The 114,236-nt window shown below is 70.6% G+C and carries 102 protein-coding genes and 3 pseudogenes (2 of these 105 cut by a window edge); 62 read left to right on the top strand and 43 right to left on the bottom strand.

The window, feature by feature from the left end; all coding sequences use genetic code 11:
* The 3 genes in view from AV521_RS12945 to deoC are tightly spaced (at most 5 nt apart) and all read right to left on the bottom strand, a layout consistent with a single transcriptional unit that may run on beyond the window.
* Positions 1-599 carry the 5' portion of an aldehyde dehydrogenase family protein gene (locus AV521_RS12945; protein ID WP_076087740.1) on the bottom strand. Its footprint begins 307 nt before the window's first position, so 599 of the gene's 906 nt are visible here — the first part of the coding sequence; the start codon lies at positions 597-599; its stop codon lies beyond the left edge, outside the window.
* Complete coding sequence (locus AV521_RS12940; RefSeq protein WP_076087738.1) at positions 592-2,028, bottom strand: aldehyde dehydrogenase family protein; 1,437 nt, start codon at positions 2,026-2,028, stop codon at positions 592-594. Before AV521_RS12940 ends, AV521_RS12945 begins: the two co-directional genes overlap by 8 nt.
* A gap of 5 nt (positions 2,029-2,033) precedes the next feature.
* The gene (deoC, locus tag AV521_RS12935; protein WP_076088029.1) at positions 2,034-2,993 is read right to left on the bottom strand and encodes a deoxyribose-phosphate aldolase; all 960 of its coding nucleotides are present in this window, start codon (positions 2,991-2,993) and stop codon (positions 2,034-2,036) included.
* Positions 2,994-3,128: 135 nt separating this feature from the next.
* Here deoC and AV521_RS12930 point away from each other — a divergent pair, with 135 nt between their 5' ends.
* A complete protein-coding gene (locus AV521_RS12930) occupies positions 3,129-3,812 on the top strand; it encodes a PH domain-containing protein (protein ID WP_076087737.1) in 684 nt (227 codons plus the stop codon).
* 80 nt (positions 3,813-3,892) lie between these two features.
* On the opposite strand, the gene AV521_RS12925 is transcribed toward AV521_RS12930, so the two are convergent.
* From AV521_RS12925 to AV521_RS12915, 3 genes are all read right to left on the bottom strand, one after another.
* Positions 3,893-5,524, bottom strand: coding sequence for a phospho-sugar mutase (locus AV521_RS12925; protein ID WP_076087735.1), 1,632 nt, complete (start codon positions 5,522-5,524; stop codon positions 3,893-3,895).
* 693 nt (positions 5,525-6,217) lie between these two features.
* Positions 6,218-7,042: a purine-nucleoside phosphorylase gene (locus AV521_RS12920; RefSeq protein WP_076087733.1), complete on the bottom strand. Its 825-nt coding sequence runs from the start codon at positions 7,040-7,042 to the stop codon at positions 6,218-6,220.
* 112 nt (positions 7,043-7,154) lie between these two features.
* Positions 7,155-7,592 (bottom strand): gamma-glutamylcyclotransferase, encoded by a 438-nt coding sequence (locus AV521_RS12915; RefSeq protein ID WP_076087731.1) that lies wholly within the window; start codon positions 7,590-7,592, stop codon positions 7,155-7,157.
* A 95-nt stretch (positions 7,593-7,687) separates the two neighbouring features.
* On the opposite strand from AV521_RS12915, the gene AV521_RS12910 reads away from it, so the two are divergent.
* On the top strand, positions 7,688-9,136 hold the full coding sequence (locus AV521_RS12910; protein ID WP_076087730.1) for an NAD(P)H-quinone dehydrogenase: 1,449 nt from the start codon (positions 7,688-7,690) through the stop codon (positions 9,134-9,136).
* 166 nt (positions 9,137-9,302) lie between these two features.
* The gene (locus AV521_RS12905; protein ID WP_076087728.1) at positions 9,303-10,232 is read left to right on the top strand and encodes a DeoR/GlpR family DNA-binding transcription regulator; all 930 of its coding nucleotides are present in this window, start codon (positions 9,303-9,305) and stop codon (positions 10,230-10,232) included.
* A 211-nt stretch (positions 10,233-10,443) separates the two neighbouring features.
* On the opposite strand, the gene AV521_RS12900 is transcribed toward AV521_RS12905, so the two are convergent.
* On the bottom strand, positions 10,444-12,216 hold the full coding sequence (locus AV521_RS12900) for a biotin carboxylase N-terminal domain-containing protein (RefSeq protein ID WP_076087726.1): 1,773 nt from the start codon (positions 12,214-12,216) through the stop codon (positions 10,444-10,446).
* Positions 12,217-12,583: 367 nt separating this feature from the next.
* Here AV521_RS12900 and AV521_RS12895 point away from each other — a divergent pair, with 367 nt between their 5' ends.
* Complete coding sequence (locus tag AV521_RS12895) at positions 12,584-13,204, top strand: hypothetical protein (protein WP_371917027.1); 621 nt, start codon at positions 12,584-12,586, stop codon at positions 13,202-13,204.
* On the opposite strand, the gene AV521_RS12890 is transcribed toward AV521_RS12895, so the two are convergent.
* The 4 genes from AV521_RS12890 to AV521_RS12880 form a co-directional block, all read right to left on the bottom strand.
* Entirely contained in the window at positions 13,176-13,793 is a 618-nt protein-coding gene (locus AV521_RS12890) for a nucleoside triphosphate pyrophosphatase (RefSeq protein ID WP_076087724.1), read from the bottom strand. The genes AV521_RS12895 and AV521_RS12890 overlap by 29 nt on opposite strands.
* 13 nt (positions 13,794-13,806) lie before the next feature.
* Positions 13,807-13,935, bottom strand: coding sequence for a morphogenic membrane protein MmpB (gene mmpB, locus AV521_RS50710; protein WP_256725527.1), 129 nt, complete (start codon positions 13,933-13,935; stop codon positions 13,807-13,809).
* A gap of 104 nt (positions 13,936-14,039) precedes the next feature.
* Positions 14,040-14,249: an acyl-CoA carboxylase epsilon subunit gene (locus tag AV521_RS12885; RefSeq protein ID WP_076088027.1), complete on the bottom strand. Its 210-nt coding sequence runs from the start codon at positions 14,247-14,249 to the stop codon at positions 14,040-14,042.
* Positions 14,250-14,283: 34 nt separating this feature from the next.
* Positions 14,284-15,903: an acyl-CoA carboxylase subunit beta gene (locus AV521_RS12880; RefSeq protein WP_076087722.1), complete on the bottom strand. Its 1,620-nt coding sequence runs from the start codon at positions 15,901-15,903 to the stop codon at positions 14,284-14,286.
* 110 nt (positions 15,904-16,013) lie between these two features.
* On the opposite strand from AV521_RS12880, the gene AV521_RS12875 reads away from it, so the two are divergent.
* Both AV521_RS12875 and AV521_RS12870 read left to right on the top strand, forming a co-directional pair.
* A complete protein-coding gene (locus tag AV521_RS12875) occupies positions 16,014-16,886 on the top strand; it encodes a biotin--[acetyl-CoA-carboxylase] ligase (RefSeq protein ID WP_076087721.1) in 873 nt (290 codons plus the stop codon).
* A 351-nt stretch (positions 16,887-17,237) separates the two neighbouring features.
* Complete coding sequence (locus tag AV521_RS12870) at positions 17,238-18,383, top strand: adenylate/guanylate cyclase domain-containing protein (RefSeq protein ID WP_076087719.1); 1,146 nt, start codon at positions 17,238-17,240, stop codon at positions 18,381-18,383.
* Between the two features lie 12 nt (positions 18,384-18,395).
* On the opposite strand, the gene AV521_RS12865 is transcribed toward AV521_RS12870, so the two are convergent.
* Positions 18,396-18,992 (bottom strand): hypothetical protein, encoded by a 597-nt coding sequence (locus tag AV521_RS12865; RefSeq protein ID WP_256725526.1) that lies wholly within the window; start codon positions 18,990-18,992, stop codon positions 18,396-18,398.
* A gap of 199 nt (positions 18,993-19,191) precedes the next feature.
* Here AV521_RS12865 and AV521_RS12860 point away from each other — a divergent pair, with 199 nt between their 5' ends.
* The 3 genes from AV521_RS12860 (at position 19,192) to hutH (ending at position 22,963) form a co-directional block, all read left to right on the top strand.
* Positions 19,192-19,986, top strand: a complete 795-nt coding sequence (locus AV521_RS12860; protein ID WP_076087717.1) for an enoyl-CoA hydratase/isomerase family protein — start codon at positions 19,192-19,194, stop codon at positions 19,984-19,986.
* A gap of 189 nt (positions 19,987-20,175) precedes the next feature.
* A complete protein-coding gene (locus tag AV521_RS12855; protein ID WP_076087715.1) occupies positions 20,176-21,321 on the top strand; it encodes a GGDEF domain-containing protein in 1,146 nt (381 codons plus the stop codon).
* 103 nt (positions 21,322-21,424) lie between these two features.
* Positions 21,425-22,963 carry a histidine ammonia-lyase gene (gene hutH / locus AV521_RS12850; protein WP_076087713.1) on the top strand — a complete coding sequence of 513 codons (1,539 nt, stop codon included), beginning with the start codon at positions 21,425-21,427 and terminating at the stop codon, positions 22,961-22,963.
* A gap of 92 nt (positions 22,964-23,055) precedes the next feature.
* Here hutH and AV521_RS12845 read toward each other — a convergent pair whose 3' ends face one another.
* A complete protein-coding gene (locus tag AV521_RS12845; protein WP_076087711.1) occupies positions 23,056-23,391 on the bottom strand; it encodes an LPXTG cell wall anchor domain-containing protein in 336 nt (111 codons plus the stop codon).
* Between the two features lie 109 nt (positions 23,392-23,500).
* On the opposite strand from AV521_RS12845, the gene AV521_RS12840 reads away from it, so the two are divergent.
* The 5 genes from AV521_RS12840 (at position 23,501) to AV521_RS12815 (ending at position 31,283) form a co-directional block, all read left to right on the top strand.
* The gene (locus tag AV521_RS12840) at positions 23,501-23,845 is read left to right on the top strand and encodes a hypothetical protein (RefSeq protein WP_076087710.1); all 345 of its coding nucleotides are present in this window, start codon (positions 23,501-23,503) and stop codon (positions 23,843-23,845) included.
* 234 nt (positions 23,846-24,079) lie between these two features.
* On the top strand, positions 24,080-25,330 hold the full coding sequence (locus AV521_RS12835; RefSeq protein ID WP_076088025.1) for an Ig-like domain-containing protein: 1,251 nt from the start codon (positions 24,080-24,082) through the stop codon (positions 25,328-25,330).
* Between the two features lie 145 nt (positions 25,331-25,475).
* Positions 25,476-26,921, top strand: coding sequence for an ABC transporter permease (locus AV521_RS12830; RefSeq protein ID WP_076087709.1), 1,446 nt, complete (start codon positions 25,476-25,478; stop codon positions 26,919-26,921).
* Positions 26,922-27,039: 118 nt separating this feature from the next.
* Positions 27,040-27,723, top strand: coding sequence for an ABC transporter ATP-binding protein (locus tag AV521_RS12825; RefSeq protein ID WP_076087707.1), 684 nt, complete (start codon positions 27,040-27,042; stop codon positions 27,721-27,723).
* Positions 27,724-28,031: 308 nt separating this feature from the next.
* Positions 28,032-31,283 (top strand): S8 family serine peptidase, encoded by a 3,252-nt coding sequence (locus AV521_RS12815; protein WP_076087705.1) that lies wholly within the window; start codon positions 28,032-28,034, stop codon positions 31,281-31,283.
* 78 nt (positions 31,284-31,361) lie between these two features.
* On the opposite strand, the gene AV521_RS12810 is transcribed toward AV521_RS12815, so the two are convergent.
* Positions 31,362-32,258 carry a helix-turn-helix domain-containing protein gene (locus AV521_RS12810; protein ID WP_076087703.1) on the bottom strand — a complete coding sequence of 299 codons (897 nt, stop codon included), beginning with the start codon at positions 32,256-32,258 and terminating at the stop codon, positions 31,362-31,364.
* 169 nt (positions 32,259-32,427) lie between these two features.
* Here AV521_RS12810 and AV521_RS12805 point away from each other — a divergent pair, with 169 nt between their 5' ends.
* Positions 32,428-33,474: an NAD(P)-dependent alcohol dehydrogenase gene (locus tag AV521_RS12805; protein ID WP_076087701.1), complete on the top strand. Its 1,047-nt coding sequence runs from the start codon at positions 32,428-32,430 to the stop codon at positions 33,472-33,474.
* A gap of 5 nt (positions 33,475-33,479) precedes the next feature.
* Here the strand turns inward: AV521_RS12805 and AV521_RS12800 are convergent.
* Positions 33,480-33,983: pseudogene (locus AV521_RS12800) on the bottom strand (iron chelate uptake ABC transporter family permease subunit); the annotation flags it as partial.
* Between the two features lie 13 nt (positions 33,984-33,996).
* Positions 33,997-34,809 carry an amidohydrolase family protein gene (locus AV521_RS12795; RefSeq protein ID WP_076087700.1) on the bottom strand — a complete coding sequence of 271 codons (813 nt, stop codon included), beginning with the start codon at positions 34,807-34,809 and terminating at the stop codon, positions 33,997-33,999.
* 140 nt (positions 34,810-34,949) lie between these two features.
* Here AV521_RS12795 and AV521_RS12790 point away from each other — a divergent pair, with 140 nt between their 5' ends.
* From AV521_RS12790 to AV521_RS12775, 4 genes are all read left to right on the top strand, one after another.
* On the top strand, positions 34,950-35,357 hold the full coding sequence (locus AV521_RS12790; protein WP_076087699.1) for a MerR family transcriptional regulator: 408 nt from the start codon (positions 34,950-34,952) through the stop codon (positions 35,355-35,357).
* Positions 35,358-35,501: 144 nt separating this feature from the next.
* The gene (locus AV521_RS12785) at positions 35,502-35,738 is read left to right on the top strand and encodes a hypothetical protein (protein WP_143658602.1); all 237 of its coding nucleotides are present in this window, start codon (positions 35,502-35,504) and stop codon (positions 35,736-35,738) included.
* A complete protein-coding gene (locus AV521_RS12780; RefSeq protein WP_256725525.1) occupies positions 35,735-36,658 on the top strand; it encodes a beta-glucanase in 924 nt (307 codons plus the stop codon). Before AV521_RS12785 ends, AV521_RS12780 begins: the two co-directional genes overlap by 4 nt.
* 37 nt (positions 36,659-36,695) lie before the next feature.
* Entirely contained in the window at positions 36,696-37,175 is a 480-nt protein-coding gene (locus AV521_RS12775; RefSeq protein ID WP_076087695.1) for a hypothetical protein, read from the top strand.
* 96 nt (positions 37,176-37,271) lie between these two features.
* Here AV521_RS12775 and AV521_RS12770 read toward each other — a convergent pair whose 3' ends face one another.
* The 4 genes from AV521_RS12770 to AV521_RS12755 form a co-directional block, all read right to left on the bottom strand.
* Positions 37,272-39,707 carry a SpoIIE family protein phosphatase gene (locus AV521_RS12770; RefSeq protein ID WP_076087693.1) on the bottom strand — a complete coding sequence of 812 codons (2,436 nt, stop codon included), beginning with the start codon at positions 39,705-39,707 and terminating at the stop codon, positions 37,272-37,274.
* 343 nt (positions 39,708-40,050) lie between these two features.
* Positions 40,051-41,163 carry a hypothetical protein gene (locus AV521_RS12765; protein WP_076087691.1) on the bottom strand — a complete coding sequence of 371 codons (1,113 nt, stop codon included), beginning with the start codon at positions 41,161-41,163 and terminating at the stop codon, positions 40,051-40,053.
* Between the two features lie 150 nt (positions 41,164-41,313).
* Positions 41,314-42,948, bottom strand: coding sequence for a M48 family metalloprotease (locus tag AV521_RS12760; protein WP_076087690.1), 1,635 nt, complete (start codon positions 42,946-42,948; stop codon positions 41,314-41,316).
* A 185-nt stretch (positions 42,949-43,133) separates the two neighbouring features.
* Entirely contained in the window at positions 43,134-44,252 is a 1,119-nt protein-coding gene (locus AV521_RS12755) for a hypothetical protein (RefSeq protein WP_076087688.1), read from the bottom strand.
* A 348-nt stretch (positions 44,253-44,600) separates the two neighbouring features.
* Between AV521_RS12755 and AV521_RS12750 the strand changes: the two genes are divergently transcribed.
* Complete coding sequence (locus AV521_RS12750) at positions 44,601-45,755, top strand: cystathionine gamma-synthase (protein ID WP_076087686.1); 1,155 nt, start codon at positions 44,601-44,603, stop codon at positions 45,753-45,755.
* A gap of 49 nt (positions 45,756-45,804) precedes the next feature.
* Here AV521_RS12750 and AV521_RS12745 read toward each other — a convergent pair whose 3' ends face one another.
* The 3 genes from AV521_RS12745 to AV521_RS12735 all read right to left on the bottom strand — a co-directional run bounded on the left by AV521_RS12745 (position 45,805) and on the right by AV521_RS12735 (position 47,316).
* Entirely contained in the window at positions 45,805-46,053 is a 249-nt protein-coding gene (locus tag AV521_RS12745) for a hypothetical protein (protein ID WP_076087684.1), read from the bottom strand.
* A 96-nt stretch (positions 46,054-46,149) separates the two neighbouring features.
* Positions 46,150-46,653 carry a sigma factor-like helix-turn-helix DNA-binding protein gene (locus AV521_RS12740; protein ID WP_076087682.1) on the bottom strand — a complete coding sequence of 168 codons (504 nt, stop codon included), beginning with the start codon at positions 46,651-46,653 and terminating at the stop codon, positions 46,150-46,152.
* A gap of 156 nt (positions 46,654-46,809) precedes the next feature.
* Positions 46,810-47,316 (bottom strand): MarR family winged helix-turn-helix transcriptional regulator, encoded by a 507-nt coding sequence (locus AV521_RS12735; RefSeq protein ID WP_179023069.1) that lies wholly within the window; start codon positions 47,314-47,316, stop codon positions 46,810-46,812.
* Positions 47,317-47,478: 162 nt separating this feature from the next.
* Here AV521_RS12735 and ilvA point away from each other — a divergent pair, with 162 nt between their 5' ends.
* The 7 genes from ilvA (at position 47,479) to AV521_RS12700 (ending at position 55,122) form a co-directional block, all read left to right on the top strand.
* Complete coding sequence (ilvA, locus tag AV521_RS12730) at positions 47,479-48,708, top strand: threonine ammonia-lyase (RefSeq protein ID WP_076087680.1); 1,230 nt, start codon at positions 47,479-47,481, stop codon at positions 48,706-48,708.
* A gap of 197 nt (positions 48,709-48,905) precedes the next feature.
* The gene (locus tag AV521_RS12725) at positions 48,906-49,889 is read left to right on the top strand and encodes an ATP-binding cassette domain-containing protein (protein WP_076087679.1); all 984 of its coding nucleotides are present in this window, start codon (positions 48,906-48,908) and stop codon (positions 49,887-49,889) included.
* On the top strand, positions 49,886-50,089 hold the full coding sequence (locus AV521_RS52640; RefSeq protein WP_076087678.1) for an integral membrane transport protein: 204 nt from the start codon (positions 49,886-49,888) through the stop codon (positions 50,087-50,089). The genes AV521_RS12725 and AV521_RS52640 overlap by 4 nt, the downstream gene beginning before the upstream one ends.
* A complete protein-coding gene (locus tag AV521_RS12715; RefSeq protein WP_079249229.1) occupies positions 50,086-50,886 on the top strand; it encodes an ABC transporter permease in 801 nt (266 codons plus the stop codon). Before AV521_RS52640 ends, AV521_RS12715 begins: the two co-directional genes overlap by 4 nt.
* A 116-nt stretch (positions 50,887-51,002) precedes the next feature.
* Positions 51,003-52,130 (top strand): replication initiator, encoded by a 1,128-nt coding sequence (locus AV521_RS12710; protein ID WP_371917026.1) that lies wholly within the window; start codon positions 51,003-51,005, stop codon positions 52,128-52,130.
* Between the two features lie 269 nt (positions 52,131-52,399).
* Entirely contained in the window at positions 52,400-54,388 is a 1,989-nt protein-coding gene (locus AV521_RS12705; RefSeq protein WP_076087674.1) for a recombinase family protein, read from the top strand.
* Complete coding sequence (locus AV521_RS12700) at positions 54,385-55,122, top strand: ABC transporter permease (protein WP_107480892.1); 738 nt, start codon at positions 54,385-54,387, stop codon at positions 55,120-55,122. The genes AV521_RS12705 and AV521_RS12700 overlap by 4 nt, the downstream gene beginning before the upstream one ends.
* A gap of 80 nt (positions 55,123-55,202) precedes the next feature.
* Here AV521_RS12700 and greA read toward each other — a convergent pair whose 3' ends face one another.
* Together greA and AV521_RS12690 are read right to left on the bottom strand one after the other, a co-directional pair.
* Positions 55,203-55,703 (bottom strand): transcription elongation factor GreA, encoded by a 501-nt coding sequence (gene greA, locus AV521_RS12695; RefSeq protein ID WP_076087670.1) that lies wholly within the window; start codon positions 55,701-55,703, stop codon positions 55,203-55,205.
* 189 nt (positions 55,704-55,892) lie between these two features.
* A complete protein-coding gene (locus tag AV521_RS12690) occupies positions 55,893-56,291 on the bottom strand; it encodes a DUF4307 domain-containing protein (protein ID WP_076087668.1) in 399 nt (132 codons plus the stop codon).
* Between the two features lie 113 nt (positions 56,292-56,404).
* On the opposite strand from AV521_RS12690, the gene mca reads away from it, so the two are divergent.
* On the top strand, positions 56,405-57,286 hold the full coding sequence (gene mca / locus AV521_RS12685; protein WP_076087666.1) for a mycothiol conjugate amidase Mca: 882 nt from the start codon (positions 56,405-56,407) through the stop codon (positions 57,284-57,286).
* Entirely contained in the window at positions 57,279-57,524 is a 246-nt protein-coding gene (locus AV521_RS12680; protein WP_076087664.1) for a hypothetical protein, read from the top strand. Before mca ends, AV521_RS12680 begins: the two co-directional genes overlap by 8 nt.
* Positions 57,525-57,532: 8 nt before the next feature.
* Here AV521_RS12680 and AV521_RS12675 read toward each other — a convergent pair whose 3' ends face one another.
* Positions 57,533-60,736, bottom strand: a complete 3,204-nt coding sequence (locus AV521_RS12675; protein ID WP_076087662.1) for a tetratricopeptide repeat protein — start codon at positions 60,734-60,736, stop codon at positions 57,533-57,535.
* A 77-nt stretch (positions 60,737-60,813) separates the two neighbouring features.
* A complete protein-coding gene (locus AV521_RS49250) occupies positions 60,814-61,473 on the bottom strand; it encodes a hypothetical protein (protein WP_076087660.1) in 660 nt (219 codons plus the stop codon).
* Positions 61,474-61,628: 155 nt separating this feature from the next.
* On the opposite strand from AV521_RS49250, the gene AV521_RS12665 reads away from it, so the two are divergent.
* Positions 61,629-62,219, top strand: coding sequence for a helix-turn-helix transcriptional regulator (locus AV521_RS12665; RefSeq protein WP_076087658.1), 591 nt, complete (start codon positions 61,629-61,631; stop codon positions 62,217-62,219).
* Between the two features lie 113 nt (positions 62,220-62,332).
* Here AV521_RS12665 and AV521_RS12660 read toward each other — a convergent pair.
* From AV521_RS12660 to AV521_RS12650, 3 genes and pseudogenes are all read right to left on the bottom strand, one after another.
* Positions 62,333-63,424 (bottom strand): annotated as a pseudogene (locus AV521_RS12660) (UDP-N-acetylmuramate dehydrogenase); the annotation flags it as partial.
* A 69-nt stretch (positions 63,425-63,493) separates the two neighbouring features.
* Complete coding sequence (locus tag AV521_RS12655; RefSeq protein ID WP_076087654.1) at positions 63,494-64,801, bottom strand: hypothetical protein; 1,308 nt, start codon at positions 64,799-64,801, stop codon at positions 63,494-63,496.
* Between the two features lie 133 nt (positions 64,802-64,934).
* A complete protein-coding gene (locus AV521_RS12650; RefSeq protein ID WP_076087652.1) occupies positions 64,935-66,236 on the bottom strand; it encodes an MFS transporter in 1,302 nt (433 codons plus the stop codon).
* A gap of 688 nt (positions 66,237-66,924) precedes the next feature.
* Here AV521_RS12650 and AV521_RS12645 point away from each other — a divergent pair.
* The 5 genes and pseudogenes from AV521_RS12645 (at position 66,925) to AV521_RS12625 (ending at position 75,675) form a co-directional block, all read left to right on the top strand.
* Positions 66,925-68,978, top strand: a pseudogene (locus AV521_RS12645) (thioredoxin domain-containing protein).
* Positions 68,979-69,195: 217 nt separating this feature from the next.
* Positions 69,196-70,464 carry a glycosyltransferase gene (locus AV521_RS12640; RefSeq protein ID WP_076087650.1) on the top strand — a complete coding sequence of 423 codons (1,269 nt, stop codon included), beginning with the start codon at positions 69,196-69,198 and terminating at the stop codon, positions 70,462-70,464.
* Complete coding sequence (locus AV521_RS12635; RefSeq protein ID WP_076087648.1) at positions 70,461-72,107, top strand: glycosyltransferase family 39 protein; 1,647 nt, start codon at positions 70,461-70,463, stop codon at positions 72,105-72,107. The genes AV521_RS12640 and AV521_RS12635 overlap by 4 nt, the downstream gene beginning before the upstream one ends.
* Positions 72,104-73,273 carry a glycosyltransferase family 2 protein gene (locus AV521_RS12630; protein ID WP_076087646.1) on the top strand — a complete coding sequence of 390 codons (1,170 nt, stop codon included), beginning with the start codon at positions 72,104-72,106 and terminating at the stop codon, positions 73,271-73,273. The genes AV521_RS12635 and AV521_RS12630 overlap by 4 nt, the downstream gene beginning before the upstream one ends.
* The gene (locus tag AV521_RS12625; RefSeq protein WP_076087644.1) at positions 73,270-75,675 is read left to right on the top strand and encodes a galactose oxidase early set domain-containing protein; all 2,406 of its coding nucleotides are present in this window, start codon (positions 73,270-73,272) and stop codon (positions 75,673-75,675) included. Before AV521_RS12630 ends, AV521_RS12625 begins: the two co-directional genes overlap by 4 nt.
* A gap of 104 nt (positions 75,676-75,779) precedes the next feature.
* Here the strand turns inward: AV521_RS12625 and AV521_RS12620 are convergent, their stop codons facing one another.
* The 4 genes from AV521_RS12620 to AV521_RS12605 all read right to left on the bottom strand — a co-directional run bounded on the left by AV521_RS12620 (position 75,780) and on the right by AV521_RS12605 (position 79,615).
* The gene (locus AV521_RS12620; protein WP_076087642.1) at positions 75,780-76,511 is read right to left on the bottom strand and encodes a Mut7-C RNAse domain-containing protein; all 732 of its coding nucleotides are present in this window, start codon (positions 76,509-76,511) and stop codon (positions 75,780-75,782) included.
* A gap of 33 nt (positions 76,512-76,544) precedes the next feature.
* Entirely contained in the window at positions 76,545-77,189 is a 645-nt protein-coding gene (locus tag AV521_RS12615) for a TetR/AcrR family transcriptional regulator (protein ID WP_076087640.1), read from the bottom strand.
* Positions 77,186-78,763, bottom strand: coding sequence for an MFS transporter (locus tag AV521_RS12610; protein ID WP_076087638.1), 1,578 nt, complete (start codon positions 78,761-78,763; stop codon positions 77,186-77,188). Before AV521_RS12610 ends, AV521_RS12615 begins: the two co-directional genes overlap by 4 nt.
* Positions 78,764-78,901: 138 nt before the next feature.
* A complete protein-coding gene (locus tag AV521_RS12605; protein ID WP_076087636.1) occupies positions 78,902-79,615 on the bottom strand; it encodes a hemolysin III family protein in 714 nt (237 codons plus the stop codon).
* Between the two features lie 369 nt (positions 79,616-79,984).
* Between AV521_RS12605 and AV521_RS12600 the strand changes: the two genes are divergently transcribed.
* Positions 79,985-81,802, top strand: coding sequence for a phosphoenolpyruvate carboxykinase (GTP) (locus AV521_RS12600; RefSeq protein WP_076087634.1), 1,818 nt, complete (start codon positions 79,985-79,987; stop codon positions 81,800-81,802).
* Between the two features lie 362 nt (positions 81,803-82,164).
* On the opposite strand, the gene AV521_RS12595 is transcribed toward AV521_RS12600, so the two are convergent.
* Positions 82,165-82,584, bottom strand: coding sequence for a hypothetical protein (locus tag AV521_RS12595; protein WP_076087632.1), 420 nt, complete (start codon positions 82,582-82,584; stop codon positions 82,165-82,167).
* Positions 82,585-82,672: 88 nt separating this feature from the next.
* The gene (locus AV521_RS12590) at positions 82,673-83,884 is read right to left on the bottom strand and encodes a pyridoxal phosphate-dependent aminotransferase (RefSeq protein ID WP_076087630.1); all 1,212 of its coding nucleotides are present in this window, start codon (positions 83,882-83,884) and stop codon (positions 82,673-82,675) included.
* A gap of 217 nt (positions 83,885-84,101) precedes the next feature.
* Between AV521_RS12590 and AV521_RS48635 the strand changes: the two genes are divergently transcribed.
* Positions 84,102-84,836, top strand: coding sequence for a hypothetical protein (locus AV521_RS48635; protein ID WP_256725523.1), 735 nt, complete (start codon positions 84,102-84,104; stop codon positions 84,834-84,836).
* A 205-nt stretch (positions 84,837-85,041) separates the two neighbouring features.
* A complete protein-coding gene (locus tag AV521_RS12580; RefSeq protein ID WP_076087628.1) occupies positions 85,042-85,875 on the top strand; it encodes a serine protease in 834 nt (277 codons plus the stop codon).
* Between the two features lie 16 nt (positions 85,876-85,891).
* Here AV521_RS12580 and AV521_RS12575 read toward each other — a convergent pair whose 3' ends face one another.
* Complete coding sequence (locus AV521_RS12575) at positions 85,892-87,502, bottom strand: amidohydrolase family protein (RefSeq protein ID WP_076087626.1); 1,611 nt, start codon at positions 87,500-87,502, stop codon at positions 85,892-85,894.
* A gap of 46 nt (positions 87,503-87,548) precedes the next feature.
* On the bottom strand, positions 87,549-88,823 hold the full coding sequence (locus tag AV521_RS12570; RefSeq protein ID WP_076087624.1) for an alanine racemase: 1,275 nt from the start codon (positions 88,821-88,823) through the stop codon (positions 87,549-87,551).
* Positions 88,824-89,037: 214 nt separating this feature from the next.
* Here AV521_RS12570 and AV521_RS12565 point away from each other — a divergent pair, with 214 nt between their 5' ends.
* From AV521_RS12565 to AV521_RS12545, 5 genes are all read left to right on the top strand, one after another.
* Positions 89,038-90,087 (top strand): sugar kinase, encoded by a 1,050-nt coding sequence (locus AV521_RS12565; RefSeq protein WP_371917031.1) that lies wholly within the window; start codon positions 89,038-89,040, stop codon positions 90,085-90,087.
* On the top strand, positions 90,084-90,857 hold the full coding sequence (locus AV521_RS12560; RefSeq protein WP_076087620.1) for an IclR family transcriptional regulator: 774 nt from the start codon (positions 90,084-90,086) through the stop codon (positions 90,855-90,857). Before AV521_RS12565 ends, AV521_RS12560 begins: the two co-directional genes overlap by 4 nt.
* 16 nt (positions 90,858-90,873) lie before the next feature.
* Entirely contained in the window at positions 90,874-91,284 is a 411-nt protein-coding gene (locus AV521_RS12555; RefSeq protein WP_076087618.1) for a RidA family protein, read from the top strand.
* A 115-nt stretch (positions 91,285-91,399) separates the two neighbouring features.
* Positions 91,400-92,884 carry a GntP family permease gene (locus AV521_RS12550; RefSeq protein WP_076087616.1) on the top strand — a complete coding sequence of 495 codons (1,485 nt, stop codon included), beginning with the start codon at positions 91,400-91,402 and terminating at the stop codon, positions 92,882-92,884.
* A 73-nt stretch (positions 92,885-92,957) separates the two neighbouring features.
* A complete protein-coding gene (locus AV521_RS12545) occupies positions 92,958-93,506 on the top strand; it encodes a hypothetical protein (protein WP_076087614.1) in 549 nt (182 codons plus the stop codon).
* A gap of 61 nt (positions 93,507-93,567) precedes the next feature.
* Here AV521_RS12545 and AV521_RS12540 read toward each other — a convergent pair whose 3' ends face one another.
* Complete coding sequence (locus AV521_RS12540) at positions 93,568-94,143, bottom strand: ABATE domain-containing protein (protein ID WP_076087612.1); 576 nt, start codon at positions 94,141-94,143, stop codon at positions 93,568-93,570.
* 103 nt (positions 94,144-94,246) lie between these two features.
* Between AV521_RS12540 and AV521_RS12535 the strand changes: the two genes are divergently transcribed.
* Positions 94,247-95,419, top strand: coding sequence for an epoxide hydrolase family protein (locus AV521_RS12535; protein ID WP_076087610.1), 1,173 nt, complete (start codon positions 94,247-94,249; stop codon positions 95,417-95,419).
* A gap of 230 nt (positions 95,420-95,649) precedes the next feature.
* Here the strand turns inward: AV521_RS12535 and AV521_RS12530 are convergent, their stop codons facing one another.
* Positions 95,650-97,377, bottom strand: a complete 1,728-nt coding sequence (locus AV521_RS12530; RefSeq protein ID WP_076087608.1) for a chitinase — start codon at positions 97,375-97,377, stop codon at positions 95,650-95,652.
* 342 nt (positions 97,378-97,719) lie between these two features.
* On the opposite strand from AV521_RS12530, the gene AV521_RS12520 reads away from it, so the two are divergent.
* From AV521_RS12520 to AV521_RS12455, 14 genes are all read left to right on the top strand, one after another.
* The gene (locus AV521_RS12520; RefSeq protein WP_107480890.1) at positions 97,720-98,604 is read left to right on the top strand and encodes a hypothetical protein; all 885 of its coding nucleotides are present in this window, start codon (positions 97,720-97,722) and stop codon (positions 98,602-98,604) included.
* 60 nt (positions 98,605-98,664) lie between these two features.
* A complete protein-coding gene (gene cpaB, locus AV521_RS12515) occupies positions 98,665-99,372 on the top strand; it encodes a Flp pilus assembly protein CpaB (RefSeq protein ID WP_076087604.1) in 708 nt (235 codons plus the stop codon).
* 12 nt (positions 99,373-99,384) lie between these two features.
* A complete protein-coding gene (locus tag AV521_RS12510) occupies positions 99,385-100,620 on the top strand; it encodes a P-loop NTPase (protein WP_076087602.1) in 1,236 nt (411 codons plus the stop codon).
* A gap of 58 nt (positions 100,621-100,678) precedes the next feature.
* Entirely contained in the window at positions 100,679-101,008 is a 330-nt protein-coding gene (locus AV521_RS12505) for a pilus assembly protein (RefSeq protein WP_256725522.1), read from the top strand.
* A 1-nt stretch (position 101,009) separates the two neighbouring features.
* Positions 101,010-101,357 carry a TadE/TadG family type IV pilus assembly protein gene (locus AV521_RS12500; protein ID WP_076087598.1) on the top strand — a complete coding sequence of 116 codons (348 nt, stop codon included), beginning with the start codon at positions 101,010-101,012 and terminating at the stop codon, positions 101,355-101,357.
* A 10-nt stretch (positions 101,358-101,367) separates the two neighbouring features.
* Entirely contained in the window at positions 101,368-102,705 is a 1,338-nt protein-coding gene (locus AV521_RS12495; protein WP_076087596.1) for a CpaF family protein, read from the top strand.
* A gap of 10 nt (positions 102,706-102,715) precedes the next feature.
* The gene (locus tag AV521_RS12490; protein WP_076087594.1) at positions 102,716-103,660 is read left to right on the top strand and encodes a type II secretion system F family protein; all 945 of its coding nucleotides are present in this window, start codon (positions 102,716-102,718) and stop codon (positions 103,658-103,660) included.
* A gap of 15 nt (positions 103,661-103,675) precedes the next feature.
* Positions 103,676-104,563, top strand: a complete 888-nt coding sequence (locus AV521_RS12485) for a DUF5936 domain-containing protein (RefSeq protein ID WP_076087592.1) — start codon at positions 103,676-103,678, stop codon at positions 104,561-104,563.
* Between the two features lie 196 nt (positions 104,564-104,759).
* Positions 104,760-106,040, top strand: coding sequence for a sensor histidine kinase (locus tag AV521_RS12480; protein ID WP_256725521.1), 1,281 nt, complete (start codon positions 104,760-104,762; stop codon positions 106,038-106,040).
* Positions 106,037-106,792: a response regulator transcription factor gene (locus AV521_RS12475; RefSeq protein WP_076087588.1), complete on the top strand. Its 756-nt coding sequence runs from the start codon at positions 106,037-106,039 to the stop codon at positions 106,790-106,792. The genes AV521_RS12480 and AV521_RS12475 overlap by 4 nt, the downstream gene beginning before the upstream one ends.
* Before the next feature lie 125 nt (positions 106,793-106,917).
* Complete coding sequence (locus AV521_RS12470) at positions 106,918-107,115, top strand: Flp family type IVb pilin (RefSeq protein WP_023547078.1); 198 nt, start codon at positions 106,918-106,920, stop codon at positions 107,113-107,115.
* Positions 107,112-107,705 carry a pilus assembly protein TadG-related protein gene (locus AV521_RS12465; protein ID WP_076088018.1) on the top strand — a complete coding sequence of 198 codons (594 nt, stop codon included), beginning with the start codon at positions 107,112-107,114 and terminating at the stop codon, positions 107,703-107,705. The genes AV521_RS12470 and AV521_RS12465 overlap by 4 nt, the downstream gene beginning before the upstream one ends.
* A gap of 16 nt (positions 107,706-107,721) precedes the next feature.
* On the top strand, positions 107,722-108,306 hold the full coding sequence (locus AV521_RS12460) for a hypothetical protein (protein ID WP_076087586.1): 585 nt from the start codon (positions 107,722-107,724) through the stop codon (positions 108,304-108,306).
* 7 nt (positions 108,307-108,313) lie between these two features.
* A complete protein-coding gene (locus AV521_RS12455; RefSeq protein ID WP_076087584.1) occupies positions 108,314-108,928 on the top strand; it encodes an OmpA family protein in 615 nt (204 codons plus the stop codon).
* Positions 108,929-108,946: 18 nt separating this feature from the next.
* Here AV521_RS12455 and AV521_RS12450 read toward each other — a convergent pair whose 3' ends face one another.
* Together AV521_RS12450 and AV521_RS12445 are read right to left on the bottom strand one after the other, a co-directional pair.
* Positions 108,947-109,360 (bottom strand): DUF3224 domain-containing protein, encoded by a 414-nt coding sequence (locus AV521_RS12450; protein WP_076087582.1) that lies wholly within the window; start codon positions 109,358-109,360, stop codon positions 108,947-108,949.
* 9 nt (positions 109,361-109,369) lie between these two features.
* Entirely contained in the window at positions 109,370-109,765 is a 396-nt protein-coding gene (locus AV521_RS12445; RefSeq protein WP_076087580.1) for a DUF192 domain-containing protein, read from the bottom strand.
* Between the two features lie 60 nt (positions 109,766-109,825).
* On the opposite strand from AV521_RS12445, the gene AV521_RS12440 reads away from it, so the two are divergent.
* Together AV521_RS12440 and AV521_RS12435 are read left to right on the top strand one after the other, a co-directional pair.
* Positions 109,826-110,734, top strand: coding sequence for an LLM class flavin-dependent oxidoreductase (locus AV521_RS12440; protein WP_256725520.1), 909 nt, complete (start codon positions 109,826-109,828; stop codon positions 110,732-110,734).
* A 45-nt stretch (positions 110,735-110,779) separates the two neighbouring features.
* Positions 110,780-111,289 (top strand): GNAT family N-acetyltransferase, encoded by a 510-nt coding sequence (locus AV521_RS12435; RefSeq protein WP_076087577.1) that lies wholly within the window; start codon positions 110,780-110,782, stop codon positions 111,287-111,289.
* A gap of 203 nt (positions 111,290-111,492) precedes the next feature.
* Here the strand turns inward: AV521_RS12435 and AV521_RS12430 are convergent, their stop codons facing one another.
* The gene (locus AV521_RS12430) at positions 111,493-111,996 is read right to left on the bottom strand and encodes a DinB family protein (protein ID WP_076087575.1); all 504 of its coding nucleotides are present in this window, start codon (positions 111,994-111,996) and stop codon (positions 111,493-111,495) included.
* Positions 111,997-112,048: 52 nt separating this feature from the next.
* On the opposite strand from AV521_RS12430, the gene AV521_RS12425 reads away from it, so the two are divergent.
* Both AV521_RS12425 and AV521_RS12420 read left to right on the top strand, forming a co-directional pair.
* Positions 112,049-112,834: a class I SAM-dependent methyltransferase gene (locus AV521_RS12425; RefSeq protein ID WP_076088016.1), complete on the top strand. Its 786-nt coding sequence runs from the start codon at positions 112,049-112,051 to the stop codon at positions 112,832-112,834.
* An 811-nt stretch (positions 112,835-113,645) separates the two neighbouring features.
* Positions 113,646-114,236: the 5' portion of an isoprenyl transferase gene (locus AV521_RS12420; protein WP_076087573.1), read on the top strand. It continues 183 nt past the right edge of the window; only the first 591 of its 774 coding nucleotides appear in the window; it begins with the start codon at positions 113,646-113,648; its stop codon lies beyond the right edge, outside the window.

The raw sequence follows: 114,236 nt of genomic DNA, 5'->3' as shown, positions 1-114,236 counted from the left end.
AGGGAGAGCGCCGGGAGCGGGGACCGCTCGCTCGCGATCACGACCGCGGTGTTGCCGGTGGCGATCACCGGGGCCAGCACCGACACCAGGCCCAGGAAGGACGACTCCTGCGGGGCCAGAACGGCGACCACGCCGGTCGGCTCGGGCGAGGAGAGGTTGAAGAACGGGCCCGCGACCGGGTTGGCGCCGCCGATCACCTGGGCGATCTTGTCGGTCCAGCCCGCGTACCAGACCCAGCGGTCGACGGTCGCGTCCACGACCGCGGCCGCCTTCGACCTGGACAGACCCTCCGCGTCGGCCACTTCGCGCACGAACTGCTCGCGCCGGCCCTCCAGCATCTCCGCGACGCGGTAGAGGACCTGGCCGCGGTTGTACGCCGTCGCCCCGGACCAGCCGCCGGACGCCTTGCGCGCGGCCACGACCGCGTCACGGGCGTCCTTACGGCTGGACTGCGGTGCGTTGGCCAGCCACTTGCCCTTCGAGTCGGTCACCTCGTACACCCGGCCGCTCTCGGAACGCGGGAACTTCCCGCCGACGTACAGCTTGTAGGTCTTGAAGACCGACAGTCGCGGTTCGGTCTTTTCGGTCTTCTCAGACATCGAGGTACGCCTCCAGGCCGTGGCGGCCGCCCTCGCGGCCGAAGCCCGACTCCTTGTAGCCGCCGAACGGCGAGGTCGGGTCGAACTTGTTGAACGTGTTGGACCAGACGACACCGGCGCGCAGCTTGTTCGCGACGGCCAGGATCCGCGAGCCCTTCTCGGTCCAGATGCCCGCCGACAGGCCGTACTGCGTGTTGTTCGCCTTGGCGACCGCCTCGTCCGGCGTGCGGAAGGTGAGGACCGACAGCACCGGGCCGAAGATCTCGTCGCGGGCGATGGTGTGCGCCTGGGTGACGTTCGTGAACAGCGTCGGGGCGAACCAGTAGCCGGAGGTGGGCAGTTCGCAGGACGGGGACCAGCGCTCGGCGCCCTCCGCCTCGCCCTGCTCGGCCAGCGTGGTGATCCGGGCCAGCTGCTCGGCCGAGTTGATCGCGCCGATGTCGGTGTTCTTGTCCAGCGGGTCGCCGAGGCGGAGCGTGGACAGACGGCGCTTGAGCGAGTCCAGCAGCTCGTCCTGGATCGACTCCTGCACCAGCAGACGGCTGCCCGCGCAGCAGACCTGGCCCTGGTTGAAGAAGATGCCGGTCACGATGCCCTCGACGGCCTGGTCGATCGGGGCGTCGTCGAAGACGATGTTGGCGCCCTTGCCGCCCAGTTCGAGGGTGAGCTTCTTGCGGGTGCCCGCGACGGTCCGCGCGATCTCCTTGCCCACGGCCGTGGAGCCGGTGAAGGCGACCTTGTTGACGTCGGGGTGCGCGACGAGCGCCGCGCCCGCGTCGCCGTAGCCCGGGAGGATGTTGACGACTCCCTTGGGCAGGCCCGCCTGGCGGCAGATGTCCGCGAAGAACAGGGCGGACAGGGGGGTCGTCTCGGCGGGCTTCAGGACGACCGTGTTGCCGGTCGCGAGGGCCGGGGCGATCTTCCAGGCCAGCATGAGGAGCGGGAAGTTCCAGGGGATGACCTGGCCGGCCACGCCCAGCGGCTGCGGCGCGGGGCCGAACCCGGCGTGGCCGAGCTTGTCGGCCCAGCCCGCGTAGTAGAAGAAGTGCGCGGCGACCAGCGGGAGGTCCGCGTCGCGGGTCTCCCTGATCGGCTTGCCGTTGTCCAGCGTCTCCAGGACGGCCAGCTCACGGCTGCGCTCCTGGATGACCCGGGCAATGCGGAACAGGTACTTGGCGCGCTCGGAGCCGGGCAGCGCGGACCACTTCTCGAAGGCCTTGCGGGCGGCCCTGACCGCGCGGTCGACGTCCGCCTCGCCGGCCTGGGCGATCTCGGACAGCACCTCTTCCGTGCTGGGGCTGACGGTCTTGAAGACCTTGCCGTCGGCCGCCTCGGCGAACTCGCCGTCGATGAAGAGGCCGTAGGAGGGGGCGATGTCGACGACGGAGCGGGACTCGGGCGCCGGTGCGTACTCGAATACGGAAGCCATGTTGATCAGTCCACCGTCACGTAGTCGGGGCCGGAGTAGCGGCCGGTGGCCAGCTTCTGACGCTGCATCAGCAGGTCGTTCAGCAGCGAGGAGGCGCCGAAGCGGAACCAGTGGTTGTCCAGCCAGTCCGCGCCCGCGGTCTCGTTGACCAGGACCAGGAACTTGATGGCGTCCTTGGAGGTGCGGATACCACCGGCCGGCTTCACGCCGACCTGGATGCCGGTCTGGGCACGGAAGTCCCGTACGGCCTCCAGCATCAGCAGGGTGTTCGCGGGCGTGGCGTTGACCGCCACCTTGCCCGTGGAGGTCTTGATGAAGTCGGCGCCGGCCAGCATGCCGAGCCAGGAGGCGCGGCGGATGTTGTCGTACGTCGACAGCTCGCCGGTCTCGAAGATGACCTTCAGCCGGGCGCGGTCGCCGCAGGCCTGCTTCACGGCGACGATCTCGTCGTACACCTTCAGGTACTTGCCGGCGAGGAATGCGCCCCGGTCGATGACCATGTCGATCTCGTCGGCGCCCGCGGCGACGGCATCGCGCACGTCTGCCAGCTTCACGTCGAGGGCGGCGCGGCCGGCCGGGAAGGCGGTGGCGACGGAGGCGACCTTGACGTCGGAACCGGCGACGGCCTCCTTGGCGACGGCCACCATGTCGGGGTAGACGCAGACGGCGGCCGTGGTCGGGGCCGTCCGGTCCGTCGGGTCCGGGTGGACCGCCTTGGCGCCGAGCGCCCGGACCTTGCCCGGGGTGTCCGCGCCTTCCAGCGTCGTCAGGTCGACCATCGAGATGGCGAGGTCGATGGCGTACGCCTTCGCGGTGGTCTTGATGGAACGGGTGCCGAGAGACGCGGCGCGCGCCTCCAGGCCGACCGCGTCGACGCCGGGCAGCCCGTGCAGGAAGCGACGCAGCGTGCTGTCGGACGCGGTGACGTCCGAGAGAGCGTGAGCTGTGGGTGCGGTAGTGGGCATGGTCACCAGACGAGCATATCTACGCGCGTAGCGGCTGTACACCCCCGGCGCTCATATCCCCTCGGAAGATCACAGCTGAGCGCCGGTTCCGGGGCGCGTGGCGGCGCCGCCGCCACGGTCGTGCAGACTTGGGCCATGACCACCCCGGACCACCCGTCACCCGCGTCACAGCCGCCGGCTCCCGCCGCCCAGGACCGGATCTACCGCTCGCCCATGGGGCTCGTGGGCGGTGTGCTGCTGTTGCTCGTCGTCGGCTGGCTCGGCTTCGACGCGCTGTTCCAGGGCCACGGCCGCGCGCCGTGGCTGGCGCTCGCCGGGATGATCCTCATCGTGCCGCTGGTGATCGCCTTCACGCTCCGCCCCGCGGTCTTCGCCGGCGAGGACCGGCTGCGGATCCGCAACCCGTTCCGCGCCGTCGCCCTGCCCTGGGGCGAGGTCGCCTCGCTGCGCTCCGGTTACTCCAACGAGGTCGTCGCCAAGTCCGGCCGCAAGTACCAGCTGTGGTCCGTCCCCGTCTCGCTGCGGGCCCGCAAGAAGGCGGAGCTGCGCAAGTCGCGGGCGGCGGCGGAGGCGGCGGGCGGCGGGTCCACGCCGAGCCGGGGGCTCGGCGGCCTGGGTGCCCTCGGCGGCTCCGGCGCGCCGGGCGGACCGACCCGCGCGGACACCGACCAGGTCATGGACGAACTGCGGGACATGCTGGAACGGCGCGGTACGGAGGAGTCGGCGCAGGGCGAGGTCACCGTGCGGTGGGCGTACGAGGTGATCGCACCGGCGGCGGCGGGCGCGGTGCTTCTCGCGATTCTGCTGGCGACGGGCTGAGCGGGCCGACGGTCGCGTCGCGGCGTACCCGGCGAGAGAAGGGGTGCCCCCAAGGGGCACCCCTTTGACGTGCGTGCGGGTCAGAGGCCCGCGGCCGTCGACAGGTCCCGCTTCAGGGCGGTCAGCAGCTGGGCCGCGTTCGCGTGGGCGGCCGGCAGGTCGGCATGCGCGGCGACCGGTACGACGACCTCCAGGTAGCACTTCAGCTTCGGCTCGGTGCCGCTCGGGCGGACGATCACCCGGGCGCCGTCGAGCGTGTAGCGCAGGCCGTCCGTGGGCGGCAGACTGTCCGTGCCCCGGGTGAGGTCCTCGGCCCGGGTGATGGCCAGGCCTGCCAGCTCGGCCGGCGGCTGTTCGCGCAGGCGGCGCATCGCGTCCGCGATGACGGACAGGTCCTCGACGCGGACCGAGAGCTGGTCGGTGGCGTGCAGGCCGTGCTCCACGGCGAGGTCGTCGAGGAGGTCCAGGAGGGTACGGCCCTCCTCCTTGAGCACGGAGGCCAGCTCGGTGATGAGCAGCGCGGCCGTGATGCCGTCCTTGTCGCGTACGCCCTCCGGGTCCACGCAGTAGCCGAGGGCCTCCTCGTAGCCGTAGCGCAGGCCCTCCACGCGGGCGATCCACTTGAAACCGGTCAGCGTCTCCTCATATGGCAGACCCGCCTTCTCGGCGATCCGGCCGAGCAGGGAGGAGGAGACGATCGACTCCGCGAACACACCGGTCGCGCCGCGGCGGACCAGGTGGGCGGCGAGCAGCGCGCCGACCTCGTCGCCGCGCAGCATCCGCCAGTCGGCCCCGTCCTTGACGGCCACCGCACAGCGGTCGGCGTCGGGGTCGTTGGCGATGATCAGGTCCGGGTCGGTGGCGCGGGCCTGCGCGAAGGAGAGGTCCATCGCGCCCGGCTCCTCCGGGTTGGGGAAGGCGACGGTCGGGAAGTCCGGGTCCGGGTCGGCCTGTTCCGCGACCAGCACCGGCTCGGGGAAGCCGGCGCGGGCGAACGCGGCGAGGAGGACGTCCTTGCCGACGCCGTGCATCGCCGTGTAGACGGTGCGGGCGGTGCGGGGGGAGCCGGGGGCCAGTACGGCGTCCGTACGGGCCAGGTACGCCTCCAGGACGGACTCGTCCAGGATCTCCCAGCCGGCGTCCGGGCGGGGTACGTCGTGCAGGGAGGCGATCGCGTCGATCTCGGCGGCGATCTCCGCGTCGGCGGGCGGCACGATCTGGGAGCCGTCACCGAGGTACACCTTGTAGCCGTTGTCCCGGGGCGGGTTGTGGCTGGCGGTGACCTCGACGCCCGCGACCGCGCCGAGGTGCCGTATGGCGAAGGCGAGCACGGGGGTGGGCAGGGGGCGGGGGAGTACGGCGGCGCGCAGGCCGGCGCCGGTCATCACGGCGGCGGTGTCGCGGGCGAAGTCGGCGGACTTGTGGCGGGCGTCGTAGCCGATGACCACGAGTCCGCCGGTCCGACCCTGCTTCTTCAGGTACGCGGCGAGACCGGCGGCGGCGCGGATGACGACGCTGCGGTTCATGCGCATCGGGCCTGCGCCCAGCTCGCCTCGCAGGCCGGCGGTGCCGAACTGCAGCGTGCCGCTGAAACGGGCCGACAGTTCCGTGATGTCACCGGTGTCGATCAGCTCGGCGAGTTCGTCACGGGTCTCCGTGTCGGGGTCCTCGGCGAGCCAGGCCTTGGCCCGGGCGATGAGATCGTCGTGCACCTTGGGATCAACCTCTCCTAGTCTTCGCTGGGGGCTCCGCCCCCAGACCCCCGTTTACCCACCCACCCGACTCGGTCGGCCGGAAAGCGGCCGGGCAGGATCGCACTACCGCCACCGCGGCACCGGCGGTCGCCGTGGGCCACCGCAGCGTCCACGGTCGGCTTGCGCCACGCAGTCTCCGCGGTCGGCTTGTCCACCGCAGCGCCGACGGTAGCCGTGGGCCACCGAGGCCTCCGCGGTCGGCTCGCGCCACAGCGGCGTCCGCGGTCGCCATAGGCCACTGCAGCGCCGACGGTCGACATGCGCCACGCAGTTTCCACGGTCGGCTCGCGCCACCGCGGCCTCCTCGGTCTCCATGAACCACCGCGGCGTTCGCGGTCGCCGTGGGCCTCCGCAGTGCTCGCGGTCGGCTCGCGCCTACCGCAGTCTCCACGGTCGGCTTGCCCACCGCAGCTTCCGCGGTCGCCATGAGCCACCGCGGCGTTCGCGGTCGCCGTGGGCCTCCGCAGTGCTCGCGGTCGGCTCGCGCCTACCGCAGTCTCCGCGGTCGGCTCGCGCCACCGCGGCACCGGCGGTCGCCGTGGGCCTCCGCAGCGTCGGCAGTCCGCTTGCGGCGCCGCGGCGTTCCGCGGTCGCCATGGCGTCACCGACGTGCTCGCGGTCGCCCTGCGTCACCGCCGTACAGCGGCCTGCTTACAGCTTGCCCAAGACCTGGGTCAGCAGCTGGCCCATCCGGGCGGCGGAGTCGCGGCCCGCCTGGAGGACCTCCTCGTGGTTGAGGGGCTCGCCGGTCATGCCGGCCGCCAGGTTGGTGACCAGGGAGATGCCCAGCACCTCGGCGCCCGCCTCGCGCGCGGCGATGGCCTCCAGGACCGTGGACATGCCGACCAGGTCCGCGCCGATGACACGGGCCATGCGGATCTCGGCCGGGGTCTCGTAGTGCGGGCCGGGGAACTGCGCGTAGACGCCCTCCTCCAGGGTGGGGTCGACCTCCTTGCACAGGGCGCGCAGACGGGGGGAGTAGAGGTCCGTCAGGTCGACGAAGTTCGCGCCGACGATCGGGGACGTGGCCGTGAGGTTGATGTGGTCGCTGATCAGGACCGGCTGGCCGGGGCGCATGCCCTCGCGCAGGCCGCCGCAGCCGTTGGTGAGGACCACCGTCTTGCAGCCGGCGGCCACCGCGGTGCGCACGCCGTGGGCGACCGCGGCGACGCCACGGCCCTCGTAGTAGTGGGTGCGGCCCAGGAAGACCAGGGCGCGCTTGTCACCGAAGGAGTACGAGCGGATCTTGCCGCCGTGCCCCGCGACGGCCGGCGGCGGGAAGCCGGGCAGCTCGGTGACCTGGAACTCGGCGTCGGGTGCGCCCAGGGCGTCGACGGCCGGAGCCCAGCCGGAGCCCATCACGAGGGCGACGTCGTGGGTCTCGGCGCCGGTGAGTTCGCGCAGGCGCGCGGCGGCGGCGTCAGCGGCGGCGTAGGGGTCGCCCTGGATGTCGTCCGGAAGAAGAGATGCGTTCACGTCGACGAGGGTAGCCGGTGTTCGCCTACGCGCGTAGATGACAGAGCCCACGGGATGGCGATCGTTGCCTTGTCGTTTCCAACGAAAGAGCCTGCTTGATCGGCGCGGCGCGTCAGCAGGGGCGCTTGCGGAGTTCCATCACATAGTCGTGGGGTGCCCCGGCGGACTCCGCCGCGTCGGCGATCTCGCCCAGGTAGCGGGCCGAGGGCAGGCCGCCCTCGTAGCCGTTGAGGACGTACGTCCACGCCGCCTCCTCGCCGTCCAGGGTGTGCACACGCACCCGGACCCGGCGGTAGAGATCCACGCCCACGTCCTCCCACCGGTCGAGGGACTCCTCGTCCATGGGTGCGATGTCGTACAGCCCGACGAAGACCTGGGCGAGCGGATCCTCGACGATCGTCGCCAGCGCGCCCTCCCCGTCCGGCTGCTCGCCGCCGAACGTCAGCCGCCAGCCGTTCAGCCAGCCCGTGGCGCGCAGCGGGGAGTGCGGCGCGCGGAAGGCCATCAGACGCGCGTCGAGATTGCCGGCGTACGCGGCATAGAGCGACATGGAGAGAGGGTACGGCAGGGAAAGTCCCGTCACTCGCGCCCCCGGAGACACTCGTGTGCGCCCCCGGGCAGTAGCACCTTGAAGCGTGCGGGACAATGGAGTACGTGACTCGGATCGTGATCATCGGTGGCGGACCCGGCGGATATGAAGCGGCCCTGGTAGCCGCGCAGCTCGGTGCGGAGGTGACCGTCGTCGACTGCGACGGTCTGGGCGGAGCGTCGGTGCTGACCGACTGCGTGCCGTCGAAGACCCTGATCGCCACGGCCGAGGTGATGACCACCTTCGACTCCTCCTACGAGGAGCTGGGCATCATCGTCGCCGACGACACCCCGCCGCTGGAGCAGGCCGCCCGGGTGGTCGGTGTGGATCTGGGGAAGGTCAATCGCCGTGTGAAGCGGCTGGCCCTCGCCCAGTCGCACGACATCACCGCCTCCGTCACGCGCGCCGGCGCCCGGGTCATGCGCGGGCGCGGACGTCTGGAGGGCATGCAGGCCCTCGACGGGTCCCGCAAGGTCGTCGTCACCGCCGCCGACGGCACCGAGGAGACCCTGACCGCCGACGCCGTCCTCATCGCCACCGGTGGTCACCCGCGTGAGCTGCCCGATGCCCAGCCCGACGGCGAGCGCATCCTCAACTGGACCCAGGTCTACGACCTCAACGAGCTGCCGGAAGAGCTGATCGTGGTCGGCTCCGGTGTGACCGGTGCCGAGTTCGCCGGCGCGTACCAGGCGCTGGGGTCGAAGGTCACCCTGGTGTCCTCGCGCGACCGCGTGCTGCCGGGCGAGGACCCGGACGCCGCCGCCGTCCTGGAGGACGTCTTCCGGCGCCGTGGCATGAACGTCATGGCCCGCTCCCGCGCGCAGTCCGCCAAGCGCGTCGGCGACCGGGTCGAGGTGACGCTGGCGGACGGCCGGGTCATCACCGGCTCGCACTGCCTGATGGCCGTCGGCGCCATTCCGAACAGCGCGGGGCTCGGCCTGGAGGAGGCCGGCGTCAAGCTGCGCGACTCAGGTCACATCTGGACCGACAAGGTCTCGCGTACGACCGCCCCGGGCGTGTACGCGGCCGGTGACGTCACGGGCGTCTTCGCGCTCGCCTCCGTCGCCGCCATGCAGGGACGTATCGCCATCTACCACTTCCTCGGCGACGCGGTGACCCCGCTGAACCTGAAGACCGTCTCCTCGAACGTCTTCACCGACCCCGAGATCGCGACCGTCGGCTACTCGCAAGCCGATGTCGACGCGGGCAAGATCGACGCCAGGGTCGTCAAGCTGCCCCTCCTCCGGAACCCGCGCGCCAAGATGCAGGGCATCCGGGACGGCTTCGTCAAGATCTTCTGCCGGCCGGGTACGGGCATCGTCGTCGGCGGTGTGGTCGTCTCGCCCCGCGCCTCGGAACTGATCCACCCCATCTCGATCGCCGTCGACAACAATCTGACGGTCGAACAGATCGCGAACGCGTTCACCGTGTACCCCTCCCTTTCGGGGTCGATCGCCGAGGTGGCCCGGCAGCTGCACACCCGTAAGGCGAGCGCGGAGGCCTGACGGCCGGATCCGACTTCCCGCTGGTCACCGGGAGTTGCCGCGAGTGCGTACGGCATAGTCGGGGCGGGTAGGTCCTATACCACTTCCCGCCCTGCCATGCGAACAACTTCTGTTATTCGGCGCAAACTGCTGAAAGCAGACGGTCGCTGGGGTTACTGTCAGTTTCGTGTTCGCTGCTGAACGTCGCCAATTGATCCTCGAAATGGTGCGTGCGAACGGTGCCGTGTCGCTCCGTGAGCTCGCCCGCGTCGTCCAGACCTCCGAAGTGACCGTACGGCGGGACGTGCGGGCACTGGAGGCAGAAGGACTCCTCGACCGTCGGCACGGCGGTGCCGTACTGCCGGGCGGATTCACACGTGAGTCGGGCTTTCCGCAGAAGTCCCATCTCGCGACCGCCGAGAAGACGGCCATCGCCGACCTCGCCGCGGGTCTCGTCGAAGAAGGCGAGGCCATCGTGGTCGGCGCGGGTACCACCACACAGGAGCTGGCCCGCCGGCTCGCGCGGGTGCCCGGTCTGACCGTCGTCACCAACTCCCTCCTGGTCGCCCAGGCGTTGGCCCATGCCAATCGGGTGGAGGTCGTGATGACCGGAGGCACCCTGCGCGGCTCCAACTACGCCCTCGTCGGCTCCGGCGCGGAGCAGTCCCTGCAGGGGCTGAGAGTGTCGAAGGCGTTCCTGTCGGGGAGCGGCCTGACCGCGGAGCGGGGTCTGTCCACGTCCAACATGCTCTCGGCGTCCGTCGACCGGGCCCTCGTCCAGGCCGCCGCCGAGGTCGTCGTCCTCGCCGACCACACCAAGCTCGGCACGGACACGATGTTCCAGACCGTGCCGACGGACGTCATCACCCGCCTGGTCACCGACGAGCCCCCGCCGCACGACGACCGCGCCGCCACCGAGTTGCAGGCCCTTGCCGACCAAGGGGTGCAGATCGCCGTGGCCGGGGCGAGCGGGGCCCCTCCGGGGGGTGAGCAGGCCCCGGCGCGGCGTGCCCCACTGCCGGGGCCGCGCAGGGGCCATGTGGCGCTTCGGTCGGGGGCCGGCCTGGAGCCTACGGGGGCCGAGCGGGGGCGCGTCGCGGATCTGCGGCGCCGGTAGCTGTCAGGCCCGGTCCGTCGTCAGCGCCCAATCGCCGTAGAGCTTCGGGCTGTTGGGTGGGTGCGGGTTCGTCGTGGCCTGCCGCGCGGTTCCCCGCGCCCCTTGGGCCGGCAGGCTTTCAGGGACTCAAGACGTTCCCACTGCCTTGGAACGGGAAAAGGTGACGCCCGGCAGATCATCCGTCTGCCGGGCGTCGCTCAGGCTGTTGCCGTCAGTCCTTGATCTCGCAGATCGGGGCGCCGGAGGTGATGGAGGCGCCGACTTCGGCGGCGAGGCCCTTGATGGTGCCCGCCTTGTGGGCGTTGAGGGGCTGTTCCATCTTCATGGCCTCCAGGACGACGACCAGGTCGCCTTCCTTGACCTCCTGGCCCTCCTCGACGGCGACCTTGACGATCGTGCCCTGCATCGGGGAGGCGAGGGTGTCGCCGGAGGCCACCGGCCCGGACTTCTTGGCCGCCCGGCGCTTCGGCTTGGCACCCGCCGCGAGGCCGGTGCGGGCCAGGGACATGCCCAGGGAGGAGGGCAGGGAGACCTCCAGGCGCTTGCCGCCGACCTCGACGACGACCGTCTCCCGGCCGCTCTCCTCCTCCGCCTCGGTGTCGGCCGGAGCGGCGAAGGGCTTGATCTCGTTGACGAACTCGGTCTCGATCCAGCGGGTGTGGACCGTGAACGGGGCCTGGCTGCCGGTGGTTTCGGGAGCGAACGCCGGGTCCCTGACCACCGCGCGGTGGAAGGGGATCGCGGTGGCCATGCCCTCGACCTGGAACTCGTCCAGGGCACGCGCGGCCCGCTGAAGGGCCTCCTCGCGGGTACGGCCCGTCACGATCAGCTTGGCCAGCAGGGAGTCCCACGCCGGGCCGATGACCGAGCCGGACTCCACCCCCGCGTCCAGGCGGACACCGGGACCGGACGGCGCGTCGAACGTGGTGACCGTGCCGGGGGCGGGCAGGAAGTTACGGCCCGGGTCCTCGCCGTTGATACGGAACTCGAAGGAATGACCCCGCAACCGCGGGTCGTCGTAGCCCAGTTCCTCGCCGTCGGCGATACGGAACATCTCCCGTACGAGGTCGATGCCGGCGACCTCCTCGGTCACCGGGTGCTCCACCTGCAGGCGGGTGTTGACCTCCAGGAAGGAGATCGTGCCGTCCTGGCCGACCAGGAACTCACAGGTGCCCGCGCCCTCGTAGCGGGCCTCCTTGAGGATGTCCTTGGAGGCCCGGTACAGCTCGGCGACCTGCTCCTCGGACAGGAACGGCGCGGGAGCCTCCTCGACCAGCTTCTGGTGCCGGCGCTGCAGCGAGCAGTCACGCGTCGAGACGACGACCACGTTGCCGTGCTTGTCCGCCAGGCACTGGGTCTCCACGTGCCGCGGGCGGTCGAGGTATCGCTCCACGAAGCACTCACCGCGGCCGAAGGCGGCGACCGCCTCACGCACCGCCGACTCGTACAGCTCCGGGACCTCCTCCAGGGTGCGGGCGACCTTCAGGCCGCGGCCGCCGCCACCGAAGGCCGCCTTGATCGCGATCGGCAGGCCGTGCTCCTCGGCGAACGCCACGACCTCCTCGGCACCGCTCACCGGGTCCGGCGTACCGGCCACCAGCGGAGCGCCGGCGCGCTGGGCGATATGACGGGCGGCGACCTTGTCCCCCAGGTCACGGATCGCCTGCGGCGGCGGGCCGATCCAGACCAGACCCGCGTCCAGCACCGCCTGCGCGAAGTCGGCGTTCTCCGACAGGAAGCCATAACCCGGATGGACGGCGTCCGCGCCGGACTCGCGCGCCGCGTTCAGGACCTTCTCGATGTCCAGGTAGCTGGTGGCCGGGGTGTCACCGCCCAGGGCGAACGCCTCATCCGCGGCGCGGACATGCAGAGCGTCCCGGTCCGGGTCCGCGTAGACGGCCACGCTCGCGATCCCGGCGTCCCGGCAGGCCCGGGCCACGCGGACAGCGATTTCGCCACGGTTGGCGATGAGCACCTTGCGCACGATTGAGGCTCCCTCCTTGAAACAAGCCGAGTTTAGGGACTGCCGACACGGCACTTCGACCCGTCCCCAATGGTGAGCTTGCCCACACGGAGCGTGATTCGAGGCTCGCTCGACCCGCGAAAAGCCTTGTCGCACCTCGGTACGCAGCTCCCCTCCGGGAAACCCTAGCCCCGTCATGTGGTCAAGGTCTCTGTGAGAGCGTGCTGCGGCCCACTCTGTTTCTTTGTCGAGTCCCTACGAATGGCCCAATGATTCTTTGCTGGCGCGCAAACCCTTGTCCCTGGGTTTACCCGTTAGTAGCGTTCATGACGGCTCGAACGTACCTGTGGTAACAGTCGCGTGGCTTGAGAGTGGGTGGAGACCGGTGGTGCGCAGACCGGTGGCGTGGGTCCTGGCGGTCGTCCTCCTGGTGGAGGCCTTCTTCATCGCGGCGCTGAACTGGTTCCTCGGCGTCGTCGTCGACCGTCAGGACATGTCCCTGGCGGGGCTCGACCCGTCCACGATGGCGACGTCCTCGAAGATCGGCGGCGTGGTCTTCGGCCTCTACTTCGCGCTGTGCGCGCTGGTGGCCGTCCTGGTCGCGATACGGAACCGCGCGCCCGCGGGCTTCGGCCGGGTCCTGCTGATCAGCGTGGCCGTCGTGCACGGCCTGCTCGGCGCGTTCGCCTGGAGCATGGTCGGCTGGACGGCGTTCCTGTTCCTGATGGTGGTGCTCGGCCTCGTCGTCCTGCTCCTGATGACGTACGACCGCGAGGCCGGCCCGCAGCCGGGCGCCTCCGGCGGCGGGGCGGGGGAGGGCGGGCACCCGGACGCTCTGACCGAGCCCGGGTCGGCTGCGGCGCCGGGAGCGGCCCCGGGTGCGGGTTCGGGTGGGGCGGCTGTGCCGGCGCCTCGTACGGAGCGTACGGGTGAGGCGCCGGGTGGGGGTGAGGGGACGCGGGACTCCCTGTCCGCTCCGGTCACTCGGCCGGCGACCACAACTCCGTGATGCCGACGCCCAGTTCGGCCAGCAGCTTGCGCACCAGGGGCAGGCTGATGCCGATCACATTGCCGTGGTCGCCGTTGATGCCCTTGATGAACGGCGCCGAACGGCCGTCCAGGGTGAAGGCCCCCGCGACGTAGAGGGGTTCGCCGGAGGCGACATACGCGGCGATCTCCTCGTCCGTCGGTTCGCCGAAGTGGACGACGGTCGAGGCGGTCCCGGAGACGTAGCGCTTGGCCGCCGTGTCCCAGATGCAGTGGCCCGTCTGGAGGGTCCCGGTCCGCCCGCGCATCGCCTTCCAGCGGGCGGTCGCCTCCTCGGCGTCGGCGGGCTTGCCGAGGGCCTGCCCGTCCAGCTCCAGCACCGAGTCACAGGCGATCACCAGGGCGCCCTGCACCTCCGGCTTCGCCGCCACGACCGAGGCCTTCGCCTCGGCCAGCGCGAGCGCCAGCTCCGCGGGGGTGGGGGCGGTGATGGCGTCCTCGTCGACTCCGCTGACGATCACCTCGGGGGAGAGACCGGCCTGCCTCAGGAGGCCCAGCCGGGCGGGGGACTTCGAGGCGAGGATCAGTCGCCTGCGGCGCGTTGCGGTCATGGGGTCAGGTTACTCACCTCAGGCCGATGACCAGCATCACAAGCATGGTGGCCAGGGCCATGAGGAAGCCGAGCCGCCGAAGCATGTCCTGCGCTTCGCGCAGGTCCTTCGGCGGCTCGTCTTCCGGGTCTGACCACAGCATTCCTTCAGCGTGCGGCCCGGTGGGGGGTGGGCGCCTGAGTACTGCTACTCAAGTCGGCACCCGGCGCGTTGGCTCTGTGCGCGGTTCCCCGCCCCTGAAGCCGCTCAGCTCGGCCAGTAGGTGCGGGTCCAGGACGCCGGGCCCGGCTTGGGGACGTGGGCGGCGGCGATCCGCGACGGGTCGGACCACGCATCGCGCGGGCCCTGCGCGCCGGGCGGCAGGGCTGCCGCCGCCGCGGCGCGGACGCGGACCACCGCCAGTGCGGCGGCCAGCTCCTCGGGGGTCGGGTTGCCTCGTACGACCTTGATGTTCATGACCGCTCCCAGGGGCAGCATGGCTTGGAGGGGGCTAGAGGGGGATGTTGCCGTGCTTCTTCGGAGGCAGGGATTCCCGCTTCGTGCGCAGCTGACGCAGGCCGCGCACGATGTGGGCGCGGGTGTCGGACGGCATGATCACCGCGTCGATGTAGCCGCGCTCGGCCGCGACGTAGGGATTGAGGAGGGCGTCCTCGTACTCCTGGATCAGCCGGGCCCGGGTGCCCTCGCCGTTTCCGGTGGACTCCGCCTCGGCGATGGTGCGGCGGTGCAGGATGTTGACCGCGCCCTGGGCGCCCATGACGGCGATCTGGGCGGTCGGCCAGGCCAGGTTGAGGTCGGCGCCCAGGTGCTTGGAGCCCATGACGTCGTAGGCGCCGCCGAAGGCCTTGCGGGTGATCACCGTGATGAGGGGGACGGTCGCCTCGGCGTAGGCGTAGATCAGCTTGGCGCCGCGCCGGATGATGCCGGTGTGTTCCTGGTCGACGCCCGGCAGGAAGCCCGGCACGTCCACGAAGGTCAGCACCGGGATGTTGAAGGCGTCGCAGGTGCGCACGAACCGGGCGCCCTTCTCGGACGCGTCGATGTCCAGGCAGCCGGCGAACTGCATCGGCTGGTTGGCGACGATGCCGACCGGGTGGCCCTCGACCCGGCCGAAGCCGGTGAGGATGTTCGGCGCGAAGAGCGACTGGGTCTCGAAGAACTCGCCGTCGTCCAGGATGTGTTCGATCACCGTGTGCATGTCGTACGGCTGGTTCGCGCTGTCCGGGACCAGCGTGTCCAGCTCACGGTCCTCGTCGCTCAGGGCGAGGTCCGCCTCCTCCGCGAAGACCGGGGGCTCGGAGAGGTTGTTGGACGGCAGGTAGGAGAGGAGCTGCTTGACGTACTCGATGGCGTCCTTCTCGTCGCCCGCCATGTGGTGGGCCACGCCGGAGGCGGTGTTGTGGGTGCGGGCGCCGCCCAGCTCCTCGAAGCCGACGTCCTCGCCGGTGACCGTCTTGATGACGTCCGGGCCGGTGATGAACATGTGCGAGGTCTGGTCGACCATGACCGTGAAGTCGGTGATCGCGGGGGAGTACACCGCGCCGCCCGCGCACGGGCCGACGACCAGGCTGATCTGCGGGATCACACCGGAGGCGTGGGTGTTGCGGCGGAAGATCTCGCCGTAGGCGCCGAGGGAGGCGACACCCTCCTGGATGCGGGCGCCGCCGGAGTCGTTGATGCCGATGACCGGGCAGCCGGTCTTCAGCGCGAAGTCCATGACCTTGACGATCTTCTGGCCGTAGACCTCGCCGAGGGCGCCGCCGAAGACGGTGAAGTCCTGCGAGAAGACGGCGACGGGGCGGCCGTCGACGGTGCCGTAGCCGGTGACGACGCCGTCGCCGTAGGGGCGGTTGGCGTCGAGGCCGAAGTTGGTGGACCGGTGCCGGGCGAACTCGTCCAGCTCGACGAAGGAGCCCTCGTCGAGGAGGAGTTCGATGCGCTCACGGGCCGTCAGCTTGCCCTTGGCGTGCTGCTTCTCGACGGCGCGTTCCGAGCCGGCGTGCGTCGCCTCGTGGATGCGGCGCTGGAGATCCGCGAGCTTGCCCGCGGTCGTGTGGATATCGATCCCTTGAGTCTCGTGGATCTCTTGACGCTCTTCCGGCTCGGACATCGGAATGCGGCTCCCTGCCTGCTCAAAAGGGGGGACGGTTACTCATCCGTAGAGTAGTGCTGGGCCTGTGGGTCGGCAGTGCGGCGTTTCCCACACCTAGGGTGACTTGCATGACGCCGCACAATGCATCAGATGACAGCCGGGACGACAGCCGCTGGTCCGACCTGGACCGCCCGCCCCTGAACGCCGCGGCACTGCGGCGCGCGCTGGTCCGGGAGGGAAGCCTGTACCGCGAGGTGGAGGTGGTGCAGCGCACCGGCTCCACCAACTCCGACCTGGTCGCGCGGGCCGTCGCCGGGCAGGCCGACGAGGGGGCCGTGCTGGTGGCGGAGGAGCAGACCGCGGGCAAGGGGCGGCTGGACCGGCAGTGGACGGCGCCGCCGCGCTCGGGTCTCTTCTTCTCCGTGCTGCTGCGGCCCGCCGAGGTTCCGGTGGCCCGGTGGGGCTGGCTGCCGCTGCTGACGGGGGTCGCCGTGGCGAGCGGGGTGGCCCGGGCGGCGGGTGTGGACACGGCTCTGAAATGGCCGAACGACCTGCTGGTGACGGTCGGGGGCGAGGAGCGCAAGGCCGCCGGCATCCTCGCGGAACGGGCCGGGGAGGACGGTGTGGTCATCGGCGTCGGCATCAACGTGACGCTGCGGGCGGACGAGCTGCCGGTGCCCCGGGCCGGCTCGCTGGCGCTGGCCGGGGCGGTCGGCACGGACCGGGATCCGTTGCTGCGGGCCGTGCTGCGGGCGCTGGAGGACTGGTACGGACGGTGGCGGGCGGCGGGGGGCGACCCGGCGGCCTGCGGTCTGCAGGAGACGTACGCGGCGGGCTGCGCGACGCTGGGGCGCGTGGTGCGGGCCGAGCTGCCCGGTGAACGGGCGCTTGTGGGCGAGGCCGTGGCCGTCGACGGCGACGGCCGCCTGGTCATCGCGACGGGGGAGGGCGTCCAGGAGCCCGTGGGGGCGGGCGACATCGTCCATCTGCGGCCTGCGTGAGGCGGGGGTGCCGTGCCTCCGCGGCCTGGGTGGATGCCTGCGGCGCCATCACTGATTCTCGCCTGGTCGGCTGCGGCACCGTTCGGCCTACGGCAGGGCAGCTCCCCAAGGGGCGCGGGGAACTGCGCGACCGGCCACGACGGATTCGCACTCGGCGATGGCGGTGACACTTCCGGACATGGCCCGATGCGGGGTCTGGGGGCGTGGCGCCCGGGGTTGGCCGGCAGCACCCACGTACCCGGTACCGAGCACGTACCCCCGGCCGAACCCAACGGAGTGAGCTGGCGCACACCTGCCGTAGAGTTGAGGCCGGTCGATACCTGACCGCGGCAGATCGGAAGGGCAGCAGGCGTGACCGTCGACGACACGGGCTCCGGCGCGGACGCGGACGGCCGGGTGGACCCTCCCCAGGAGCGGGGGGACGACCATGCCGCCGATCCCGGCGAGGACCCGCTGGCCCTGCGCCTCGAACAGCTCATCCTGGGCGCCGAGCGCCGCTACACCCCGTTCCAGGCGGCCCGCAGCGCCGGTGTCTCCATGGAGCTGGCGTCACGGTTCTGGCGGGCCATGGGTTTCGCCGACATCGGCCAGGCCAAGGCGTTGACGGAGGCCGATGTGCTGGCTCTGCGCCGGCTCGCCGGTCTGGTCGAGGCAGGGCTGCTCAGTGAGGCCATGGCGGTGCAGGTGGCCCGGTCCACCGGGCAGACCACCGCCCGGTTGGCCGAGTGGCAGATGGATTCCTTCCTGGAGGGCCTGACCGAACCGCCCGAGCCCGGTATGACCCGCACCGAGGTGACGTACCCGATCGTCGAACTGCTCCTGCCCGAGCTGGAGGAGTTCCTGGTGTACGTGTGGCGGCGACAGCTCGCCGCCTCGGCCGGGCGTGTTGTGCAGTCGGCCGATGACGAGGAGATGGTCGACCGTCGGCTCGCCGTCGGCTTCGCCGATCTGGTGGGGTTCACGCGGTTGACCCGCCGGATGGAGGAAGAGGAGCTCGGAGAGCTGGTCGAGGCCTTCGAGACCACCGCCGCCGACCTGGTGGCCGCGCGTGGCGGGCGGCTCATCAAGACCCTCGGTGACGAGGTGCTGTACGCGGCGGACGACGCCGGTACGGCCGCGGACATCGCGCTGCGGCTCGTCGAGACGCTGTCGAACGACGAGACCATGCCCGAGCTGCGCGTCGGCATGGCGTTCGGCACGGTCACCACTCGTATGGGTGATGTGTTCGGTACGACCGTGAACCTGGCCTCCCGGCTCACCTCGATAGCCCCCCGGGACGCCGTGCTGGTGGACAGCGCCTTCGCCGAGGAGCTGATCCGCTCCGGCGAGGCGCCCGCCTCCGAGGCGGAGGCGGCCGAGGCCGCGGCCGCCGCCGAGAAGGAGGGCGAGGAGCCGCCGGTGTACCGCTTCGCGCTCCAGCCGATGTGGCAGCGCCCGGTGCGCGGGCTCGGCGTGGTCGAGCCCTGGCTGCTGAACCGCCGCGACGGCCAGTCGTAGTCCCGCGGGGCGTCATCGCTGGTGGCTGGTGCCGCCGGGCAGGCCCACGCAGATGCCGAGCACCGGTACGCACAACCCGCCCGGATCGGGGGGCGTCGTGCTGTGGCTGGGGGCCGGGGGCGCAGGCGTGGGCCGGGCGGTCGTCGGGGCGGCGGATGTCGGCTCCGGGGGATGCGGGTTCGTGCCGGGTGCCGAGGCCGGCCCGGACGGGAGCGCGGTCGGCGTGGCGGTACGGCTGGACGGTGTCCCTGGTGCCGTACCGGTCCCGGCCCGGCCGGTGGTCGTGGGCGCGAGGCTTCTGCCGCCCATGGCCGAGGTCGCCGAGGGCAGTGCGGTGGGCACGGCGGGGGCTGTGGCGGCGGGGTTCGTCGCGTGGTCCGTGGTGCTGTCGCCCGCACCCAGGCGGGGCTCGGCCTCCGCCGTGCCCGGCGAACCGGCCCCCGGATCCGGTGTGACCCGGACCAGGCTGAGCACCCCCGCGGCCAGGGCCAGACCGCCGGCGGCGAGCAGCACCTTGCGGGGGCGTGGCTTGCGGTGGCGACCGCGCCGTACGACGGACGCGCCGGCTTCCGTGTCGTCCGTACGGGACTGTGCAGAAATCGCTGGCATCGTTCCCCTCCCCGCCGCGCGCCACGGGGCGCGCCGTGGCGGACGCACGCTATGCGGTCCTGTGGGCGATGTGGGGGGAGACGGGTGGGATGTCACTCGAACGGGCGTAGCCCCCTGGGGTTTCCCGACGTCGGGTACGGCTGCGATGATCGGGCCCACAGGGCGTTAACCCGCGTTAACACGTGAGCCGGAGGGTGTCATGAGCGAGGAGCGGTTCGGGGAGTTCGTGCTGGTGCGGCGGCACGGGCCGGTCGCGGAGCTGGTGCTGGACCGGCCCAAGGCCATGAACGCCGTCTCCACGGAGATGGCCCGGTCGCTCGTGGGCGCGTGCACGGCGCTGGCCGCCGACCGGGACGCGCGCGTGGTGGTCCTGACCTCGTCCCACGAGCGGGCGTTCTGCGTCGGGGCGGACCTGAAGGAGCGGAACTCCTTCAGCGACGCGGATCTTCTGCGGCAGCGGCCGGTGACGCGCGGGGCCTACACCGGGGTGCTGGAGCTGCCGATGCCGACGATCGCGGCGGTGCACGGGTTCGCGTTGGGCGGCGGTTTCGAACTGGCCCTGTCCTGCGACCTGATCGTGGCCGACCGTACGGCGGTGGTGGGGTTGCCGGAGGTGTCCGTGGGCGTGATCCCGGGCGGTGGCGGTACGCAGTTGCTGCCACGGCGTGTGGGTGCCGCCCGGGCGGCCGAACTGATCTTCTCCGCAAGGCGGGTGGAGGCGGCGGAGGCGGCCGAACTGGGGCTGGTCGACCAGCTGGTGGACGAGGGGCGCGATGGGGAGGAGTCCCTGGCGCTGGCCGCGAGGATCGCCGGGAACTCGCCTGTCGGGCTCCGGGCCGCCAAGCGGGCGCTGCGGCTGGGGCACGGCCTGGATCTGCGGGCCGGTCTGGAGGTCGAGGACGCGGCCTGGCGCACGGTGGCCTTCTCGGCGGACCGGGCGGAGGGCGTGGCGGCCTTCAACGAGAAGCGCAAGCCGCAGTGGCCGGGGGAGTAGCGACACCGCGGTTCCTCCAGGGGCGCGAGGCTGTGTCCGATATGCGGCTGTCGCCGCGTGGGCGTGACAAGCCACGACGTACCCGCACTCGGCAACGGTCCGTAGTCCCGGGCTGGTAGCCGCACAGTTCATCCACCTGTTCGCCCGACCAGTGTCCCCATCGCCGCAAATCCTCCCTAACCTGGAGTAATGGGAGAGGACAAGCGGCTCGCCGCCGTGGTCGCGCTGGCGCAGGGCATGGCGGCGGCGCACACCCCGGCAGGGGCTTGGCATGCCGCCGCACTCGGCGCCTGCCGGGCGCTGGACGGCAGCTTCGCCGCGCTGTCGGTGTGGGAGCGGGAGCTGGGCCGGCTGCGCGTCCTCGTCAACGTGGGGGACCGGCGCCCGGACGAGGAGGTGTTCCCCGAGGCCGAGGCCTACCCGGTGCACCAGTTCCCGGAGATCACCGAGTTCCTGCACGAGCGGTGGGCCGGCGGGGGTGGGGCCAACGCCTGGGTGGAGACCGCCGAGGGGACCGCCGCCGGCACTCCCGGCTACTTCCACCGGCGGGTCGCCGCCCTGCGTCGCCGGGGCCGCGGCTGCTGTGTCGTCGCTCCGGTCGTGCTGCACGGCAGGGCCTGGGGCGAGTTGTACGTCGCGCGCGCCATCAAGGCCCCGGTGTTCGACCGGTCCGACGCCGACTTCGCCACCGTGCTGGCCGCCGTCGTCGCCGCCGGGCTAGCGCAGAGCGAGCGGCTGGAGGAGGCCCGCCGGCTCGCGTACACCGACGCCCTCACCGGACTCGCCAACCGCCGCGCCGTGGACGTACGCCTGGAGGAGGCCGTCGAACGGCACCGTGCGGACGGTGCGGTCGTCAGTCTTGTCGTATGTGATCTCAACGGGTTGAAGCGGGTCAACGACACCCTCGGGCATGCCGTCGGCGACCGGCTGCTGGAGCGCTTCGGCTCCGTGCTGTCGCTGTGCGGGGCGATGGTGCCGGGCGCGCTGGCCGCGCGGCTCGGCGGGGACGAGTTCTGTCTGCTGGCCGTCGGGCCGGCCGCCGATGACGTGGTCAAGGCCGCCGATGAACTGTGCCGGAGAGCCGGGGAGTTGGAGTTGGGGGAGGGGGTGGCGTGCGGGATCGCCTCGACCGAGGATGCGATCGGGGAGGTGCGCGACGCGCGGCGGCTGTTCCGGCTCGCCGACGCCGCCCAGTACCGGGCCAAGGCCCTGCGCGCCGACCGGCCGGTGGTCGCGGGCCGGGAGGGGCCGGAGGATCCGGTCGTACGGCTGGCGGACGAGCCGCCGCACCTGGCGCCCGCCGAGCGGCGCCGGTTCCGCGGGCGCCGGCCGTAAGGCCCCCGCGGATGAGGCGAAGCCCACACGGATCGGTAAGGGTCGCCCCCGTTCCCCACTAGTGACATCCCCGCATTCAATGCGTACGCTCCTGAATATGGATATGCACACTGTGGTGGTGGGGACGTCCGGTGTCACGGCGTCCGACGTTCTCGCCGTGGCGCGCGGCGGTGCCCGCATCGAGCTGTCGGCGGAGGCGGTGGCGGCTCTCGCGGCGGCCCGGGAGATCGTGGACGCCCTGGCGGCCAAGCCGGATCCGGTCTACGGCGTCTCCACCGGCTTCGGAGCCCTGGCGACCCGGCACATCAGCCAGGAACTGCGCGCCCAGCTGCAGCGCAACATCGTCCGCTCGCACGCCGCCGGGATGGGGCCGCGGGTGGAGCGGGAAGTCGTACGGGCGCTGATGTTCCTGCGGCTGAAGACCGTCTGCTCGGGGCACACCGGCGTGCGGCCCGAGGTCGCGCAGACCATGGCGGACGTGCTGAACGCCGGCATCACCCCGGTCGTGCACGAGTACGGCTCCCTCGGCTGCTCCGGCGACCTGGCCCCGCTCTCCCACTGCGCCCTCACGCTCATGGGCGAGGGCGACGCGGAAGGTCCCGACGGGGTCGTACGGCCCGCCGGGGAACTGCTCGCGGCGCACGGGATCAAGCCGGTCGAGCTGCGCGAGAAGGAGGGCCTCGCCCTGCTCAACGGCACCGACGGCATGCTCGGCATGCTGATCATGGCCCTCGCCGACCTCGACGCCCTCTACAAGTCCGCCGACGTCACCGCGGCCCTCAGCCTGGAGGCGCTGCTCGGCACCGCCAAGGTGCTCGCGCCCGAGCTGCACGCCATCCGGCCGCATCCGGGCCAGGGCGCCTCCGCCGCCAACATGCTGGCCGTGCTGAAAGGTTCCGGCCTGACCGGGCACCACCAGGACGACGCCCCGCGCGTCCAGGACGCCTACTCGGTGCGCTGTGCCCCGCAGGTCGCCGGCGCCGGACGCGACACCGTCGCGCACGCCCGGCTCGTCGCCGAGCGGGAGCTCGCCTCGGCCGTCGACAACCCCGTCGTGCTGCCCGACGGCCGCGTGGAGTCCAACGGCAACTTCCATGGCGCGCCCGTCGCCTACGTCCTGGACTTCCTCGCCATCGCCGCCGCCGACCTCGGCTCCATCGCCGAGCGCCGCACCGACCGGCTGCTGGACAAGAACCGCAGCCACGGCCTTCCGCCGTTCCTCGCCGATGACGCGGGTGTCGACTCCGGCCTGATGATCGCCCAGTACACGCAGGCCGCGCTGGTGAGTGAGATGAAGCGGCTGGCCGTACCGGCTTCCGCGGACTCCATTCCGTCCTCCGCCATGCAGGAGGACCACGTGTCCATGGGCTGGTCGGCCGCGCGCAAGCTGCGCACCGCGGTCGGCAACCTCACCCGGATCATCGCCATCGAGCTGTACGCCGCCACCCGCGCCATAGAACTGCGCGAGGGTCTCACCCCGGCGCCCGCCTCCCAGGCCGTCATCGAGGCCGCGCGCGCCGCCGGTGTGCAGGGCCCGGGCCCGGACCGGTTCCTGGCGCCCGATCTGGCCGCCGCCGACGCCTTCGTGCGCGGCGGTCACCTCGTCGCCGCGGCGGAGACGGTCACCGGCCCGCTGCAGTAACGCCCGTACGGGAACAGGGGCCCCGCCATGTGCGGGGCCCCTGTTCCCGTTTCAGCCGTCACCTCGGCCCGGCCCGCTGGGCCTGAGGGAGGTCAGAAGCCCATGCGTTCGCGGCGCACGGAGTAGACCACGAAGCCGGCGCCCAGGCCGAGGAAGAGGGTGCCGCCGACGACGTACGGCGTGGTGTCGATGCCTCCGGTGTCGGCGAGTTGGGTCTCGTCCGCGGCCTCCCGCGCGGTCTCCGCGGTCGCCTGCGACACCGCCCTGGCCTGCTGTGTGACCTGCGTGATCTGTGTCGTCGAGGAATCGGACGCGTCCGCTCTCGCCGTGGAGTCCTGCGAGGCGTTCGCGGACGGGACGAACCACAGTGCGCAGAGCAGGGTGCCCGCGGCGGTGGCGGTCAGCAGCGGACGGCGAGCGGATGACACGGAATATCGATCCCCTTGTGACGCTGGCGAATTGGCCGTGTGGAGCGATGTTAGTGAAAGTCGCGGGTCACAGGAAAGTCACGGGAGGTTTCGGTCGTACGCTCGCGCCATGAACGCTGAAGAAACATCACGTTTTGTACGGCTTCGTGTGGAGCTGGTCCTTGAGGTGCAGGACGAGGACGAGGTGACCAAGGCCGCGCTGCGCCGGCTCGCCGCGGATCAGGAGCTGCCGCAGGCCGAACGGAGCCAGGCCGAGGGGGCTGTGACGGAAGACACCGCGGAGGCCCTCGCCTATCTCGTGGACCCGTTCGACCTGGTCGGTGAGGTGCCCGGAGTGGAGCTGCAGCAGGCGTCCTGGTCGAGCGAGCGGATCGACTACGACCCGGATTCGCCGGACTGGGAGCGGGACGAGGATGATGAGGAGGAGGACGAAGACGAGGACGGCGTCGGCTGAGCGTGACGGGGGGGACTCTTCCTGACCCCGGACGGCAACCGCCGTCCGGGGTTTCGTCGTCTCAGGGGACGCACGGACCGATTCCCGTACCAACGCGCACCACCCGCGCCCGGCGGACGTGGTGTGCCCCACAGATCCAGCGGATAGGGAACGGCGCGGCACGGCCGTAGCGTTGAAGGTTCTTGACGGGGACCCTCGGGGTTTTGGCGATCGGCGATGATGGAGAAGCGTGTGATGACGGACGGTAAGCGGCGCAAGGGCCTGGTGGCCGCGTCCGCTCTGCTCGGCGGTGTGCTGGTGCTCACGGCCTGTTCCGGAGGCGACAACAAGTCCTCCGGCAAGGGCGGTGGCGACTCCTCGCAGGCCCAGGCCGACGCGGCGGCGGCCAAGAAGTCCTCCGATGCGCAGATCACCGTCACGCCGAAGGACGGCTCCAACAACGCGTCGATCAACAACTCCGGCACCGTCACCGTCAGCAAGGGCACGCTCACCGGCGTCACCATGACCACCGAGAGCGGCACGGCCGTCGCCGGCCAGCTCTCCGCCGACAAGACGAGCTGGAAGCCCAGCGCCCAGCTGGACCGCTCCACCACCTACAAGGTCGCCGCGGAGGCCAAGGACTCCCAGGGCCGCATAGCCCACGAGAACGCCTCCTTCACCACGGTCTCCCCGGCCAACAGCTTCATCGGCAGCTTCACCCCGGACAACGGCTCCACGGTCGGTGTCGGCATGCCGGTCTCGATCAACTTCGACAAGGCGATCACCAACAAGGCGGCCGTGCAGAAGGGCATCACGGTCAGCACCACCAGCGGCCAGGAGGTCGCCTGCCACTGGTTCGACGCCAACCGCATGGACTGCCGCCCGGAGCAGTACTGGAAGGCGGGCTCCACCGTCACGCTGAAGCTGGCGCTCGACGGCATCGAGGGTGCGCCCGGTGTCCACGGCGTCCAGCAGAAGACGGTCACCTTCCACATCGGCCGCAACCAGGTCTCGTACGTCGACGCGAAGACCAAGCAGATGAAGGTCACGCAGGACGGCAAGGTCGTCAAGACCATTCCGATCTCCGCGGGCTCCCCCGAGCACACCACGTACGAGGGGCAGATGGTGATCTCCGAGAAGTTCACCCAGACCCGGATGAACGGCGCGACGGTCGGCTTCAAGGACTCCGACGGCAAGGGCGAGTACGACATCAAGGACGTGCCGCACGCGATGCGCCTGACCAGCTCCGGCACCTTCATCCACGGCAACTACTGGGGCGCGCCGTCCGTGTTCGGCAACGTCAACACCAGCCACGGCTGTGTCGGCCTGCAGGACACCAAGGGCGCGGGCGACCCGAACACCCCGGCTGCCTGGTTCTACGGCAACTCCCTGATCGGTGACGTGGTGGTCGTCCAGAACACCGGCGACAAGACGGTCGCGCCGGACAACGGCCTCAACGGCTGGAACATGGACTGGGCCCAGTGGAAGGCCGGTTCGGCCGTCTGACGGTCCGTCCGACAGCCGGTCCACAGCTCATCCGGTGCCGCCCTTCGGGGCGGCACCGGTGTTTCCGGGCCCGGCCACAGCCTTCTCATCCATCTCTTATGCCGGCCTTAGGGTGCCGTCACGGTCCGTCCCTAGCTTGCGGGCCATGTTCTTCACCTACCTGGGGTGCGAGCTGCGCCGCCGCAGAAAGGCGGCCCTCGTCGTCGCCTCCGGCCTCGCGCTGGGCATCGCGCTGGTCATCGTGGTCAACTCCGTGTCCAACGGCATGGGGAAGGCCCAGGACAAGGTCCTGCAGTCGCTGTACGGCCTGGGGACGGACATGACCGTCACCAAGGCGCAGACGCCGAGCGGAAGCAGTTCGCAGCGGCCCCGCTTCCAGTTCGGCGCGCGGGGCAACGACGACACTTCGACCCAGAGCAGTGACCGGGTCATGGTGCAGGGCTTCACCACCCTGGCCTCCTCGACGGTCGACAAGGTCGCGGGTCAGACGGGCGTGTCGCAGGCCGTCGGCGGGCTCAGCCTCAATGTCTTCCGGGTCAACGGCCAGTTCACCCGCGGGCAGTTCCAGCAGAGCGGGAGCGGCGGCGGATTCCAGCGCGGCGGTGGCCGGCCGCAGGGTGAGGTCAAGGGCGGCGGCGCCGACTTCGACATCAACAACTACACGGTCTACGGCACCGACGTCGCCCACATCGCGCTCGGCCCGCTGACCTCCTCGAAGATCACCAGTGGTCGTACCTTCAAGGCCGGCGAGACGAACGCCGAGGTGGCCGTGGCGGACTCGGCGTACGCCAAGGAGAAGAAGTACAAGGTCGGTTCGACCGTCACCGTCAAGGGCACCAAGTTCACGGTGATCGGCATCGCCACCGCCGACAGCGGTGACCCGGCGGCCAACCTGTACATCCCGTTGCGGCAGGCGCAGACCCTCGCGGACGAGAAGGACAAGGTCACCACGATCTACGTCAAGGCGACCGACTCCCAGGAGATCGACTCCGTCAGGAACGCCATCCAGAAGAACGTCTCCGGTACGACGGTCACCACCTCCTCCGACCTCGCCAAGACGGTCTCGGGCTCCCTGTCCACCGCGTCCTCCCTCGCCACCAAGGTCGGCACGTGGCTGTCGATCGCCGTGCTGGTGGCCGCGTTCCTGGTCGCCGGCCTGCTGACCTCCTCCGCGGTCTCCCGCCGCGTCCGCGAGTTCGGCACGCTGAAGGCGCTGGGCTGGAAGTCGGGCCGGGTGACCCGGCAGGTGGTCGGCGAGGCCGTCGTCAACGGTCTGGTCGGCGGCGCCCTCGGCATCGCCCTGGGCCTGGCGGGCGCCTACGCCGTCACGGCGATCAGCCCGACCCTGCAGGCCCAGCTGGGCGGGGGAGGCGGCGGTGGCTTCGGCGGAGGGCCTGGCGGTGGCGGATTCGGCGGGCCGGGGCGACAGGCGGCCAAAACCCTTGAGGTGGCCCTCACGGCACCGGTGAGCGTCACCACGATCGCCCTCGCGGTGGCCCTGGCGGTGGCGGGCGGTCTCATCGCGGGTGCCTTCGGCGGCTGGCGGGCATCGCGCCTGCGCCCGGCGGACGCGCTGCGCCGAGTCGAGTAGCCGAAGTCGGCTGTGGCGGGGCGGCACCACGAAGTCGCCGGCACCGCGACTCCCCGGGGGCGCGGAGCTGTACCGACATCCGGCCCTCTCGGGCCGCTTAACAACTTACGGAGCCACCATGTACGAACTCAGAAACGTGACCAAGCGCTACACCCGAGGCAAAGACACCGTCCACGCCCTCGACGGCGTGGACCTGACCATCGGTGACGGAGACAGACTCGTCATCCAGGGCCCCACCGGCGGCGGAAAGTCCACGCTCCTCCAGATGCTCGGCGGCCTGGACCGCCCCACCTCGGGCGAGGTCCTCCTGGACGGCATCGACCTGGCCAAGCTCGGTGAAGCCCGGTTGACGAACGTCCGCAGCGAGAACATCGGCTTCGTCTTCCAGTCCTTCAACCTCATCCCCACCCTCACCGCCCAGGAGAACGTCGAGACGGCCCTCGTACCGCTCGGCATCAAGGCCAAGGAGCGCCGCGAACTCGCGGCCGACGCGCTGAACTCCGTCGGCCTCGAAGAACGCCTGGCCCATCTCCCGGGTGAGATGTCCGGAGGCCAGCAGCAGCGCGTCGCGATCGCCCGGGCCGTCGTCAAGAAGCCCAAGGTGCTGCTCGCCGACGAGCCGACCGGCAACCTCGACGAGGGCATGCGCGACGAGATCATGGAGGTACTCGAACGGCTCTGGAAGGAGCACGGGCTGACCTTCATCATGGTCACCCACGACTCCGCGATCGCGAAGAAGGCTCCGCGGCTGGTCACCATCCGCAAAGGCAAGATCTCGGTGAAGGAGAACGCCGGCGCCTGAGCGCGGTCAACACCGCTCGTTCACCGTGCGTTTCGCGGTTCTGTAACGGTGTCCCGGCCGCGGTGTTACAGTTTTCCTTCGCTCTTTCTTACCCTCCTTTTGTCTATTGAGCCGTCCGACGGCCCCCGGCATACTGCGTGATCCCGGGGGGCGAGGTGCCGGACGGACGCACGAGAACGCCCCCGACCGGGTCGAACGGGGGAATTCGCCCGGTACTCCATCTCCAGGGGGAGAACTTGCGCAGACAAGTGAAAAGAGCTGCTGTGGTCGGCGTGGCCACGGCCGCAGCCGTCGCCCTCGCAGCGGGTATGACCAGCCCGGCGTCGGCGAAGCCCGCGGAGGGCGCCCCGACCACCGCCTCCGCGCTCGCCGCGAAGACCCATGTCACCCTGATCACCGGTGACCGGGTCGCCCTCGACGCCAGGGGCCGGATCGTCGGCCTGGAGCGGGCCAGGGGTCGTGAGCACATACCCTTCCAGGTCCGCAGGACGACCGGCCACACGCTCGTCATCCCGGTCGACGCGGCCCACCTGGTGGCCTCCGGCACGCTGGACCAGCGCCTGTTCGACGTCACCGAGCTGAACAAGTCCGCCACCCGCAGGGCCCAGAAGAACGGTCTGAAGGTCATCGTCGGCTACACCGGCTCCGCCGCGGGCGCCAAGGCGGACGTCCGGGGCGCGGGCAAGCTGCGCCGCAGCCTGACCGCGCTCAACGCCGACGCCGTGCAGACGCCGGTCCAGGACACAGCCCGGCTGTGGCACGCCGTCACCCACGGCGACCGGGCCGCCTCCGGCATCGCGCACGTCTGGCTCGACGGCGTCCGCAAGGCCTCCCTGGACAAGTCCGTGCCCCAGATCGGCGCCCCCACCGCGTGGAAGTCCGGCTACACCGGCAAGGGCGTGAAGGTCGCCGTCCTGGACACCGGTGTGGACACCCGCCACCCGGACCTCAAGGACCAGGTGATCGCGTCCAGGAACTTCACCTCCGCCGCCGACGCCACCGACCACTACGGGCACGGCACCCATGTCGCCTCGATCGTGGCGGGCACCGGAGCTGCGTATCCCGCAGGGTCCGGCGGCAAGTACAAAGGGGTCGCCCCGGACGCCAGGATCCTCAACGGCAAGGTGCTGGACGACACCGGATCCGGTGACGACTCCGGCATCCTCGCGGGCATGGAGTGGGCCGCCGCGCAGGGCGCGAGCGTCGTCAACCTGAGTCTCGGCGGCACCGACACCCCCGGCACCGACCCCCTGGAGGCCGAGGTCGACAAGCTCTCCGCGACCAAGGGCATCCTGTTCACGATCGCCGCGGGCAACGACGGCCCCCACTCGATCGGTTCGCCGGGCAGCGCGGACGCCGCGCTCACCGTCGGCGCCGTCGACAAGCAGGACAGGCTCGCCGACTTCTCCTCCACCGGCCCGCGCCTCGGCGACGGCGCCGTCAAACCGGACGTCACCGCGCCCGGCGTGGACATCACCGCCGCCGCGGCCAAGGGCAGCGTCCTCGACCAGGAGGTCGGCGAGAAGCCCGGGGGCTATCTGACCCTCTCCGGCACCTCGATGGCCACCCCGCATGTCGCGGGCGCCGCCGCGATCCTGAAGCAGGAGCACCCCGACTGGGGCTACGCCGAGCTGAAGGGCGCGCTGACCGCCTCCGCCAGGGGCGGCGACTACACGCCGTACCAGCAGGGTTCGGGCCGCATCGCGGTGGACAGGGCGATCAAGCAGTCCGTGATCGCCGACCCCGTGTCGGTGAACTTCGGGACGCAGGCGTGGCCGCACACCGACGACAAGCCGGTCACCAAGAAGGTCACGTACCGCAACCTCGGCGACAGGGACGCCACGCTCACCCTGAGCAGCAGCGCCCTCGACCCCAAGGGCCACGCGGCCCCGGCGGGCCTCTTCACGCTCGGCGCGAGCAAGCTGACGGTCCCGGCGCACGGCAAGGCCTCCGCCGCGCTCACCGTCAACACCAGGCTGGGCGGCACCCTCGACGGCGCCTACTCCGCGTACGTCACCGCGACCGGCGCCGGCCAGAGTGTCCGCACGGCCGCCGCGGTGCAGCGTGAGGTGGAGTCGTACGACGTCACGCTGAAGTTCATCGGCCGTGACGGCAAGCCGGCCACGTTCTACAACGCCGACCTCACCGGAGTGTCCGGGCTGGCGAACGGCACGGAGCTGGGCCCGTACGACCCGTCCGGCTCGGTGAAGGTGCGCGTGCCCAGGGGCACGTACATCCTCAACTCCTCGGTCTTCGTGGACAAGAACGGCACCAAGGGCGCCGACTGGATCGCCCAGCCGAAGCTGACCGTCGCCAAGAAACAGACGGTCACCATCGACGCGCGCAAGGCCAAGCCGGTGGACGTCACCGTCCCGGCCTCGGGTGTGACGTCGCGGTTCGCCGCGCCGGGGTACGCCGTCACGGTCGGCGGCAACCAGTACGGCTACAACTGGATCCTGGACTCGTACCAGGGCTTCCGCAGCGCCCACCTGGGTCCGCGGCTGCCCGTCGGCCAGCTGTTCCAGCAGTGGGACGGCCACTGGGTCAAGGGCACGAGCGAGCAGTACGACGTCACCTCCGGCGGCCCGGTCGGAAAGCTCGCCACCGGCTACACCAAGCACTACAAGGCGAGCGAGCTGGCCACCGTCAAGGCCCGGCTCGGGGCCTCCGCGAGCGGCAAGACCGGCTCGATCAGCGCCGCGGGCTGGCTCCCCGGCAGCATGGGCGCCTCCTCCATCGATGTGGCGCAGAAGCTGCCCGGCATCCGCACCCTGCACCTGTCCGCCGGCGGCGGGGTCCTGTGGGACCTGGACTTCACCCAGTACGGCGGCACCGACCAGGACGGATTCCCGGTTCCCGACGCGGGCTACTCGCTCGGCGAGTCCTCCTTCAGGGCCGGCCACACCTACCCGAAGACGGTCGGCACCGCGGTCTTCGGCCCGCACGTCGGCAAGGACCTCGGTCTCTTCCGCACCGGCAACGAGATCTACGGCTCACTGCCGCTGGTCGCCGACTCCGCGCAGCACACCGGGTACTCGGACTTCAGCTCGGTGAACACGGCCCTGTACCGCGACGGTGCCAAGGTCGGAGCCAACGACGACCCGCTGTTCGGCGAGGCGACGTTCAAGGTCCCGGCCGGTGCCGCCGCGTACAAGCTGACCACCTCGGTCCAGCGCGCGGCGAAGGTCGCCGAGGCCTCCTCCCGGATCGACGGGACCTGGACCTTCCGCTCCCAGCAGGTGTCCGGCACCCCCGTCCAGCTCCCGGCCTCCGTGCTGCGCTACGGCATCACGACCGGCCTGGACAGCCGGGTCCCGGCCGGCCGGACGGTCACCTTCCCGGTCACCGTCGAGGGCGCGGCGGCGGGCGGCAACCTCAAGTCGCTTGCCGTGTACGTCTCCTACGACGGCAGGACCTTCCAGAAGGCGGACGTCCGCGGCGGCAGGATCACGGTGAAGAACCCGGCGAAGGGCAAGTCCCTCACTCTCCGCTCCCGGATCACCGACAAGCAGGGCAACACGTCGGAGATCACGATCTACGACGCGTACTTCGGCAAGTGAGCGCGCAGCACCCTCTGACGAGGCGAGGGGCACCCGGAGACGATCTCCGGGTGCCCCTCCGGCTGTCGGGGACCGGCCCTAGGCCGAGGGCACGGTGGTGTGGGCCGCGTCCGTGCCCCAGCTGGCCAGGAGACGGAGGGAGTCGGCGGACCGGGAGCCCGGTTCGGCGTGGTACGTGAGCAGCGACTGGTCCGTGCCGTCCGTCAGGCGGAAGGACTCGAAGTTCAGGGAGAGGTCGCCCACCAGGGGGTGGTGCAGCCGCTTGACGCCGTGGTTCTTCTCCTTGACGTCGTGCGTCGCCCACAGCCTGCGGAACTCCTCGCTCTTCACGGAGAGTTCGCCCACCAGCGCCGACAGCCGCTGGTCGTCCGGATAGCAGCCGGCGTCCATACGCAGGGCGCAGACGATGTCGATCGCCTTCTGCTCCCAGTCGACGAACAGATTCCGGTAGTCGGGGTGCAGGAACACCAGCCGCGCCCAGTTGCGCTCGCCCGGCGGCAGCTCCGCCCAGTCGCCGAAGAGCGCCGCCGCCATCCGGTTCCAGGCGAGGATCTCCGAGCGGCGCCCGACGACGTACGCCGGTATGCCGTCCATCGTGTCCAGCAGCTGTCGCAGGGCGACGCGGACCTGCTGCTGCCGTGCCGCCGGCTTCTTCTTGTGCGACTTCGGCTTGGCCAGATGCGTCAGATGCGCGTGCTCGGCGTCCGACAGCCTGAGCGCCCGGGCGATCGAGTCCAGGACCTCCGCCGAGACATTCCGCCCGTTGCCCTGTTCGAGCCGGGTGTAGTACGCCACCGACACCCCGGCCAGCTGCGCCAGCTCCTCGCGGCGCAGCCCCGGCACCCGCCGGTGCCGGCCGAAGTCGGGCAGGCCCACGTCCTCCGGCTTCAGCCGGGCCCGCCGGCTGCGCAGGAACTCGCTCAGTTCGGCCCGCCGGTCCAGGGGCGGGGACGAGGGCACGGGCTGGTTTTCCATACATCCAGTATTCACGGTCGTACGCACAGGAACCTGACCCCGCCAGTGGTAGGCACGGCGGACGTACGTACAAGCGTGGTCTGGGTGGTCGTCGTAGCGTGGGAGAGGCTGGTCGCGTACCCGGTGGGAAGGCAGCCGGGCACGCTGAACATCGCTAGGAGAACCCGGCATGACCACCACTGTTGCTGCTTACGCCGCGCCTGCCGCGAAGGCTCCGCTGGAGCGGACCACCATCGAGCGGCGCGCGGTCGGCGAGTTCGACGTCCTCATCGACATCGAGTTCGCCGGTATCTGCCACTCCGACATCCACCAGGCCCGGGAGGGCTGGGGCACCGCGATCTTCCCGATGGTGCCCGGCCACGAGATCGCGGGCGTCGTCGCCGAGGTCGGCGCGGGTGTCACGAAGTACGCCGTCGGCGACCGGGTGGGCGTCGGCTGCATGGTCGACTCCTGCCGTGAGTGCGACAACTGCCAGGCCGGTCTGCAGCAGTACTGCACCGGTGGCGGCCCGATCTGGACGTACAACGCCGTCGGCAAGGACGGGCAGCCCACCTACGGCGGCTACTCGCAGAAGATCGTCGTGGACGAGAACTACGTCGTCCGCATCCCCGACGGCCTGCCCCTGGACGTGGCCGCGCCGCTGCTCTGCGCCGGCATCACCACGTACTCGCCGCTGAAGCACTGGAACGCCGGCCCTGGCAAGAAGGTCGCGGTCGTAGGCCTCGGCGGCCTCGGCCACATGGGCGTGAAGATCGCGGCGGCGCTGGGCGCCGAGGTCACCGTCCTGTCCCAGTCCCTCCGCAAGAAGGACGACGGCCTGAAGCTGGGCGCCACGCACTACTACGCGACCAGCGACCCGAAGACCTTCGAGGACCTCAAGGGCACCTTCGACATCATCCTCAACACGGTGTCGGCGCCGCTCGACTTCGACGCGTATCTCTCCCTGCTGCGCACGGACGGTGCGATGGTCAACGTCGGCATCCCGGAGGAGCCGGTCCGCATCCTGCTCTCCTCGGTCTTCGGCCACCGCCGCAGCCTGAGCAGCTCCGGCATCGGCGGCATCCCGGAGACCCAGGAGATGCTCGACTTCTGCGCCGAGCGCAACCTGGGCGCCGAGATCGAACTGATCCGCGCCGACCAGATCAACGAGGCGTACGAGCGGGTTGTGCACAGCGATGTCCGCTACCGGTTCGTGATCGACACGGCGACGATCTGACGCCGTCAGGCCTGCTTGAGCCCGCGGCCCAGCAGCCACAGCGGGTAGGGTCCGCCGACCAGGGCCGTGAGGGCGCCGACCGGTATCTCCAGCGGCGGCAGCAGTGTGCGCGCCGCGAGGTCGGCGGCCACCAGCACCACCGCACCCGTCAGCGCCGAGCACAGCAGTGGCAGGTGCGGGGTGCGGGTGAGGCGGCGGGCCGGCTGGGGTGCGGTCAGCGCGACGAACCCGATCGGACCGGCCGCGCCGGTCGCGGTGGCGGCGAGTACGACACCGAGCACGGTCAGTGCGAGCCGGGTCCGGTCGACCCGTACCCCGAGCCCCGCCGCGGTCTCGTCCCCGAGCCCCAGCGGCCGGGCGGCCCAGCCCGCCCAGATCAGCCCGGACAGACACAGCGCGAGGACCACGGCCAGCGGCACGGCCTGCTCCCACCCCCGCCCGTTGAGGGAGCCGGTCAGCCACAGCTTCACCTGCTCGGCCGCGTCCAGCTCGCTGTCCGCGGTAAGTAAGGTGAGCCTCACCTTATCTGTTCTGGCCGCCCGTTCCGGCCGCCGCCCCCAGCAGCCCGGCCGCGTTGCCGCCGAGGACCCGCTCGCGGACCTCCGCGGACTCCGTCGCCCGTTCCACCATCACGCGGGCCGCGACCGGGTCGCCGTAGGGGGCGTCGGAGCCGAAGAGGGTCCGCTCGGGGAGTTCGCGGACGGCGAGCCGTACGGCGATGACCAGGAAGGCGGTGGACAGCTCCAGGTACATGCCGGGGGTGTCCCGCACCAGTTCCACGGCCTCCATCCAGTGCAGGCCGCCCAGCTGGCTGACGACGAGCGGGACGCGCGGGTGGCGGCGGGAGAGCGTGGCGAGCGTGCGCAGGTCCGCGGCGGTGGTGGGCGCGAACCCGTGCACGACGACCGGCAGCCCGCCGTGGTCGGCGGCGGCCCGCAGCACCGGTTCCAGCCGGTCCGCCTGCCCCGGCGTGGGCGTCAACTCCCCGATCCCGCACAGCCCGCGCCCCACCACGTCCTCGGCGACGGCCTGCGCCACCTCCCTGTCCGGCAGGTCCAGCGGCACGGACCCGAACCCGACGAACCGCCCCGGATGAGCGGCGACGGCCGCGCTCACCTCGTCCAGGGCGGCGGCGAACACCTCCCGCGACCCGCCCGTCCCGCCCAGTGCGGTGTCCAGCACGGCGAACTCCCGGCGCAGCGCGGCGAGATCGGCGGCGCGCTCGGGATGGGGCCGGGTGGGGAACGGGACGGCCTTGTCGACGCCGGCGGCGTCCAGGGCGGCGAGATGGGGGCCGACGGGGTCATGTACATGCCCGTGCGCATCGGTGATCATTGCTCTCCTCGGAGACGCGGAATAGCGATCTCCGGGCGAGAGTTGCAGCCTGGCGCGGTGGCAGGGTCAAGCGGTGGGCGCCGCTTCGAGGGGTGCTTCAAGGTTCGAGGGGTGCTTCAAGGGATGAAGGAGGCGGCGGCGTGCTGATCGGCGAACTGTCCGCCCGCAGCGGCACCAGCCCCCGCCTCCTGCGCCACTACGAGCGCACCGGCCTCCTCGCACCGCACCGCCGCTCCAACGGATACCGCGCCTACACGGAGGAGGACATCACCCGCGTCCGGCGCATCCGCACCCTCCTCGCGGCGGGCCTGCCGACCCGGACGGTCGCCGCGCTGCTCCCCTGCACGGCCGACAGCGGCACGGGCCCGGCCCTCGCCCCCTGCCCCGGCGTACCTGAGGCACTGCGCGACCGGCTGGCCGAACTGGACGACAGGGCTGCCCGATTGGAGGGCGAACGGGCGGAACTGCGCCGGCTGCTCGCGGACCTCGAAGGGGCGATCCCTCCCGGTGGGGGCGGTCGGCCGCATGGGCTGTTGGAGTGGTCCTGAGTCCGACGGCACGTGCCGTGTGACGGGCCCGGGGAATGTCGATATGCAAGGTCACTGTCCGTAACGTTCAGCCCCGTACAACCCGGTCAAGCCCCGCTCAGCGCGGTTCAGCCCCGTTCAGCCCCGTTCGAAGAGGGAGTACAGGTGCATCGGATCCGAGCCTCGTTGGCGTACCGCGACCGTGCGGCCGGGGCTCAGTGTGCCCGCATCGCCCCGTACGGCCCGGACGAGACGGCTGCCACCGCCACCGTGCCCACGGCGCTTCGGTGGGCCGGCGCCGCGCACGGGCTTGTCCCCTCGGCCGGCACGGTGACCGCGACCAGCCCGGACGGTACGAACTCCGGAAACAACACCGCGCCCTACGCCCCGCAGGCGGGATGACGGTGATTCGCCCGGGAACCCCGCCCGCCACCCTGCCGATCCGCCGTCGCGCGGGCCTCGTCGCGGGAGCGACGGTGCTGGCCCTGACCTCCACCACCCCTGCCTGGGCCGCGCCCACCACCGGAGGATGCCTGACGGGCCACTACCTGACGTCCACCGACTGCCACAGCCTGCCCAGCCGCACCCGCACCCGCACGCTCGCCGTCACCGGCCCCGAGCCGTCCTCACCCACGAAGGGCAGGTCTCTGGCCTTCGACGAGGAATTCAACGCCCCCATCGCCTTCGGCACCCGCTGGAACGGCTCCTCCACCAGCGCCTACAGGTACGGCGACCACGACCCCGACGACGCGAAACTCGACTGGCTGACCCCCTCCGCGATCACCGTGTCCGGCGGTACGGCCACCTTCACAGCCACACCGAGCAGCCACACCCTGGAGAACGGCCGACAGGCGTGGAACACCGGGTTGCTGACCACCGAAGGCACCACCAAGAACTTCCGCACACGTACCGGCGACTACGCCGAGGCACGCGTCCAACTGCCCAGCGTCGGCGGAGCCTGGCCCGCCGTATGGACCTGGTTCGACGGGGGCAACGAGGTGGACGGCTTCGAGTACCACCCCGACACCCCGCACATCCTGGAGTTCGTCAACCACGTCAACCTGGCGTCCATCCTCTACACCGACCCCGGCATCGTCCATCCGGGCGCGTGGATCACCGTGGGCGTCAACTACGGCGCCACCGACGACGACTGGTATCTCAACGGCAAGCTGATCTACTCCGACCACACAGGCGTCGGCACCACCTGGTCCCCAAACATCACCCTCAACCTCTCCGTCACCGACGGCACCTACCACCCCACCCCCAGCACCACAACCACCCGGATCACCTTCAAGGCCGACTACGTACGCGTCTGGCGCTGACTGGTGCCGGACTTCGCGGATTTGCTATGCACCCATCATGCAGTCACAGGTGTGGGGATCGTTGCTCGGTGTCGTGCTGGGCGGGGGCTTGTCGTACCTGGCTCAGCTCACTACGGCGCGGCAGGTGAGCCGGGCGGAGGACGCCCGGCACGCGGCTCAGCTGGCCGAGGCCCGGCGGGCCGAACAGCTGGCGCTGGTACGCGAGTTCATCGGCCTGGCTCAGGAGGGGATATTCCTCGCCTCGGCACGGGACTCCGCACCCGACTGGGAAGCCGCGGGGACGCCCGAGTGGGGCGCCGCTGCCAGAAGTGTCAACGAGCGCATCTGGGCGTGCGAGCGCATGATCAAGGTGCTGTTCACTCAGGAGCTCTTCGAGTGCGCCTGGGCCTATGCCTCGGCGGTGGACCACGTCCTGTGGCGCCAGCCGGAGGAAGCGGCCGCCGAGGGGCCGCTGTGGGACCGGCTGACCGGCCCCGAGAGCGAATTCCTGGAGGCGGTACGCACGGAATTCGGTTAGGCCGTCGCAGCCCCGGGACCGAGCAGAGGCAAGGGACTGCCGTGGCGGCGAGCCTGCGCTGCCATGTGCTTCATCGCGCTCGCAGTTGGTCTCGGTTCAGGCGGGCGGCAGAGGCTGTTCCGTCCACACGGTCTTGCCGTCGTGGGTGTAACGGGTGCCCCATCGCTCGGTGAGCTGCGCGACCAGGAAGAGCCCGCGTCCGCCCTCGTCCGTGCTGAGGGCCCGCCTGAGGTGGGGGGAAGTGTGGCTGGTGTCGGACACCTCGCAGATCAGGCAGTGCGTACGGATGAGGCGGAGGGTGACAGGGCCGGCTGCGTACCGGTAGGTGTTGGTGACCAGTTCGCTGGCGACCAGTTCGGTGGTGAAGGCCAGTTCGGTCAGCCCCCACTCGGTCAGCTTCCCCGTGGTCAGCTCCCTGGCACGGGCGGCGGCGGTCGCTTCCAGGGGAAGCTGCCATGAGGCGACATCCTGCGGCCGTAGCACCCGGGTACGGGCAATGAGCAGCGCGATGTCGTCGGTGGGGAGGTGTTCCTTGGGCAGCAGTGCCTCGACCACGGTGTGGCAGATGTGGTCCAGAGGTTCTGTGGTGTGGGTGAGGCATGCGCGCAGGTTCTCCAGCGCGGCGTCGATGTCGCCGTCTCGTGCTTCCAGGAGACCGTCGGTGTAGAGCGTGAGCAGGCTGCCCTCGGGGAGGTCCAGATCGTACGTCTCGAACGGCAGTCCGCCCAGGCCCAGCGGTGGACCCGCGGGCAGATCGAGCACGGTCACCTCGCCGTCCGGGGTGGACACCACGGGTGCCGGGTGACCGGCGCGTGCCAGGGAGCAGTGCTGTGACACCGGATCGTAGGTGGCGTAGAGGCAGGTGGCCCCGAGCACCTGCTCGATCGCCGACAGGTTGTCGCCGGCGTTCGCCTCCAGCTCGGTGGCCAGCAGACTGACCAGATCGTCCAGCCGTGCCACCACCTCGTCCGGTTCCAGGTCGAGGCTGGCCAGGGTGCGCGCGGCGGCGCGCAGACGGCCCATCGAGGCGGCGGCGTGGATCCCGTGCCCGACCACGTCGCCCACAACGAGGGCGACCCGGGCTCCTGACAACGGGATCACGTCGAACCAGTCACCGCCGATGCCCGGTTCACCGCTGGCTGGCAGGTATCGGCAGGCCACCTCCACGGCCGGCAGGTCGGACGCCGCGCTCGGCAGCAGACTGCGCTGGAGCGTCAGAGCGGCGCTCTGCTGCTGGGTGAAGCGGCGGGCGTTGTCGATGCAGACGGCCGCACGCGAGGAGAGCTCCTGGGCCACCGCGGCATCGTCGTCCTCAAAGGGCTCCGAATTGTGCGACCGCCACAGGCTCACCACGCCCAGTACCAGACCGCGCGCGAGCAGGGGCACCACGATCAGCGAATGAACGCCGAGCCCCAAGGCGATCTCGATCCGCCGCCGGTCCATGGCATACCACTCGGGGCGCAGGGACAGCAGCCCTTCGAGGATCGGGCGACGCTCGGCCAGGCACCGCGCCTGCGGAGATTCCGGAAACAGCGGGACCACGTCGCCCTCCCGGTACGGGACGCGGTGTTCCGTTGGTGAAAGGGCGGTCCGGAGCAGCGGACCTGCCGTACCGGCAACCGGTTCGTCACCCAGTGTCACGGGCTTGAGGAGGTCCACCGAGCAGTAGTCGGCCAGGCCGTGAACGGCCACCTCGGCCAGCTCCCGAGCGGTTTGTCTCACGTCCAGTGAGGTTCCGATCCGGGCGCTCGCCTCGTTCAGCAGGGCGAGCCTTCGTTGCGCCCGGTGGCGGTCGGTCACGTCCTCGATCGTCTCGGCCACGCCGAGAACCCGGCCCGAGGGATCCTCCATCCGGAACGCCGAGACGGACACGATCCGTTCCCGCCCCGGGTCGTGGCGTGCCCGGGCGGACTGCTCCGTGAAGATCAACGGCTCGCCGGTCTCCAGGACGTGCCGTACCCGTTCCTCCGTCGGACCTGCGTCCTCGTCGACCATGAATTCGCGGGGGCGACGGCCCACCGGAGCCTCGGCCGGGACGCCGCTCGCCTTCTCGACCGCACGGTTGACCCGGATCACTCTCCGGTCCGGGCCGTAGGTGACCAGACCGATCGGGGACCGGCGGTACAGGCCGTCCAGCAGTGCACGGTCCCGCTGCCAGGCAATGACCTCCGAGGCAGGAGCACCGACCAGGAGCCACTCCTGACCGCCCTCCTCCCGGATCACCGCACGGGCCCGGAAACCCATCTCCACACGGCGCCCGTCGCGGCATCGCACGGGCAGGACACCGAACCATCCCCCCGCCTTCATGGCCTCCACGACGACGGACCGCACGACAGGCAGGTCACGCGAGTCGACCAGGAGGTCCTGCCAGGCCCGTCCGATCACTTCCTCTGCCGGGTATCCGAGCAACGCCCGTGCACGTGCGCTCCAGCCGACCACGATGCCTTGATCGTCGAGCACGGCCGAGGCGCCATGACCGAGGGCGAAGGGATCTTCAGGACTCTCGCTGAAATGCATCGACGGTGTCCCCATAGCCACCACCTTGCCTCCATGACTCCGATGTTCCTCCCGGTGGTCTCCCTCCGCGACTCTCGTGTCCCTCGTGTCCCTCGCGCCCTTCGCGGCCCGGAGCCTCGGCGGGAGCGCCATGGCGACGTTCAGCGTGTGCGATGCACGGGGTGGCCCTGTTCGTTCTCAGCGGGACGACTCGGCCGCGCACCGTGCCGAGTGCGTGGATCTCGTGGCCGCAGGCGCAGACCGCACTCGGGGCCCACTTGGCGCGGGCTGGTGCCCACTTCAACCGGCGTTGCCACGTGCCTCGGTCGGGATGCGGCCCACGCCCGCATCTCGGCAGGCACCCGCCGGGCAGTGCCGCTCAATGACCACGCGGGACCGCCGCGGCGTAGGCGTGCGCCGTCTCGTTGCGGACCCGGCAGTAGTACGCCGCCGCCTCGTCGCCCCGATAGCGCCACGGCAGTGCGTCCACATACCCGTCGACCAGCCTGAACTGCTCCAACGCAGCCTCGTGCCGGTCCTGCAGATGCAGATAGAACGCCAGCAGGTGGCGCAGCTGGGCGAGGCCCGGCCGGCCCGGATCGGTGGCTGCCGCCGCTGCCGCGTCGGCCAGGCCCGCGTCGACCCGGGCCACCATCTCGGGCGTGCCGTCGGCCGCTACATCGGTCGATCTGTCGTGCTCGAAGTGTGCGATCAACGGCAGCGACGTCAGCAGACTGCCCACCGGCGCCTCGGCCGCCGCCCGCTCGGCGAAGCCGAACGCCAGCTCCTTCGACCCCCGCCACTTCGCGCACCAGTACTGCAGGGCCGCGTGGTGGGCGCCGTAGTGGTACGGGGCACGGGCGGTGATCTCCGCCCACAGCTTGTCCATCTCCGCGTGCGGGTAGCCCAGTCCGAGCGCCACCCAGATCTCCGTGATGTACGGCGTCGGGTCGTCGGGGTTCAGGGCCGCCGCCCGCGCGATCTCCTCCCTGGCGGTGGCCAGCGTGCGGTGGAAGCCGTCGAACTGCTCACGCGTCGTGTTCTCGGCCCGCAGTGAACCCCGCAGATCCCAGGCCAGGTACACCGTGCTCTGCGCCCTGACCACCGCCGCGTCCGGGTCCTCGGGGCGTGCCGCCTCCCACTTCAGCAGCCAGGTGTCCTCCTCGGCCGCGGCCGTGCCCAGCAGACCGGTGAGTGTCGAACGGCGTTCCCAGTCCCGGCCGATGCCCCGCAGCGACTCGGCCGCGGGCTGCCAGTCGCCGCCGCGCACCGCGGCGAGCGCGGCCGACCACTCGTCCGGCAGCGGGGCGGGGTGCTCGGTGTCCTGCCGCTCGGCGGGCAGTAGGCCGAGCCGTTCCGCCGTCTGCGCCGCCTCGTCGGGGCCGGGAGGGCTCGGCGAGAAGAGTTCCTTCACGAACGCGCCGGTGAACCGCACGGCTGCGATCACGACGGGGAGGGCCAGGATCCCCAGGATCCAGAGGAGGGTGGTCATCGGCGGTTCGGTCCGTTCGTCGAGAGTCGGGAGTCGGGAGTCGGGAGCGAGGGTCTGGAGTCGTGCGTCAGTCGTGTGCCGTGTGCCGTGTGCCGTGTGCCTGTGTCGTTCGCTGTGCTCGGGCGTAGTTCGGTTGCGGGAATCCGCTGGTCAGGCGTTCTGCGTCGCCGGTGGCAGCAGGGCCCGCAGAGGCGCGGTGTCGGGGTGGTCGGCGAGGGCCGCGTCCACCGCCGCGTCCAGTGCCGCCTCGGGACCGTCGCCCTGAGCGGCCCGTGAACCCCAGCCCGGCAGGCGTACGGCGGCCGGGCTGGACCAGGAGAACTCCCAGTGCAGCAGCGCATACGCGCTGAACTCGGCCAGCACCATCGTCCGCACCGAACGGCGCATCACGGGCCGTACGAACTCGCGGAACGCCCGCCCCTTCGCGGCGGCCGCCTCCCGCGACAGCGGCAGTTGCTCGGCCAGCTGCCACAACCGGCCCTGGTCGATCACCTCCAGCAGCGCGGTCAGTGTCGGCGGCTGCCCGGTGTGGGCGGCCAGCGCCCGGTGCAGCGGGGTCTGCGCCGAGGACAGGCCCGCCGCCATCGAGGCATCCAGCAGTTCCGCCCAGCCCGCGGTGCGCCGGAAGGCGAGCACCTCGTCGACCAGGACGGCGTCCTCCAGCGCGGCCAGGGTCCGCCCCGGATCGGTGAGCAGGGCGAGCGCCGCGCCCTTGGCCTCCGCGGTGCGTCCGTCGGCGGGCAGCGCCTCGATCCGGCGCACGCGCTCGGCGATCGGCGGGTGGGAGTCGTACGGCGACGTCGGTTCCTCCGGCAGCTCCGAGCGGAGCCGCACCAGTTCCGGCTCACGGGCCGTCAGCAGCTTCCCGAAGCCGCCGAAGAACTCGCCGCGCGGCGGCAGCAGTCCGGCCTGCAGACCGAGGGTGGCGTACGAGTCGAGGTAGAAGCGGTGGGAGGCGGACAGCACCGGGATCTCGCGCAGCGCCGACGCCGTCGCGTCGCGTCCGGCGAGCCGCGCGGCCGACAGGTCGGCGGCGAACTCCTGATCGCGGGCCGTGGACAGCGAGGCGCGCATGTAGAGCCTGGCGTACGCGGTGTAGATCCCCGCCATCATCCGGTACGTCACCCCCGAGCCGGAGGTGTCGACCTTCTTGGCCTTCTTGCCCTGGGCGACCCGTTTGGCCGCGGCCTGCTCCTGCCGGGCCCGTTCGGCGGCCACCTTGCCGTCCGCCTTGGCGTGGAACTGCCCGATGACCCGGGCGAGTTGCACCCGGCCGCGCACCACCAGCGCGGACAGCCGGGTGTCACCGCCCGTGAAGTGGCCGTATTCATGGGCGAGTACGGCCCGCAGCTGTGCCTCGGTCAGGCCGGTCAGCAGCGGAACGCCGAGGTGCAGGCGGCGCGGTCCGGGGAACAGGCCGAGCAGCCGCGGCTCCTCGCTGACCGACGCGTTGACGTCGCCGGTGAGCAGGATCCGGTCGGGGACGCGGGTGCCGGCCGCGGCCGCGACGTCCCGGACCAGGGCCCACAGCCGGGGCTCGGCGGCCTCGGGGACCGGGATGCCGGGCTCGCCCTCGCCCCTGGGCGTGCGCAGCATGAACATGCCCCGCACGACGGGGACGGCGAGCAGCACCGACACGATGACGATCTTCGCGGCGACCGGGCCGTGTCCCCAGGTGAACGCGACGACGTCGAGGCCGAGAAGCGCCGCGAGCAGTACGAGGCTCAGCAGATGGAAACCGAGCAGCAGAACGAGCGCGCGCAGCGCACGCAGAGTTGCGCCCATCGGACAGATCCCCCCACAGGACCTCAGAAACAGCAGGACTTGGTGCAGCGGGCACACTCGGCACGGTGTCGAGGCGACGGCAGCCGGTGTGTGCGGTGCGGTGTGGGGGGATGCCGGAGTATGCCGTACCGCAGGTCAGAAGGGCAATGCGGATTCGGCGCCGGGCAGCTGGGGGCGCCGTCGGCTCAGCCGGGCAGCGTGGCCGGGCTGCCTCCGTTGGCCTCGTAACCCGCCACCGCCAGGGCGCGGTAGACGGCGAACTCGGCGGCCGGGTCGGCGGACAGGGTCCAGGGCAGTGCGCCGACATGTCCGTCGACGTGTATCAGCTGGTGCATGGCCTCCTGCCAGCGCTCGGCGCGGACCAGGAAGAAGACCAGCAGATGGCGGACGTGCGCGAGCATCGGGTCGTCGGGGCGGGCCGAGTGCACCGCGTGCAGGGCGCCGTGCATCGCCCTGGTGACGACCTCGCTCTGGTAGAAGCTCGCCACCAGGTTCACCTCGGGGAGGTGCTCGAAGACCGCGAACAGCGGGAGCGCGGCGAGCAGCGAGCCCTGCGGGGCGCGGGCCGCGGCGGCCTCGGCGAAGGCGTACGCCTGCTCGCGCGAGCCGTGCCACTTCTCGCACCAGTAGTGCAGCGCGGCCAGATGTGCGCCCATGTGATGCGGGGCGCGGTCGAGGATCTTCAGCCACAACTGGTCGAACTCGGCCTGCGGATAGGCGAGTCCGCGGGCGATGGACAGCTCGATGACGTACGGCACCGGGTCGCCGGGGGCCAGCAGGGCCGCCTGCCCGCACGCGTCCCGGGCCTCCTCCATGATGATCCGGAAGTCGTCCGTGCCCGGCGTCGATGTCCGCCAGGCCTGCTGCACCAGGAACTCCGCGTAGACGGCGGCGGCGCCCGCGTCCTTGGGCTGCTCGGCCCGCCACACCCGCAGCCACTGGGCGCCCGGCGTCTCATGCACTCCGCCGGGCCGCTGCTGCAGCTCCAGCGCGGCGGCGCCCGCGAAGGCCTGCACCCGCTGCCAGCGCGGTTCTCCCTCGATCGCGGTGCCGGCCAGCAGCTGGGAGGCCGCACGATAGTCCCGCGTGCGCTGCACCAACTCCAGGACGTCCAGCAGGTCCTGGTCCGGGCCGGGCATGCGTACGTCCAGCTCTTCCTGGCGCACGAAGCCGTAGGCCGCCGGGTCGGCGGCGTCCGGGTGTCCCGGGGGAACCTGCTCGATCACCCCGCGCCTGCGCCGCAAGAACGGGAGCAGCACGAAGCTCAGCATGAGCAGCGCCATCAGCAGCCAGAGAATCGCCATGCCTCAAGCGAACCAGACGCCGCCGAGAAATGGCCAACCCCACCGCCGGGCTATGGAAAACTCCCATCCGGGCCATGACAAGAAGATCGATGCCGGACAGCCCATGGCCGACGTCCGACAGACCAGGGCTGACGCCGGACAGCCCATGGCCGACGTCCGACAGCCCATGGCCGACGCCGGACAGCCCATGGCCGACGCCCGACAGACCAGGGCTGACGCCGGACAGCCCATGGCCGACGCCCGACAGACCAGGACAAAGCCCGGCCCGCACAGGGAAATCCCTCCGTCTGGCGCTCCCCTCGCCTTGCGGGCGTCACCAACCGGCCGGGCGCACTACGCTCGGTGCACATGAGCGACAGGCACATCAGTCAGCACTTCGAGACCCTCGCGATCCACGCGGGCAACACCGCGGATCCCCTCACCGGCGCGGTCGTCCCGCCGATCTACCAGGTCTCGACCTACAAGCAGGACGGCGTGGGCGGGCTCCGCGGCGGCTACGAGTACAGCCGCAGCGCCAACCCCACCCGCACCGCCCTTGAGGAGAACCTCGCCGCGCTGGAGGGCGGACGCCGCGGCCTCGCCTTCGCGTCCGGCCTGGCGGCCGAGGACACCCTGCTGCGCACGCTGCTCAGCCCCGGTGACCACGTGGTGATCCCGAACGACGCCTATGGCGGAACCTTCCGCCTCTTCGCCAAGGTCGTCACCCGCTGGGGCGTGGAGTGGTCCGTCGCCGACACCAGCGACCCGGCCGCCGTACGTGCCGCGATCACCCCGAAGACCAAGGTCGTCTGGGTCGAGACCCCCTCCAACCCGCTGCTCGGCATCACCGACATCGCCGCCGTCGCTCAGGTCGCGCACGACGGGGGCGCGAAGCTCGTCGTCGACAACACCTTCGCCACGCCGTACCTGCAGCAGCCGCTGGCGCTCGGCGCGGACGCCGTCGTCCACTCCCTGACCAAGTACATGGGCGGGCACTCGGACGTGGTCGGCGGTGCGCTGATCGTCGCCGACCAAGGCCTCGGTGAGGAGCTGGCCTACCACCAGAACGCGATGGGCGCCGTCGCCGGTCCCTTCGACTCCTGGCTGGTGCTGCGCGGAACCAAGACCCTCGCCGTACGCATGGACCGGCACAGCGAGAACGCCACGAAGATCGCCGACATGCTGACCCGGCACGCGCGCGTGACGCAGGTGCTGTACCCGGGCCTGCCCGAGCACCCCGGCCACGAGGTCGCCGCCAAGCAGATGAAGGCGTTCGGCGGCATGGTGTCCTTCCGCGTCGAGGGCGGCGAGGAGGCGGCGGTCGAGGTGTGCAACCGCGCCAAGGTGTTCACCCTCGGCGAGTCGCTCGGCGGCGTCGAGTCCCTGATCGAGCACCCCGGCCGTATGACGCACGCCTCCGTGGTGGGCTCCGCCCTGGAGGTCCCGGGCGACCTGGTCCGGCTGTCCGTGGGCATCGAGAATGTCGACGACCTGCTGGCGGACCTGCAGCAGGCCTTGGGCTAGCCGGAGAGGCACGTGTCGGCCGGCGGCGCCGTCGGCCGACCGGCTCGGCTCACCATCCGGTGATCGGCGGTGTCGTCTGGGAGGGCGGCTCCGTCCACGGGTGCACCCGGGCCGCCCACACACCGAACGCGACGACCGCGGCACAGGCCAGCAGCCACAGCACCCGGCGGACGAGCAGCCTGCGCCGCAGCAGGCGCTCGCCTCGGCGCACCGCCTCGGCGCACAGGTCCGGCGGTACCGCCGCCGGGGTCTGCTCCATGATCCGCCGCGCGGCAGCTTCCCGCTCGGTCCGGTTCACCGCGACCTCCTCAAGCGCCGAGGACCTGCCATTGCCGTGCCCCGAGGGCCGTACACGCTCTGAGCCGCACCTGACCCCCTCACGGCCCCGGCTCGCTCACGACGGCGCCACCTTCGGCCCCGCCGCTCGCGGGGCGGCCGGGCGGGCCGGATGGAGCAGGTTGGCTGTCGCGCGGTCGCACACGGTGTGAACGCGTTCCGCCGGCAGGCCCAGCAGAGCCGCTGCCTGCTCTTCGGCGACGCCTTCGTAGAGGCGCAGTACGAGGATCAGCCGTTCCTGCGGGGTGAGCGCGGCGAGCGGGCTGCGTGGATCCGGGCGGGCGCGGCCGAAGGCGACGTACTGGTGCCAGACCGCGCGTGCGAAGCGTGTGGCGAGGTGCTGGCGGGCGCAGTCGTACGGGTCCTCGCCGTGCAGCCGGTCCCAGCGCGCATAGGTGTGGGCGAGCGCGAGTGTCAGCAGGCGCCGCGCGCGCGGGTTGGCGTTCGGCGCCTCCGCCGTGAGCAGAGTGGCGGCGTGCAGCAGTCGCCCGGCCGCGCCCGCGACGAACGCCTCGAACTCCCGGGCCCGGCGGGTACCTCGGGCCACCTGCCGATCACGCACCGCGCCTCCCCCTGGAGGAGCCCTGCCCGGTACGGGACAGGTGAACCCCGTACGACACAGGACCCGGTCTCATATGAGGCCAGGGCGGCGCCGGGGTCAAGACTCCGGGACCGACCGGTGCGCGCGAGGGCTACGCCTGTGGTGGGCGCTCGCGGCTCAGGACGCCGGCGGCTGGTCCGCCGGCGTGGGCCCCTGCACCGTCATCCGGGCGGACAGCGCGCGGTTGAAGCGGGTCAGGAGCGTGCAGAACTGCTCGCGCTCCTCCGGCGCCCAGTCCTGCGTCAGCTCGGCCATCAGCTGACGCCGGGAGGAGCGCACCTCCTCCAGCCGGGCCACCCCGCGCGGGGACAGCTGAAGGACCACCGCACGCCCGTCCTCGGGGTGCGAGGTGCGCTTGACGAGCCCGGTGTCGACCAGCGGAGCCACCTGACGGGTGACCGTGGAGGAGTCGATGCCCATGCTCGCGGCGAGCGCCTTGACGCCCATCGGGCCTTCCTTGTCGAGGCGGTTGAGCAGCAGATAGGCCGCCCGGTCCATGGAGTTGCGCACGTGCCCGACACCCCCGAGCCGGGTCTGTTCGGCACGGCGGGCGAACACCGCCACCTCGTGCTGGAGGGTGTCGAGAAGACCGGTGTCACCGACGGTCGTCATGTCCATCGACATTTCAGGTGTTGTGGGCATGGCCGGAGGCTCGCTTCATGAAGGGCTGCTGGGTTGGGGGACAGGGTACGCGGCCCGGCGGCGGGCCGTACCGGCGCTGCGCAAACCGGTCTCGGAGCTTGGTCACACAAGTCATGCACGACCGTGAACTGCGATGCTGGAGTCATGAGCTACGGCACGACTGACTCCTTGCGTTCCGTCACTCTCGACGATGTGCGCGGAGCCCAGAAGATGCTCTTGGGCGTGGCGCGGGTGACCGCGATGGAGGGCAGTCGGCACCTGTCCCAGCTGATCGGCGCACCGGTGCAGCTGAAGTGCGAGAACCTCCAGCGGACCGGCTCGTTCAAGCTGCGCGGCGCCTATGTGCGGATCGCCGGACTGCTGCCGGAGGAGCGGGCGGCCGGCGTGGTGGCCGCGAGCGCCGGGAACCACGCGCAGGGCGTGGCACTGGCCTCCTCGCTGCTCGGCGTGCACTCCACCGTGTTCATGCCGAAGGGTGCCCCGCTGCCAAAGATTAGCGCGACCCGGGACTACGGCGCCGAGGTGCGCCTGCACGGCCAGGTGGTCGACGAGACGCTGGCCGCCGCCGAGGAGTACGCGGCCGAGACCGGCGCGGTGTTCATCCACCCCTTCGACCATCCCGACATCATCGCCGGTCAGGGCACGGTCGGCCTGGAGATCCTGGAGCAGTGCCCGCAGGTGCGCACGATCGTCGTCGGTATCGGCGGCGGCGGGCTCGCGGCCGGGATCGCGGTGGCGGTCAAGGCGATCCGGCCGGACGTCAGGATCGTCGGCGTGCAGGCGGAGGGCGCGGCGGCCTACCCGCCCTCGCTGGCCGCCGGGCACCCGGTGTCGGTGGAGAACCCGGCGACGATGGCCGACGGCATCAAGGTGGGGCGGCCGGGGCTGGTGCCGTTCGGGATCATCAGCGAGCTGGTCGACGAGGTGCGCACCGTCAGCGAGGACCAGCTGTCGGCTGCGCTGCTGCTGTGCCTGGAGCGGGCCAAGCTGGTCGTGGAGCCGGCCGGGGCGAGCCCGGTCGCGGCGCTGATGGCCGCGCCGGACGCCTTCGAGGGCCCGGTCGTCGCGGTGCTCTCCGGTGGGAACGTGGACCCGGTGCTGATGGAGCGTGTGCTGCGGCACGGCATGGCCGCGCAGGGCCGCTACCTGGCCGTTCGGCTCCGGCTGACGGACCGCCCGGGCGCCCTCGCCACACTGCTCGGGGTGTTGTCAGTGGTCGACGCTAATGTCCTCGACGTGAGCCACGTACGAACCGACCCCCGGCTCGGGCTCACGGAGGCGGAGGTGGAGCTGCACCTGGAGACGAAGGGTCCGGCGCACTGCGTCGAGGTCGGCCAGGCCCTGCGGGACGCGGGTTACACGGTCATCGACTGAGGCCGGAAGCCCCTTCGCCACCAGTACGGGTGAAGCCCATTGAGAAACGCGATACATCGCGTTATGGTGTGTTGTGATGGGTCGCGGACTCGCCGCCCGCAGGTCCGTACGCCCGTACGTCCGCGAAAAATCGCAGGCGTATCCGAACGCGCAAACCTAGCCTTTCCGAATGCATCCCCGATGACGTGGAGACAGACATGCCAGGCGCCATCCATGCCGAAGGCCTGGTGAAGACCTTCGGCGACGTAAGGGCTCTCGACGGCGTAGACCTGGACGTGCCCGAGGGCACAGTCCTCGGCCTGCTGGGGCCGAACGGCGCCGGCAAGACGACGGCCGTCCGCTGCCTGACGACCCTGCTGCGCCCCGACAGCGGCAAGGCGGTCGTGGCGGGCGTGGACGTGCTGAAGCACCCCGACGCCGTACGCCGCTCCATCGGCCTGTCCGGCCAGTTCGCGGCGGTCGACGAGTATCTGACCGGCCGGGAGAACCTGCAGATGGTCGGGCAGCTGTACCAGATGAGGGGCAAGGCGGCCAAGGCGCGCGCGGCGGAACTGCTGGAGCAGTTCAACCTCGCGGACGCCGCCGACCGCCCCGCCAAGACCTACTCCGGAGGAATGCGCCGCCGGCTCGACCTCGCCGCGGCCCTCGTGGTCTCGCCGCCGGTGATGTTCATGGACGAGCCGACGACCGGCCTCGACCCGCGCAACCGCCAGCAGCTCTGGGAGGTCATCAAACAGCTCGTCTCCGGCGGTACGACCCTGCTGCTCACCACCCAGTACCTGGAGGAGGCCGACCACCTCGCCCACGACATCGCGGTGGTCGACCACGGCCGGGTCATCGCCAAGGGCACCTCCGACCAGCTCAAGGCCCGCACCGGCGGCGAGCGCGTCGAGGTCGTGGTGCACGAGCGCGACCACATCGCGAGCGCCGCCGAGGTGCTGCGCGGCTTCGGCAAGGGCGAGGTCACGGTCGAGGAGCACACCCGCAAGCTCACGGTCCCCGTCACCGGCGGCGCCAAGCTGCTCGCCGAGATCATCCGCGAGCTGGACACCCGAGGGATCGAGATAGACGACATCGGGCTGCGCCGCCCGACCCTCGACGACGTCTTCCTGTCACTGACGGGACACATGGCCGAGACCGCCGACCAGGACGAGGCGAACGGCAAGGAGGCCGTGAAATGACCACCGTCACCGAAGCCGTGCGGGTGGCACCGCCGGGCAACCCCCTCAGCCGCTCCTTCCACGACTCGATGGTCGTGGCGAAACGCAACCTGATCCGGATGTCCAGGATCCCGGATCCTGTTCGCTCGGGTCGGTCAGGATTCATCTCGTCGCGGACCCGAGAACTGCACGTGAGCGCCGGGAAGGGGCAGGCGAAGTGAGCGCTGTGAGCGATTCCCTGGTCATCACCCGCCGGAACCTAATTCGGATGAGCCGGATTCCCGAGATGATCATCTTTGGGCTTGTCCAGCCAATCATGTTCGTCGTGCTGTTCACCTACGTGTTCGGCGGCTCGATCCAGGTCGGCTCGTCCACCTCCACCCAGGCCTACCGCGAGTTCCTGATGGCGGGCATCTTCGCCCAGACCGTCACCTTCGCTACGGCGGGCGCTGGCGCGGGCATCGCCGACGACATGCACAAGGGCCTCATCGACCGCTTCCGCTCCCTACCTATGACGCGTGGTGCGGTGCTGACCGGCCGCACAATCGCCGACCTGGCACAGACGGCGCTCACCCTCGTCGTCCTGGCGGTCGTCGCCCTGATCGTCGGCTGGCGCACGCACGAGAACCTCGGCAAGGTGCTCGCCGGATTCGGCCTGCTCCTGCTCCTCGGGTACGCGTTCTCGTGGATCGGCGCACTCATCGGCCTGTCCGTGCGCACGCCTGAAGCAGCGACCTCGGGCGGCCTGATCTGGCTGTTCCCGCTGACGTTCATCTCGAATGCGTTCGTCGACGCGAACATGATGCCGTCGTTCCTGCGGCACATCGCGGAGTGGAACCCGTTCAGCGCCACCGTGCAGGCGTGCCGCGAGTTGTTCGGAAACCTTCCCCCGGGCTTCAAGGCGCCTGACGCCTGGCCTATGCAGCATCCCGTGTGGGCGTCGCTGATCTGGTCGGTCGTGATCATCCTGTTCTTCCGCACGCTGGCGGTCCGCAAGTACCGCCGGGCGTCTGGTTGATGGTTTCCTCTAATGGCCCCCGTCTCACGGATGGGGGCCTTCTTCACGTTTGGGTACCTCACATCGCCCTGACCTGAGCCCTCATCGGTCGTGTGAGAACAGCCCTCGGGGGAGTGATGGGCGCAGAAGGTCGCACGGAGGTGCAGCGCGCGCCGTACGCTCGAATGCATGAGTGCCGACATTGGCAAGCGGCTCCAGGAAGTACGCAAGCGGCGCGGCCTGACGTAGCGTCAGCTAGCGAGCGAGTCCGGCGTATCCCTGTCCTTCCACGCCGGGATGATCCGCACTGTAAGCACGGACGGCGGCTCGGCTGCGCCTTGGTGCACACCGAGGATGACCCGCTGGTGGGTCTGCCGTTGTGCCCGGAGTGCTACGACTGCGTGGGGCACGTGCTGTGGCACGCGCACGCCGGGAAGCTGTGGAACCGGTTCACCACCGCCGTGCGCCGCTACCTGGCCACGGCCGGTGGGATACCGCGCTCCAAGCTCGGTGAGCACCTGGTCGTGTCCTTCGCCAAAGTCGCCGAGTTCCAGCAGCGTGCGGCCATCCACTTCCATGCCGTGGTGCGCCTCGACGGCCCGGACGGTGCCGCCTCGTCGGCTCCGGCCTGGGCGACAGAGGATGTGCTGTTGGACGCGGTCGAGCATGCCGCCGCATCCAGCTTCGTCACGGTGGCCGACTCCGACGCGTATGGAACGGAACGGGTGGGCTGGGGTGAGCAGTTCGACGCCCACCCGATCCGCCCGCTCCCTGATAGTGACGTACCGTCAGATTCGGCGGTTGCCGGGTACATGGCGAAGTACGTGACCAAGGGTGCGGGCGAGACGGGCGCCGGGGTGGACTACCGGGTCACCAGCCTGGAGGACATTCGCGCGGCTGTCGTCAACCGCGACGTACGCGCCCTGATGGGTACCTGCTGGCGCCTGGGCGGACTGCCGGAACTGGAGCACCTTCGGCTGCGCCCGTGGGCTCACAGCCTCGGCTACCGGGGCCACATCCTCACCAACTCCCGCCGCTACTCCACCACGTACGGCGCGCTGCGCGAGGAACGGGCCGACCACCGCCGGGGGGACACGAAACCCGAGGACGACCCGGACACGATCACGGAAGCGGCCTGGCGCTACGTCGGCTCCGGCTACACCCCCGGAGCGGCTGACTTCGCTCTCGGCATTGCTGAAGACCTGGCAAACCTGCGCGAGATCAAGCAGCACATGATCGCTGAGGGGTGGAAATATTCCGAGTGAGGAGCGCCCCGAGAAGGAAAGAAGGGAACCACGCCCCGGCGAGGTGACCTCCCGTTGGCGGGCTGTTGAGTGGACCGAGGCGCAAAGGATTCGCCTAGCAACGCTCTTGATCGGGTCGATGCCCAACGATCCGATAATTCAAGGGAGTTGATCGAGTAAAGCTAGATCGTGAGGCCACCTCACGAGTTACCATGTGCAAAAATAACGCGACCCCGGCGGGAGATTAGGGCCTGCCGCCGGGGTCGCTGGCCAGTCGTGGAGGACTGACTATGGCGAAGCGTACCCTTGCGCGTTCCCTTCAGCAGAAGGCCCTTCGGGTTGCCATCTACCTGCGGGTGTCGACGGCGCAGCAGCTCGAAGGCTACGGGCTGAAGGTCCAAGAGGAGCAGTGCCGTGCGTGGCTGGCCTGCGCCCTGCGCAACGTGCCCCACACCATCGTTGACGTCTACGTGGATGGGGGTGTGTCGGGCAAGCTCGCCAACCGCGAAGACCTCGACCGCCTCACCGCTGACGCTCTCGGCGGCCGTCTGGACTTGATCGTCTTCGGCAAGCTGGACCGCATCGGACGCACCATGAAGAACATCCACCGTTGGGTCTACGACGTGACGGACAAGGGTGTGCGTGTGGCCACCGCTGACGGCCGGATCGACTCCGACGATGACATGTTCGGCATCCAGCTCTCTTTGCTCGCATACCTTGCCGAGGTAGAGCACGCCCTGATCTTGGAGCGTACGTCGGGCGGTCGGATGCAGAAGGCTGCGGTCGGGGGGTGGCCCCTGGGTGAGCCGCCCTTCGGCTACATGCTCGACTCCGACGGGAACCCTGTGCTCAACCCCACAGAGATCGAGCAGATCGAGAAGTTCGCAGACTTCATGATCGATTCGCCTGAGCCGGTGACTCGGGAGGACGGCGCTCGCCACCTCAGTGCCCTTGGCTACCGAACGCGCCGGGGCAGGGAGTGGGAGGGCGGAAACCTCGTCGGCCGTGTCATGGCTGCTCTCAAGGGCTGCGTTGAGTTCGTTTTCGCCGGAGAGAACGAGGACGGTGAGGAGATCACCACCACCTTCCGCATTGACCTCCCCAAGGCACTGCCGGACAACCGAGCGGAGGAGCTGAGGGCCGCCCTCGCGCGCGGTGCCCGCGTCAAGGGCAAGCACGGCAAGTACCTGCTCTCAAACCGTCTCTTCAGCGTCTGTGGTGCGCACCGTACGGGTGCGATGGTCATGGAGGGCCGCTCGACCAACACGGCTGGCCGCTACTACCGATGCATGGCCAACCGCGCGGACGGAGAGGTGCCCGAGTCCCACGCGGACTGCTGGGAGATCCCCTGTGACGAGGTGGACGAGGCAGTCTGGGCTGAGGTCAAGAAGCTGATGTCCGACAAGGACAAGCTCCGCAGGCTGGTGGAGGAGTCCTTGGGGACTGTGCCCCAGCGTGCCGAGTCCTATCGTCGACGGCTGGCGGAGCTGGACGAGCAGATCGAGAAGAAGCGTGCCAGTCGCAAGCGCAAGATTGCCCTCCTCCTCGCCTCCATCGATGACCAGGACGACGATGACGACGCGCCCCTTGTTGAAGAGATGAAGGCGGAGCTGAGGCAACAGGAAGCCGACCTTGTTGCCGAGCGTGAGCGCGTCGCCGAGTGGCTGTGCGAGGTTGAGGGACAGGAAGGCCGCGCTCAGAACATGCTCGCCAAGATCGAGAAGGTTGACGGCCGCTTGGACGACTTCACGTTCGAGCAGAAGCAGGACCTGTTGGACCTGCTGGATGTGCGTGTGCAGATCACCGGCAAGGGCGAGCCTCGCCACAAAGGCGTGACGGACCCGATCGCTGCGTGGCACCGAGAGACCGGCGTGACCATCCCTGTCGAGATCACAGACGAGCAGTGGCAGGAGATCGAGAGCATCGTCTCACCCAGCCGTCAGTGGAAGGACGTCCGGGACGGCTTTGAGGCGATGCTGGACAAGGTTCGTTCCGGGAAGAACTGGAAGGACTACGACGGCTCGGAGCAGATCGGGGGACGGGGCTGGGCGGCCCTGTATCGGCGTGCACAGCACTGGTGGGGCAGTGGCGAGTACGAGGCTGCGCTAGAGGCTCTGGCGCCCTACGAAGGCGTTGCACCGCTGCCCCTGTACGTGCTGCCTCCCATGGAGGTGACGGGCACGACCGATCCGGAGTACACCGCCGAACACGCTGGTCGGGGCGGTAGTGGCGCCGAGTGCAACCACGCGAAGATCGGGGCAGACGTTTCCCCGAGATGATTATCTACGGACTGATCCAGCCAATCATGTTCGTGGTGCTGTTCACCTACGTCTTCGGCGGTTCCATGCGGATCGGTGGCAGCAGCAGTGCCATCGACTACAAGAACTTCCTGATGGCGGGGATCTTCGCGCAGACCGTCACGTTCGCCACCGCGAGCTCCGGGGCCGGCATCGCGGACGACATGCACAAGGGGCTCATCGACCGCTTCCGGTCGCTGCCGATGGCGCGGGGGGCGGTCCTGACCGGGCGTACGCTCGCTGATCTGGTGCAGACGGCCGTGACGCTGGTGGTGCTGGCCGTGGTCGCCCTGCTGGTCGGCTGGCGCGTCGGGTCCGACGGGTCGACGAACGTGGGGAAGGTGCTCGCCGCCTTCGGGCTGCTGCTTCTGCTCGGCTATGCGTTCACCTGGATCGGCGCCCTGATCGGCATGTCCGTGCGCACCCCCGAGGCGGCCACGTCGAGCGGGCTGATCTGGCTGTTCCCGGTGACGTTCATCTCGAACGCGTTCGTGGATCCCACGCACATGACCCCGTGGCTGCGGCACATCGCCGAGTGGAATCCCTTCAGTGCCACCGCGCAGGCCTGCCGAGTGCTCTTCGGCAACCCCGGCCGGTCCACCTCGCACGCGTGGCCCATGGAGCACCCGGGCTGGGCATCGCTGATCTACTCGATACTGATCATCGCCGTCTTCCGTACCCTCGCGGTCCGCAAGTACCGTTCGGCCACCGCCTGACGGCTTCGGGCACGACGAAGCCCCCGGTGTCCGACGGGATCGCCGGACGCCGGGGGCTCGGGGTCACAGGGGGGTGGTGGTCAGCCCGAGTACGGCTCGGCCTTCAGGATCGTCACCGAGGCCTTCTTGCCGTTCGGCAGTTCGTACTCCGCGTCCTCGCCCACCTTGTGGCCGATGACGCCGGCGCCGAGCGGGGACTGCGGCGAGTACGTCTCGATGTCGGCGCTCGCGTACTCGCGGGAGGCGAGCAGGAACGTCAGCGTGTCGTCCTCGTCCCCGTCGAAGGCGATCGTGACGACCATGCCGGGCGCGACGGTACCGTCGGCGGAGGCCGGGGCCTCGCCCACCTGGGCCTTCTCGAGAAGCTGGGTCAGCTGCCGCACACGCAGCTCCTGCTTGCCCTGCTCCTCCTTCGCCGCGTGGTACCCGCCGTTCTCGCGCAGGTCGCCCTCCTCGCGCGCGGCCGCGATCTTGGCGGCGATCTCCGTGCGCGCAGGACCAGTAAGGTACTCAAGCTCGACCTTGAGCTTGTTGTACGCCTCCTGGGTCAGCCAGGTGACGTTCTCGCTGGTCTGGGTCACAGGGTGCTCCTCGTCGGTACTGGGAATACAAAGCATCGCCCTACCCAGAAGAATGTTCCCTCATGGATGGGCGAAACCACGAGCCTAACAATTCAAGGCCGGAAGGGGGAGGACATAAGCCATCAGAATCACATCAACGCAGGTCAGTGCGTACGTATTCCGGGTGACGGCCGGGGAGTCCGGCTGCCGTCAGCCAGTGTGGCAGCCCAGCAGCTCGGCTGTCGTGCCCTTCGCCGTCGTACGGAGCGTGACGACCTTGTCGATGCGGGTGGCCGACCCGGTGAAGCGGAAGTCGGCCCGGCCCACCTCGGAGCCGTCCGCCGCCTGGGAGCGCAGGGTGCAGTAGCCGGCGGTTGCGGAGTCCTTGTGGACCTCCAGATGAGCCTTGACCGCGTTGTCCGTGGCCTCGAAGGTGATCACCTGGGCGCTGATCTTGCTCTCGACGACATAGTGGTAGGCGAAGTAGCCGACGAGTGCGAGCAGGACGGCGCCGAGTACCACACCGGCGATCTTGAGCTTGCGGTCGGCACGCTCGTCCGAGGAGCGGCCGTAGCGGCCCTCGGGCAGCCGCGCGCTCGCCGTAGTCATGATCGTCCTCTCGGCAGGAACCGGTCCCGGAATTATTCGCCCCCCGATTCCGTCACTATAGAAGCCGCCGATCGCACCGGAGACACGGGGCGCCGACTTACGAGGATTGAGTCTTGACTGACCAGCTGCGACTGATGGCCGTACACGCGCACCCCGACGACGAGTCGAGCAAGGGCGCGGCCACCATGGCGAAGTACGTGTCCGAGGGGGTGGACGTGCTGGTGGTGACCTGCACCGGCGGAGAGCGCGGGTCCATCCTCAATCCCAAGCTGCAGGGTGACGCGTACATCGAGGAGCACATCCACGAGGTGCGCAAGAAGGAGATGGACGAGGCCCGCGAGATCCTCGGGGTCAGGCAGGAGTGGCTCGGCTTCATCGACTCAGGCCTGCCCGAGGGCGACCCGCTGCCGCCGCTGCCCGAGGGCTGTTTCGCCCTGGAGGACGTCGACAAGGCGGCGGGTGAGCTGGTGCGCAAGATCCGCGCCTTCCGCCCGCAGGTGATCACCACCTACGACGAGAACGGTGGTTACCCGCACCCGGACCACATCATGACCCACAAGATCTCCATGGTGGCGTTCGAGGGCGCGGCGGACACCGAGAAGTACCCCGAGACGGAGTACGGCCCCGCCTACCAGCCGCAGAAGCTCTACTACAACCAGGGCTTCAACCGCCCCCGCACCGAGGCGCTGCATCAGGCGATGCTCGACCGGGGCCTGGAGTCGCCGTACGGGGAGTGGCTCAAGCGCTGGAACGAGTTCGAGCGCACCGAGCGCACGCTGACCACGCACATTCCGTGCGCGGACTTCTTCGAGATCCGAGACAAGGCACTGATCGCGCACGCCACGCAGATCGACCCGGACGGCGGCTGGTTCAAGGTGCCGATGGAGCTGCAGAGGGAGGTCTGGCCGACGGAGGAGTACGAACTGGCGAAGTCTCTCGTCGACACCTCCCTCCCCGAGGCCGACCTCTTCGCGGGCATCCGCGACAATGCCTGACATGAGTGCAAGCGTGAGCCTGGCAGTGACGCACCTCGTCCCTCTCGCCAAGGAGGTCGACCAGAACAAGGTCACCCCCGGTGTCCTCGGCTTCATCGTCTTCGCGGTGATGGCCCTGGCGGTGTGGGGCCTGATGAAGTCGATGAGCAAGCACATGAACAAGGTCGACTTCAAGGAGCCCCGGGACGCCGAGGCGGACCAGGCCGAGAAGGCCGACTCCGCGGCTGAGCGGCACTGACCCCGGCGTCAGCGCCCGGCTGGTACCGCCACCCCCATCACATCCCGGGCGTGGCGGTCCGGCGTCATGTGCAGGCGCCAGGCCTGCCAGCCGTCCTCCAGGCTGATGCCGCGCTCCAGGAGCAGGGTGTACGCGGAGACGTAGTCGGTCAGCTTCTCGTCGCGCAGGGGATGGGCGGCGCGGGACAGCTGGGAGAGCTCCTCCTGGGCGACCGCCGTGCCCACCTCCACCCCGCCCGGCGCCGCGTACGGCAGCAGGGTGCAGCGCAGGAAACGGGCCCAGTCCTCGCCGCGCCGGTCGCCGTAGGAGGCGAACAGGTCCAGCGCTTCGTCGGACAGGGCCAGCGCCTGCTGGGTGCGGGCGTTGCCCGCGTCGACCACCGCCAGCTCCAGGCAGGTCCATGCCTCGCCGTGGGCGACGCCGATGCGCTGGAAGTCGGCGCGGGCGTCCACGAGGAGCTGCCGGGCGAAGCCGGAGTTGCGCAGGGAGCCGGTCTGCGCGGCCCGCTGGTCGCGGGTGACCCGGGCCGAGTGGTGCCGGGCGCAAGCCAGGCCGTAGACGTCCCGCATCCGGGAGAACATCGTCCGGGAGCGCTCCAGGTCGCGCACCGCCTGGTCCAGATCGCCGGTCTCCTCCAGCGCCTGGCCCAGGTAGTACAGGCTCCAGGCCTCGCCGCGCGCGTCCTCGTTCTCCCGGTGCCGGGCGGCGGCCTGCCGCAGGTCCTCGACGGCCGGTGAGGCGTCGCCGGCCACCAGACGGGCCCGGGCCAGCTGGGTCAGCGCCCATGCCTCGCCGCGCGCGTCGTGCGTCTGGCCGTACCGCTCCAGGGCCGCCCGCAGCTCCGTCTCCGCGCGCGGTACGTCCCCCATCCGCAGCGCCAGCTGACCGAGCTGGAAGTGCGCCCATGCCTCGCCGTGCACCGAGCCGCCCTCGCGATGCAGGACCAGGGAGCGGGTGAGCAGCTCCAGAGCCTCCGCGAGGCGGCCGCGGTCGCGCTGTACGGCGGCCAGCGCGTGCATCGTCCAGGCCCGGTCCGTCGCCAGTTCCGGCGCCTCCTGCAGATCCAGCGCCTCCTGCAGTTTGGCCGCGGCCTCGGTGAGGTTGCCCTGGTGGTGCAGGGTGATTCCGAGCGAGCACAGGGCGCGGGCCGCACCCGCGTCGTGGTGCGCCTCCCGGTACAGGTCCACCACCGAGGCCAGCGTGGTGCGCGCCTTGTCCAGCTCGCCCAGCTGCCGGGCCGCGATACCCGTACGCCACTGCACCGAGCGCACCAGCAGCCCCTGGTCCACGGCCTGCGCCAGCTCGCTGATCTCGCCGAGCCGGTAGAGGTCGCCGCGCAGCAGGCAGTAGTCGCACAGCGCGCCCAGCAGGTTCTGCACCGCCGACTGGTCCACGCCCTCGGCGTGCCGCAGGGCCGCGGTGATGAAGCTGGACTCGTCGTCCAGCCAGCGCAGCGCCTCGTCCAGCGAGGTGAAGCCGTGCGGGCCGAACTGGTGCGAGCGCGTCGACATGTTCCCGTCGACCAGGCGCAGCACCGAGTCGGCCAGCTCGGCGTAGTTCACGATCAGCCGTTCCTGTGCCGCCGTGCGCTCGGCCGGGTCCTCCTCGTCCAGCAGCCGGGCCTGGGCGAAGGCGCGCACCAGGTCGTGCAGCCGGTAGCGGCTGCCGCGCACATGGTCGATGAGGCCGCCGCGGGCGAGGTCGGCGAGATGGCGCGTGGCCTCGGCCTCGTCCGTCGCGAGCAGGGCGGCGGCCGCCGCGGCGCCCAGCGAGGTGCTGCCCGCGAGCGCGAGCCTGCGCAGCAGCCGGCGTGCGGGCTCCGGCTGATCGGTGTAGCGCAGCCACAGGGCCCGCTCCACCGGTTCCACCGGGCCGTACGCCGCCAGGTCCGAGGCCAGCTGCCGGGGCGAGCGCGGGCCGAGCGCGGAGCCCGCGACCCTGAGGGCCAGCGGCAGCCCCGCGCACAACGCGCGGATCCGCTCGGCGGACTCGGCGTCGTACGGGCCCGAGGCGTCCTCGGCGGCCGCGCCGAGCAGTTCCTCGGCACCGGCCGCGTCCAGGGCCTCGACCGGCAGGTGGTGCACCCAGGCCGGCAGGTCCGCGGGCAGGTCGAGGGCGGTGCGGGCGGTGACCAGGATCAGGCTGTCGGAGCGTTCGGGCACCAGCGCCCGCACCTGCTCCGGGTCGGAGGCGTCGTCCAGCACGATCGTCACCGGCAGTCCGGTCAGATGCCGGTGGTACAGCTCGCCGAGCCGCTTCACCTGCTGGTCGGGGGAGGAGCGCTCCCGGAACAGCAGCTGCTCGCGGGGCGCGCCGAGCCGGTTGAGCAGATGCAGCAGCGCGTCCCGTGTCGGCAGCGGCGTCTCCTCGCTCCTGCCGCCGCGCAGATCCACGACCACCGCGCCGCGGAAGTGGTCGCGCAGCTCGTGGGCCGCGTGCACCGCGAGTGTGGTCCGGCCGGAGCCGGGCTCGCCGTGCAGCACGACCACCGTCGGCCGGGTCTCCGTGGCCGCCCGGGCCGCCTGCGCCCACTGCCGGATCCGCCCGAGCTCCGCCCGGCGCCCCGCGAACAGCCCGTCCGCCTCCGGGAGTTGGCCGAACGACTGCTCCAGCACCGTGCGCCGGCGGGCCGCCGCGCTCTTGTCCGCGCCGCGCAGCGCCGGGCCGCCCTTCTTCTTCGGACCCGTGGAGGCGCTGAGCACCCGCTGCTGGTCGAGGAAGGGGCGGATGCCGCGCACCTCCAGCGCGGTCAGCCACTGCAGCCGCAGTTGCTCGGGCCCGCCGGGCTGGCCGGCCGCGCCCGCGTGGTGGTGGGCGGCGGGCAGATGGGAGCCGGCCACCTTCACCACGGAGGCGGCGGCACCCACCACGCCCGCGGTGACGCCCGCGCCGACGGCCGTACCCGTACCGGTGCCGAGGGACAGGTCGGCCACGGCGGCGGCCACCGCGGCGACGACCGCCACCAGCAGGGAGGTTCCGGCGCCCGCGCGGGCGTACCGCTGCCCGAAGGTCAGTCGGCCCGCCTCGGCCTCGTCCAGCGCCCGGGTGTACGCCTCGTACTCCTCGCCGGCCGCCCCTGCCATCGTGTCCAGCGCACCGCGCGCCCGCGACAGCAGCACCTGCCCGTCGATCCGCCCGCCCGAGCGCCGTACCTCCTCCTCGACGGCGCGCGCCAGCAGCCGCTCGGCCTCCGCCCGATGGCCGTCCCGCATGTCCCGTCCCCCTCCGGCGTCAACTTCCTTGCCTACGAGTGTCCTTCGGGGAAGACGGGATGGCGAGGGGCTGGCGATCAGCGGGTGCGGTGAGGGTTTCGTGTCGGCTTCTTGACGAGCGCCCGGGTACGCGGCGCCGAGGGCCGGGGCCGGTGGCGGGGAGGTGCCGGTGTCGGAGTCCGGCCGTCCAGTCGGCTCAGGGACAGTTCGGGGGGCGCTGTGCGGGTGCGATCGCGCGTCGTGCGCCGAGGCTGCGGCGCCTGTCGCCGGCCGCGCGCCTTGCCCAGCGCGAGGTGGACGCACGCCCCCGCCAGTGCCGCCTCCGCCACCGCGCACAGCAGCGCTTCGGCCAGCGGGGCGCCGGTGCCTGCCGTCGTTATGTCGAACCAGGCGTCCAGTATCGCCATCGACGCGGTCGCCGAGGCCGTCAGGCGGGCTCTGGCGTCGCCGCGCAGGCCGAGCAAGGCCGTTGCGGCACAGCCCGCTGCCATGAGGACGTCGAGGCCGATCCAGGCCAGTGGCCAGTTGTCCACCTTGGTGCTGCCCGGGAGCGTCACCGCCAGCACCGCCATCCACGGCACCAGCAGCACCGCCGCCGCTGCCAGGGCGATCAGCGCCCACCCCTTGTGCGCCGCCGGCTTCCCCGTCCCGGGCTTCCCCGTCTCCGGCTTCCCCGTCCCGGGCTTCTTCGTCCCCGGCTTGCCGGTCTCCGGCTTCTTCGTCGCCGTCATCCCCATCGCCGCCCCCCTGCCCGCAGCCCTTCACACCAGCCTCCACCAGCTGCCTCGGACTGCTCTCGACCGCCTCCACCGTAGAACGCAGAGAAATCTCTGCAAAGAAAGTTCGGCAATCATCGGGGACTTCTCAGGGTTCTCAGGGTTACGGTGGCCGCATGAGCGACGGCATGCCCGAGATGACCAGCCTGGAGCGCACCGCTCTCTACAAGTCCCTCGGCAACCCCCTGCGCCGCCGGATCCTCGACTACCTCGGCCGGCACGGCGAGGCGAACTCCACCGTCCTCGCCCGCGAACTCGGCGAGAGCTCCGGCACCACCAGCTACCACCTGCGCAAACTCGCCGAGCAGCGGCTCATCGAGGAGATCCCGGAGAAGTCCGGCGGGCGGGAGCGGTGGTGGCGCTCGCTGCCGTTCAGCCACACCACGCCCGACCCGGCCGCGATGGGCCCCGAGGAGTACGCGGCCGCCGAACAGCTCGCCCTGCTGAAGATCGAGGTCGACACCCGGCTCTTCCGCCGTGCCCACGAGGAGTACCGCGGACCCCGGGGCTGGGCCCAGGTGCAGCGCACCGGCGCCTGGATGACCAAGGAGGACCTGCACGCGTTCGTCCGCGCTTACGGGGAACTGCTCGACCGCTACGGCCACACCCGCGAGGACGCCCCCGAAGGGGCGCGCCACGTGAACCTGCGCTTCTACGCCGCGCCCGAGCCCGTGGGGGAGCGGAACGGCGAACCGACCGGCCCATGAGACGCGCCGAGCCATGTGCTCGGGCCAGGTGCCGCGGGCAGGAGGCGGTCACGGCACCGGCAACAGCACGAGCATGAGCCGGTGGAAGACGGTGGCGAACGGAGGCCCAGGACCTACGGCTTCGCGAGCCGGCGTCCCGGACACCGGCTGTGGGAATCCGGCTCCCATTCCCCGACGAAGTCGACTTCCGGAGTGAGCCGCACCCCCGTTCGGAGCAGGGCCTGTTCCTGGACGATGTCGATGGCTCGGGTGAACGCGGCTGCGCTCGCCCCCTCGTCGGCGACCAGGGTGTAGTGCAGCGACGAGATGCGTACGCCCTCGACGATCGGGGAGCCGAGTTCGAAGCCGGCCTGGCGGATGAGCCAGCTCGCGCTGACCCGGGTCGAGCCGTCGGGGAACTCGTTGACCGGCGCGTTGCGGGCACGCAGTCGTTCCGCCTGGGCGGGGGTGATCTCGGGACTGAGGAACACACTGCCGGCCGAGCGCCGGTCGGTGTCACAGCAGCCCAGCACCATGCCCTTGCCCTTGCGGACGACGAGCACCGCCCCGGCGGCCTCGGACAAGGGGACCCGGCTGCCCACCGGGACACCGAGTTCCGCGGCGACCATCCGATAGGTGACCGGGGCGCTCAACTCGGAACGGCGCAGGGCGAAGACCAGTTTCAGCAGGGTCCAGCGACGGGAGCCCTTGAAGACGCTGGTGCGGTGACCCAGCCCGCAGGCCGCCGCCGCCATGGTGACACTGCGTCCCAATGCCCAGTCCCAGGCGGTCACTTCGACCAGGGTGTCGGAGATCTCCTGCCCGTAGGCGCCGACGTTCTGGATCGGCGTGGCGCCCGTCGTCCCGGGGATGCCCACGAGCATCTCCATACCGCTCAGGCCCTCGTCGATGGTGGTGGCGACGAGGTCGACGAGCGGGTGGCCGGCCTGGACCTCGATCAGCGTACGGCCGTCGGCGGTCTCCCCCGCCCACCGCACGCCCCTGGTGTTCATCCGCAGCACGGCGGACGAGCAGCCCAGGTCGCTGACCAGGACGTTGCTTCCGGACCCCAGGCACACCGGTTCGTCGGCGTAGGTGCCGGCCAGTTCGACGAAGGAGGGGAAGTCCGCCGGATCGTGCAGGTCGACGAAGGCCGCTGCCGGGCCTCCGATGCCCAGTGTCGTCATCGGGGCGAGCGGTGCGCCGTGGGTGACTCGCATATCCGTGGTGTTCTCCTTGGTGCCTGGGTACGACGGGCAACTCGTGGCCGGGGCCCCGGCCGCCGGCCGGCTCTGTCAGCTCGCCGCTTCCTGGGGATCGGCGCTCAGGAGATCGTCTGCCCGCTGTACGACGTCGCGTGCCGCCCCGCTGTCGTAGCGCTGGAACCTGTGGCGGAGGGTCGTCAGGCGGCTCCGGGCGCGCCGGGAGGTGGCCCGCTCGGCCAGGGACAGGGCGTCGTGGGCGGCTTCCGCCGCGCCGTCCACGACGTGCCGGGACAGCCGGGCCTCGGCCAGCGAGGTGTGGTGCAGCAGCCGGTTCAGCTGCTGGCTCTCCCCGAGCAGCTCGATGCCGTGTGCGAGATGCTGCTCCGCCTGGTGCGGGCGGCCCAGTTCCAGCCAGGCCCGACCGGCGTCGGCCACCATGACGGCCGGTGTCAGCCAGTAGGCCCACGGGGCGTCGGCCGGCGGCTCACCGTGCCGGCTGAGGTCGGCCGCCGCGTCCATGGCGAGCCGGCAGCCGGTCTCGTCACCGAGGCTCGCACGGGCCCGTGCCTCACGGGTGGCCAGCAACGCCGCGCCGAGGCCCATGTCCTCCCCGGCCGAACCCTTGCGTGCGATGCGGATCAGACGCAGCGCCTCCTCACCCCGGCCCTCCCACGTGGCGTGGTAGCTCATACACGAAATGATGTACGCGGCCAGGGCACGGTCGCCCGCGGTGTGTGCGGCGTTCAACGCGGTCACGAAACAGCTCTGGCTGCGCCTGGTCATCCCCAGGTCCGCGGCCAGCCATCCGGCGAGCTGGCCCAGCTCGGCGATGCCGCGGTGCAGCCGTACGCCGGTCTGCGCGTCGTAACAGCACTCGGCTGCCAGTCTTCTGGCCCACTGGAGGTCCTGGAGCGCCCAGTCCATCACCAGCCGGGTGCCGCGGAAGGCGTCGTCCAGCTCGCGCAGCTGACGGATCCGGGTGGTCAGCAGGTCGACGGCGACGGCGGGGAGTTCCTCGCCGCGGAGCTGTGAGGGCGCGTCCGCCGCGTCGGCCACCAGCCAGTCCACCGCGGCGGCGATCAGGTCGGGACCGGGCTCCGCGGCGCCGTTCGTGCCCGGGGCCCGGAGGCGGCCGGCCCGCGCCTCCGGGCCCTCGGCGGTCGTGAAGTGCTGGGGCCACAGTGCTTCGACGGAGACGGGCTCACCGAGCCGGTCGGACAGGATCCGCGCGACCACGTGGGGGAGCCGGCGCCGGGGGCGTGCGCCCTTGAGCCAGTTGTAGGGGGCCTTGCTGCTGATGGTTCCGGTGCCGCACTTCTTGTTGATCTCGCTGGCCAGTCGCTCCGGCGACCACGCTAATCGCATCAGGCAAGTGGCCAGCAGTGACGTCTCGTTCATCGGGGAAACTCGACCTCCCTCGCTAGCACTTCCCCGGCGGAATGGTACGAAATCCGTGACGGCGCACACAGCTGATGCGGGTGGGGTGCGAGTGCTCACGGCGTGTGCGGTGGAGCGGCCCGGCGTGGAGGTCTCAGACCTTGATCCCGGACGTCGCCGAGGGCCGGAGCGGGGGCGGTGGGCTGTCCGATGCCGTCGTACGCAGCACGTACCGGTAGAGGAGTACGCCCACGGCCAGTACCGCGACCGCGAACAGGAAGGGCGCCTGGAACGATCCGGTCGCCTGAGCCAGCCACCCGGTGAACATCACACCGAAGCCGGTGGCCGCCGTGTTGGCGAAGTTCATCAGGCCGCTGACCGCCCCCACGGTGCCGGGTGCCGCCAGCAGGCCCGGCAGACTCCACGCCACAGGTGCCGCGATGGCCAGCCCGGAGAGTGAGACCGACATCCAGCACACGGCCTCGGCCGCCGAACCGGCGGTCCCTGCCGCCCCGATCGTGGCGCCGAGCGCCAGTCCCGCGGTCAGTACGTTCCTGCGGATCCGCATCGGGTCGTGGCCCCGGCGCACCAGTCGGTCCACCAGCCAGCCGCCGACCACGAGTTCGGCCACGGTCGCCACCGCCCAGGGGATCATCGAGTGGATGCCGGAGTTGAGCAGCCGGAGGCCGAACTCCCGCTGGAAGAACTCGGGCATCCAGGTGACCACGACGTTGATGGTGTAGCCGTAGCAGGCGAAGGCGAGGGCCACGACCCAGTTCCTTCCGGTGCACAGCACGGAGCGGAGCTGCCCGGCACGCCCCCGGTCGGTGTCCCGCGCCCCGCCGTCGAGGATGAACTCCCGCTCGCTGTCGCGCAGCAGGGGATGCTCGGACGGGTCCCGGTAGCCCCACCACCACAGCGCTGAGAACACCAGGCTGAGTGCCGCGCTGAACACGAACCCGGCCCGCCAGCCCCATTCGCTCATCACGAACGCCAGCACCGGGAACGCCACCATGTTGGCGAACTTGGTGGCGCCGTCGAACACCGCCGTCGCCGTGCCGCGTTCGCCGAGCGGAAACCACGCGGCGGTCGCCTTGGAAGCGGAGACCATGGACGGCCCCTCGGCCACGCCCAGCAGCAGACGTGCCGCGATGAGGGGACCTAGTCCGCCGGCCACCGCGGTCAGCAGGCTGGCGACCGCCCACAGGGCGGACCCGATCCGGGTGAGCCAGGAGACGCCGAAGATGTCCACCAGGGCGCCGGCCGGCAGCTGAACTAGACAGTACGACCACGTAAACGCGGCGAGCACGACGCCGAGTCGACTCAGATCGAGGCCGAATTCATGGGCCAGGGGTGAGCTCGCCACCGATAAGGCCGTGCGGTCGAGGAAGTTGACGACTATTCCTCCGGCGAGCAGCCCGCCGATTGCCCAGCGGGTGCGTCCATGGTGCTTCACAGGAGTGGGTCACCTTTCACGAAATGGCAGGCTGCACGCGTGCGGTGCCGAACGGTCCGGTGCCGAACTGACCAGACTGACCAAGCTGACCCCCTTGATCACTTCATGCGGCGTCACCGGTGTGGTGCAGTGAGATCCACCGTATGCCGACCGCAGGGAGGAACCGCCCGTGCCCGACGTGTCAACCGGTGGTGCAGCGCGTCCTGACGGGAGGATGCGTTCGTCCTGTCCGTCCGGCTGAGCTCCCAGCACGGACCGCCGTTGTCGCAGGCCGACCGGACCGCGGCGGCCGAGCGCATCATCGTCACCCGTCGCAGTGGCCGGACCGGCGGATCGCGGGGAGTACGGGGGTCTCGCCCGCGACCGTCGCCGGCCTGCGCAGACGTTCAAGCGCAAGCGAGGCGCAGTCGACCGCCAGGGCAGGACGCGACGGGCGCGTCCGTCCGCTCAACGCGGCCGAGGGGCGCAGACGCGCCCTGCGGTTCCTCGCCGTCCGCCTGAGAACGCCGATCACCGAGTACTTCGCGCGCCTTCCGCGAGGCTTCCGGGCGGCCCGCGAACAGGGGTACGCCGTCGTCGGACCGCCCCCGGCGTCACACCGGCTGCCTGAGGCCGGACACGCAGCCGATGCCCGACCGACGGCCTCGCATGGTGGGCCGGACGGTACCGGTCGTGCGACGATGCCGGTATGAATCGATTGGCTGACTCCCAATCGCCCTATCTGCTCCAGCACGCCTCCAATCCGGTGGATTGGTGGCCATGGGGAGAGGAGGCGATGACGGAAGCTAAGCGGCGGGACGTGCCCATTCTCTTGAGCGTGGGCTATGCGTCCTGCCACTTATGCTTCCGGTGATCCACTGGTGTCATGTCATGGCGCACGAGTCCTTCGAGGACCGGGCCACCGCCGACTATCTGAACGAACACTTCGTCAGCGTCAAGGTCGACCGGGAGGAGCGGCCGGACGTCGACGCCGTGTACATGGAGGCCGTACAGGCCGCCACAGGTCAGGGCGGCTGGCCGATGACCGTCTTCCTCACCCCGGACGCCGAGCCCTTCTACTTCGGGACCTATTTCCCGCCCGCGCCCCGGCACGGCATGCCCTCCTTCCGGCAGGTCCTGGAGGGCGTGCGGCAGGCCTGGGACACCCGGCGTGACGAGGTCTCCGAGGTCGCCGGGAAGATCGTCCGCGACCTCGCCCAGCGGGAGATCAGCCACCAGGCCGCGCAGCCGCCCGGCGAGCAGGAACTCGCGCAGGCCCTGCTCGGACTGACCCGCGAGTACGACCCGCAGCGCGGCGGATTCGGCGGGGCGCCGAAGTTCCCGCCGTCCATGGTGCTGGAGTTCCTGCTGCGGCACCACGCGCGGACCGGCGCCGAGGGTGCGCTGCAGATGGCCCAGGACACCTGCGAGCGCATGGCCCGGGGCGGGATCTACGACCAGCTGGGTGGCGGCTTCGCCCGGTACTCCGTCGACCGTGACTGGATCGTGCCGCACTTCGAGAAGATGCTGTACGACAACGCGCTGCTGTGCCGGGTCTACGCTCACCTCTGGCGGGCCACCGGATCGGATCTCGCCCGGCGCGTGGCCCTGGAGACCGCCGACTTCCTCGTCGGCGAACTCCGCACGGACGAAGGCGGGTTCGCCTCGGCCCTCGATGCCGACAGCGACGACGGGAGCGGGCGGCATGTCGAGGGCGCGTACTACGTGTGGACGCCCGAGCGGCTGCGCGCCGTCCTCGGCGACGCGGACGGTGACCTCGCCGCCCAGTACTACGGCGTGACCGACGAGGGCACCTTCGAGCACGGCCAGTCCGTCCTCCAACTGCCCCAGCAGGAAACACTTTTCGACGCCGAGAAGATCGCCTCCGTCCAGCAGCGGCTGCTGCGCGAACGGCGCCAGCGCCCCGCACCCGGCCGGGACGACAAGGTCGTCGCCGCCTGGAACGGCCTCGCCGTCGCCGCGCTCGCCGAGACCGGCGCCTACTTCGACCGGCCCGATCTGATCGAGGCCGCACTCGGCGCCGCCGACCTCCTCGTCCGTGTGCACCTCGACGAACACGCCCGGCTCGCCCGCACCAGCAAGGACGGCCGGGTCGGCCCCAACGCCGGTGTCCTGGAGGACTACGCCGACGTCGCCGAGGGCTTCCTGGCGCTCGCCTCGGTGACGGGGGAGGGCGTCTGGCTGGACTTCGCGGGGCTGCTCCTCGACCATGTGCTCGCCCGCTTCACGGACCCCGGGACCGGCGCCCTCTACGACACCGCCGCCGACGCCGAACAGCTCATCCGCCGGCCGCAGGACCCCACCGACAACGCCACCCCCTCCGGCTGGACCGCCGCGGCCGGCGCCCTGCTGAGCTATGCCGCGCACACCGGTTCCGAGCCTCATCGGACAGCCGCCGAGCGGGCGTTGGGCGTGGTGAAGGCCCTCGGGCCGCGCGTGCCCCGGTTCATCGGCTGGGGGCTGGCCGTCGCCGAGGCCCTTCTCGACGGGCCGAAGGAGATCGCCGTCGTCGGACCCGACCTCGCGGACGAGAAGACAACGGCCCTGCACCGTACGGCACTTCTGGGCACCGCCCCGGGCGCAGTCGTGGCCATGGGTGCTGCGGAGAGTGATGAATTCCCGCTCGTCGCCGGCCGCCCGCTCGTGGGCGGTCAACCTGCGGTTTACGTCTGCCGCAATTTCACCTGTGACGCGCCGACGACCGACCCGGAACGGCTGCGGGCGCTGCTCAACGACCGCTGAGCTGCGTAGACGCAGGGAGCGGGGTAGGGGCGAACTGTCCGAAAGTGAGCGGGTGTTCGGATAGATACCGCTTCCCGTACCACCGTTCCGAAACAAGCTATTTATCGGAAGAGCTCCCACGCTTCACAAAACCCCCCTACGCTCTCCACAGCGATGCGGCGAATGTGACCCACCGTCGCGTGCGCTGGGGGATATCAGGGGATCTGGGGGGATCTTTTTGCTGACGTCTGTCTTCATCGCTGCCGTCTCACTGGCCTTGTTCTGGATGGCGGCCTTCACCCTGTGGTGGCAGATGCACGCGTGGCGCACGCCCGAGGTGCTGGCCTCCACCCGGTTCGGCAGGCCGGACGGGGCCGAGCAGCTGTCCTTCTCGCTGCTCCTGCCGGCCCGGCACGAGCAAGCCGTGCTCGACCACACCATCCAGCGGCTGCTGGAGTCCACACACACCGACTTCGAGATCATCGTGATCGTCGGGCACGACGACCCCGAGACCACGGAGGTGGCCGAGAGGGCCGCCGCCCGTGACCCGCGCGTCCGGGTCGTCGTCGACACCCACGAGAAGAAGAACAAGCCCAAGGCCATGAACACGGCGCTGCCGCACTGCCGCGGCGACGTCGTCGGGGTCTTCGACGCCGAGGACCAGGTCCATCCGGAGCTGCTCGCCCACGTCGACCACGCCTTCCGGACGACCCGGGCGGATGTCGTCCAGGGCGGCGTCCAGCTCATCAACTTCCACTCCAGCTGGTACAGCCTGCGCAACTGCCTGGAGTACTTCTTCTGGTTCCGCTCCCGGCTGCACCTGCACGCACAGAAGGGGTTCATCCCGCTCGGCGGCAACACCGTCTTCGTACGGACCGACGTCCTCAGGCAGGCGGACGGCTGGGACCCCAACTGCCTCGCGGAGGACTGCGACCTGGGTGTCCGGCTCTCGTCCGTCGGCAAGAAGGTCGTCGTCGCCTACGACTCCGACATGGTCACCCGCGAGGAGACCCCGGGCTCGCTGATGTCGCTGCTCAAGCAGCGCACCCGCTGGAACCAGGGCTTCCTGCAGGTGTACCGGAAGAAGGACTGGAAGCAACTCCCGGGATTCGGACAGCGGTTGCTCGCCCGGTACACCCTGATGACCCCGTTCATGCAGGCCTTCTCCGGCGTCATCATCCCGCTCAACGCGGCCGTCGCGCTCTTCCTCGACGTCCCCGTCGGCATCGCCTTCCTCACCTTCCTGCCCCTGGTCACCGCCGTCGTCACCTTCGTCTTCGAGGTGGTCGGACTGCACGACTTCGGCGTTCAGTACGGCCTCAGGGTCCGCTTCGTCCACTACGTGAAGCTCATCGTGGGCGGGCCCTTCTACCAGGTCCTCCTCGCCGGTGCCGCGATCCGCGCCGTGTGGCGCGAGCAACGCGGCCGGAACGACTGGGAGTTGACCTCGCACGTCGGCGCGCACCTCACCGCGGCCGAGTCCCTCCGAGAGGACCTTCCTGCGTGACCTCCACTCTTCCCGCGGTGACCGCAGCCTCGGTCCCCGCGCAGCGCCAGGCTGCGCCCACGACCCGTTCGACCGGTCGAACGCGGCCTCCGGTACGACTCCGCGCCTCCCGCCCCGACCTGCTGCTCTGCGGCGCTCTGCTCACCGCGATCCTCGTCGTCCAGGGCTGGAACATCGCCGACTACCCGACCCTCAGCGACGACGAGGGCACCTACCTCGCCCAGGCCTGGGCCGTCCAGCAGGGCCGGGGCCTCGCCCACTACACCTACTGGTACGACCACCCGCCGCTCGGCTGGATCCAGATAGCCCTGGCCGGCTGGATCCCCTCGGCGATCAGCCCCGGCTCGATGACCGTCGGCACCATGCGGATCGTGATGCTGCTGGTCAGCGGGGTCAGCGCGGTCCTCGTCTATGTCCTCGGGCGCCGGCTCTCGCTGCCCCGCTGGGCCGCCGGACTCGGCATGGCCCTGTTCGGGCTCTCCCCGCTCGCGGTCGTGCTCAGCCGGGAGATCTTCCTCGACAACATCGCCGTGATGTGGCTGCTGCTGGCGTTCTGCCTCGCGGCCTCGCCCAGCCGCCACCTCTGGCACCACTTCGGCGCGGGCCTCGCCGCCGCCGCGGGCGTACTCACCAAGGAGACGATGCTCGTCGTCCTGCCCGCCCTGTTCGTCACCATGTGGCGGCACAGCCACCGCGACACCCGCAAGTTCGCCCTCACCGGAGCCGTCACCGCCTGCGCCCTGATCGGCTTCTCCTACCCGCTGTTCGCCCTGCTGAAGGGCGAGCTGTTCCCGGGCGCCGGGCATGTCTCGCTGTGGGACGGCATCAAGTACCAGATGTCCAGGCCGGGTTCGGGATTCATCCTCGACCAGGGCTCCGGCTCGTACGGCGTCCTGCACTCCTGGCTGTACTACGACCGCGTCCTGCCCCTCGGCGGCCTCGCCGGAGCCCTGCTCCTGCTGCTCACCTGGCGCTGGTCGGTCACCGCCCGCGCCCTCGCCGGTCCGGCGCTGACGGTCGCCGTCCTGGCCGCCGTCGCCCTGCGTCCGGGCGGCTATCTGCCCGCCATGTACGTCATCGGCGCGCTGCCCTTCCTCGGCCTGGTCCTGGCGGGCGGCGCCGCGTCCGTCGCACACGCGGTCATCCGCAGATGGCGCGCCGAGAGCGAGAACCGGTACGTCACCGGGGGCCGGTACGCGCTCGCCGCCGTGCTCGCGCTCGCCGCCGGCGGCTATGTCGTACCGCACTGGTACGACGGCGACCGCACCGCCGTCACCGCCGACGCCAACAAGCCCTACCGACAGGCCTCCCACTGGCTCAGCACCCGGGTGGCGGACCCGAAGGAAACCCGCGTCCTCGTCGACGACGCCCTCTGGCTGGACCTCGTGCACGCCGGATACCGGCCCGGGCTCGGCGCCATCTGGTTCTACAAGGCCGACCTCGACCCGGCGGTCACCAAGACCCTGCCGCACGGCTACCGGGACCTCGACTACGTCGTCGCCTCGCCGACCGTCCGCCGTGACGCCAAGGACCTGCCGGGCGTCAGGGCCGCCATCCAGCACTCCACGCCGGTCGCCACCTTCGGCAGCGGCCCCGACCGCATCGAGATCCGCCGCATCCAGGCAGCGGGTGGCGCCCGATGAGCGAGCACACCGCCCCGATACCCGGCCTGGACGCCGTCGAGGTCGCTGAACCCGGCGCCGTCACCGTCGTCGTCCCGACCTTCAACGAGTCCGCGAACATCCGGCGGCTGCTGCGACTGATCACCGAGTCCGTGCCCGCGCGGCTGCCCTGTGAGGTCGTCTTCGTGGACGACTCCACCGACGACACCCCCGAGGTGATCCGCGCGGCCGCCCAGGACTGCCCGTTCCCGGTGGCCGTACTGCACCGCGCGGAACCCGCCGGCGGGCTCGGCGGGGCGGTCGTCGAGGGGCTGAAGGCGGCGACCTCGGACTGGATCGTCGTCATGGACGGCGACTGCCAGCATCCGCCCTCCCTGATACCGGAGTTGGTGGCCGCCGGCGAGCGGGCGAACGCCGGCCTCGTCGTCGCCTCCCGGTACATCGAGGGCGGCAGCCGGGCCGGGCTCGCCGGCGGCTACCGGGTGGCCGTCTCGCGCGGCGCGACCTGGCTCACCAAGGCCCTCTTCCCGCGCCGGCTGCACGGCATCAGTGACCCGATGAGCGGCTTCTTCGCCATCCGGCGCGGCGGCTTCAGCACCGAGGCGCTGAAGCCTCTCGGCTACAAGATCCTCCTGGAGCTGGCCGTCAGAAGGCGTCCGGGCCGGGTCGCCGAGGTGCCGTTCGTCTTCCAGGACCGGTTCGCGGGGGAGTCCAAGTCGACCGCGCAGGAGGGCTTCCGCTTCCTGCGCCATCTGGCCGGGCTGCGCACCGCCTCGCCCGTCGCCCGCATGGTCGGCTTCGGGCTGATCGGCGCCAGCGGCTTCGTGCCGAACCTCGTCGGACTCTGGGCGCTGACCGTGCTCGGCATCCACTACGTGCCCGCCGAGATCCTCGCCAACCAGTTCGGCGTCGCCTGGAACTTCCTGCTCATCGAGCAGTTGCTGTTCCGCGACCGGCGCGCACACCGCCGCTGGTGGGACCGGCTCGGCCGGTTCGCGCTGCTGGCCAACGCCGACCTGGTGCTGCGCATCCCGCTGATCGCGCTGCTCGTCGGCCGGTTCGGCATGGGCGCCCTGCCCGCCACCGCGCTCGCGCTGGTCATGACGTTCGTCCTGCGCTTCGTCGGGACCGAAGCGCTGGTCTACCTCCCCCGCCGCCGGGGGAGCCGAGCAAGGAGAGCCGCTTGAGCAAGTACCGCAGACGAACCGCGCTGGCCGGGGTGGGCGCCCTGACCGCCGGGCTGCTCCTGGCCGCGCCGCAGAGCGCCGAGGCCGCCAACCTGATCAAGAACCCGGGCTTCGAGACCGCCGGTACGGACGGCATGCCGTACTGCTGGGAGAAGTCGGGCTGGGGCGACAACGACTTCAGCTTCGAGACGACCTCGGACGCGCACTCCGGATCGAAGGCCATGAAGGTCACGCTGACCCGCCGGGTCGACGGCGACCGCAAGGCGATGCTCACCGAGTCCACCGACTGCGCACCGGCGGTGACCGTCGGCAAGCAGTACGACCTCGGGGTCTGGTACAAGACCACCACCCCGGACGCCAACGTCACACTGTTCCGGCACGACACCACCGCCGGCTGGCAGTACTGGACCGACGTCAAGACCCTCGACATGGCCTCGGCCTGGACGCAGGCCACCGTCCGCACCCCCGAGATCCCGCCCGGCACCGACCGCATCACCTGGGGTGTCTCCGTCTACGGCACCGGCTCGGCGACCACCGACGACTACACCATGGACCAGGTCCCGGACGTGACGCCGCCGGCCCAGTGCACCGGCACCAACGACCAGTGCGCCAACGGCAGCTGGTCCGTCCTGCCGACACAGAACCCGGTCCGCTCCATGCACTCCGTCGTGCTCAGCAACGGCAAGGTGCTGCTGATCGCCGGCTCCGGCAACAGCCAGGACGCCTTCAACGCGGGCACGTTCACGAGCGCGGTGTACGACCCCGCCGCCGGCACCTACAAGGTCATCCCCACGCCGAAGGACATGTTCTGCGCGGGACACGTCCAGCTCCAGGACGGCCGGGTGCTCGTACTGAGCGGCAACAAGTCCTATCCGGACCCGAACGGCACACACGGCTACGAGGGGTTCAAGGACTCGTACATCTTCGACCCGAAGACCGAGACGTACACCAGGACCAACGACCTCAACGACGGCCACTGGTACCCGTCGGCGACCGAGCTGGGCAACGGTGACGTCATCACCTTCGGCGGGCTGCGCGAGGACTCCACCGGGTCCGTGACCGCCGAGCGCTGGTCCGACAAGGACCAGCAGTGGCTGCCGACGTGGAAGGTCAACCAGACCTGGTCGTTCTGGGGTCTGTACCCGGCGATGGTCCTCATGCAGGACGGCCGCCTCTTCTACACGGGCAGCCATGTCTTCGGCAACAACATCCCCGGCACCGGCTCGGCGATCTACGACTACGGCGCCAACACGGTCACCCAGATCCCGGGCCTGCAGAACAAGGACCAGCGGGACCAGTCGTCGTCCGTGCTGCTTCCTCCGGCGCAGGACCAGCGGGTGCTGACGGTCGGCGGCGGCAACATCGACTCCAACCCCGACGCCAATCGCCTCACCGACGTGATCGACCTCAAGCAGGCGAACCCGTCGTACGTCGCCGGGCCGCCGATCCCGCAGGGCACGGTCGACCTGGGCAACGGCAAGGTCCCGGAGACCGGCAGCCAGGGCAAGATGTACGTCTCCACCGTGCTGCTGCCCGACGGCAAGGTGCTGGAGACCGGCGGCGCCCTGCACAACCGCGCCAACCCCGTGTACGAGTCCTCGCTCTACGACCCCGCCACCAACGCCTTCCAGCAGGTGGCAGCCGACCCCGAGTCCCGCGGCTACCACTCCTCGGCGTTCCTGCTGCCCGACGGCCGGGTGATGGCCACCGGCGACAACCCGGGCAACGGCAGCTGGAACCACAACGTGTCGATCTACACCCCGCCGTACCTCTACAAGGGCACCCGCCCGACGATCACCTCCGTGATCAACCAGGAGTGGAAGTACGGCGACACCCAGCGGATCACCGTCGACCGGCCGATCGCCAAGGCGGAGCTGATCCGCCCGGCCGCGGTGACTCATTCGTCCGATCCGAATCAGCGGTTCGTGGATCTGCCGCTCTCGGTGGACGGCAACAACGTCGACCTGAACGTGACGAACAACCCCAACCTGGCGCCGCCCGGCTGGTACATGCTGTTCGCGGTCGACGCCAACGGGGTGCCCTCGGTGGCCCAGTGGGTGCATCTGACGGGCCCGGCGGCCCTGACCGCCGCCACCGCCTCCCCGCACATCCACGCCTTCGCCGACGGCCTCACCGGCCAGGTTTCGGGGCCCGCCAAGAAGCGCACGTCCCAGCAGGTCAGCCCGACCCTGTCCGGCTGCGACCGGCACTACGGCTCGATCAACGTGTGCGTGCCGACGGCCTTCCCGGCGCAGGTGAAGAAGACGACCGCCGCGCGCTGCGCCTGGCTGCGGCGGAACGACTACGGTCCCCTGAGGGTCAACGGCGGGGACGACCCGCTGGGCCTCGACCCGGACCGGGACGGAGTGGCCTGCGGCAAGGGAGACGTCAGGCGCCGCTGAGAATCATCGCCCCCAGGGTGAGCTGAGCGCCCCACTGCACGAACACGGCCCAGAGCCTGGCGTACGTCCACCGGGCTCTGGGCCACACCAGTGGGCGCGCGTACTCAGCCCCTCTGGGTGCGCATGCTCAACGCCCGCTCCACGACCGCCTCCAGCTGGTCGTGGTGCGCGCCCTTCCAGTACGCGCGGCCGCAGTCCGCGCACTGGGCGAAGACGTCGTACGAGCGCTGGGTGCCGTGCTTGAGCTGGGCGGCGACCTCGTCCTTGGTGGCCTGTCTGAGCAGGCCGTTGCAGGCGGTGCAGCGGGTCCAGGGACGAAGGGCGGGGGCGAAGCGGTCGAGGACGTCGTGCAGCTGGTCGTCGGGACGGGTGCTGTAGACGAACGCACCGGCCCACAGTTCGCGGCGGCGCAGCAGGCCCCGGTCGCGGCTGAGCATCACCCGCTTCTCGGCCGCCGAGCGGGTGGCGAGTGCCGGGTCGCCGATGTCGGTCGACTCGTACGCCGCGTCGATGCCGAGCAGCCGCAGCCGGCGGGCCAGGGTGCCGAGGTGGACGTCGAGGAGGAAGCGGAGCGGGGCGCCGGGGACCTGCTGGGGGCGCTCGACGGGGCGTACCCGCACCGTCTCGCCCGCCTTCGGGATGTGGGAGACCGGTACCGCGCGGCCGTCCACGACCAGCGCGCCGACCTCGGTCAGCGGGACGCCGAGGGACTCGATGACATGGCCGAGCGTGGCGACGCCGTCCGTGCCGAGCGGTGTCGAGCCGGCCCGCCGGGCGGCCGGCACGAACAGGTGGAGCGCGGGGGCGACTTCGACGTGGATCTCGGGTCCGTTCACTCCGTCAGCATCGCACGGGAGGCGGCGCGGACCTCAGGGGTTTTCGCCGGGCAGGCCGTGCTCCATGACGTCCAGGGCGCGGTCGATCAGGGTCGTGAAGTCGTCCCGGTGGCCGTTCTCGGCCCAGTACATCGAGGTCTCCATCAGGCCACCGATCAGGGACATGGCGTAGACCCGGACCTCCAGGCTGTCCGGGTCGCGGCCGGTGCGCTCGCCGATGGCCTCGCAGAGCATGCGGCCGGTGGCCGACATGCTCTCCATCATCCGCGAGCGCACTGCCGGGACCTGGACCATGAGGTGGGTGCGCAGCCGGGACACCTCCTCGTCCTCGGACGTGCCGAGTTCGACGGCCCGGTGCATGACATACCGGACGGTGTCCGGCCAGGGCTCCTCGACGGGCCGCTGCCTGATCTCCGCCAGGATGACCGGGTCGTACTCGTCGGTGAGGACGATGTCCTCCTTGGTCGGGAAGTACCGGAAGACGGTCGACGGCGACACCTCGGCGCGCTCGGCGATCTGGTCGATCGTCGTGGCGTCGTAGCCCTGCTCCTTGATCAGCGCGTAGGTCGCCGCGCGGATCGCCTCCCGGGTCTTGATCTTCTTGCGTTCCCGCAGACCGAGGCGGGGCCGGTCGGCGGGGGCGGTGCTGGGGGTGCGTGCGGCCGTCATGCCGGTCATTGTCCGGCATCCGCGACGGGGGCGGCCACGGCCGGAGTCTCCTCGTCCTCCTCTCGCGGCATGTGGCGCACCACCGGCGTACTGGGCAGCAGCAGGGCCGCGAGCAGGGCGGCCAGGAGGGCGGCGGCACCGCAGACGAGCAGCACCAGGGTCATGCCGTGGACGTACGACATATTTGCGGACGCCGCCAGACGGGCCGAGTCGGTGTGTGCGGCCACCACATGGGCGGCGACCACGGACTCCCGGGCGGTGTGGGCCGCCGGCCCGGGCAGACCGGCCACGTCGAGCCGGTCCCGGAAGGCGCTCGCGAGGAGGCTGCCGAGCAGCGCGATACCGATGGCGCCGCCGACCTGACGGAAGGTGCTGAGCAGCCCGGAGCCGCTGCCGGCCCGAGCGGCGGGCAGGGCACCGAGCGCGCCGTCCATGGCCGGGACCACCGAGAAGCCGAAGCCCAGCCCCGTGATCGACAGCCACAGCGCGGTGAATCCATAGCCGTCGTGCACGGTCGTACGGCTGCCCAGCAGGGCGGCGAAGGCGAGCACGACCAGACCCGCGCTGACCGCCGCGCGCGCCCCGAACCGGGCGACGAACGGCTGGGCGCCCTTCGCGGCGACCAGCAGCCCGGCCATCATGGGCAGCAGCCGCAGACCGGTGGCGAAGGCGTCGTGGCCGAGGACCGCCTGCAGATACGTCGGCACGGCGAACATCAGGCCCGACAGCACGAACATCACCAGGGTCGCGGCGACGGTGTTGAGCAGGAAGCCGCGGTGCGTGAGCAGGCCCATGTCCAGCATGGGGCGGGACACCCGCCGTTCGCGCAGCACCAGGGAGCCGAGCAGGACGGCGGCCGCCGCGAACATCGCCAGTTCCAGGCCGTCGCCCCAGCCGCGGTCCGGGGCCTCGATGATCGCGTAGATGAGGGCGCCCAGGCCGGCCACGGAAAGTGCGGTGGAGACGGGGTCGACCTTCGGGGTGGCCGGGTCCCGGGTCTCCGGCAGCAGGAAGACACAGGCGGCGATGCCGATGGCGGCCATCGGGATGTTGATCAGGAAGACCGAGCCCCACCAGAAGTGGTTCAGCAGAAAGCCGCCGACCAGGGGGCCGAGGGGCATGCCGAGGGCGGAGGCGGCGGTGATCAGGCCGACGGCCTTGCCGCGCTCCTCCGGGCCGAACAGCGCGGGCAGCACAGCCAGGGCCAGCGGCATGATCAGCGCGCCGCCGATGCCCATGACCGCGCGGGCGGCGATCACGGCGTTCACATCGCCGGCCAGGGCGCCCAGCACCGAGCCGCCCAGGAAGACGGCGAGTCCGGCGATCAGCATCAGCCGGCGGCCGAACCGGTCACCGAGCAGGCCCGCCGGGAGCATCAGCGCGGCGAAGACGACGACATACGCGTCGGCCATCCACTGCTGCTGCCCGGTCGTGGCGCCGAGCTGCCCGGCCATGGTCGGCAGGGCCACGTTGAGGATCGTCGAGTCGAAGGCGAGCACCAGCATGCTCGCTACCAGGGCCCCGAGGGCCCACCAGCGGCGGGGGTCGTGCCGTGTTCCGACGACGTGAGTGACAGTAACCATGAAATGAGAGTAACTCTCAAAATCTGGTTACTGTCAATAGAGAGCTTGTGCCAGGCAGGCGAAAGATGGTTTCCGGCATACGAAAACGGCCACGGCTGGGGAGCCGTGGCCGGGAGAGGGAGAGAGGGGGCCGGAGCGCTATGCGTGCTGGTAGGCCACCAGCGAGATGCCGACGTAGTGGACGATGAACGCGGCGAGCGTGAAGGAGTGGAAGACCTCGTGGAAGCCGAACCAGCGCGGTGACGGGTTCGGGCGCTTGATGCCGTAGATCACGCCGCCGGCGCTGTAGAGCAGGCCGCCGACGATCACCAGGATGAGGACCGCGATACCGCCGGTGCGCAGGAAGTCGGGCAGGAAGAAGACGGCCGCCCAGCCCATCGCTATGTAGCAAGGGGTGTAGAGCCAGCGTGGTGCGCCGACCCAGAAGACGCGGAAGACGATGCCGGCCGCGGCGGCGGCCCAGATGCCCCACAGTAGCCACTGTCCCTTCGCGCCGGGCAGGAGCAGCAGGGTCAGCGGGGTGTAGGTGCCCGCGATGATCAGGAAGATGTTGGCGTGGTCGAGGCGGCGCAGGACGCCGTCCATCCGGGGGCTCCAGTTGCCCCGGTGGTACAGCGCGCTGACGCCGAAGAGCAGGCAGGCCGTCAGGACGTAGATCCCGCAGGCGACACGGCCTCTGGTGGAGTCGGCGAGGGCGGTGAGCACGAGGCCCGCGATGAGTACGGCCGGGAACATGCCGAGGTGCAGCCAGCCACGGAGCCTGGGCTTGACCGGATGCGGCAGGGAGAGCGCGACGGGACCGCGGCCGGCGGCCGGCGAGTCCATGGGCGCGTCGGAGGCGGACGCAGTCATGGGCCGCATCGTACCTACGGAACCGTAAGTTACGGATCAGTCTCGCACCCCGGAGTGGTCCGGAGTGGCCATCGTCTCATGGGCGACCCGGCCGAGACGTTCAAAAAGTCTTTCAGGCGAACTCAACGTGCACGTAAAGGAACACGGAGATATGCAGGAAAGACGCGAAAACCGTGGCCTTCCTCACGCCGCTCACCTGTGACACCCCCTGGACATATGCGCACCCGGGACGGATGATCAAATGAGTGCGGTCGGCACCGGATGAGCGCCCACAGTCAAAGCGACTGCGAAGCATCCGGGTCGCAGCCCCCACGGGGCCCCAAGGAAAAATCCCTCACCAGGGCAAATATCCCTCACTTAGGAGCAATCGTGGCGCGCGACATCGCGGCTCCCGCCCCCACCAACCACCAGGAACTGATCTCGTGGGTCAACGAGATCGCCGAACTGACCCAGCCGGACAGCGTGGTCTGGTGTGACGGCTCCGAGGCCGAGTACGAGCGGCTGGCCGAAGAACTGGTAGCCAAGGGCACCTTCAAGAAGCTCGACCCGATCAAGCGCCCCAACTCCTACTACGCCGCCTCCGACCCGACCGATGTCGCGCGTGTCGAGGACCGGACCTTCATCTGCTCCGAGAAGGAGGAGGACGCCGGCCCGACCAACCACTGGATGGCTCCCGCCGAGATGCGCGAGGTCTTCTCCGGTGAGCAGGGCATTTTCCGCGGCTCGATGCGCGGCCGCACCATGTACGTCGTCCCCTTCTGCATGGGCCCGCTCGGCTCCAGGCTGTCCGCGATCGGCGTGGAGATCACCGACTCCGGGTACGTCGCCGCGTCCATGCGCACCATGACCCGCATGGGACAGGCGGTCCTCGACGAGCTGGGCGACGACGGCTTCTTCGTGAAGGCCGTCCACTCGGTCGGCGCCCCGCTGGCGGAGGGCCAGGACGACGTTCCGTGGCCGTGCAACTCCACCAAGTACATCTCGCACTTCCCCGAGTCGCGCGAGATCTGGTCCTACGGCTCCGGCTACGGCGGCAACGCCCTGCTCGGCAAGAAGTGCTACGCGCTGCGTATCGCCTCCGTCATGGCGCGTGACGAGGGCTGGCTGGCCGAGCACATGCTGATCCTCAAACTCACCCCGCCGCAGGGCGAGTCCAAGTACGTCGCCGCCGCCTTCCCGAGCGCCTGCGGCAAGACCAACCTCGCCATGCTGGAGCCCACGATCTCCGGCTGGACCGTCGAGACCATCGGCGACGACATCGCCTGGATGCGGTTCGGCGAGGACGGCCGCCTCTACGCGATCAACCCCGAGGCCGGTTTCTTCGGCGTCGCGCCCGGCACCGGTGAGCACACCAACGCCAACGCGATGAAGACCCTGTGGGGCAACGCGGTCTTCACCAACGTCGCGCTCACCGACGACGGCGACGTGTGGTGGGAGGGCATGACCGAGGAGACTCCGGCCCACCTGACGGACTGGAAGGGCCGGGACTGGACGCCGGAGTCCGCGGAGCCCGCCGCGCACCCCAACTCCCGCTTCACGGTCTCCGCCGCCCAGTGCCCGATCATCGCGCCGGAGTGGGAGGACCCCAAGGGCGTGCCGATCTCGGCGATCCTCTTCGGCGGCCGCCGCGCCACCGCCGTACCGCTGGTGACGGAGTCCTTCGACTGGAACCACGGCGTCTTCCTCGGCGCCAACGTGGCCTCCGAGAAGACCGCCGCCGCCGAGGGCAAGGTCGGCGAGCTGCGCCGCGACCCGTTCGCGATGCTGCCCTTCTGCGGCTACAACATGGGCGACTACATGGGCCACTGGGTCGATGTCGCCAAGGGCAGGGACCAGGCGAAGCTCCCGAAGATCTACTACGTCAACTGGTTCCGCAAGAACGACGAGGGCAAGTTCGTCTGGCCGGGCTTCGGTGAGAACTCCCGCGTCCTGAAGTGGATCGTGGAGCGCCTGGACGGCAAGGCCGAGGGCGTCGAGACGCCGATCGGCGTGCTGCCGACGCGCGCGGCACTCGACACCAACGGGCTCGAACTGGCCGACTCCGACCTGGACTTCCTGCTCTCGGTCGACAAGGAGGTCTGGCGCGAGGAGGCGGCGCTCGTCCCCGAGCACCTCAACACCTTCGGCGATCACACCCCGAAGGAGCTGTGGGACCAGTACCACGCGCTTGTGGAGCGCCTGGGCTAGCCCCACCCGAGACTCCACGGCCGGCCGCCGTGCCCTGACCAGCGATCGTCACGGCCGGCCGTGGTGACATGCCGGCGAGGCCCGCACAACGGCGTGGGGGCCCAGGGCCTGTCGTCACGTTCCCGCTCGCCCCGCGGGAGCACGACGGCAGGCCTTCGCCTTTTCCACCGGCCACCTGGGTCTCGGAGGTGAACGGGGCGACGGACCGGCCCCGGCACGGCAACGCACCAAGGAGCGCGGGGCCGTATCGATATGCGGCTCCGCCGCGTGCGGTCAAAGCCAACGCAGTTCCCATGGCTCCCGGTCCGCGCGTCGCTGCGGGTGCACGCGGACCGGGGCCGATCGGGGTGACCCCGGTGGGGTCAGTGGGCGGCGCTGAGTTCCTTGGGGTCGGCCAGCGCAGCGGTGTGGGCGTCCATCCGCTCGGCCGCGAGGATCGCCACGGCCGTGTCCGCACGCGAGGCGGCGACCACGAGCGCCCGGCCGGCGAGCGCGTGGGCGCGCTGGTGCAGGGAGGCGGGGTCACCTTCCGCGGCCGGTGTCGCGCGCATCGGGGTACGCCCGCCTCGGAGTCGGCTCACCTCGCCGGCCAGGCGTTCCGCGGCGGTGTCCAGGTCGGCCGACGGGCTCAGCCCCCGCAGGTCGTCCGTCACGGCCAGCAGCGCGGCGAGATGGCCGGCGAGCTGGATGTCCAGCTCCTCCTCGCGCGACCGGTGGGGGAAGTCGGAGGTGGTGCCGGCCATCGTGCTGTGGACCGACTTGGTGCGGATCGGTTCGTACATGGGGATGGCCTCCTGTGCTCTGACAGGAAGCCATCCTAGCTTGGATTTCGTCTAAAGTTGAGACCGATCACGGAATGGAGCGCGTCGGCTACGGCTGGCTGTATCCGTCCAGGAAGGTGCCGATCCGGGTGATCGCGTCCCGGAGATCGCCGACCGTCGGCAGGGTCACGACCCGGAAGTGATCCGGCTCGGGCCAGTTGAAGCCCGTGCCCTGGACGACCATGATCTTCTCCTGGCGCAGCAGATCCAGGACCATTTGCCGGTCGTCCTTGATCTTGAAGACCTGGGGGTCGAGGCGCGGGAAGAGATACAGCGCGCCCTTGGGCCGTACGCAGCTCACGCCCGGGATCTGCGTCAGCAGCTCGTGCGCGGTGTCCATCTGCTCCTTCAGCCGGCCACCCGGCAGCACCAGGTCGTCGATCGACTGGCGTCCGCTGAGCGCGGCGACCACGCCGTGCTGCCCCGGCATGTTGGCGCACAGGCGCATGTTCGCCAGGATCGTCAGGCCCTCGATGTAGGAATCGGCGTGGGCGCGCGGCCCGGAGATCGACATCCAGCCCACCCGGTAGCCCGCCACCCGGTACGCCTTCGACATGCCGTTGAAGGTGAGGGTGAGCAGATCCGGGGCGATCCTGGCGGTCGGGGTGTGTGTGGCACCGTCGTAGAGGATCTTGTCGTAGATCTCGTCGGAGCAGATCAGCAGGTTGTGCCGGCGGGCGATGTCGGTCAGGCCCGTCAGCATCGCCTCGTCGTACACCGCGCCCGTGGGGTTGTTCGGGTTGATGATGACGAGAGCCTTGGTGCGGTCGGTGACCTTGCGCTCGATGTCGGCGAGATCGGGCATCCAGTCGGACTGCTCGTCACAGCGGTAGTGCACGGCCGTACCGCCGGCGAGGGAGACGGCGGCGGTCCACAGCGGGTAGTCCGGGGCCGGTACGAGGACCTCGTCACCGTCGTCGAGCAGGCCCTGCATCGCCATCACGATCAGCTCGGAGACGCCGTTGCCGATGAAGACGTGCTCGACGTCCGTCTCGATGCCGAGGGTCTGGTTGTGCATGACGACCGCGCGGCGGGCGGCCAGCAGGCCCTTGGCGTCGCCGTAGCCGTGTGCCGTCGACACGTTCCGGAGGATGTCCTCAAGGATCTCCGGGGGGCAGTCGAAGCCGAACGCGGCCGGGTTGCCGGTGTTGAGCTTGAGGATGCGGTGACCGGCCGCCTCCAGCCGCATCGCCTCCTCGAGCACCGGGCCCCGGATCTCGTAACAGACGTTGGCGAGCTTGGTCGACTGGATCACCTGCATGCTCGTGAGCTTACGACTCGCTGTCGATTCGTGGGCCGTGTTTTCCACCACGCGAGACGCGGAGGTTTGCCCTTGTATCGCCCATCGCTGTGTCAGGAGCCACTTGCGTCCCTAAAATGCGGTGCCGTTCCGCCGGGTATGGCCGGCAGGGCGGGGTGGTCCGGGGGCGGGCCCGTGCGGGCGGCTTGTGTGCACAGCGAGGCGGAGTGGGGCGGGGATGCGCGGAGAGACGGGTGCGGATGGCAGGCGTGGGCCGGGCGAGGTGCCGGCGCCCCAGGGCCCGTCGGACGGGTGCGAGGCCGAGCCGCCCAAGTCCCTGCCGCACGCCGGTCACGCGCTGCCGGTCTCGTCGAACGTGTACCTGCCCCAGGCGGCCTCCGCTCCGGCGTACGACGGGTACACCGACCCCGCCGCCGCGCACGGCTGGACGAGCGCCTATGACGAGACCCGCGAGCTGCCTTCGCTGATCGAGCCGAGCGAGCCGCACAGGGCGGCCGAGCCGAACGGGGTGAACGAGCCGCCCGGCCGTTCCCTGCCGGGCGAGGGACGGGCCGCGCGGCGGCGCGCCGGGCGGCGCACGGGCGGCCGCCGCCGGTTGGCGGCCGTCGCCGGGGCGCTGGGGCTGGCCGGCGCGGTCGCGGTGATCGCCGCTGTGGCGGGCGGCTCCCCCACCTCGAAGGGGTCTGGTCCGGCCGTCGCCGACTCCGCCACCCCGAGCCCTCGCGCGACCGCCGGCTCCCCCGCGGCCGTCACCGATGCCCCCTCGGCCGTGCCGTCCCGCTCGTCCGCTTCCCCGGCCGTCCGCATGGCGCGGGCGCGGGAGACCGGCGGCCCGACCGCCACGGCCTCGGCTCCGCCCCCGGCGACGTCCAGCGCCCCCGCGCCCACCTTCTCGCCCGGCTTCCCCGGCGTCCGGGGCCGCGGCCACGGCGCCGCGAAGCACCACCACTGACCGGTGGGCGCGGGTCACCGGGCAGCCTCGACGGCGGCCGGCGCCCTCGTCGCGAAGCCGAAGGCACGTGCTCCGTACAGGGAAACCCCTATGGCCTGAGCCGGCTTCTTGTTCCCGCCCCCCTCCTGCATCGACAATGCGCATGACAAACGACCGGGCGGCCGGAAGATCTCCGGTCGCCCAAGTCGTAAGAGGGGACCCCCACATGAACAAGCCTCTCCTTGCCGCGCTCTCCTCCCTGGCCCTGGCCGGGCTGGGTGCCGCCCCCGCGGTCGCCGCACCGCACACCGCCGTCAAGCCCAAGGCGACCGTCGACTTCGCCGGCACCGTCGCGCTCAGCGACTGCTCCGGCTCCGTCATCCGCTTCCCCAACTCGGCCGACAGCGACCCCGCGCTCGTGCTGACCAACGGCCACTGCCTGGAGACCGGCTTCCCGGACCCCGGCCAGGTCATCACCGGCCAGTCCTCCAGCCGTACCTTCGGCCTGCTGAACTCCGCCGGCAGCAAGGTCGCCACGCTCCGCGCCAACCAGGTCGTGTACTCGACCATGACGGACACGGACGTCACGATCTACCGGCTGACCAGCACATACGCGCAGATCAAGAGCTCCTACGGCATCAGCCCGCTCACCGTGAACGACAGCCACCCCACCGCCGGCACCGCCATCAAGGTCGTCTCCGGCTACTGGAAGCGCACCTACAGCTGCAGCATCGACGGCTTCGTGTACCGGCTGAAGGAGGGCGACTGGACCTGGAAGGACTCGGTTCGCTACACCTCCTCCTGCAACACCATCGGCGGTACGTCCGGCTCCCCGGTCATCGACACCAGCACCGGCAAGGTCGTCGCCGTCAACAACACCGGCAACGAGGACGGCGAGACCTGCACGGTGAACAACCCGTGCGAGGTGGACGAGAGCGGCAACGTCACCATCCACAAGGGCACCAACTACGCCGAGGAGACCTACCAGATCCCGGCCTGCTTCACCACGGGCAACAAGCTGGACCTCAGCGCGTCCGGCTGCACCCTGCCCAAGCCGTAACAAGCCGTAAGAACGGTCACCGTGGTGTACGGCGGACGGACCGGCCCGCGAGCGCGTCCGTCCGCTTCCCGTCCTCGATGACGAACCGGCCGTCGACCAGGACGTACGGGATACCCGTGGGAAGCGTGCGGGGCGCGGCGAAGGTCGCGCCGGGCGCCACCGTCTCCGGGTCGAACAGCACCAGATCGGCCCGGTACCCCTCGCGCACCAGACCGCGGTCCGGCAGGCGCAGCCGGGCCGCGGGCCGTGCGGTGAGGTGGGCGACGCACTCCTCCAGGGAGAGGATCCCCAACTCCCTCACGTAGTGGCCGAGATAGCGCGGGAAGGTGCCGTAGGCGCGCGGATGCGGCTTGTCGCCCTGGAGGATGCCGTCCGAGCCGCCGGTGTGGCCGCGGTGCCGCATGATCGTGCGGACGTTGTCCTCGTGCCCGACGTGCTGGAGGATCGTCGTACCGAGCCGGTCCGTCAGCAGCAGGTGCCGGGCGGTGTCCCAGGGGGCCTCGCCACGCCTCCGCGCCGCCTCCCGCACCGTACGGCCCACGAACTCGGCCAGGGCCGGATCGGAGACGCCGGAGATCTCGATCGTCTCCCACCGCACCGGCACGCCATGGCAGCCGTCCGAGCCGGTCACCTCCAGGTCGTGCCGGATCCGCTCGGCCGTCGCAGGGTCGGAGAGCCTGGCGAGAATCTCCGCCGGGCCGCCCTCGCTCGCCCGGCTCGGCAGCAGCGCGGCCAGGGTGGTGCAGCCGGGGGTGTAGGGGTAGGTGTCCAGCGTGATGTCCGCGCCGGCCTCCAGGGCCCGGTCCAGCAGCGCGAGCAGCTCGGGCGCCCGGCCCTCGTTCACGCCGAAGTTCATCGTCGCGTGGGCCAGGTGCAGCGGACAGCCGGCGTCGCGGGTGAGATCGACCATCTCGGCGTACGCCTCCAGGGCGCCGGCGCCGTAGGAGCGGTGGTGCGGGCAGTAGTAGCCGCCGTACGACGCCACCACCCGGCACAGTTCGGTCAGTTCGGCGTCCGGGGCGTACATGCCGGGGGTGTACGTCAGCCCGGAGGACAGCCCGACCGCGCCCTGCTGCATCCCCTCCGCCACCAACTGCCGCATCCGGTCCAGCTCTTCGGAGGTGGCCGGCCGGTCCTCCCAGCCGACGACGAGCGCGCGGACGGTGCCCTGCGGGATCAGATAGGCCGCGTTGACGGCGATGCCCCGGTCCAGCCGGTCCAGATACCCGCCGACCGAACGCCAGTCGAAGTCGACGTCGTCGCCGTACCCGTTCCACCCGGTGATAGCCCGCCGCACCTCCTCCAGCGTGCGGTCGTCCACCGGCGCGTACGACAGCCCGTCCTGGCCGAGGACCTCCAGCGTGACCCCCTGCGCCGCCTTCGCGCTGTGGTCCGGGTCGCGCAGCAGCGCGAGGTCGGAGTGGGCGTGCATGTCGATGAAGCCGGGGGAGAGGACCAGGCCCTCGGCGTCCAACTCGCGTACGGCGCTCGGTCGTTGGCATCCGGCCGCAGCCGCCTCCTTGACGATCGAGACGATCCGCCCGCCGTCCAGGACGACGTCGGCCCGGTACGACGCGTCGCCGCTGCCGTCGACGACGTCGGCGTCCCGGATGACCAGGTCCTCCATGGTCCCGCCTCCCTTTCCCCGGCTCCCGGAAGAGCGAACGGATGTACTAGAAGAACGTGCGGATGTATGCGACGACCGTGCCGTCCGCCTCGGCCACCGGGATCAGCTGCCACTTGTCGAAGGACGTGCACGGGTGGGACAGCCCGAGGCCGATCCAGTCGCCGACCTCGATGTCCGCGCCTGGATCGGTGCGCAGCCACAGATGCTGGTCGGACAGGGCGCTCACCTCGATCCCGGTGGCCGGGTACTCCTTGTCGTCCCGGCGTACCACCTGGACGACGGGCAGGTCCAGGTCGTAGGCGGCGTCCCGCTTGCCCGCGTTGACGAAGGCCTGGTCGGCCGAGGGACGCGAGACGACCTGCGCCCACAGCCGGAAGGCGGGCTCCAGGGAACCCTCCTCGGGCACCCGGTTGAACGGCGTGAGCCTGCTGTAGTGCACGTCGTCGTGGGAGACGTAGGCGCCTGAGCGCAGCAGCTTCAGGACGGGCAGCGACAGACCGGGGATCCGGGCGAACACGTCGGCGACCGCGTCGAACCACTCGCTGCCGCCCGCGCTCACCACGATCTCGTCGGCGTCCGCGAACAGCCCCGCCTTGTCGAACTCGACAGCGAGGGCGACCAGCCGGGTCAGCCACGCGCGCACCAGCGCCGGGTCGGCGCCCGGCACCTGGGCCTCGTAGCCGGCGACACCCACGAGCCGCAGAGTCCCGGTGCCGGCCACGGCGTCGGCGACGGCCCGGGCGTCCGCCTCCGTGCGTACGCCGGTACGGGTGCCTTCCCCGGCGCCCAGTTCGACGACGACGTCGACGGGCCGGGCGGAGCCCTGGAGCGCGGAGTCCATCAGCTCGACGCCGCGCACGGAGTCGACGTAGCAGACGAACCGGAAGGCGGGGTCGGCGGCGAGTTCCCGGGCGATCCATCGCAGCGCCGAGGTGTCCACCAGCTCATTGGCGAGGAAGACCCGCTGGATGCCGAACGCCCGGGCGACGCGCACCTGGTGGGGCACCGCCAGGGTGATGCCCCAGGCGCCGTGCCCGATCTGGCGGTGGAAGAGCTGCGGGGCCATGGAGGTCTTGCCGTGCGGGGCGAAGGCGAGGCCGTGCCGGGCGGTGTACGTCTCCATGAGCGCGAGGTTGTGTTCCAGGCGCTCGGCGGACAGGGCGAGGACGGGCGTGGTGAAGCCGTCGGCCTCGCGGAAGAGGCTGCGGCGCTGGGCGGCCAGTTCGCCGACGGTGAGGCCGTCGGCGTCCGGCGGGAGGCCCTTGAAGCGGTGGTCGACGCGTTCCTCGGCCAGCCGGGCGAGCGCTTCGCTGCTGCTCATGGAGCCCCTCTCTCAGCTCGTTGCATTCTCTGCAACGGCCATTGCGTGCATTGCTATGCGGTGTCTAGCATCTCGCCGACACCGGGTCAACGGAGCCGTCGCCCGGTCGTCGGAGCCCTCGCCCGGTCATCGGACAGGAGTCATCATCAACGACGCTGCTTACGTCTCGATCGTTGCGCACGGCCGCGTGGACGTCGTGGCGCTCGGCGAGTCCATGGTCACCTTTCTGCCCAGCCGGCCGGGCCGCCTCGCGGACGTACCCTCCTTCGACCGCGCGATCGGCGGCGCCGAGTCCAACACGGCCTGCGTGCTGGCCGCCGCCGGGCACTCCGCGCGGTGGGTCGGCCGGGTGGGCGCGGACGGCTTCGGTGAGCATCTGCTGGAGCGGATCGCCGCGTACGGCGTCGACGTCTCGTCGGTCCACCGGGACCCGGACCGGCCCACGGGGGTGTACTTCCGCACGGCCGGCGACCGGGGCACGGGCGCGCACGAGGTCGCGTACTACCGGGCGGGTTCGGCGGCATCGGCGATGAGCGCGCAGAACGTGGACCTCGCGGCGGCGCGGGCCGGGCGGGTCCTGCATCTGTCGGGCATCACGGCAGCGCTGTCGGCCGAGTGCCGCGACCTGATGCACGAACTGACGGCTCCCCGCCCCGGGCGCCCCCTGCTGTCCTTCGATGTGAACCACCGGCCGGGGCTGTGGCGCGATGCCGACGGCCCGCTGGTACTGCTGGAGCTGGCCCGGCGGGCCGACGTGGTGTTCGTGGGGGAGGACGAGGCGGAGGAGGCCTGGGGGATCACAGGGGGTCCGGAGGCGATCAGGGGGGCACTGCCGGAGCCGGGGGTGCTGGTGGTGAAGGAGGGCGCGCAGGGGGCGACGGCGTTCGAAGGCGTGACACAGGCGGACGCGGACGGCACCCCGCCGGCTCCGGGCCGCCCGACCGGCCCCCGTCCCACGGCAACGCAGGCCGTCTTCGAACCGGCCCTCGACGTGGACGTCGTGGCCACCACCGGCGCCGGAGACGCCTTCGCCGCGGGCTTCCTGTCCGGCACCCTCCGCAACCTCCCCCTGCGGGCCCGCCTCCGCTACGGCCACCTCTTCGCCGCCGCGGCCCTCACCGCCCCCGGCGACCTGGCCGCACCCCCCACCCGGGACCACGCCGACCGCCTGACCGCTCTGGACGACACCGCATGGGGGAGACTTCGACTCGCCCCCGGCTGGACGCAGGCCGAGCGGGCCACACAGGAGGCGAACACCCCATGAGTCAGACCGTCGACCGCGCCCTGAGCATCCTGCCGCTGCTCGCAGAGGGCCCCGCCGACCTCGGCCAGGTCGCCGACCGCCTGGGTGTGCACAAATCAACCGCCCTCCGTCTGTTGCGCACCCTGCACGAGCACGGCCTGGTCTACCGCCAGTCCGACCAGCGCTACCGCCTCGGCGCCCGCCTCTTCGCCCTCGCCCAGGAGGCGATGGAGAACCTCGACATCCGCGAGATCGCCCACCCCCACCTCGTACGGCTCAACGAGGCCTGCGGCCACACCGTGCACCTCGCCGTGTACGAGGAGGGCGAGGTCCTCTACATCGACAAGGTGGAGAGCCGCTACCCGGTCCGCATGTACTCCCGGATCGGCAAGCCCGTCGCCATCACGGTCGCGGCCGTGGCCAAACTCCTCCTCGCCGACCTTCCCGAACCCGAACGCCACGCCCTCGCGGACAAGCTCGACTACCCCCTGTACACGCCCCGTTCGACCCCGAACGCCGAGGCCTTCCGCAAGGAACTGGCCACCGTGCGCGAACAGGGCTGGGCCACCGACCTCGGTGGCCACGAGGAGTCCATCAACTGCGTCGCCGCGCCCATCCGCGGCGCCGACGGCCGGGTGGTCGCCGCGATGTCGGTGTCCGCGCCGAACGTCGTCGTCACCGGCGAGGAACTCCTCACCCTGCTCCCGCAGGTCCGCCGTACCGCGGACGCGATCAGCGGCGAGTACTCCGGAAGAACACCCGTGACGGACCCCAAGAAGGACCCCGCATGACCGTGAAGGGCCAGGTATGAACGAGAAGACCGCGCTCACCCCGAAGACCCACACCACCCCGCCCGCGAAGTTCTCGCACGGTGTGAAGAAGGGCAACATCCTCCAGGTCGCCGGCCAGGTCGGCTTCCTGCCCGCCGAGGACGGCAAGCCCCCGACACCGGCCGGTCCCACCCTGCGCGAGCAGACCCTGCAGACCCTCGCCAACGTCAAGGCGATCCTCGAAGAGGGCGGCGCGAGCTGGGACGACGTGATGATGATCCGCGTCTATCTGACGAACGTGGACCACTTCGCCGAGATGAACGAGATCTACAACACCTACTTCGAGGAGCAGGGCCTCACCCAGCCGCCCGCCGCCCGGACCACGGTCTACGTCGGCCTCCCGGCCGGCCTCCTCATCGAGATCGACGCGCTCGCCGTACTCGCCTGACGCTCCCTCAACTCCCGTTACCCCGTACGCCTGTCACGGCACGGCACCCTCCGAGGTGCCGTGCCGCGCTCCCCCCTACCCAAAAGCACGATGCATTTACGAAGAGGACCCCCGAATGTCCTACTCCCTCGCCGCATCCGCCCCCACCGCACCGCCACCACCACCGCACACCGGAGGCCTGCTCCTCCTCCTCGACGGCACCCCTGGCCTCCTCACGGTCGCAGCACTGGGCATAGCCCTCCTCCTCTTCCTGATCATCAAGGTCAGGCTCCAGCCCTTCGTGGCCCTGCTCGCCGTCTCCGTGGCCGTGGGCCTGCTGGCCGGCCTCTCGGTCACCGAGCTCTTCGGCACCGTCCAGAGCTCCAGCGCCGTCTCCATCATCGAGTCCGGCATGGGCGGCATCCTCGGCCACGTAGCGATCATCATCGGTCTGGGTACGATGCTCGGCGCGATCCTGGAGGTGAGCGGCGGAGCGGAGGTGCTGGCCTCCCGCCTGCTGGCCCTCTTCGGAGAGCGGCGGGCCCCGCTCGCCATGGGCCTGACCGGCCTGATCTTCGGCATCCCGGTCTTCTTCGACGTGGGCATCTTCGTCCTGGCCCCGCTCGTCTACGCGGCGGCGAAGCGAGGCGGCAGGTCGATCCTCCTCTACTGCCTGCCCCTGTTGGCGGGCCTGTCGATGACCCACGCCTTCCTGCCGCCGCACCCCGGCCCGGTAGCGGCCGCCGGTCTCCTGCACGTCCAGCTCGGCTGGGTCATCCTCATGGGCATCGTCTGCGGCATCCCGGCCGTGCTGGCCGCCTGGGTGTTCTCGGCCTGGATCGGAAGGCGGATCTTCGTCGCCGTACCGCAGGACATGGTCGAGGCGGCGGAGGAGGCGAAGCAGGCGGTGCTGGCGGAGCAGCGCGCGCAGGGTGTGGAACCGCAGGAGCATCCGGTACCGCTGGGCACGGTGTTGCTCATCATCGGAACGCCCCTGATCCTGATCCTGGCCGCGACCTTCTCCTCGATCGCCCTGGACCCGTCCCCCTTCCGCTCGGTCCTGCAGTTCTTCGGCAGCCCGTTCGTGGCGCTGACGCTGGCCCTGTTGCTGGCGTACTGGGTGCTCGGCATCCGCCGTGGCTGGTCCCGCAAGTCCCTTGAGACGGTGTCGACTTCCTCGCTCAAGCCGGTCGGCAACATCCTGCTGGTGGTCGGCGCCGGCGGGATCTTCGGCGCGGTGCTGAAGGCGAGCGGGGTGGCCCAGGCGCTGTCGGACACGTTCCACGGCGTGGGCCTGCCGGTGATCGTGCTCGCCTACCTGATCTCAGTGGTCCTGCGGGTGGCACAGGGCTCGGCGACGGTGGCGATAGTGACGACGGCGGGCATCGTGGCCCCACTGCTGACGCAGACCCACCACTCCCAGGCCTTCACCGCCCTGGTCATCATGGCCGTTTCCGCGGGCTCGATCTTCGCCTCGCACGTCAACGACGGCGGCTTCTGGATGGTGGCGAAGTACTTCGGCATAAGTGAGCGCGACACTCTGCGGACCTGGACGGTCCTGGAGTCGGTGCTGTCGGTGGCGGGCTTCGCGGTGGCGGCGTTGGTGAGCGTGTTCGTGTGAACGTGACGTGAGTGAAGCCGGGGATGGGCGGGCTGACTGGTTCTGGCACAGGGAAGTCGTCCATACTGCCGCCGTGGAGCAGCGCATAGGAGCGAGCAGCAAGCCGTCCGAGGCCGAGCCGTTCAAGGCCGAGCCCGTGACGGGCGCCGGTTTCGACCCGGCGTTCATCCCCGGACTCACCGTCCCGTCACCGGCCAAGTCCGGCGAGTCGGCGGAGCCGGAGCCGGAGCCACAGGACGCGGAAGCGTCGGCACCGCAACCGGCACCGGCGTCGTCGGCGTCGTCGGAGAAGCCCCCGGTATCCGCCGGGACCGAGGAGCCCACGGACGAGGCCGACGACGGCCCGGTCTTCGAGGCCTCCGACCGCCGCGCGAGGATAGAGGCCGACCGCAAGGGCGTCCGCCTCCGCCTGGACGAGGAGTCCTGCGAGTTCGCCTGGGCCGAGATCGCCGCGGTCGAGACGGAGTCCCCCCGCTTCGGCAAGCGCTACACGATCACCGTGCACACCCCGGACCGCCGCTGGTACCCGATCGAGATCGAGGCGACGTCCAGGACGTCCTTCAAGGAGTGGGACGAACAGCTGGACGCGGTGCTGGACGCGTACTTCGAGGACGGCGACTGACGGCCGAGGCGGTGTGCTGTGTCGCAGGCGTGGGGCCCACTTGGGTGTAGCGAGGTAACGGTCACTCCGCTGATCCAGGGTTCTTGCGCTGGTTGGCATTGAAGCGCGCTTTCTTCTGACGATTCCCACATGTGTTCATGTCACACCATTTGCGAGTGCGGCTTTGGCTGGTGTCGAAGAAGGCGGCTTGGCAGGTTGGTGATGCGCACAAGGCCAGTTTTCCGTCTCGTTCGCCTGCGATGACGCTGATCGCGTCGGCGGCGATCACGCTGAGGGCATCTTCCACGCAGGAAGCGGAGCTGAGCCGCCATCGCCGCTTACCGTCGGGCGTCAGGATCGCCGCGGCCTGACCCCGAGCGCTGCAGTCATTGATGACCTGGACAGCAGACGCAGGGAGAGGGTCCTGGATCGCGGCCGCTGTCGCGGCGGCGTGAATCGACTCCCTCAGTTCCCGGGCGAGGCCGAGCTGGGCAGTAGTGCAGGAGTCCACGGCGAGGCCGTTCACTGCCAGCCAGTCGATGAGTCGGTGCGGCGTGGGAATGCGCTCCACAGCGTCGCCATGACGCTCCGACAGAGTCCCCGTGAAGCTGGTCGCCAGCACCTTACCGAGGCGGAAGTCAGGGAACGCGGTACGCATGGAACCACCTTAGCCGGTTGCAGCGTGACTCGGAGGACTGCTAGAACCGTCTTAGGCGGTTCGCGATAGGTCGTAACCGGATCCATGACGGCCAGGAGGTCTCATGCCCCGTCCAACCAGCGACGTGCAAGCATTTGAAGCCCGGGCAACTGACGCTGCCCTCGACGATCTGCGCGCGAGACTGGCTGCGGCGCGGCTACCGGAGGCCGAGACGGTCCATCGCGCCGCGCCCGACCCTCGCCGCTGGGAACAGGGCGTTCCTCTCGCCGACCTCGTCGATGTCGTGAACTACTGGCGCACCGGGTACAACTGGCGGTCGTTCGAAGAGCGTCTCAACCGGATCGGCCAGTTCCGCACGACCATTGATGATCTGGGAATCCACTTCCTGCACCGCCGGTCCGCGCGCGCGGATGCCACTCCCCTGATCCTGACGCACGGCTGGCCAGGCAGCATTGCCGAGTTCATCGATGTGGTGGACGAGCTGGCAGATCCGAAGGATGCAGACGCGCCGGCCTTCCACGTCGTGGTTCCATCGCTGCCTGGCTTTGGTTACAGCGACAAGCCGGTCACCACCGGGTGGGGAACCGAAAAGATCGCGGCCGCGTGGGTGGAACTGATGGGAAGGCTCGGCTACAGCAAGTTCGCAGCCCACGGCGGCGACTGGGGAGGCAATATCACCACGGTTCTCGGTGGCAGGTTCCCGGCACACGTTCTCGGCATCCACACAACGTTCGCGCAGGGACCGCCCGGGTTGGCAACGGACGGGCTGACGGCGGTCGAGCGCAAGTGGACCGAGGAAACCCGCGATTTCTGGCACCACCGCGCGGCGTACGCGAAGCAGCAGGCGACCCGACCGCAGACCATCGGCTACTCGCTCGTCGACTCACCGGTCGGGCTTCTCGCCTGGATCCTCGACAAGTTCGCCGAGTGGTCAGACACCGGAGACAGCCCGTTCGAGACGATTTCCAGAGACCGCGTTCTTGACGACGTGACCCTGTATTGGCTGACGAGAACCGGCGCATCGTCGGCCCGCATTTACTACGAAAGCCACAACTCGCTGGACCCCGAACTTCGGGTCGACGTCCCGTCGGCAATCAGTATGTATCCCCGCGACATCGAGAAGTGTCCGCGCCCCTGGGCGCAGGAGCGGTACCGGAAAATCGTCCGATGGAGGTCGCCCGAAAACGGGGGACATTTCCCGTCGCTGGAGGTTCCCGAGCATTTCGTCAAAGATCTGCAAGAGGGCCTCGCGGCAGTGCTGGCCGCTGATCGGTGAACGCGGCTCGGCGACCCAGCACTCCAGAAGGCGTGGAGCATGTCGAGGTCTTTCGGATGTTGTAGCACCAGGTGTCCGGCTTCCTGGACAAGCACGGCCGTACGGACCTGACCTGGGTATTCGTGCCGCTGACATGCTTCCCCGCACGAACATGGCCGGATGGCATCCCCTCACACGACGACGCCCGGGCCGCTGAAGGCCCGGGCGTCGTACGTCAGGAACCAGTCTCGCTACGGCAGCGCGTGCACATGCGCCCCCACCGAGCCCGACCAGGCGTTCCCCGCCGACGCGTCCCAGTTCGTGGACCAGGTCATCGCGCCGCGGAGGTCCGGATACGTCTTCGACGGCTTGAAGGAGCCGCAGTTCGTGCCGGCCGTCAGGCAGTCCAGCGCGTTGTTCACCACCGAGGGAGACACGTAGCCGCTGCCCGCCGCGCTCGTGGAAGCCGGTAGGCCCAGGCCCACCTGGGACGGGGCCAGGCCGCCCTGGAGCTGGATGCAGGCCAGGGCCGTGAGGAAGTCGACCGACCCCTGGCTGTAGACCTTTCCGTCGCAGCCCAGCATGGAACCGCTGTTGTAGTACTGCATGTTGACGACCGTGAGGATGTCCTTGATGTTCAGGGCCGTCTGGAAGTAGGTGTTCGACGTCGACTGCATGTCGATCGTCTGGGGGGCCATCGTGATGATCAGGGATGAGCCCGCCTTCGAGGAGAGAGATCTCAGCGCCTGTGTCATGTACGTCGCGTCGAGGCCGTTCTCCAGGTCGATGTCCACGCCGTCGAAGCCGTACGTCTGCATCAGCGAGTAGACCGAGTTCGCGAAGTTCGTCGCCGAAGCCGAGTCGTTGATCGACACCGTGCCGTTCTGGCCGCCGATCGAGATGACGACCTTCTTGCCGGCCGCCTGCTTCGCCTTGATGTCCGCCTTGAACTGGTCGACCGTGTAGCCGCCCAGGCCGGACGAGTCCAGGTTGAAGGTCACCGCGCCCGGTGTCGACGTCGCGTCCGCGAAGGCCACCGCGATGATGTCGTACGACGACGGGACGTCCGACAGCTTCTGGACCGTCGCGCCGTTGTTGAAGTTCTGCCAGTAGCCCGTGACCGCGTGCTTGGGGAGGGCCGCTCCGGTTCCGCCGCCGCCCGTGCCGGCGGATGCCGTCGTGCCCGTCACCGACGCCGACTTCGCCGACTCGCCCGCCGCGTTCGTCGCCGTCACCTGGAAGGTGTACGACGTGGCGGCGGTCAGCCCCGTCACCGTGGCCGACGTTCCCGTCACCGCCGTCACCTTCGCGCCGTCGCGGTAGACGTTGTAGCCCGTCGCGCCCGAGACCCCGGTCCATGCCAACGACACCGACGAGGACGTCGTACCGGAGACGGACAGGCCGGACGGCGTCGCGGGGACCGTCGGGGCCGGGTCGCCGCCTCCGCCGCCGTCGGGGCCGTAGACCGAGACGTCATCGGCGTAGTAGGCCGCCTGGCCGTACCAGCCGTGGGTGTAGACGGTGACGGACGTCGTGGACGCGCCGGTGGTGAAGGTCGTCGACAGTTGCTTCCAGGTCGTGGAGTCGGGGGTCCAGGCCGAGACGTCCGTCGTGCCCGTGCCCGTCACGCCCAGGTAGGAGTAGCCGCCCTGCACCCACCCGCTCAGCGTGTACGTCGAGTTGGGCTGGACCGCGACCGTCTGGGTGCACTGGGCGTCGTCCTGGCCGGCCGGGGTCGCCTTCAGGGCGGCGCTCCCGCTGTGCACCGGGGAGGAGACCGTCGTACCGCTGCCCGCCGTACAGGTCCAGTCGGACAGGCCCGACTCGTAGCCCGCGTTCCTGACGTTGTTGACGTCCGCCGCGGAGGCCGGGCCGGCGGCGGCGGTGAGGCCCGCTACGGAGAGGGCGAGGGCGGTGGCGGCGGACCACAGGGTGATTCGCCGGCCGTGGGGTCTGGGTATGCCTGGTGCGTGGTCCACTGGGGCCTCCGGTGGGGGAGTTCGGCGGGGGAGCCGAATTCAGATGAGCTGCGCGATACATCAACTTCGCGACATATGAACTCGCGGGGAGGGGTGAGAGACGGTGGCCACCGTTGGCGTACAAGTTGGTCCAGACCAATCGGAGTGTCAAGAGGTCCAGACCAAATGCGTAGCCATGGGGCAGCTCAACCTGTCCGGATTTGGCGGGACTTGCGCAGGGAGAGTTCCATGCGAGCTTCACAAACGCTGTTCTCCGGTCATTCGGCCGTGGATACAGTGCTCACGTAGTCACGCAGTGAAGTCGTACCGGTGCGCGGGAGTTACTCCGGTGGGCCGGCGGGTGTGAAGAGCGGGGAGCCGCGCGTGCCAACTGCCATTGCCGTCACCAGTGCCGACATGGCACTGCCGGCGCAGGACGAACGGACCATGCCGGCCGTCGTGCTGAGCGGCCTCGACCAGCGGCCGCTGGAGCACGCGCTCACCGAACTCCACACCCTGACCGAGCAGTACGGGTATGTGGTGGTCGTCTGCTCCCAGGCCACCCCGGAGCCCGTCGTACGGCGGCTGCACACCCTGCGCTCGCTGCTCGAAAGCGACCGCATCGCCTTCTTCCGGCCCGACCTGCCGCCCCTCGGCATCTCCGTGCTCGCCCGGCAGCTGCGCCAGCTCGCCTCCTGCGATCTCAGTCCGGGCGTGCTCGCCTCCGCCGGACGGCTGCTCACCCACTACATCCACGCCGGGGCCGTGCTCGGCTCCGTGGCCCGGTTGGACCGGGTGCCGGTCGGGCTGAAGGCGCACGCCAAGTCCTGGATGCCCGGCAGTCAGTTCGCCGTCCTCGCGCATCCGGAGCCGCAGCTCGTCAAGGTCGGTCCCGGCGCCACCCTCAAGGGACCCGAGTTCAACACCTGGATGCTCGTCGCCAGAGGACAGCAGACGCAGGGTGACTGGGTCGCCGGGCTCGCGGGGCAGTGGAGCGTGCACGGACTGCGCGAAGTTCCGCTGCCCGCCGAGTCCCCGGTGTGGTGGGGGACCGGCCGCATGACCGAGTTCTGCAGCTACCTCGCCGACCTGTCCGTTCTGTACCAACTGGTCACGTCCGTACGGCAGACCAGCTGTCACTGGTGCGGCCTGGACGTCATCGGCGACCGGTGTGTCTTCTGCTCCGCCACCCCGCCCGTCCACGAACCCGCCCCGCCCCGCGCCCTGGAGCAGCGCACGCCCGCCTGACCCGCCCGCACCTGATCCGCATCCCGCTCGACCGATTCCCCCAATGAGGTTGCACGGTTCATGAACTCCCGTCAGCGCCGCGGCGTGATACTCCTGATCCTGTCGGTCCTGTGCGCTCTCGGCGCGTTCGCCGGCGTGCTCTCCGTCGTCCACGACGTGGATTCCAAGGTCGGGCCCGAGGTCACCGCCTATCGGGTCAGGTCCGACGTCAAGCCGTACACCGCGCTCGACTCGGGCCAGTTCGAGAAGATCAAGATGCCCGAGCGGTGGCTGTCCGGCAACGCCGTCACCGATCTCCGCCAGATCCAGGGCAAGATCGCCGTCACCACCCTGCGCGCCGGGTCCCTGCTCCAGACCGACATGATCGTCGACCAGCCCGCCCTGCAGCCCGGAGAGCAGGAGGTCGCCATCATGATCGACGCGGCGACGGGTGTGGCCGGCAAGATCACTCCGGGGTCCCGGGTCAACGTCTACGCCACCTTCGCCGGGAAGAAGGACGCCGACCCGGACCAGTCGAAGATCATCGTGACGAACGCCCGCGTTCTCGACGTCGGCCGGATCACCGCCCTGGATCCCGACAGCAGCAAGAACCAGCAGCAGCCCAGCCAGGCCGTCCCCATCACCTTCGCGCTGTCCACCCTCGACGCCCAGCGCCTCACCTACGCCGAGTCCTTCGCCCAGCGCGTCCGGCTCGCGCTGGTGGCGCCCGGCGGCGAGACCAGCGTGCCCGACAAGGACCGCACCTACGAACTCGCGACGGACAAGTGAGAGGCGGCCCGCATGCCCACCAGGATCCTCCCGGCCGGCGCGGACCCCGACGCGGTCCGCTCCCTCGTCACCCTCCTCAGTCAGCTCCCCGACGCCGAGCCACAGCCACCGGTCGGCGACTCCACCCAACTGGTCGACACCCTCGCCCACCTCGCCGCCGAGTCCGTGGACGAACTGCCCGAGGTCGTGGTCGTACACGAGCGGATCGGCCCGGTACCGGCCCTGGAGCTGATCCGCGAGGTCGCCCTGCGCTTCCCCGCCGTCGGCGTCATCCTCGTCACCACCGACGCGAGTCCCGGCCTGTTCTCCGCCGCCATGGACTCCGGCGCCCGCGGCCTGGTCGCGCTCCCGCTGTCGTACGAGGAACTCGCCAGCCGAGTCCAGGCCGTCGCCCAGTGGTCGACCGGCGTACGGCGCCATCTCGGCCACGGCGCCGATGTGTTCGGCGGCGTCGGCGGTACGGTCGTCACGGTCAGCGGCGCCAAGGGGGGAGCCGGGGCGACGCTCGCGGCCATTCAGCTCGCCCTTGCCGCGCAGGCCTCCGGGCGGCCGACCGCTCTGGTCGATCTGGATCTGCAGACCGGCGACATCGCCTCCTACCTGGACATCCAGTTCCGGCGGTCCGTGGTCGACCTCGCCGCCATCGCCGACATCTCGCCGCGCGTCCTCGCCGACGCCGTCTTCCGCCACGACACCGGGCTGGTCCTGCTCCTCGCCCCCGCCGAGGGTGAACGCGGCGAGGAGGTCACCGACCGCGCCGCCCGCCAGATCGTCAGCGCCCTGCGCGCCCGCTATGAGGTGGTCGTGGTCGACTGCGGTGCCCAGCTCAGCGGGGCCGGCGCGGCGGTGGTGGAGATGGCCGACACCGCCCTGCTGGTGACCACCCCGGACGTGATCTCCGTACGCGCGGCCAAGCGGACGGTACGGATGTGGGACCGGCTGCAGATCCGCAAGGCAGAGGAGACCACGGTCGTCGTCAACCGGCATTCACGGCATACGGAGATCCAGCCCGCGCTGGTGCAGCGCATCACGGGGACGGCGCTGGCTCGTACCACCGTACCGGCCAACTTCAAGGAGCTTCAGGCCGTCGTGGACGCGGGGAGGGTCCATGAACTGGACAGCAGGAGTTCCGTGAAGCAGGCACTGTGGGCGCTCGCCGGGGAACTGGGGCTGGTGAAGGCGGGCGAGGGCGGCCATCGCGGGGGCCCGGGCCGGGGCACGGTCGGATTCCGGCGGCGGAAGGAGTGAGCGGGCCGTGAGAAAGCCGGGTGGCGACCGGGGACAGGTCAGCATCGAGTTCCTCGGGATGACTCCGCTGATCATTCTGACCTTGGTGCTCATGTGGCAGGCCGTGCTCGTGGGGTACACCTTCACGCTTGCCGGGAATGCTGCCGACGAGGGGGTGCGGGCGGGGACGGCGGCGGCGCCGGGCGGCGCGCGGCAGGCGGCCTGCTCGGCGGCGGGGATGAAGCACCTGTCGGCGGCGTGGAAGGGGGATGCGACGGTGAACTGCAGTCCGTCCGGCTATGTCACGGCCGATGTGTTCCTCAAGGTGCCGGTTCTCTTTCCCGGGGTGTTCTCCTTTCCCGCCACGGTGCACGGCCACGCGGGCGCCGTCGAGGAGGTGAAGCACTGAGATGTCGCACAGGCGCAGAGGGCGCGACGCGGGCCAAGTCGCCATCGAGTACCTCGGGTTCATCCCGGTCCTGCTGATCGTGGGCATGGCCGGCATCCAGATCGGGGCCGTCGCGTATGCCGCCGAGCAGGCCGGTACGGCGGCCCGGGCGGGGGCGCGGGCGGCGTCCTTGCGCCAGGACCCGCAGCAGGCGTGCGCCGGAGCCGTCAGCGGCGCACTCACCGTGACGTGTGCCGAGACCGGGGGAGGGGACGGCTCCGTCACCGTCACCGCCAGGGTGAGGATCCCGAAGATCGTCTGGAGTTTCGGCGACGCCACCAGGTCCGCCACCATGCCGCTCGACCACTAAGCGAGGAGCCATGAGTCTGCGGGCACGCATCAGCACTCCGGAGGAGCACGGCAGCCGGGGCGAGGACGGGCATCTGGTCGCCTCCTACCGGGCCAAGCTGCTGGAGGAGATCGACCTCGCGGAGATGAGTTCGCTCGCTGCCGCCGACCGCCGGGCGCGGCTGGAACGGGTGCTCGGGCACATCATCAGCCGTGAGGGCCCGGTACTGTCGACGGCCGAGCGCTCGCAGCTGATCCGCCGGGTGGTGGACGAGGCGCTGGGCCTCGGCATCCTGGAGCCCCTGCTGGAGGACGCGTCGGTCACCGAGATCATGGTGAACGGCGCCGACGCGATCTTCGTGGAACGCGGCGGCCGCGTCGAGCAGTTGCCGATCCGCTTCGCCTCCGCCGACCAGCTGATGCAGACCATCGAGCGGATCGTGTCGACGGTGAACAGAAGGGTCGACGAGTCGAACCCGATGGTGGACGCCCGCCTGCCCTCCGGCGAGCGCGTCAACGTCATCATCCCGCCGCTGTCGCTGACCGGCCCGATCCTCACCATCCGCCGCTTCCCGCGCTCCTTCACCCTCCAGGAGCTGATCTCCTTCGGTTCGCTGGACGAGCACATGGTGTTTCTGCTGGCGGGGCTGGTGCAGGCGAAGTTCAACATCATCGTCTCGGGCGCCACGGGCACTGGGAAGACGACCCTGCTGAACGCCCTCTCCGGGCTCATCCCGTCCCGCGAACGCATCATCACCATCGAGGACTCCGCCGAACTCCAACTCCAGCAGGCGCATGTGGTCCGCCTGGAGTCGCGGCCGCCGAACGTCGAGGGCAAGGGCCAGGTCACCATCCGCGACCTGGTCCGCAACTCCCTGCGTATGCGCCCGGACCGGATCGTGGTCGGTGAGGTCCGTGGCGGCGAGTCCCTCGACATGCTCCAGGCGATGTCCACCGGCCACGACGGATCGCTGGCGACCGTGCACGCCAACAGCGCCGAGGACGCCTTGACGCGGTTGCAGACCCTCGCCTCCATGTCGGACGTCGAGGTCCCCTTCGTGGCACTGCACGACCAGATCAACAGCGCGGTCGACGTCATCGTCCAGCTCACCCGGTTCGCCGACGGCGCTCGCCGGATCACCGAGATCGCGCTCCTCGACAGCCACGGCGGGGAGCCGTACCGGCTCGCGACCGTGGCCCGGTTCGACGCCCAGCCCATGACCGCCGACGGCCGTGTGTACGGCGCCTTCCAGTACTTCCCGCTGCCCCGCCGTACCGCCGACCGCCTCTACATGGCGAGCCAGCCCATCCCGCAGGCCTTCGGGGTCGCCCACACGGCGGCCCAACTCACCACCCGAGAAGCCAGGTAGGACCAGGACCATGGAACTCCACACCCTCGTCCAGCTCACCACCGGCGTGGCGCTGCTGACCTGCGTCCTGGCGGTGGCCGGCGTGCACACCTACGCCTCGGGCCGGGCCCGGCGCGCCGCCCTCGTGGACCGCCTCACGCACACCGGCCCGGTGCCGGCGGGCGGCCGCAGGCGCCGCTTCCGCGACCTGGACCGGCGGCTGCGCCGTACCCGCTTCGGCCGCTGGCTGGAACTGCGGCTGGCGGCGACCGGTCTGGACGTCACCCCGGGCGAGTTCTTCGTCTACATGCTCGCCACGGTCGCCGCGCTCTGGCTGATCGGCCAGGCCACCCTGGCGCCCTTCTTCGGCCCCCTCGCCGGAGTACTCGGCATCTGGGCTGCGGTCCAGTTCCTCAACTGGCAGCGCCAGAAACGCATCGAGCGCTTCATCAATCAACTCCCCGAACTGGCCCGCATCCTGGCCAACGCCACCCAGGCGGGCCTCGCCCTGCGCACCGCGATCGGTATGGCGGCGGAGGAGCTGGAGGCCCCGGCGGGCGAGGAACTGGCCAAGGTCGCTGACCAGTTGGCCATCGGCCAGTCCCTGGACGACGCGCTGGGTGAGCTGGCCGACCGCCTCCCGTCCCGCGAGCTGGTGGTCCTGGTCACGACGCTGGTGCTGTCGAACCGGGCGGGCGGCCAAGTGGTCAGTGCCCTGCGCAACCTGACCGAGACGCTGGAGGAGCGCAAGGAGACGAGGCGCGAGATCCGCACCCAGCTCTCCCAGGTGACCATGACGTCGTACGCCGTCCCCGTCCTCGGCGTCGGCGCGCTGTTCCTGATGAACGGCGTCAAGGACGGCGCGCTGCAGCGGATGACCGGCTCACCGATCGGCCAGGCCTGTGTGGTCATCGCGTTCGCGATGTACGCCGTCGGTTTCGTCCTCATCCGCCGCCTGAGCCGGATCGACGTCTGAGGGGGCTGAGACTTCATGGCATTCCTGCTGGCGCTGCTGATGGGCCTCGGTGTCTGGGGCGCCTTCACCGGCATCCGCATGTACCGCGCGGACGCCAAGCTCCCCGGAGACCTCGCTGTCGCCCTGGAGGTCGGCGCCACCCGCACCGGCGCGGTCGGCTCGGTCATCGACCGCATGGGCATGCGCTACGCCCCCGCCGTGCTGCGCCTGATGGGCCCGCGCCTGGTCGCCAAGTACCGCCGCAAGATCGACATGGCCGGCAACCCGGGCGGCCTGACCATCGACCGCTACGCGGCCCGCCGGGCGGTCTACGGCGCGCTGGGCACCGTCGGTTTCCTGGTCTTCCTGCTGCGCGGCCAGTGGTTCGTGGCCGTACTTCTGCTGCTGTTCGGCGCGTTCTGGACGGAGGTCGGCATCTGGTCGGCGATCCGGGTCCGCAAGGACGTCATCGAGCGCACCCTGCCGGACTTCCTGGACGTGCTGGCGGTGGTCGTGAGCGCGGGGCTCGGCTTCCGCCAGGCCCTGGACCGGGTGGCCTCCCGTTACGAGGGCCCCTGGGCCGACGAACTCCGCATCACCCTCCGCCAGATGGACCTCGGCATGAGCCGCCGGCAGGCCTTCGCGGAGCTGCGGCGCAGGAACGACTCCGAGCAGGTGGCGATGTTCGTGACGGCACTGCAGCAGGGGGAGGAACTGGGCGCGCCGATCGTCGACACGCTCGTCTCCCTGGCGAAGGACATGCGCCGCACCGACGCCCAGAACGCCCGCCGCAAGGCGGCCCGGGCGGTGCCCAAGGCCACGCTGATGATCACCACGTTCATGGTCCCGGCCACGATGCTGCTCCTGGGCGCGGGCCTGATCCTGGGTTCCGGGGTGGACTTCGGCTCACTCACGGGGAAGTGAGGCGGGGATGGCGGTGGCGGGGGTGACGGGGCGGAGCGGGGGATCTCCCGGGGAGTGGCTGAAGGGAATCGCCGGCCGTTTCGCACGCCGAGTGAGGACGGCGGGTGGTGCGAGCGGCGCCACGGCGGCGGCTGCGACAGGCGTTACGACGGCTGCCGCGACGGCTGCCGCGACGGCCACTTCACCCGAACCCTCCATGAAGATCCAGGTCAGCGCGCTGCAGGCAATGTGCCGGCAGGTCTTCGGCTTCCGTCTGGCCATGATCGCTGTGGCGGCTCCGGCGGCCCTGCTGAACGCGGCCCCGGGACTGGGAGCCCGCCTGGTCGGCGCGGCCGTGGTCGTCACGTTCATGGTGTCCTACGTCCTCTTCCGCGACTGGGAGCGCTTCGGCCCGCTCCTCCTGCGCCACCCGAGCCTCCTCGCGGCGGACACCCTCTTCGGCTCCCTCCTGCTGATCTCGGCCGGCCCGGACACCACCCTCGCCTACGTCAGCGTCTGCACCCCGCTGCTCGCGGGCCTGGTCTACAGCTGGCGGGGCGCGGCCTTCTTCGCCTCCCTCCAGTCGCTGATCCTGCTCCTGGTCCACGCCACCCTGAAGGCCCACCGGCACGCCCCCGTCGCCGAGGCGCTCCTTCTGCCCGGCCTGTGCGTGATCGCCGGTGCCATGGGTTCGACCCTGCGCAACCTGATGCTCCGCTTCGGCGCGGCGACCCAGGCCCTGACGGCGGTACAGGCGCGCCTCGCGGCGGCGGAGGCGGTGAGTGCGGAACGCGCCCGGCTGGCCCGCGAGATGCACGATTCCGTGGCCAAGACCCTGTACGGCGTGGCCCTCGCGGCGGACGGCCTGGCGGCCACCGCCTCGACGGAGGCCCCCGATCCGGCTCGTATAAGGGCCCAGGCGGACCTGGTGTCCCGCTCGGCGCGCAGGGCGGCGGCGGAGTCGCGGGAGCTGCTGAGGGACCTGCGCCGGGAGCCTGCGCCGACCGGAGTGGAGGAGACGACTCTCTGGCCCGAACTGCGGGCGTACGCACGGGACTTCACCGCGCGTACGGCGTTGACGGTCACGTGCGCACTCCCGCCGCCGCATACGGTTCCCGCCCTGCCGGCCCCCCTGGCCCGCGACCTGCTCTCCATCACGGCGGAGGCGCTGGAGAACGCCCACCGGCACGCGTCCGCGACCTACGTGGACGTACGTGCGGCGGTCCACGGAGACCTGCTGCGCCTGTCGGTCCGCGACGACGGCCGGGGCCTGCCGCCCGGCACGACGCTCGAAAGGCTCCGCGAGTCGGGCCACTTCGGCCTGCTCGGCATGGTGGAGCGGGCCGCACAGCTGGGCGCCCGGATCCGCATCGGCAGGGGCGGGCACGAACGGGGCACGGAGGTGCGTGTGGAAGTACCTCTGGCGTTCCTGCACCGCCCCGACCCCGAACCCCGGGAAACGCGAGAAGCCCCGGAATCCCGAGAGGAGGCACCATGAAGCACGGTTCCCCCTGGCCGGAGGCCGCCCCGGCGTTCGCTCCGCCTCCGCTGCGGCTGTTGGTGGCCGACGACAACCCGGTGGTCAGGGCGGGCCTGACGGCCCTGCTCTCCGGCCGCGAGGACACGACGGTGGTGGCGGAGGCGACGGACGGCCGCGAGGCGTACGAGGCGGCGCTACGACACCGCCCGGACGTCATCCTCCTCGACGTCCGTATGCCGGGAGTCGACGGAATCTCGGCATTGCCGCACCTGGTGCGGCTGGCGCCGGTCATGATGCTGACCTACAGCCACGAGACGGAGACCGTGCGGGAGGCATTGCGGCTGGGGGCGGGCGGGTATCTGGTGCACGGCGAGTTCACGACGGAGCAGTTGGTGCGGGCGGTGCGGGATGTCCGGGAGGGGCGGCCGCATGTGACGCCGGGGGCGGCAAGGGCGTTGCTGACGGAGCTGCGCGCAAATGCATCTGCACACACGGAGCCTCAAGTCCCGTATTTTCTAGGCGAAAACTCACCCCAAGTGCTTTCGCAATTGCAATCCACTGTGGGACAGTCGTTCCGTTCACGGTTCCGGCTGAGTACGAGGGAGGCGGAGATCATGGACCTCATCGCGTCCGGCATGACCAACCAGCAGATCGCCGCCACCTGCTTCATCTCCGAGAAGACGGTCAAGAACCACATCAACCGCATCTTCGCCAAACTCCAGACCAGCACCAGGTCCCAGGCGGCCGCGAAGTGGCTGGGGGTGGCGTGAGGTGAGGGCGCGAGGGAGTGCCAAGGGCGGCCAATGGGCCCGGCGTTGGGCCCTCGGGCCCTCTGGCGCGAGCCGCCTGCCGGCATACGTTGTCCGGATCGGAGGCGAACCCGGAGAGGACCACCATGAGCAACTGGTTCAACACCACCGTCGCATACCTGCAGACCCGTGTTGCTCGCAGCGACCGGGGGCAGACCGCGGTGGAGTACCTCGGCATCATCGCGGTGGTGGTGGCGATCGTCCTGGCGATCACGGGGACGAGCATCGGGCAGACGATCTTCGACGCGATCACCACCAAGATCACCCAGGTTACCGGCGGCTGATTCCTTCGAGCAGCGACGCAGGGCAGGCCTTCCCCATCTACATCACGGTGGTGGCGGGTCTGCTCTTTCTCGCGTTGGTCTACCTCGCGGTAGGTCAGGCCGCGGTGAACCGGAGCAGCGCGCAGACCGCGGCGGATGCGGCGGCTCTGGCTGCGGCGCAGAAGACCCGCGACCAGCTTGCGGGCAAGTGGGTGGACGACGTAGGCGACCCGACGAAGTGGCAGGCCATCTTCGAGGGCGACGGGGCTGTCGACTTCTGCTGGCGGGCTGACGAACTCGCCGCGCAGAACGACGCGACGGCGGACTGCCGGCCCGGGCGGCTGAGCTATGCGGTCGACGCCACGACGATCAAGCCCGTGGGTGACTCCGTCGTGCCCGGCACCGAGAAGAGGCACTCGAGGGCGCATGCGATCGCCGTGATCGAACCCCTCTGCAAGTCCCCCGATGCCGGTGCCAAGGGCGACGCCCTGCCTCAACTCACCTGCAAGGACAAGATCTGGCATCTGAAGCCGGGCGACAAGACGGGGCTCCCGAAGCCCGAAGACCTCTTCGACGTCCATCTGGCCGACTCACCGGCGAACGATCAATGACGAAGGAAGCGGAGCGATGAGCATTCGGTTCACTGCGAAGGCCCGCAGGGGGATGGTCGCATTGACCGTTGCGGCTGGTCTGGCCGTCGGTGTGGCCGGTTGCGGTGGCAGCGGTGGCGGCGACGGCAAGAAGCCGGACGCTTCGGCGTCCGCTTCCCGGGCGAGCGGCTCCGGCCCGAGCGCCCAGGAGGGGCAGTCGGGTCAGCCACTGGCCGAGTTGCACGGGTCGGACGGCCTCCTGCTCCAGATCACCTCCGCTCAACGTGATGCGGGCGGCTTCGTGACGATCAACGGCACCCTGAAGAACGACGGCGCTCAGACCATGGTGATCCCCTCCGCGCTGAGCGGCAACGAAACAGAGATCATCAAGAACGGCAAGTCTCTCGGCGGGGCCACGCTGGTCGATCCGCAGGGCAAGAAGCGGTACTACGTGCTGCGGGACACCGAGGGCCGCCCGCTGACCACCACCGGCTTCTCCGCTCTCAAGGCCGGTGAGACTCTCGCGGTGTTCATGCAGTTCCCGGCACCTCCCGCGAACACGGACGGGGTGGAATTCCAGCTGCCGACGTTCTCCTCCGCCACCATCAAGATCTCCGGGTGAGGCCGAAGTGACCACCACCCGTCTCGCGCTCACCCTCACCGCCGTGACGCTCCTCCTCGCCACGACCCCGGCCCGCGCCGACGACACGGACCCGAGTCAGCCCCCCGCCACCGAACCCTCAGCCAGTGCCCCCGTGAAGATCGACCCCACCTCTCCGAACCTCAAGCTCCCCGAAGGCGCCACCCTTGCCGCGCCCAAGGTGCTGGACATCAAGTCGGTCGTCGAGGACCAGAGCGGGGACGAGCGCCGCGAGGACACCAACGCGGACGTCACCTTCGCGTTGCAGGCAGAAGTCCTCTTCAGCAAGGACAGCGCCAAGCTCAGCGACGAGGCGAAGGCCCGGATCGCCACCATCGCCGAGGAGATCAAGAAGCAGAACGCGACCCAGATCCGCGTCTTCGGCTTCACCGACAACCTCGGCTCCGCCGCCCACGGCGACATCCTGTCCAAGCAGCGCGCCAACGCCGTTGAGGCCGTCCTGGGCCAGGACCTGAACGACCCGAACGTCACCTTCGAGGTCCGCGGCTACGGCGAGCAGTACCCGATCGCCGACAACTCCACCGAGGAGGGCCGGCGGAAGAACCGGCGCGTCGAGGTCTCCTTCCCCCGCACCCAGGGATGACCCCGCAGTGAAGGCCCGCTATTCACCCACCTCGTACTCGAACCAGATCCGATGGGTGCCGTCCGCGTCGACCGCCATGCCGCCGGCCCCCCGGATTCCGGCCAGCGCCCCCGTCCCGCTGCCCGGCACGATCACGAAGAACTCGGCCTCTCTGCCTTCCCCGAGGGTCGTCGCCGAGTGGGCGAAGTTGAAGGAGCCGCTTCGCTCACCCAGCATCCCCTCGAAGGACTCCATGGCGACATAGGTACCGGTCGCGCTGGACTGGTCGTACGCCGCGGTGAACAGTGTCGCCGACACCCCGGCGACCTCACCCTCGTACCGCTTCCGCATCGTGGCCACCCCGACCGGCACCGCCGTCTCGACCACCGGCTCCGGCAGCCGCACCTCAGCCGGAGTGAATTCCTCGACCTTGAACGTCCCTGAAGCTCTCATGCCGCGATGCTAGGACCCGCCACTGACAACGGCGTCCGCCTCGACACCCACCCGCACCCCCGCCCGCAGCCCCCACCCCGCCATCGTCCCCGCCTCCGCCTCCAGGACATGCCGTGCGCGCAGCCGGGGCAGGCCCAGGCGACCCGGTCTCATCGTGCGCACGGCGAGGACGGTCAGGCGGCGGTCCAGGTAGGCGACGTCGATCGGGATCCGCATCCCGAACGTGTGCACCCCGCTCGCCGGTGACAGCAGCAGCGCCCCGACGACCGAGTCCCGGCCCAGCAGCCCCTTGGTCCGGGCCCGGTAGGAGACCGCGATCCCCAGAGGAAGGACCAACGGGCCTTCGCCTCCGTCGTCCTTCGGCACGAACAGTCTTCCGGACCCGTCCCGCCAGCGTCGCCCCATGTCCCCTCGTCCCCTCCCGCATCAGCCGCGCTCAGCCAACTCCCCGGTGACGAAACCCGGTTGTCACCCCACTTCCTCCCCACTAGGAAGAGGTCCATGACTGGACTCGGTGTCGTGTTCCGCCCCCAGCTTCCGCCAGAGCGCCTGCGGGCGGTCGCTCGTGTCGCGGACGACGTGGGGCTCGAGGAACTGTGGCTGTGGGAGGACTGTTTCAGGGAGGGCGGGATCGCGACCGCCGCCGCGGCGCTCGCATGGACCGAGCGGGTGCGCGTAGGCGTCGGACTGCTGCCCGTGCCGCTCAGGAACGTGGCCCTGACCGCGATGGAGGCCGCCTCCCTGCACCGGATGTTCCCGGGCCGCGCGACCCTCGTCGTCGGCCATGGTGTGCAGGACTGGATGAGCCAGGTCGGCGCGCGTGCCGCCTCCCCGCTCACCCTCCTCGGTGAGCATCTCGACGCCCTGCGCGCCCTGTTGAGCGGCGAACGGCTCACCGTGCGGGGCCGGTACGTCTCGCTGGACGACGTCGCCCTCGACTGGCCGCCGGAGCGGGCGGTGCCCGTGCTCGCCGGCGCCACCGGGCCGCGTTCGCTCCGCCTCTCCGGCGCCAGGGCCGACGGTACGCTCCTCACCTCTTCCACCTCCGTGGACGGCGTACGGCAGGCCCGGCAGCTCATCGGGGAGGGGGCGAAGGAGGCGGGGCGCGGCGAGCCGCACCAGCTCGTCGTCTATCTGCTGGCCGCCGCGGGGGCCGACGCCGAGGCCCGGCTGCGGGCCGAACTCGCCGCAGAGGGGCTGGAGCCGGCGTCCGGCGTCGGGGTCGCGGGTGACGCGGTCGCCGTGGCCGCGGCCGTACGGCGGCTCGCCGAGGCCGGTGCCGACACCGTCGTACTGCAGCCGACCGGGGACGAGCCCGACCCGGAGGGGTTCGTACGGTTCGCCGCCGAGGAGGTCCGGCCGCTGGTGGTGTGACGCGGCGGGGAGGCGTTGTCAGTGGCGGCTGCCACACTGCCTTGCATGACCGAGGAGCACAGCGGAGTGAGCCTGCGGGGAGTCACGGACGACGATCTGTTCGTCCTCCTCGCCTACGAACACGACCCGGAAGCCGTCCGGCGGTCGAGATTCACCCCCCGGCCGAGGGACGCCTTCCTCAGGCACTGGCGCGAGCGGGTGCTGGGCGATCCCGACTGTCTCGTGCGGGCGGTCACCGTGGGCGGCGAGGTGGCAGGGAGCGTCGTCTCCTGGACGGCGGAGGGGGAGCGGCGCTTCGTCGGGTACTGGCTGGGCCGGCCGTACTGGGGCCGCGGCGTCGGCACCCGTGCGCTCGGTCTCTTCCTGGACCTGGAGCGGGTACGGCCCCTGTACGCCGACCCGTTCCACGGCAACACCGCCTCCGTGCGCCTCCTGGAAAGACACGGCTTCGAGCAGGCCGGTACCGTCCGACACGGTGCCGACGACCACATCCTCCTCGTCCTCCGCGAACACCCCGGCGCCCTCGGCGAACAGGACGACACCACCCACCGATGACGCCGGCTCCCCTGTCCCCTCCTTGGCGACTGCCCTTCCAGCCGGCCTGGGAGGCGCTGCGGGCCGGCAGCCGACCCGTCGGCCGTCCGGCCGCCGTCACCCCCGCCACCGCCTGCTCACCACCCTCGAACCCTGCCTGCGGTGCAGCAGCGCACTGATCCACGCCCATCTCCCGCACGTCCTCCACGCCGCACCGGTTCTGGTCAGCCCGTGCTGCTGATCGGTGGGTGGTCGCCGGTGGTGCCGTCGATCAGTTCGCGCAGGATGTCCATGTGTCCGGCGTGCCGGGCGGTTTCCTCGATCATGTGGACGAGGGTCCAGCGCAGGCTCACGGTGATGTCCCGCCAGGACGGGTGGCCCTGGGCGGCCAGGGGCAGCTCGGTGATCATGGCGTCGGCGGCGGCGCGGGCACGGCCGTAGAAGGCGATGATCCGGTCCGTCGCCTCGTCGGGGGTGATCCGCATGTCCTCGTTCTCGTACGGGTCGAACCACAGGGGTTCCGTCTCGCCCCCGAACGTCTCCACAAACCACCCGTACTCCACCGAGGCCAGATGCTTCACGAGGCCCAGCAGGTTGGTGCCGGTCGGTGTCATCGGGCGGCGCAGCTGCTCGTCGTCGAGCCCTTGCAGCTTCCACAGCACCGCGTCCCGGTGCCGGTTCAGGCTCGCGTGCAGCGTCTGCTTCTCTCCGGCGGAGTAAGGCGTCATACGGGCGGAAATTAGCAGGCCGGGTCCGCGGTGTCCTGGGATCATGGCCGGCATGGCAGCTCACCGTTCCTTCGAGGACCTCGTGGCCGAGGGCGCCGCCGTGCCGACCGAGGGCTGGGACTTCTCCTGGTTCGAGGGGCGGGCGAGCGAGGAGCGGCCCTCGTGGGGGTACGCCGTGTCGGCGGGGGAGCGGCTGGCGCGGGCGCAGGCCGTGCTCGACATCCAGACCGGCGGTGGTGAGGTGCTGGACTTCGCGCTGGGCCGTGCCGAGCCGGCCCGGCCGGTGCTGGCCGCCGCGACGGAGGGCTGGCCGCCGAACGCGGCCAAGGCCACCGCCCTGCTCCGGCCGCGCGGTGTGGTGGTCGTCACCGCCCCGGACGACGCACCGCTGCCGTTCGCCGACGAGACGTTCGACCTGGTCCTCAGCCGGCATCCGGTGCGCCCCTACTGGGACGAGATCGCCCGGGTGCTGCGGCCCGGCGGCACGTACTTCGCCCAGCATGTCGGGCCGGCCAGCGTCTTCGAGCTGGTCGAGTACTTCCTCGGGCCGCAGCCGCAGGAGGTGCGCACCGCCAGGGACCCCGAGCGCGAGCGGGCCGGCGCCGAGGCGGCGGGTCTGGAGGTGGCCGGACTGCGGGCGGAGCGGCTGCGGATGGAATTCCACGACATCGCCGCGGTCGTCCATTTCCTGCGCAAGGTGGTCTGGATGGTCCCGGGCTTCACGGTGGAGGCGTACGAGCCCCGACTCCGTGCGCTGCACGAACGGATCGAACGGCAGGGCCCGTTCGTCGCGCACAGCACCCGGCATCTCTTCGACCTTCGCAGACCGGCCCGCTGACGAACCGCCTGCCTGGGACGAAACGGCCGAAAACAGTCGCGGTTCACCCTTCGTTCGTCTCGGGTTTCCTCATTGTTATCTGCTCCGGTTCACTTCTGTCCCACCTGTCACGTAAGTTCAGACCAAGGTAATTCGCGCACGCAAAGCCGCGCGGGCGGCACCGCGCAGTGGAGGGGGCTGTGCGGTGCCGCGAAACCCGGCGATGTCCCCGTGTCCGCGTAGCGGAATGGTCAAGTCACCATTCGCTGACCGGGTAGCCCGTCGGGGGGACCCCCGGGCAACTCGCCGACACATCCCCAAGACGGCCCAAACCGTCCGGACCCCTCCGAATCGCTTCGTATCCGACCGGTTCTCCCTGAGATTCCGCTGTGAATCGGCCACGCGGCACCCCTGAATCCAGCATTACGCGCCCACCGGGGCGTCGCCGGATGATTCCGGAGAGTAGTTGTGTCCCGCCGATGCACCCACGATCCCTTACGAAGGGTTATGGTGGAAGCCCCCCCTCGGGCCGGTCCGTCTCCCCCCCACGGACCGGCCCGTTTTTCTTGTCCGTCGCCGACGGGCCTTTCGACGGGAACTCCGGGAACCACTCGGCCGGGGCCGAGCGTCCTTACCCGAGGGGCGCGGGACCGTGCTCGACATGCGGCTCCGCGGTGCGGGCGCGACCAGCCGCGGCGCACCCGCGGCGGACGGCGAATCCGCACCCACCCCACCCCCGATCCGCAAACCCCGAGCCAGAGCCAAGCCCGCGGCGGGGGTAGGCTCAACGGCTCCGGCACCGACATCCCCCGCCAATCCCCCGGAGGGCCACGTGAACCTGCGCGACAACCTGCGCAGCCTGCTCGTCAGGCTCTACGCACGCCGGGTGGAGGGCCACCTGGACCACGATCAGGTGCCCAAGCACATCGGCGTCATCATGGACGGCAACCGCCGCTGGGCGAAGGCGTCCGGCTCCACCACCGTCCACGGCCACCGGGCCGGTGCGGACAAGATCGAGGAGTTCCTCGGCTGGTGCACCGAGACCGACGTCGAGGTGGTCACCCTGTGGCTGCTGTCCACGGACAACTTCGACCGGCCGCAGGACGAACTCGGCCCGCTGCTCGGCATCATCGAGAACGTCGTGCGCACCCTCGCCGCCGACGGCCGCTGGCGTGTGCACCACGTCGGCGCGATGGACCTGCTGCCGGGCGCCATGCAGCACACCCTGAAGGAGGCCGAGGAGACCACCGCCCACATCGACGGGATACTGGTCAATGTGGCCATCGGCTACGGCGGCCGGCAGGAGATCGCCGACGCCGTGCGCTCCATGCTCCTCGACGCCAAGGACAAGGGCGTGCCGATGGAGGACCTCGCCGAGTCCGTCGACATCGACATGATCGGCCGCCACCTCTACACCGGCGCC

The organism is Streptomyces sp. IMTB 2501, assembly GCF_001953885.1.
Classification (GTDB): domain Bacteria; phylum Actinomycetota; class Actinomycetes; order Streptomycetales; family Streptomycetaceae; genus Streptomyces.
This window is presented reverse-complemented; position numbering and strand designations above follow the sequence as displayed.

Coding starts and splice junctions, on each gene's coding strand:
- AV521_RS12540 (WP_076087612.1), bottom strand. CDS start 94,143: ATGCGTACCGCGTTCCCTGACTTCCGCCTCGGTAAGGTGCTGGCGACC.
- AV521_RS12615 (WP_076087640.1), bottom strand. CDS start 77,189: ATGACCGGCATGACGGCCGCACGCACCCCCAGCACCGCCCCCGCCGAC.
- AV521_RS12565 (WP_371917031.1), top strand. CDS start 89,038: ATGGTCACCTTTCTGCCCAGCCGGCCGGGCCGCCTCGCGGACGTACCC.
- AV521_RS12580 (WP_076087628.1), top strand. CDS start 85,042: ATGAACAAGCCTCTCCTTGCCGCGCTCTCCTCCCTGGCCCTGGCCGGG.
- AV521_RS12470 (WP_023547078.1), top strand. CDS start 106,918: ATGAGCAACTGGTTCAACACCACCGTCGCATACCTGCAGACCCGTGTT.
- AV521_RS12880 (WP_076087722.1), bottom strand. CDS start 15,903: ATGTCCGAGCCGGAAGAGCGTCAAGAGATCCACGAGACTCAAGGGATC.
- AV521_RS12755 (WP_076087688.1), bottom strand. CDS start 44,252: ATGGCGATTCTCTGGCTGCTGATGGCGCTGCTCATGCTGAGCTTCGTG.
- AV521_RS12570 (WP_076087624.1), bottom strand. CDS start 88,823: ATGAGCAGCAGCGAAGCGCTCGCCCGGCTGGCCGAGGAACGCGTCGAC.
- AV521_RS52640 (WP_076087678.1), top strand. CDS start 49,886: ATGACCACCGTCACCGAAGCCGTGCGGGTGGCACCGCCGGGCAACCCC.
- AV521_RS48635 (WP_256725523.1), top strand. CDS start 84,102: ATGCGCGGAGAGACGGGTGCGGATGGCAGGCGTGGGCCGGGCGAGGTG.
- AV521_RS12725 (WP_076087679.1), top strand. CDS start 48,906: ATGCCAGGCGCCATCCATGCCGAAGGCCTGGTGAAGACCTTCGGCGAC.
- AV521_RS12825 (WP_076087707.1), top strand. CDS start 27,040: ATGTACGAACTCAGAAACGTGACCAAGCGCTACACCCGAGGCAAAGAC.
- AV521_RS12690 (WP_076087668.1), bottom strand. CDS start 56,291: ATGACTACGGCGAGCGCGCGGCTGCCCGAGGGCCGCTACGGCCGCTCC.
- AV521_RS12860 (WP_076087717.1), top strand. CDS start 19,192: ATGAGCGAGGAGCGGTTCGGGGAGTTCGTGCTGGTGCGGCGGCACGGG.
- AV521_RS12665 (WP_076087658.1), top strand. CDS start 61,629: ATGAGCGACGGCATGCCCGAGATGACCAGCCTGGAGCGCACCGCTCTC.
- AV521_RS12830 (WP_076087709.1), top strand. CDS start 25,476: ATGTTCTTCACCTACCTGGGGTGCGAGCTGCGCCGCCGCAGAAAGGCG.
- AV521_RS12535 (WP_076087610.1), top strand. CDS start 94,247: ATGCCCCGTCCAACCAGCGACGTGCAAGCATTTGAAGCCCGGGCAACT.
- deoC (WP_076088029.1), bottom strand. CDS start 2,993: ATGCCCACTACCGCACCCACAGCTCACGCTCTCTCGGACGTCACCGCG.
- AV521_RS12910 (WP_076087730.1), top strand. CDS start 7,688: ATGGAGTACGTGACTCGGATCGTGATCATCGGTGGCGGACCCGGCGGA.
- AV521_RS12560 (WP_076087620.1), top strand. CDS start 90,084: ATGAGTCAGACCGTCGACCGCGCCCTGAGCATCCTGCCGCTGCTCGCA.
- AV521_RS12865 (WP_256725526.1), bottom strand. CDS start 18,992: ATGCCAGCGATTTCTGCACAGTCCCGTACGGACGACACGGAAGCCGGC.
- AV521_RS12780 (WP_256725525.1), top strand. CDS start 35,735: ATGACGGTGATTCGCCCGGGAACCCCGCCCGCCACCCTGCCGATCCGC.
- AV521_RS12775 (WP_076087695.1), top strand. CDS start 36,696: ATGCAGTCACAGGTGTGGGGATCGTTGCTCGGTGTCGTGCTGGGCGGG.
- AV521_RS12680 (WP_076087664.1), top strand. CDS start 57,279: ATGCCTGACATGAGTGCAAGCGTGAGCCTGGCAGTGACGCACCTCGTC.
- AV521_RS12675 (WP_076087662.1), bottom strand. CDS start 60,736: ATGCGGGACGGCCATCGGGCGGAGGCCGAGCGGCTGCTGGCGCGCGCC.
- AV521_RS12890 (WP_076087724.1), bottom strand. CDS start 13,793: ATGACCGCAACGCGCCGCAGGCGACTGATCCTCGCCTCGAAGTCCCCC.
- AV521_RS12930 (WP_076087737.1), top strand. CDS start 3,129: ATGACCACCCCGGACCACCCGTCACCCGCGTCACAGCCGCCGGCTCCC.
- hutH (WP_076087713.1), top strand. CDS start 21,425: ATGCACACTGTGGTGGTGGGGACGTCCGGTGTCACGGCGTCCGACGTT.
- AV521_RS12460 (WP_076087586.1), top strand. CDS start 107,722: ATGAGCATTCGGTTCACTGCGAAGGCCCGCAGGGGGATGGTCGCATTG.
- AV521_RS12765 (WP_076087691.1), bottom strand. CDS start 41,163: ATGACCACCCTCCTCTGGATCCTGGGGATCCTGGCCCTCCCCGTCGTG.
- AV521_RS12735 (WP_179023069.1), bottom strand. CDS start 47,316: ATGTCGATGGACATGACGACCGTCGGTGACACCGGTCTTCTCGACACC.
- cpaB (WP_076087604.1), top strand. CDS start 98,665: ATGAACTCCCGTCAGCGCCGCGGCGTGATACTCCTGATCCTGTCGGTC.
- AV521_RS12505 (WP_256725522.1), top strand. CDS start 100,679: ATGACTCCGCTGATCATTCTGACCTTGGTGCTCATGTGGCAGGCCGTG.
- mmpB (WP_256725527.1), bottom strand. CDS start 13,935: ATGCTGTGGTCAGACCCGGAAGACGAGCCGCCGAAGGACCTGCGCGAA.
- AV521_RS12590 (WP_076087630.1), bottom strand. CDS start 83,884: ATGCAGGTGATCCAGTCGACCAAGCTCGCCAACGTCTGTTACGAGATC.
- AV521_RS12500 (WP_076087598.1), top strand. CDS start 101,010: ATGTCGCACAGGCGCAGAGGGCGCGACGCGGGCCAAGTCGCCATCGAG.
- AV521_RS12430 (WP_076087575.1), bottom strand. CDS start 111,996: ATGACGCCTTACTCCGCCGGAGAGAAGCAGACGCTGCACGCGAGCCTG.
- AV521_RS12450 (WP_076087582.1), bottom strand. CDS start 109,360: ATGAGAGCTTCAGGGACGTTCAAGGTCGAGGAATTCACTCCGGCTGAG.
- ilvA (WP_076087680.1), top strand. CDS start 47,479: ATGAGCTACGGCACGACTGACTCCTTGCGTTCCGTCACTCTCGACGAT.
- AV521_RS12810 (WP_076087703.1), bottom strand. CDS start 32,258: ATGGAAAACCAGCCCGTGCCCTCGTCCCCGCCCCTGGACCGGCGGGCC.
- AV521_RS12510 (WP_076087602.1), top strand. CDS start 99,385: ATGCCCACCAGGATCCTCCCGGCCGGCGCGGACCCCGACGCGGTCCGC.
- AV521_RS12875 (WP_076087721.1), top strand. CDS start 16,014: ATGACGCCGCACAATGCATCAGATGACAGCCGGGACGACAGCCGCTGG.
- AV521_RS12855 (WP_076087715.1), top strand. CDS start 20,176: ATGGGAGAGGACAAGCGGCTCGCCGCCGTGGTCGCGCTGGCGCAGGGC.
- AV521_RS12815 (WP_076087705.1), top strand. CDS start 28,032: ATGACCAGCCCGGCGTCGGCGAAGCCCGCGGAGGGCGCCCCGACCACC.
- AV521_RS12940 (WP_076087738.1), bottom strand. CDS start 2,028: ATGGCTTCCGTATTCGAGTACGCACCGGCGCCCGAGTCCCGCTCCGTC.
- AV521_RS49250 (WP_076087660.1), bottom strand. CDS start 61,473: ATGGGGATGACGGCGACGAAGAAGCCGGAGACCGGCAAGCCGGGGACG.
- AV521_RS12770 (WP_076087693.1), bottom strand. CDS start 39,707: ATGGGGACACCGTCGATGCATTTCAGCGAGAGTCCTGAAGATCCCTTC.
- AV521_RS12485 (WP_076087592.1), top strand. CDS start 103,676: ATGGCATTCCTGCTGGCGCTGCTGATGGGCCTCGGTGTCTGGGGCGCC.
- AV521_RS12750 (WP_076087686.1), top strand. CDS start 44,601: ATGAGCGACAGGCACATCAGTCAGCACTTCGAGACCCTCGCGATCCAC.
- AV521_RS12480 (WP_256725521.1), top strand. CDS start 104,760: ATGAAGATCCAGGTCAGCGCGCTGCAGGCAATGTGCCGGCAGGTCTTC.
- AV521_RS12425 (WP_076088016.1), top strand. CDS start 112,049: ATGGCAGCTCACCGTTCCTTCGAGGACCTCGTGGCCGAGGGCGCCGCC.
- AV521_RS12700 (WP_107480892.1), top strand. CDS start 54,385: ATGATTATCTACGGACTGATCCAGCCAATCATGTTCGTGGTGCTGTTC.
- AV521_RS12710 (WP_371917026.1), top strand. CDS start 51,003: ATGGGCGCAGAAGGTCGCACGGAGGTGCAGCGCGCGCCGTACGCTCGA.
- AV521_RS12705 (WP_076087674.1), top strand. CDS start 52,400: ATGGCGAAGCGTACCCTTGCGCGTTCCCTTCAGCAGAAGGCCCTTCGG.
- AV521_RS12575 (WP_076087626.1), bottom strand. CDS start 87,502: ATGGAGGACCTGGTCATCCGGGACGCCGACGTCGTCGACGGCAGCGGC.
- AV521_RS12555 (WP_076087618.1), top strand. CDS start 90,874: ATGAACGAGAAGACCGCGCTCACCCCGAAGACCCACACCACCCCGCCC.
- AV521_RS12435 (WP_076087577.1), top strand. CDS start 110,780: ATGACCGAGGAGCACAGCGGAGTGAGCCTGCGGGGAGTCACGGACGAC.
- AV521_RS12630 (WP_076087646.1), top strand. CDS start 72,104: ATGAGCGAGCACACCGCCCCGATACCCGGCCTGGACGCCGTCGAGGTC.
- AV521_RS12550 (WP_076087616.1), top strand. CDS start 91,400: ATGTCCTACTCCCTCGCCGCATCCGCCCCCACCGCACCGCCACCACCA.
- AV521_RS12835 (WP_076088025.1), top strand. CDS start 24,080: ATGACGGACGGTAAGCGGCGCAAGGGCCTGGTGGCCGCGTCCGCTCTG.
- AV521_RS12840 (WP_076087710.1), top strand. CDS start 23,501: ATGAACGCTGAAGAAACATCACGTTTTGTACGGCTTCGTGTGGAGCTG.
- AV521_RS12475 (WP_076087588.1), top strand. CDS start 106,037: ATGAAGCACGGTTCCCCCTGGCCGGAGGCCGCCCCGGCGTTCGCTCCG.
- AV521_RS12445 (WP_076087580.1), bottom strand. CDS start 109,765: ATGGGGCGACGCTGGCGGGACGGGTCCGGAAGACTGTTCGTGCCGAAG.
- AV521_RS12490 (WP_076087594.1), top strand. CDS start 102,716: ATGGAACTCCACACCCTCGTCCAGCTCACCACCGGCGTGGCGCTGCTG.
- AV521_RS12655 (WP_076087654.1), bottom strand. CDS start 64,801: ATGAACGAGACGTCACTGCTGGCCACTTGCCTGATGCGATTAGCGTGG.
- AV521_RS12495 (WP_076087596.1), top strand. CDS start 101,368: ATGAGTCTGCGGGCACGCATCAGCACTCCGGAGGAGCACGGCAGCCGG.
- AV521_RS12610 (WP_076087638.1), bottom strand. CDS start 78,763: ATGGTTACTGTCACTCACGTCGTCGGAACACGGCACGACCCCCGCCGC.
- AV521_RS12760 (WP_076087690.1), bottom strand. CDS start 42,948: ATGGGCGCAACTCTGCGTGCGCTGCGCGCGCTCGTTCTGCTGCTCGGT.
- AV521_RS12795 (WP_076087700.1), bottom strand. CDS start 34,809: ATGATCACCGATGCGCACGGGCATGTACATGACCCCGTCGGCCCCCAT.
- AV521_RS12885 (WP_076088027.1), bottom strand. CDS start 14,249: ATGAACATCAAGGTCGTACGAGGCAACCCGACCCCCGAGGAGCTGGCC.
- AV521_RS12805 (WP_076087701.1), top strand. CDS start 32,428: ATGACCACCACTGTTGCTGCTTACGCCGCGCCTGCCGCGAAGGCTCCG.
- AV521_RS12605 (WP_076087636.1), bottom strand. CDS start 79,615: ATGACTGCGTCCGCCTCCGACGCGCCCATGGACTCGCCGGCCGCCGGC.
- AV521_RS12915 (WP_076087731.1), bottom strand. CDS start 7,592: ATGTCGCTCTATGCCGCGTACGCCGGCAATCTCGACGCGCGTCTGATG.
- AV521_RS12595 (WP_076087632.1), bottom strand. CDS start 82,584: ATGTACGAACCGATCCGCACCAAGTCGGTCCACAGCACGATGGCCGGC.